Genomic DNA, 94,516 nt, shown 5'->3' with positions numbered 1-94,516 from the left:
AAAGTAGAGTCCTGAGCCACTAGACGAAAGGGTCATAAACCCAAAAATGGTGTCCTGCGTTGGATTCGAACCAACGGCCCCCTCATTAAAAGTGAGATGCTCTACCGACTGAGCTAGCAAGACATTTATTTAAAAAAGAATTGAGATTATACAAAAAACATTATTACATGTCAAGAAACAAGAAAAGTACCTAATACTTTCTATAATAAAGGGTAACTTTAATTTTTAATAATATAAGTTTATCTCAAATTATAAAAAAAGAATGGTGCGGATGAGAGGACTTGAAAAAATACGCCACAGATTTATTAAAGATTATATAAGTTTATATATCCCTAAAATACGATGCTTTAAGCTTATTAAAACTTTTTTTGAAATTATAATTCTATAGCCAAATGGGTTACCCAGTGGGTTACCCAAAGCGGCACAAAGGATTTTAAAAAGGACTCAAATGTCAATCAGTCTAAGCGAATACAAAAAGACGAAAGTTCCAAATATCTACGTGAGTAAAAATCATACGAATAAGTTTTTATTCAGAAAAAGAAGTAGCGACGGAAGGCGAGCCACTAAGGTAGTAGAAATAGCCGTAAGAGAAAAATGGACCGGGCGGGAATATTTACAAGAAGCTATGGCGGTTTTTGCGGAGTGGGCAAAAGGCAAAGATATGGCGGCATCTAATGTTTCTAGAATCCAGCCAAACATCAAAGTTAAGCAGCTTTGGGATTTATATATGGAAACTAGAGCCAAAACCAAAGCTACGACCGGGCTAGCGGCGATGTTTAACAATCATATCAAAAACAGCCCGCTAGGCTCGCTGGCTATAGAAAAGGTAACGCTTGATCATATTCAAATTTTTTATAACTCTATGCGAAGCAAAGGGCTATCGCCAAAAACATACAATAAAACGATAAAGGAAATTTTGCGCCCCATGTTTAAGTATGCGCTTATCCATAGGGCTCTAGCTTTCGAGCCGACGTTTGGCTTAAAACTAGACAAGATTGAGAAAAAATCAAAAGTCGTAAACTGTTCGGATAAACTTAGAAATTTGTTTTCCGCCATTAATGAACTCTACGCCGACGACGTTTTTTATTGGACGCTTTTTGCGCTGATTTTTACCGGCAGGCGAAAGTCTGAAATTTTAAACCTAAAATGGAAAAACATAAATTTCGGCAATAACACTATGCTTTTAGAGAGGACAAAAAACTCTAACGACTATATCGTAGCCATCCCAAATTTTATAGCATCCAAGCTACAAGAGATACCAAGAATAGCCGAGCTGGTATTTGCTAGTCCCGTAAGCGGCGAGACGATAGTTAATCTAGACAGACAAGTTAAAAAAATCAGAGAACTTTCGGATGTTGAAATTTTTCACCTGCATATGGCGCGAGATATAGTAGTAGGCGCTCTTGCGGAAGCTAGCACGGATATCCATACGATGTCGGGCACTTTATTGCACGAAGAACTGGCGACTCTGCAACACTATCTTGGCGTCGATACCTATAAGGCGACCCAAAAAAGTTCGCAAGTGATAGAAAATTTAGTAGCCACTAAAAGATTGGGGCAGAAATGATTTTCAAGTTAAAGCTAGTGTTGCCCACTTCTTGGTTTATAAGATGTGTTTGTACGAGGCAAATTTTGACCTCGCCTTTTTTGTTAGTTCAGTGCGATATTTAGCTGCTTTAGTCCCAATGCTTTTGCGTATTTGATTATCGTCTGAAATTTAAAATCTCCGCTTGCGCTTTCTAGTCTAGCTAGATTGGACTGTTTCATACCCATCCTCTCCGCTAGCTGCGACTGCGTCAGTCCGCTTTTTATTCTAGCTTTTATCAACTCGCTTTTTAGTTCGTATTCAGGCATCAAGGCTTCGTATTCGGCTCTAAATTCATCGTTTTTCATCATTTCATTAAATACGTCGTCAAATTTTACTTCAGGCATTTTTTAACTCCTTCAATCTATTTCTGGCGATATCCAGTTCTTTCTGAGGTATTTTATCGCTTTTCTTTACAAACACGTGCAATATATAAACGCGCTTACCAGCCATATAACAAAATATACCTCTGCCTATACCTTCTGCACCCTTAGCCCTTATTTCAAAAAGCCCGTCGCCTAGGCTTTTAGTTTGCGGCTCACCGACTTGATTGCCGTAAAGACGTAAGAGCTTAAATATATGGGTCATGTTAGCGGAAATTTTAGGAGGCAGGGCTTTAAAATCTTCAGCTACTCGATCGTCCAAAAATGTAATTTCCCACAAACTTTATCCTTTGGACGGATTATATCATAAAAGATATTAAACTTTTTTGTAAATTTGTCTAAGCACCCGACCGCTCCTCTGGCACCACAAAAACAAAAAACAGTAAATTATCTTTTGGTGAACTGGCTTTTTGCTGGACTTAAGGCTTGTTACATGGTAGGATGGATGCAAAAATTTTGTAAAAGGGAAAAAATGCAAATAAATCCTTGTCAAAAAAAGTTTATAACGCCCATGGAATTTGAAGCTTTCTTTAGTGTCGGTACTGATGCCCAATCGATTTGGAGATCTAAAGGTATATTACCATACATAAAGCTAGGCGGCAGAAAAGTTCTATACGATAGAGAAAAGATATAAAAATGGATAGCCAAACACGAAGTGGCTGGAGATCAAGCGCAGTATATTTTAGATATTGAACCTATTTGATATTAAAAATACAACCGCAGTATCCTTGGATAAGTCCAAGAAGTAGGCTATCCATATCTCGCCAAAGCAACTGAGCAAAATCTGCCTTTTGATTCCAATTAAGGCCTAGAGCACTAAAGAAAATAAGGCTGATTCACTCCCATAAGACTACATGCTCATCTCCCAGGCATTATCTAGACTTTCCGACAATTCTTCATCCACATCCAGGGTCGCTTCCTCTACACTTTTAATATTTTGCCTATTGGTCGCTATTCTTGACACTTCTCTTTCAAAGATTCGTATCTTTTCGATAGTTCTTTGAATTCTTCTTGCAAACTTATTAATTTCTTTTTTAAAAACCCCAAAGATTTCTCGTATCTTTCTCTTTGCGCTTGCGACGATTCGTATATTTTGTTCTCGCAATCGTTCATCAAACACTGCATGCGATCTATCAAATTCATTTTGTCTTGCCGCAAATTCGATAACTCCCTCTCGTATTTTTCGATCAAGGCCTTCTTCTGCGATTCGTATTCGCTCCTTTCGCTCTCGATCATTTGTGTCAAGCTCTCGTTTTCTCTGAACAATGCTTCTTCTAATGTCGTCATCTTCTACTCCGTTCTCATAGGTATGTAGTATTTGTCGTTTTTCTCGAAGATCTCCTTGCTCCGAGGGACCGATATATAGTACTGCATCCTTCCGTCCGCTTCCGTCTCGGAATGTCTCCAAGCTTGCGGTATCGTCCATACCTCCATTGTCTCCATCTTTTTTGTTTGCTCGTCTAAAATCACCTGTAGCTCCTTGATTGCATCCGATCTCGTTTTCTTGATTTGCGGCTCCAGTACATAAAAGCGCATCTGATATCCCGCCGCTATTCCTATTATCAGCGCCATCGTAGCCGTGAGTATTGATATCCATCTTTTGTTCTTGTTCTGGTTCGATATTATCTCTTGAAAGCGAGGCTCTAAATTTCCGCTTATTGAATCTATCTCGCTTTTCAATAAGCTCTTCAAGCTTTCGCCTATTTCTTTCGCGCTCTGCTTGTGTGTCTCTATTATGGAACTCTTTAATTCTTCTGCTTGAGCTTTGGCTGAGCTCTCCAAGTCCTTGAGCGCCTGTGAAATTTGCATCGTATATTCCTCCTTTGAGACGATTTTTTGTTTTTTGATTAGATAACACAACGGTTATACTTTTTTTAGTCGATCTGGTTACTTCGATACCGCTTTGACCCAGAAGATCTATCATGTGGTCTCTATTTTTGATGTAGCCCTCTTTAACTAGCTCGTGTAGCTTTTTATCGAGTTCTTCTAAATTTTGGTAGTGTCCTATGTTTTTCTTGCTAGCCGATATAGTTTGCTCTCTTGCGGGATCATCCGGACTTGACAGGCTATACTCATCGTTAATCATTCTTTTAATCAAATCAATCCTATGTTGGTCAAATTTAGCCAAATATGGATTAAATGATTTGCCTGTCGGCATGTCAATCTTTGGGATCAAGAAATTTAGTTCTAGTCGACCGTTCTTGTCTGAATGCCCGATCCAGAGCACATTTACTCTATCTAACATATAATCCCCAAGCAGTGCGTGCTCAAAATCTTTTATGATTTTTAGCTTTTGCTCCTCGTTCATAAAATCATGCTTCTCCTCAAATGATAGAACTCCGAAACAGGTCTTTTGTTTATAAGTAACCCCTTTTATTACGGCTCTAGTTAAATTTTCGTCACCCTTTACGACCTTAGCCGTTCCGGCCACTTTTCTTCTTTCGTTTAAAAGGTAGTTTATGCTCCCAAGACCGCCACCGGTATATGTAGGAAGGAATTTAACTAGCATCGTTACCCACGTCTCCTTACATAGCAAAAGTATAAAACCGAAAAACGATAAACTTTACCGATAGCTTTCATTATTTCCCCAAAGTCTCGTAAATTCGATGCAAAAGAGCGTTATTTTCGGTGAGAATTCGAATGGCAACCCTATCCAAACTTTTGCCGCTATTTAGCTTGGTAGCCACTTGGTTTAAGTTGTTTCCTTGTTTAGCTAACTCAGCTAAAAGCTCCCTTTCGATAGGAAGTCTAATTCGCCTGGACAGCATTGAACTTAGGGCAAATTTTGAAAAGGTCATCCCTGTTTCTTTTAGCTTCTTTTCGATAGCCAACCATTCGGTATTAGTTTTTTTATTATGGTTTTAGTGATGCTGCGCCTTTTATGAAAATTTACACTCATAAATATCTCCTACATAAGAATGTCCCAATAAAACACATGATAGGTGTTTTATTTGCAGAAGTAAAGCCAAAATGTAGATCACAAAGTAAAAAATCTAAATATTTTTTTGAGTCCATAGGAAGTAACTGTATACGAACGTATTTATACATGTTAAATAGGTACGGGATCGGAAAAAGAAACAAACGAGCATTTAGTTACACACTACAAAAATGCTTTAAAAGCCCTATTTTACGAGATACAGAGCACTTTATACTACGAGTTTGGTTAAATTTTACTTAATTTTGGTTTTTCCTTGAATTCCGTTATAAAACGTATAGAAAAACATATTTTTAGTTTATGGTATGCGCAGACAATAACGACAACAGATAACGTTGTTTTTTTAAACAAAAAAATAAAAATTAACCGACAATCACTCCGAGCTCTTACGGAAATATGTCCGTAAGTTTAAATATTTATTGAAAACAGCCTACTCGGTTCAGCTGTTTTCAATAAATATACTCGGAGCAAAAGCGTGGGTCAAGGGAGTGGCAAACTTTCCTTGCGAGCCTCTTACGTGAGCCAAAAACGGTAACGTTTTGTGGCCACGTAAAGTATGCTCGCCCTATTAGCAAAAACGAGAGCGAGCTAACGTAAGAAGACAAGAAATTTTTAAGATAAGGGGAGGGAAACCTCCCTTTTACTATGAAGGGAGATAAAAACATGGATTACAAAACAATAAGAAATCAGATAGAAGATATGGTAAGTGATAACCACAAGGACTTTGTTAAGGCGGTTATCAGCATGGAAAAGGTATCAACGATGAAAGTGCTTTGGATAAGCTCTGTGAGGCTTATATGGACAATGACACCGTTAATTTGCTTCATGAGGAATTTGATCACATGATTGAAGATTTAAGAGAACAGGGGGGGGGGTAGATTAAAGACCTGCCTTGTGTTCAGGAAGAGAAAGACAACCTTGTCAATATCGTTGGAAATATAGTGGGGAAGGTAGATGTAGTTGAGAGAGAAAATAAGGAGGGAGAAGCCTTTAAGGTAGTAAATTTCTCTGTAGCATCCAAAGATGATGAGGGAAATAAGATATATCATAATTGCTCCACATGCGGAGAAAAGGGTGATATTCCAAAAGACTTTAAGCAGGGAGATTTTGTTAAGCTCTTTGGACAGATCAGAACTTCCGTTGATGATAACGGCAAGGAACATACTAACATTAGGATACTTTCTTCAAAACTGTTAAAGGCAAAAGAGCAGATGAAAGGTCGAGATGAAAAGAAAGAATCTATACTTGGAGCAATTAAGAAGTTTAAGGCAGAAGAAAAAGCAAAGCCTACTAAAAAGAAAGGAGCTTCTAAAGAAGCGGGAAGATAAGGATATGTCGGTGTAGTTTTCGGACTTGCATCGATTATTTTTTTGTGGAATAAAATAGAGGTTTGTATTATAATATTATGGATAAAAAATCCAATATTATGGAATAAGGAGCGATAATTATGAAATTTAGCTACAATGGACTTTGGAAAACTCTAATAGATAAAAATATGAAGAAAAAAGATTTAATAAATAAAATAGGCGTATCGCCTACTACAATTTCAAAAATGGCTAGAGGATACGCCGTGTCTCTTACGATTATCGGAAAAATTTGCGAAGAACTTGGAACAGATATTGGGGATTTAATTTGCATAGATAAGGATTTTAAGGAGGATAAGTAATGGAAAGTACATACAGTGCACTTGAATATAATAAATTAATTAGTTTTATTTGGTCTGTTGCAGATGATTGTCTAAGAGACGTTTATGTAAGAGGAAAATATAGAGATGTAATTCTTCCTATGACCGTAATCAGAAGATTTGATTCTATTATTGAACCAGAAAAAGCCAACATAATGAAAGTTAAAGAAATGGCAGAAAAACACGGCTGGGATGTTATAAAAACTTTAGATACAGCTGTTGGACTTCCGTTTTACAATACTTCTAATTTTTGCTTAAAAGACTTAAAGCATGAAACCAATAGGCAAAACTTAAAGAAAAGTTTTGAAGAATATTTAAATGGCTTTTCGGAAAATGTAAAAGAAATTCTTCAAAAATTTGATTTTAATAACCAGTTAATAAAAATGACAGAAGCTGGTATATTGGGTTCTGTTATCGAAAAATTCACTTCAAGTGAACTTAATTTGAGTCCGTATGATGAGAAAAACTCTAGTGGAGATATTATCAAAAAAGGCTTAGATAATCATGCCATGGGAACTTTGTTTGAAGAAATAATTAGAAAATTCAATGAAGAAAATAATGAAGAAGCAGGGGAGCACTTTACACCTCGTGATGTAATTGAGCTAATGGCTGATATTACTATGTATCCAATTATGGATAAAATAAAAAATGGTACTTATTCAATCTATGATGGAGCTTGCGGAACTCTTGGCATGGGAACTGTTGCAGAAGAAAGACTAAAAGTATTCTCAAAAGAAAATGATAAGAAAGTATCTATTCATTTGATTGGACAAGAAGTAAATCCAGAAACATATGCAATTTCTAAAGCGGATTTGCTTATCAAAGGCGGAGACACAGACTCTAATAATGTTTACTATGGATCTACCCTTTCTGATGATAGAACTTCAGGGCAATATTTTGATTTCATGTTATCTAATCCTCCATATGGCAAAACGTGGAAAACAGATTTGGCTATTTTAGGAAGTGGAAATGATAAAGATTTAAAGAAAAATATAATAGATAAGCGTTTTGTCAAAAGCTATAAAGAACAAGATGATTTTAGGATGATACCTGATGTAAGTGATGGACAATTGCTTTTCTTGCTTAATAATATTTCCAAGATGAAAGAAACTGAAATGGGGTCTCGTATTGTTGAGGTTCATAATGGTTCAGCTCTATTTACAGGTGATGCAGGAAATGGAGCAAGTAATGCAAGAAGATTTATGATTGAGGAAGATTTGATTGAAGCTATTATTCAATTGCCTGAAAACATGTTTTATAACACTAGTATAACAACATATATTTGGATTCTTTCAAATAGAAAAGAAGAAAGAAGAAAAGGCAAAATTCAGCTTATTAATGCAAACGGAATTAAGACTTCACTTAGAAAAAATATGGGGAAAAAAAATTGCGAGTTTTCAGAAGCTGATAGAAAATTTATATTAAATCAATATCTAAATTTTGAAGAAAATGAGTACTCAAAAATCTTTTCAAACGATGAGTTTGGATACTATAAGGTCATAGTAGAAAGACCACTAAGACAAGCTGTATTATGCAATGCTGAAAATTTAAAAGAAATAGAGGAAGAGCTAAAGAAGATAGGAGTTTTTTCGGGAAAGATAGATAAGAAAATACTTGAGGATAGTTTTATCAAAGGAACAGCCGCCTCTATCAAAGAACTTGAAAAGATCGAAAATATTGAAGCATATTTGGAAGTCTTAAAATTAATGAAAAGCGATGAAGAATATCTGGATTATATAGCTTTTGAGAAAAACTTTAACAAGCATTTAAAAAAGAAAAATATAAAAGGTGCAAGTTTAAGTAAGTTTGTTTCAACAGGATTGCTTGACAATATGATAATTCGAGACGAGAGTGCCGTTATCCAAAAGGACTCAAAAGGAAATGTGATTGTAGATCCAGATCTTAGAGATACAGAAAGTATTCCTATGACATTTGAAGGTGGAATAGAAGAGTTTATTAAAAAGGAAGTCTTGCCTTATCATGCAGATGCTTTTGTAGATGAGAGTAAAACCCAAATTGGCTACGAAATAAATTTCACTAAATATTTCTATAAGGCGAAAGAGCTTGAAAGTGTAGAAGATATTATAGGTCGCATTAAAGAGTTGGAAAGACAATCTGATGGTATGATGGCTTCTATATTGGAGGGTCTTTATGAATAGATATGAGAAATACTCAGATTCTAATTTACTTTGGGTAAAAGAAGTTCCGGAGCACTGGGATATAAGGCCTATTTCTCATGTTTTTGAAGAACGCACAGAGAGGAATTACAACGGGAAAAATAATTTTATTCTTTCTGTTTTAAAAGGTAGAGGAGTTATCCCATATACAGATAAAGGCAATATTGGCAATAAAGCCTCCGAAAATATTAATAGCTATAAAGTTGTTTATCCAAATGATTTAGTACTGAACTCAATGAATATGATGATAGGTTCACTTGGAAAATCAAACCATAGTGGTGTTTTAAGTCAGGTTTATTATGTTTTAAAATTGATGAATGTAGCAGAATATGACATTAATTATCTATCATATTTATTTCAAAATAGAAATTTATATGAGTCGTTCAGAATTTTAGGTAAAGGGATTCTTGATCACAGACTAAGAGTACCAATCCAATCACTAAAATATGTAAAAATACCAATACCCCCAATTGAAGAGCAAGAACAGATTGCAAATTATCTTGACTGGAAAATCAATGAGATAGATAGATTAATCCAAGTAGAAAAAAAGAAGATAAAAGAATTAGAATTATTCAAACAAAAATATATCGATTTACAGATTGAATCAATTGATTGTGAAATGCAACCTTTAAAATCTATTTTTGATTTTGGTAAGGGACTAGGTATTACTAAAGAGAATTTGGGAGAAACTGGTTTTAAGTGTATAAGTTATGGTGAAATACATAATGACTTTATCTTTAGTTTTTCATCTAATAATCCTAAATTGAAAGGCTTAGAAAAAATAGGAGGTATTGTCATTACAAATTTTGCACAGCTAAAAAAGGGGGATTTTGTTTTTGCTGATACATCTGAAGATTTAAAAGGATGTGGTAATTTTACTTTTTTAGAAGATAATTTCCAAAAAGTATATGCAGGGTATCATACTGTAGTAGCTAAGCCAATCATAAAATTTAAATCTAAATATCTTGTATACTACTTTCAAAGTAATAAGTGGAGAAAGCAAATAAGAAAATCTGTTAAAGGAATAAAAGTTTATAGTATTACACAACAAATTTTAAAATCGTCTAAAGTACAAATACCATATGAAGAAGTTCAAACAAGTATAACCGATAAGCTAGATAAGTTTATCGGAAATATCAATTCTTTAAGGGATACTTTGGAAAATAGTATTAAAGAATTGATGAACCTTAAACAATCACTAATTTCAGAAGTAGTAACAGGAAAAATTGATGTAACAAATATTCTTATACCAGAATATGAAAAAGTAACTGTTTCTGGTGATGAAATGGAAGAATTTGACGAAATGGAGGATATAGAAGATGGGGATTAGAGATACAAAGATGGAAGCAGAACTTGAAAACAATATAATCGAATCTCTTGTTTCTAGTCAGGGCTATGTATACATAAAACCAGATGAGATGAAGATTTCTTTTGATAGAAAATATGCTTTTGATGAAAAGAGACTTTTGGAATTTATTAAGAGATCTCAGCCTTATGAATTTGATGTTTTAAGGCTTGATACAGACGGCGGAAAAGAAAAGTTCTATAAGCAGCTGGATACTTCAATTAGGCAAAATGGGATTGTTTCTGTTTTAAAGAATGGTATTAAGTGCTATCCATCCTCAGGGACTATCATTTTTTATCATGCCTTAGATCCTAAAAGACCAAGTTCTTATGATGAATTTAAAATGAATATTTTTTCAGTCACTAACCAGCTGACATATTCTGATAAAAATAGAGGATTGGAACTTGATTTGGCTATTTTTGTAAACGGGCTTCCAATTATAACAATGGAACTTAAGAGCAGAGCCTCTAGCACAGGCTGGACATATAAAGATGCCGAAGAACAATATAAAAATGACAGAGATCCAAAAGAAACCTTATTTAGTTTTAAAAGGTGCATTGCACATTTTGCAGTGGATGAAAACTTTATTACTTTTGCAACAAAATTAGATGGAAAAAACACAAGATTTATGCCGTTTAATAAAGGTACTACCGTTGGTGGCTCAGGTAATCCTATAAATGATAGTGGTACAATGACAGATTATTTATGGAAAGTTTTTTTGAAAAAGGAAACATTGACAAGCTTGATAAGAGACTTTGCATATATTTCTGTAGATAAAGTCAAAAAAACAGAAACGTTGATTTTCCCTAGATATCATCAATATAGAGTGGTTACAAGACTTGTAGAAGATGTTCATAAAAATGGTGTCGGAAGCAGATATTTAATCCAACACAGTGCAGGTAGTGGTAAGAGTAATTCTATAACTTGGCTCGCTTATCGTTTGGTTGAAGTTGATTATAAAGACCAAAAAGCTTTTGACTCAGTTATTGTTGTTACCGATAGATTGAACTTGGATAAGCAAATTAACGATAATATTAGGAAATTTATAGATGAAAAGAGTGTTGTTGGACATGCTGGTTCTTCAACAGATTTAAAGAATATGTTGATTGATGGTAAAAAGATTATCATTACAACCGTTCAGAAATTCCCATATTTACTTGAGAAAATTGGAACTGATTTAAAGGGTAAAAATTTTGCAATTATAATTGATGAAGCTCATTCATCACAAAGCGGTAGGGCAGCAGCTTCATTAAATATGGCTGTATCAGGTAGCTTAGGTAATGAGGATGAATTTAAAATAGAAGATAAACTAAATGAGCTGATTGAGGCAAGAAAGATGCCTGAAAATGCAAGTTTCTTTGCTTTCACTGCTACTCCTAAAGCAAAAACTATCCAAATGTTTGGAAGTGTATTTGATCTATACTCCATGAAACAAGCTATTGAAGAAGGATTTATTCTTGATGTTTTAAAAAATTATACACATTATGAAAACTATTATAAGATTTACAAAACAATAGAAGACAACCCTGATTTCGACAAAAAGAAAGCTCAAAAGAAAATTAGAAATTATGTGGAAGGTCAAGAATTTCCAATAAGAGAAAAAGGCGAAGTTATGGTGAATCATTTCCTTGCAAATACAGTGAATAAGATTAATGGAAAAGCAAAGGCAATGATTATAACGCAAAGTATTTTAAGAGCGATTGAGTACTATCACATAGTTAGTGAGCTACTAAAAAATTCTAATACTGGTTATGAAGCCTTGATTGCATTTTCTGGCGAAAAAGAATGCAAAGGTAAGATTGTAACAGAAACAAGTTTGAATGGTTTTTCTGATAAAGAGACGCCAGAAAAATTTAAGCAAGATAAATATAAGTTTTTGATTGTTGCTGATAAATATCAGACCGGATATGATGAGCCTCTTTTACATACAATGTATGTGGATAAGGTTTTGAATGATGTTAAGGCAGTACAAACTCTATCAAGACTTAATAGGAGTGCTAAATATAAGATAGATACTTGCGTGATTGATTTTGCAAATGAACCGGAACATATATTAGAAGCTTTTCAACCATACTATAAGGAAACAAAGTTAGAAGGAGAAACAGATCCTAACAAACTTCATAATTTATTATCCATGCTTGATGCAAAGTATGTTTATGAAGAGGATGAAGTTGATAGATTAGTTGATCTATTTCTAAAAAACAGCCCAAGAAGTTTTATTGATAGCATTGTAGATAAGTCTGTGGAAAGGTATGCAGTTCTAAGCGAAGAAGATCAGGTTGAATTTAAGAGTGGTGTAAAATCTTTTATAAGAACCTATAATTTCTTAGCATCTATTCTACCGATTGGTCAAGTAGATTGGGAAAAGAAAGTGATTTTTTTTGAACAATTGATTCATAGATTGCCGATACCAGAAGGAGATGATTTGTCTGCAGGAATTTTGGAGTCAGTTGATTTAGAAAGTTATAGGCTAGAAAAGAAAAATACAATTGATATTATTTTGGAAGATGAGGACGGTAAAGTTGAAGGCTTGGGCATAGGAGCTGGAAAAAAGAATGAAGTTGAGCTAGATACATTAGAAAATATTGTATCTACATTTAATGACATTTTTGGGAATATAAACTGGCAAGACAAAGATAATGTTGCAAGGCAAATCAAAGAGTTGCCAGAAATGGTCCTGAAGAACGAAAAATTCAAGAATGCTCTAAAAAACTCAGATATCGAAAATATCAAAAGGGAGTATCATTCAGCATTAAAAGAAGTTTTCAGAATTATAATGGTAGACAACATGGAACTATTTGGACAATGGACAAATAATTCTAACTTTAGTAAATGGTTAAACGATACAATTTTTGACGAGATTATGAAGAAAAATAAACGGTAAAGGTGGCGATTAATTTGGGTAATATATCAGGCATTACTAGAAGAGATATAATTGATTTGTTTAAAAATGGCATAACAGAAGATAATTGGATAGTAGAAGAAACCATATATTACCCTTATTATGGTCGTCTCGAGATTGTGGATTTCTTAAAAAGATTGTATGACTTATCGAGTTGGAAGAGTCAATATTCGAGAGTTGCAAATGCAGAAGAAGAAATCACAATGCATACATATAATGGTAATTATCCAGATAATTGGATATTTGATGATGAAAGATTTCATTTGGTATATGGAACAGATACTGTTTTGTTGGATTTTTTATGTGAAGTTTTTCATCCTGAGGTAAGAGATGAGAGTAAATATTGGAAGAATTACTTTGAAAAAATAAATAGCTTATTGCAAGAAGATGGATATGAGCTTTTTGCGTCAAGTAAGATATCAGGAAGAGATGTGTTTAGCTGGAGAACATATATTAAGAAACCAGATATGTATATCCCTTTTTCAGAAAGAAACAAATCCTTAATAACTAGCAAAAAAATCAGTATTAAACTTCCTAATGCAGCGAGACATCAGCTTTTTAAGGTAATGAATGAATATAACGAAACATTTATGTTTACATCTGAAACCAATTTTAATTATTACAAATCAATAAATGACTTAGTTTTAGAGGATATTACTAAGTTTTATATTCCAAAACATTATGTGGGAAGCGAACTTGTAGAAATAAATGAATTTAGTGATTTTAAAGAAGGTACTCAACCATTCACTGTGTTTGATGTTATTGAAAGTTTTAATAGGCACACTACAAAATCTTCACAATTTAGAAATGGATAAATGCCATTTTTAAATTAAATAATATCAATGTAGAGCTCAGAAATGGAGAAGTACATTCTACAAGCAATAAAGCAATCGGACTCGATGATTCAACAAATATTAATGAAGCTGGTCTTGAAGAGTTAATAAGGACAGCTGAAGATTTATACAATAAAGGTGAATATTCCTATGCTGTTGAAAAAATCTAGGATGCGTTTGAAAGAATTAAGACTTATTATCCTACTTTGGATAAGAAAAAATAAGCAGAAAAAATCATTAATGATATAAGTTACGGGAATGAACATATCAAAAAAATGTTTGATAATGAATTTAAAGTATTGACGGATACAGGGAACTCATATCGAATAAGGCATCATGAAATTAATAAAATAGATATCAACAAGGAATTGCATTATAAGTATTTCTATAAGAGATGTTTGGCATTAATTTCTGTAATAGTAGAAAATTTACAGTAAGGAGGGGGATAAATTTGTTTTTTGATAATGGTAAATATTTTGTGTTTGACAAATCTATTCCTTATTCAAGTGGAAAAGAAATACAGGTATATAAACTTAATAATGAATTATTAGCTGATAGTATTTTGAATAGTTGGGCATCCGGATTAAGAAATAATTATGTTGAAGAGATTCTGTTAGAGCCGCTAATTAAAGGAACAGGATTAACAAAACAAGAATTTTTGGAGAAGAATATATTTCCTAGCCATCAAAATAGCATAGGGGCTTCAACTATGTCTGGTGAATTTGGAGAAATACTGGTATATGACTATATAAATTTCACTTTAAAACATTATGTCACCAGGACTAGATATTTGGAAAAAGTCAATCCAGATATGCCGGTATCTGGAAGCGATGTCATAGGTTATCAAGTGAACAATATTGATAAGCCAAGCAAGACGGATCACTTAATAGTTGCTGAAGTAAAAACTCGTTCAAGTAAATCTGGAAATAAAAAAAGTTTGTGTGAAAAGACTGTTAAAGATGCTATAAAACACTCTGTTAAAGACAGAGTTAGACTAGGAGAGTCTCTAAATGCTGAAAAAAGAAGATTGTTTAATCGCTTGAGAATTGAAGAGGCTAAAATAGTAGAAAGGTTTCAAAATAAAACAGATAATCCGTTCATAATTGACTTTTTTGCAGTTGCTGTATTGGATAGTGATTTGTATTCAGACCAGGTAGTTTTGGATGTGGTTAATAGTCAGCATGAAAATGTAAAATCCACGAGTATATTGATAATTCATTCCAAAGATTTGCTGCTCTTCTTAAGAGATTTATATAGGAGGGCTTGCTCATGCTGATAGAAAGTGCTTCAAAATACTATTTGAAAAAAGTTCGAGCAAAAGCAAAAATGTATGAGTATGGCGTACCAGAAAATCTTCATATAGAAGTTGAAGAACAAGCAAATGACCTTATATTGCTTAGCATTGGGGTTGTTGGTGACATTTCTAATGAAATATGGAAAATGAAACAAGCCCCTATAATTCTTTCGAAGGAAAAGGAAGAAGAATTGTATTTTGTATCAAGGTTTTTTGATGCTTATTTTCAGTCTGAAATGAGTATTGACTTGAATCCATATTATATATTGATGGGAGCGGTTACTTATTATTTCTGCAATATGAATGGCAGTTCAAAAGTAATGATGAGTATTATGCATAATTTGAATAATTTTAAATTTTCTGCTTCTGGATTAGAAAATGCAATAATATGGCTGTTAGATGGCAACTATAAGTTTGATGTTTCCGATATAGATGAAAAATACAGAAGCTATATTATGCAACTAATTAATTATCACAATAAGTTTTTTGATAGTGAGAATTTAGAAAAAGTTCAATTTGAAGAATTTAGAAACTATGTTTATCATTTTGGGAATGATAGAGAAATATTATTTACAGATATTATTTTAGCAATATTAAAAAAGAAAATTTATAATTCATGTATTAATCTAATGCCATTGTATTCTGAAATTGATAAGAATGAGTGGATTGCAACATTTAAAAGTAATGTGCTGATGAAAGAAATGTGGGCATCCCAGATCTTATTGGGGGAAAAAGGGATTTTCAAAGGAAAATCAGGCGTTATTCAAATGCCGACAAGTTCAGGAAAAACCACATCAGTTTCCCTTGCTATACAATCTGCCTTTTTATCTAAAAGAACATCTATTGTAATTGTAGTAGCTCCATTTAGGGCATTATGTAAAGAAATATTGTTTGATATGGAGAAGTTTTTTGCATTTGATGAAAATATAACTATAACTGAATTTTCTGATATTCCTGAACCTAGTGAAATAGAATTAGTCACATCTGAGTCAATTGTCAAAAAAGTATTTGTTATGACTCCAGAAAAGTTGGCTTATATTTTAAAACACAATACGGAAATAATTGAAAGTATTAACATGATTGTTTTTGATGAGGCTCATTTGTTTGATGATGAAGCAAGAGGGACGGATTATGAACTTTTATTAACAACTATTAATAGTTATCTTAAACCAGATGCACAGAAAATATTAGTTTCAGCAGTAATTTCTAATGCTGATCAATTAAATTTATGGATTAATAATGATGGTATTGTTATAAGGAATGATACCATTAAAACATCAGAAAAGACGGTGGCTTTTAACACATTTATGTCATCCAATATTAATAATGCCTATAGCAATCTTCATTTTGTAGAGCCTAATAGAAACTTAGAAGAAGAATTTTATGTGCCTAGAGTAGTTCAAACAAAGGAATTAAATAAGGTAGGCAATGAGAAAAAGCAGAGATATTTTCCTGATTTTAAGAATAATAAGCAAGATGTAGGTATTTACTATGCAATTAAATTGATTGCAAATGGGAGTATAGCTATTTTTTGTTCAAAAAAGGATACCGTAAATAATATTCTAAAGAGATTTATTGATTTGAAAGAAAGAGGCATCTCGTTAGAGGATTTTTCTACCTTATCAGATAAAACTGAATGTTCAAAAATTGCATATCTAATAAAAGAACACCTTGGTGAAAATAATTTATATATAGCAGCATTAAATGGTATTGTAGGGCATCATTCGGGTGTGCCTAACGGAGTAAGAATTGCTGAAGAATATGCATTGAAAAAATCATTAATCCGTTGTGTAGTATGCACTTCTACATTGGCACAGGGTGTAAATTTACCTATTAAATATTTAATTGTATCTAGTATTTATCAATCAAAGCAGGTAATTAAGGTTAGGGATTTTCATAATTTGATTGGAAGAACGGCAAGAGCAGGAAAAGAGACAGAAGGGACAATCATTTTAACAGAAGATGTTTATAAAAATAGTAAGGAAACTTATAAGCTAAATAATTATAAGCGATTACTTAATGCTGATAATTCTGAAGAGTGTTCTAGTAATCTTTTGAAATTAGTCAGAGAAGTTGATTTGGGAAATAATAGAGTAATTTCTTTTGATTTTTTAAAAAAATATATTAAATACAGATATTCTAATAAGGCAGAATATACTGAAATAAAAAAAAGCATTCTTAAATATGGTGAAGAAATTTTCTATAAAATGGATGAAATAGAACATATTTTAGTGTCTTTGGAAAATTTTATACTTGGCTTTGCAGATATTGAAGATGAGAGTTTTGATATTATTCAATCTACATATGGATACTATTTGGCAAATGAAGAAGAAAGGGAAGAACTGAAAGCCATATATAATCTCATTAAAAGTAATATTAATACACTTGATGTTGGTGATAGATTGCTTTATAGAAAAAGTATGTTAGGTATACTGACAATGAAAGAACTATCTAAATTCATAGATGATAATTTATATGAAATAGCAAATGCGGATTTTGATACATTGATTAACTTGATTGCTAATAAATTGAAAGAATCTGAAAATTGTAAGATTATACCTAAGTTTATTAATGATAGCCATGTTTATGAATTATTAAAAATGTGGATTAATGGTAAAAGCTATATTCAAATTTTAGACTATTCAAAGTCAGTAGATTTACTAATTAAGTGGGGTAAAAAGAGTAGAGATATATCGTTGGAAGACATAATAACTTTATGTGACTCAGACTTTGGATTTGCTTCATTAACAATAATACAGGCTATTATCGAGATACTAAATACTAAAGACTGCAGTAAAAACATACAGGAAACTTTAAATGATATAATTTATAGAATAAGATATGGATTACCGAATAAAGAGTCTGTATGTATATATGAGCTTGGATTTTCAGATAGAATTATTTCTCAAAAAATTGCTGATAAAATAAGCGATTTTGATTGTAGTACAAAAAAGAAAGTAAAATCTGCAATAAAAAATAATAAAGAGAAACTACGAAAATTATTGGCGAACTATCCATCATATTTCTTGGATAGACTGTAAAAATTACGATAAGCTTACAAGAAGATAGAAATTATCTTTCTATCTTCTTGCCCATGTAAATACCATAGTTCTTTCGTATTTAATAAAGCTCGCCCATAGTAGAATTTGAGAAATAATACTCTTACATAAGGGTATTATTTTTTTACTTAGTTCATCAAGCCTATCCAAAATATCCTTTGAATTTGGCAGCTTGGAATAGGACTTTTTAAGCTCGGAAGGAGCATTCTCGTAGGGGGGGGGGTAATCTGAGCTTTGTATTCCTCAAAAAATGCCTTGTTAGAAGGATTAGAGCGATATTCTTTGTAATCTCCTCGATATTTTTGACGGTATGGACTTGCTCCATCGTAGCGGACAACTGCTATATTTCCTTATTAATCGCTTTGATTTTATCTTGAAGATATTGTCTTTCATCAGCAGTTTTTTGAATGCGTTCATTAAGCTGCTGAACAGATTTAATCCCATGTTCTCTGATGAAAATTACAGATGCCGCCATCGTATTTAGATTATGTTTCGTTGCCCAGTATTTATAACCTTTGCTCTCTTTCACCTTGGTATTGGTCTTTATGTCAATGATATTTCCAATGCGTTTTTTTATGGCGGGAGTCTTAATTGTTTCCCTTTCTACTATGCGTTCTTTTAATCTTTCTTCGGTATAATCTTCTCCAATCGTCTTAGCTCTCGTAAATCTCGGTTTATCTTTTGGCTTAAAGGCTATATGTTTTCCATGCTTTATTTCATAGCCAAGCTCAGTCATTTTCCTTAGAAATTCGTCCCAATCCTTAGACTGTTTTATCATGCAGTCAATATAAAATTGAAGCCTGCTTTTTCAAGAAGTTCCTTTCTTTGCCTGCTCATTTTCATACCAAGACTTACCGTTCGTCCTATACTTTTTCTTAAAGCTTTCGTAGCGTTCATCAATGACGGAAAGGTTGTTTTATTTGCACAGCTTATTACTCTGATAATGAATTTTATGGTAGCTTTTCTTGTTTGACTGATAGCATTTACCCGTTACCATATTCACATTATTGAAGATGATATGATTATGGATATGTCCTTTATCTATGTGCGTAGATAAGACAAATTCGTACTCATCTTTTAGGATCTTTTTACATAACTCAAGACCGATTCGATGTGCCATTTCAGGCGTGACTTCTCCCGGCAGAAAAGATTGAATGAGATGTCTTGCGGGGACAGTTCGCTCAGTTTCCGCCTTCCCTCTTGTCCTTAAAAACTGAGTATGAGCAGTTGACTGATGGCATTTATGCGTACTGACTAAAAGCTGTTCATCTGTTTTATCTCCATTAATAATATAGTCAATAGCAAGATGAAGGGTTGATTTTATAGGATGTATTTTTGTAATCGCCATAAATTTTAATCACCTCTAGAAGTCCTGTTTAGAAGCAAGGAATGAATTTGCCACAGTTCTTTTGAAAAATTGTTCAATCTCTTTTTTCATATCGCCTATGTCCTCTTTGCAGATAACACCGGTCGAATTTACTCGCTTTGCAATCTGATTGATGTTGTTTGTTGCGTTGGAAAGCAAGCTTTGTAAATCTCGGAAAGGCTCTAAATCTACCTGATAAATTTCCTTTTCCAAAACGCATTTGCGGATAAAGCGGCTCATATTTCTGCACTTTGCAAGTTTTCTTTTCTCCTCAAAAAGAACTTTTCTTCTTTGGTCAATTTAATTTCAAGTCATTCATTTCGTATTCTGTTTGCCATAGAAATTTCCTCCTTTGTATGATTTTCGAGGTCTTAGAGTCTCCCTAACAAGCTAAAACCCCTAAAAAAGAAGCGGATCCCGAAGGGCTGCTTCATCAATTTTTCCGTAAGTGTCCGTACACTTACTGTGCTTGGGGGGGCTACATAAGAATTAATTAGATAGCGAGCGTTAAGCACATATTAATTTATACTCGTATTACACAAAAATTACATTTATAGTGTCAGTATAGTAGTATAATAAATATAGGAGATGTTAAAATAATGAAAAACAATATATATTTAGGATATTTAAAAAAAGGGAAATTGCGGCAAATGAGCTTGCAAATAAATTTGAAAGATGATTTAGTAGGATATCGACTCCATTGGCAGTGTCAGCATTCCTATCTATGACATACAAGAAAAAAGAGGAGGGCCGAAATAGGTACGAATGTAGATTAAAGAAATGATAAATAAAATGGCAGAAAAATATATAACATGACAAATAGCGTCAAGTATTATAAGATATAATTATCTTAAATAAAGATAAGGATGAAGAAAAATGAATACACAATATTGTCAATGCCGTGCTGCGAAAAAGGCGAATTTACCTAATAGAAGAAATGATTGAAATATGTGTTCCCTACAATGATGACGGAGTTTTTCCAACACCTAAAAAATGAAAGGAGTAAAATGCTATGCCAAGACCGACTACAAAAGATGATTTAATGACTGCCGCCAAGCAAAACTATGAGAAGTTAAATTTACTCATTTCAAAGATGAGCGAGGAGGAGCTAAATACGCCGTTTGATTTCTCAAAGAATGAAAAGAAAAAAGAGGCCCATTGGAGAAGAGATAAAAATTTGAAAGATATTTTAATCCACCTCTGCGAATGGCATAGGCTTATTTTGAATTGGGTAAATTCTAATCGAAATGGAGAAGAAAAGCCGTTTTTGCCCGAACCGTATAACTGGAAAACTTATGGAGATATGAATGTGGAATTTTGGAAGAAGCACCAAAAAACCTCACTTGAAGAAGCGACTAAGATGCTTCATAAATCGCATAAAGATATTTTAGAGTTAGCCGAAACATTTACAAACGAAGAGCTGTTTTCAAAAAATGTATATAAATGGGTCGGGGGCAGCACACTTGGATCATACTTCGTAAGCGCTGCTTCGAGCCATTATGGCTGGGCGATGAAAAAGCTTAAGGCTCATCAGAAAAATTGCAAGTTAAAATAGCGAAAATAGGATAGTATGGCACATTTTACAAAAGCAAAAGAAAATGGAACATGTCTTTTGGGAAAAAGCCTACAACAAAATCAAAAAATACATAATTGACTTAGTTTATATAACTGATAAATATATTCATAAAGAGTTAAAGTTAGATTATACAAGAAAAGCTCTTGAACTGATAAGCAGATATGACTTAGGCGTAACGCTCATGATACAAAAAACTTGATTTTCCGGAGCCATTAGAGCCATACACTAAAGTTATAGGCTTATCTGAAAATTCTGCAAATTTTCTCCAAATGCCTTAAAGTTATTAAATCCCACTTTCACCATTTTAGCCCCTCGATGTATTTTTTGTTTACCGTTATTATACTATAGTTTGTTTTTGGAGCTCTTAAATATTGCTAGAATTAAGCGTTATACTTTGCAACGCCTGAGTACCATAGACATAATTACAAAAATAGTATTCAGGCGACCTGTTAAAGCAAAACTTCTAATGATAAAATGGGCCAATATGGGATGCTCTAGAATATTAGATAAATCTGAGAGAAATAAATTTGAAAAATAAAAAACAAGAAGCTTGGGTTACCTCTCGGGCTACCTTTTAAAAGCTTAAGTCTTGAGATGTCGTATTTTAGGGAGTTTTGGATGGTGCGGATGAGAGGACTTGAACCTCCACGCCGTGGGGCACCAGATCCTAAGTCTGGCGTGTCTGCCAATTTCACCACATCCGCACAACAATAATAAGTGGTACGCCCATCAGGATTCGAACCTGAGGCCTACGGCTTAGAAGGCCGTTGCTCTATCCAGCTGAGCTATGAGCGCATAAAAATAAAGTGGCGCGCCCGATAGGAGTCGAACCCATAACCTACAGATCCGAAGTCTGTCGCTCTATCCAATTGAGCTACGAGCGCCCAAAATGGGGTGAGTGATGGGAATCGAACCCACGACCCTCAGGACCACAATCTGATGCTCTAACCGACTGAGCTACACTCACCATTTAACATGGTCGGGGTGAAAGGATTCGAACCTTCGGCCCTCTGGTCCCAAACCAGATGCGCTAACCAGACTGCGCTACACCCCGCCTGAGTCGTGTTTGTAAGTTTATGCCACTACCTCATTGAAAAGTCGTATTTTAACTTGTTTTTTTTATAAAGTCAATTAAAAAACACTTAAATTAATAGAAATTATATATAAAAAATAATTCGATCAAAAATACTAATTAGCACTTTACTAAATACATAATCTTTTAAACGAGCTAGCTTTCTATGCTTCTCTATTTTGCTATCTACTACAAATTTTAACCTTTATTTCACGGATTTTTAGTAGCTTGACAAGAATATTTTACACTGATATTACAACGGAATAAATATCAATCTATTATATATTATGCATTCTATGCTTATCAAAATTTTACCTTCAAATTTAAACAGATTTTTTTATAAAATTATTTACTTAAAATTCTACAAACAAAAATCACTTGATAGGCTAATGATATGATTGGCATTTTATCCATCATATCATTAGCTTTTTCATCAGCGTAAAATATTATTTAGCTAACATTTTCTTTTTGGCATAGATATTTATACTTTCCACTGCCAATGAAAATGCCATCGCAAAATAGATATATCCCTTTGGAATATGAAATCCTAATCCTTCAGCAACGAGCGTCATGCCCACAAGCACCAAAAATGTAAGTGCTAAAATTTTTATAGTCGGGTTATTATCTACAAAATTAGAAATACCTTTTGACGCTATCATCATTACACCAACTGCTAAAATAACAGCTATGATCATTATCTCTATATGCTCAGCCATTCCAACAGCCGTGATAACACTATCAAGAGAAAAAACAATATCCAAAACAGCTATCTCGCTTACAATAACTAAGAAATTTGCATGTGATTTTTTGCTATTTTTATGCTCTTCGCTTTCGCCAGAAACACTAGAATGTATTTCAAGGGTTGATTTTACAAGCAAAAATAGACCACCTAGTATAAGCACCAAATCCCTGCCGCTTATGCTAAATTCTGCGATAGTAAAGAGTGGCTTTGTTAGCTTCATGATCCAAAACAATGAAAGTAAAAGTAAAATTCTAGTCACCATAGCTAGCCCTAAGCCGACAATCCTACCACTGCCGCGCTGCTCTGGAGGTAACTTACCTACCAAAATAGCGATAAATATAATGTTATCTATGCCTAAAACTATCTCTAAGCCAGTTAACGTAAGTAGCGATATCCACGCTTCTGGCGAACTAAACCATTCAAACATTTGCTTCCTTTGTTAAAATTTTTATTATGCTCTCAGGCAAAATTTCATGCTCTATCGCATGGATTTTGCTCTCCCAATCCTCTAAGCTCATACCATCTTCTCTTTCAAACGCTCTTTGTGCGATGAGTTCACCTCCGTCAAGCTCCTCATTCACAAAATGCACACTAACTCCGCCAAGCATCATCTCGCTCTCAAAGCTCTCTTTTATCGCATGAGCACCTTTAAAAAGTGGCAATATAGAAGGATGTAAATTTATGGCTTTTATCTTTGATGTGAAAACAGGAGTTAATATCCTCATAAATCCAGCAAGCACTGTTAGTTCAGCGCCGCTTTTTAAAATTTGCTCCACAACTGCAGCGTCAAATTCTTCTCTATTTGCAAATTTGGCACTCTCTATTATCATCGTATCAAGCCCAAATTTCTTGGCTCGCTCTATGCCATATGCACCTGGCTTGTTGCAGATACAAAGGCAAACTTCGATTTTTATACCATTAAAAATTTGATTATGAACTTTTTTAAGTATCGCTTCTAAATTTGAGCCACTACCGCTAAAAAGTACGGCTATCTTTTTCGTAAGCATTTTACTCCTTTTATAATGTCTGTTGGGCTAAGCGCATAGCTATTTTTTTTGAAATTTTTAAGGCTTAGTGCATGAGCTAATGTAGCCGAGATGGCGGCATCCAGTGGTTCGTAGCCTTGAGCTAAAAGAGCAAGTACAAGTCCGCTTAGTACGTCACCACTGCCACCTTTTGCAAGTATATTTTTACCATAAGGCATGATGTAAATTTGCCCATCTTTAGCGATTATCGTATTTGCGCCTTTAAGTACTAGCACGGCCTTAAATTTCTCGCTCCAAGATTTAGCATAAGCAAATCTATTTTCTTGTAATATTTTTACGTCGATATCTGCTATATTACAAAGCTTTAAAAGTGAGCAAAATTCCTTTGGGTGAGGCGTCAAAACACAGTTTTCATTTAGCAGATCAAGCACTTTTGCGCTATAAAAGATATCAGCGTCAAGCACTAGCTTTTTATCCTTTAAAATTTGTGCATCAAGCTCTTCTATGCCTTTTTTGCCAAGCCCCATACCAACGGCTCCGGCATTCATTTTATCGCTTATCTTGCTAGCTTGTATGATGTGAGTTGGTAAATTTAAGCCCTGCTCGCCTATCACGCTAACTAGCCCGGCCCCAAAGGCAAATGCCGCCTTTGCGCAAAGCATGCTAGCTCCAACATGCTCGCCAGATATGATAAAAGCATGGCCAAAGTCGCCCTTATTTACGCACTGATTTTTTCTATTTGGAAGCACAAGGTCGCATTTTTCAAGCAGGTGATAGCCGCTCTCGCACTCATAGTTTTGCCCGCTTATGCCAAGAGTAGCGAGCTTTACCTTGCCAACAAAGTCTTTTGCTGCGTCACTATAAAGCCCAAGCTTTCTAGCTCCCATTGTTATCGTGATGTCCGCCTTTACGCAAGTACCTAGCATCTTGCCGTCACTACTTAGTCCACTTGGTATATCACAAGCGATAGTGTAGGCAGAGCTTTTGTTTATCTTTGAGATAAGCTCTATGTGATTTTTGTCTAAATTTCTATTTAAGCCAGAGCCAAAAAGCCCGTCTATGATGCATTTTGCACCATTTAAGCTATTTTCTACATCTTTACTCTCACACACGCCAGCAGATTTAGCTCGCTCAAGCTGCTTAATGGCTAGTGACCTTAAATTCTGACTAGCTAAGATAAATTCGCATTCAAACTCGCCCTCAAGCATTCTTAACACACAAAGCACGTCAGCACCGTTATTGCCACTTCCACAAACGCCTAGTACTCTCATGCCTTTTTTAAATTTTTTACGTATAAAATTTGCTATGCCTGCAGCTGCATTTTCCATTAAAATTTCTTCACTAAGGTCAAATTTCTCTCTCGCCCTCTCGTCCAAAATTCTCGTGTCTAAATATAAATTTTTCATTCTATGCCCTAAAACTGAGCGCCTCTAAGATGTGGGGCTTTAAAATTTGCTCGCTCTCATCAAGATCAGCGATGCTTCTAGCCACCCTAAGTGTCCTTTTTATGCCCCTTTGGGAAAGATTGTACTTCGAGGCTGCCTTTTGTAAAATTTCTCTTGCTTCATTATCCAGTAGACAAAATTTTTCTACTTGTGCGTCGTTTAGCTTGCCGTTTAGCTCATCTTGATCGCGCTTTTTTTGAAATATAAACGCCTTTAAAACCATATCGCTCATTTGCTGTGAGCTCAAACTTGACCTATCATTTGGTGAGCTCTCGTCCATAGCAACTTTTAAATCAATGCGGTCGAGCACTGGAGCTGAAATTCTTGATTTGTAGTTTTTTATCTCATTTTCGCTGCATTTGCAATTTAAATTGCGAGAGAATAAATTTCCGCAAGGGCATGGATTTTGAGCTGCTACGAAGATAAATTTAGTCTCATAAGTTACTTTTGAATTTACCCTTGCAATGTGAATTTGATTGTCCTCTAGTGGCTCTCTCAGGCTTTCGATGACTTGCTTTGAAAAGTGAGGAAACTCGTCAAAAAATAGTACTCCACCATTTGCAAGTGCGATCTCACCGATCTTTGCGACATTTGAGCCGCCGCCAAAGATTGAACTTTTAGTTGATGTGTGATGGGGCGAGCGAAAGGCTCTAGTGCTTGTAAATTCGCTATCTTGAAGGTTTAAAGAGCGGTAAGCGGCAGACTTTAGCACCTCTTCTAGGCTTTGTGGCGCCATGATGTAAACTAGGCGTTTTGCACACATGCTCTTGCCGCTTCCTGGGCTGCCTTCAAATAAAATATTGTGCATGCCAACGGCTGCGATGACGCAGGCTCTTTTGGCGCGATCCTGACCCAAAACATCCTTAAAATCAAGCTCAAAGTTTAAATTTGGAACGTATCTTTTACCAGAAATTTCTATCACGTTTGAAAATAACTCATGCGTAGCGGTAAAACGTATATTTTTTGCAAATTCTTCATCGCCAAAAAATCTAATCGCCTCTTTTAGAGTGCCAACCGCATAAATCTCTAAATTTGGGATCATTGAAGCTTTTTGTGCTATCTCTTTTGGTACTAGAATTTTTGTATTTTTGACCTGTGTGCTTAAAAAAAGTAAGATAGAAAATAAATTTGCTGTGCTTTTTACACTTCCATCAAGTCCAAGCTCGCCAAAGACAAAAATTTTCTCTAAACTTTTTGCCTTTTGAAGAGCTATAAGAAGAGCGATAGCTAGGTCAAAATGTGAGCCACTCTTTGGCAAATCTGAAGGGGATAAATTTATGGTTATCTTTTGTGCTGGAAAAGAAAAATCAAGTGCTAGAAGTGCTGCTTTTACGCGTTCTGTACTCTCTTTGATACTTGTGCTTGCAAGCCCAACGATGCTAAAACCAGGAAGCCCACGAGAGAAGATAGACTCAACATCAATTATCTTTAGTCCATCGCCGTAAGTAGCACATCTTAGGGACTTCATGAAGCTTTTTCTTTTTTTTGCTTTTTGTATTCCTTATCAAATTTTTTACGTTTATTAAAGCCGATTTTTTCTATAAAAAGATGTCCGTCCAAATGATCATTTTCATGCTGAATAGCAATAGCCAAAAGCCCATCAGCCTTTAAACTTTGCTCTTTGCCAAAACGATCTTGATATTTGATGGCCACAACTTCATTTCTTTTTACATCTTCATAATATCCAGGCACGCTAAGGCAACCCTCTTGGTAGACGCACTCACCCTCACGTAACTCAAATTTTGGATTTATTATCTCGATTAGATTTTCTTTATCTTGCACGCCTTCTTCGTTAACTAAATTTATAATAAAAATTCTTTTTGCAACGCCTACTTGAATGGCAGCAAGACCGATGCCCTCTTTTGCTATCATCGTATCATACATATCATCGAGCAGCTTGTGAAGCTCTTCGTCGAAAATTTTAACTTCTTTAGAAATTTCGTAAAGCTTTTTATTTGGATAAGATAAAACCTCTAAGATCAAGCTCAAACTCCTACTTATTCACCCAAAAATATAGGCTGCTCATCATCTTGTGTTAGTATTAGTTGATCTAACGAGTAAGAGATTAATTCTTCAGCACTTCTTGTTTTTGTTATCATGCTTGAAACCACTTGGATATCAAGCTTGCACTCTTCACCATCAATCTTCCAAGGTATAGATGAAAGCATATTTAAAATTCTGCTACCGGCTTGTTTTGTGCCATTTTCATCAGTATATTTCATAACCATAGCAAAACAGCCATCACCGTAATGAGCTACTATATCACTTCTTCTAGAAGTTCTTAAAAGAAGCTGTGATATAGCTTTATACATATTGTTTCGCTCTTTTAAATTTTTAACACGATTTGTAAATCTATCTTTTGCTCTTACTAGTAAAAAAGATGCGTTATAGCCATATCTTTTAACGGCTTCTACTTCACTTTGCACTGTGGCTACTAGAAATTTTTTATTATAGACGTCATATGTCGTATCATAAATCGACTGCTCTTCAATAGATTTAAGCATCTTGGCTACTTCATCATAGCTTACTTTAATGACATCAAGATGCTTATCCATAAGGCTGTTTAATTTTATTAGGTCATGGTTAAATGCGCTTAAAACATTTTGAAGAGCTAGGATATTTGTATTATTTTTGAGTGCATCCATGCGCTTTTGTACTAGGCCTCTCATAATGCCTAAATTTTTATAGATTAGCACCACGGCTTGAAGCATGCTTTTTATCTGGATAAATCCTTGCTTTATCTCTTTTTCAATAGAGATATTACTGCCTGATGGTACTGAGATCTCGGAATTTATGACTATCATATCACCGATCTCTTTTCTAAATTCATCAGGCTGTCCATCAAGCATTTTCTCAAAATAAATAGAGTAATTATTTGGCGTAGATGGAACATTATCATCGCTTAATTCATGCAAAACATTTTCTGAAAATTTGTAGATATCTACCTTTTCTTTTTCTAGAATATGTTTTACCTCAACCGCTTTTTTCTTAGGGTCTGGTGCATTATCTATCTTTATCACTTTGGGCCTTATTTAAAACTTTTCTCCAAAATTTTATCAACAAGTCCGTACTCTTTGGCTTCGGCCGAACTCATAAAAAAGTCACGTTCAGTATCTTTTACGATCTTACTTAGCTTTTGACCTGTATTTTTGGCCAAAATTCCATTTAAAATCTCTTTCATACGCAAAATTTCACGAGCTTGTATCTCGATATCAGTCGCTTGCCCTCTAGCACCGCCAAGGGGTTGGTGTATCATGATACGAGAATTTGGCAATGCATATCTTTTACCAGGTGCGCCACAGCTTAGCAAAAATGCACCCATGCTAGCAGCTTGACCGATGCAGATAGTGCAAACATCTGGCTTTATGTAGTTCATGGTGTCATAGATGCTAAAGCCACTTGTTATCACGCCACCTGGTGAGTTTATGTAAAGGTAGATATCTTTATCTGGATCCTCAGCCTCTAAAAATAGCAGCTGAGCGACTATAGAAGCGGCCATGCCGTCCTCTATCTCGCCACTTAGCATAACGATCCTGTCTTTTAAAAGACGGGAATATATATCATAGCTTCGCTCACCTCTACTAGTTCTTTCAACTACGACAGGAACGTAATAGCTCATTACTCAGCCTTCTCTTTTTTGCTTACTTTTTTCTCGTCTTTTTCTTTGTTAAAGAGCTCACCAAATAGCTTCTCTTCGATCATCGACATCTTTATAGCTGGGAGCATGCCTTGATTGCGGTACATCTCAAGGTGTGCTTTTGGATCTTGACCGCTTCTATACGCCTCAAAATAGATCGCTTGAACGACCTCTTGATCGCTTACTTTCACGCCTCTTACGCGAGCTAGCTCATCGATAATGAAAGTTAAACGAACGCTATTTTCAGCGTCTTTTCTAAACTCGTCACGTTTTTTAGAAAGAGCATCTTTGTCCTCTCTAAATTTTTTCATATCATCTGGAGTAAATGAGCTCCATGCGTTTCTAAACTGCATATCAATCTCTTGCTCGACAATATTTTTTGGCACGTCAAATTTAAATTTCTCAACCGCAGCTTCAGCAAATTTTGGCTTAAGCTCATCATTTATAAGTTTATAAATTTTCTCTTGGCGGATTTGCTCTTTTATACGCTCATCAAGTAACTCTTCAGTTGGTTTTTCTTCATTTGGAAGTAGAGTTTTTAACATCTCTTCATCTAGTTTTTCAGGAATTTTTCTCTCTTGAATTTCATGAAGTTTTATTTTAAAGATAGCGTCTTTGCCAGCTAAATGTGCAGCGCCATAGTTTTCTGGGAATTTAACCTTGATATCTTTTTCGCCACCAGCTTTTATGCCTACCATACCATCTTCAAAGCCTGGGATAAATTGATTTGAACCGATCTCAAGCACGTAGTTTTCAGCCTTACCACCATCAAATGCAACGCCATCAACAAAGCCTTCAAAGTCAAATTTAGCAAAATCGCCAACTTTTAGACCTCTTTTGCTCTCTACTTTTTCAAGTGGAGCTATCATTTTTAAAAGTTCAGTTTTTTTCTCATCGATATCTTTTTTCAAAACACGTGGGTTTGAAAACTCAGGTATCAAGATCTCATAGCCGCTCACATCGACACTTGGCTTAAATGAAACTGTTAGCTCAACATCGATCTTGCCATCTTTTCTATCAAATTTTGAAACAATAGGCTCGCCGATAAGATCATCGTTTTTCTTGCCTGCTTGTTTTATAGCCTCATCAACAACATCTCTTAAGACATCTTGCTCAGCATCATTTGTTAGCTCTTTCTCGTAGCGTTTTAGCACAATAGCAACTGGTACATGGCCTTGTCTAAAGCCATCTACTTTCATAGTTTTTGCTGCTTTTTTTGCTAGTTTCTCTACGCTAGATTTTATAGCATCCACACTTATAGTCGTGCTTGCTAAGGTATTTACGCTATCTAGAGCTTTTGTTTTGATTTCCATCTAATTCCTTTATGAATACAAATTTTTAGCCCAAAATATAGCAGAATTTTCCTTATTTCATTGTAAATTTGTAAATTTTTATAGATATAAAAGGCGTTTTAACGTAGAATCTAGCAATAAAATCATGGAGAAAATTTATGCAAGAGAGTTTTGAAAATTCGGTTAAAAACATGCTAACGATTATAGGCGAAGATCCAAATAGAGAAGGGCTTATAAAGACGCCTGAGCGTGTCTTTAAAGCATTTAAATTTCTAACTAGCGGATATGATGAAGATCCAAAAGAGGTTCTTGGTGACGCACTTTTTACTAGCTCAAATAATGAGATGGTTTTGATGCGAAACATCGAATTTTACAGTCTTTGCGAGCACCATTTGTTGCCTATTATCGGCCGTGTGCATGTGGCGTACATCCCAAATGGCAAGGTCGTTGGCCTTAGTAAAATTCCACGCATGGTAAATATCTACGCAAGACGCTTGCAAATTCAAGAGCAAATGACTGAGCAGATCGCAAAAGCACTTGAGGACGTAATCGCTCCAAAAGGCGTTGGAGTCGTCGTCGAGGCTAGACATATGTGCGTTGAGATGAGAGGTGTGCAAAAGATAAACTCAACCACCACGACCTCAGCACTTAGAGGCTGCTTTATCAAAAACGCAGACACAAGGCGAGAATTTTTCTCACTTATAAACTCTCCTAGGGAAACGCATTTTTGAGCTTAGAGCATATAAATTTAAAGCTTAAAGAGGGTGTGAAACTCTCAAACACCTTTGGCATCATAACCAAAATCACAGCTACAACTATCGAAATCACTGGACTTCGCCCAAGCATCGGGGACATCGTGCGTATAGTTGCAAAAGATAAGAGTAAAAATGGTCTTGGCATGGTTACACAAATAAAGACAGATGGCGCTTATATCAGCCCATTTGGCTTTGTTGAGGGCTTTAGGATAGGCGACTTCGTCTATGAGAGCGATCAGGGCATGAGCATACCAGTGGGGCCAAATTTGCTTGGGCGCGTGGTCGATCCATTTATGAAGCCTATTGATGGCAAAGGAGCGATCGAGACGACTGAATATATGCCGATTATGAGAGCGCCGATAGATGCGATGAAAAGGGGGCTTATAAACGAGCCTTTTAGCGTTGGTATAAAGACGATAGATGGACTGCTTACTTGTGGCAAGGGGCAAAAGCTAGGAATTTTTGCAGGTTCAGGTGTTGGCAAATCAACCCTCATGGGTATGATCGTAAAAAACACACTAGCACCGATAAAAGTAGTCGCGCTAATAGGCGAGCGCGGTCGTGAGGTGCCCGAATTTATCGAAAAAAACCTAGGCGGAGACCTAGAGGGCACGGTTATCATCGTAGCGACCAGCGATGACAGCTCACTCATGCGAAAATACGGTGCCTTTTGTGCGATGAGCGTGGCTGAGTACTTCAAACAACAAGGAAATGACGTGCTTTTTATCATGGATAGCGTAACACGTTTTGCGATGGCGCAGCGTGAGATCGGCCTTGCACTTGGCGAGCCACCGACCTCAAAGGGTTATCCACCAAGCTCGCTCACACTTTTACCTCAGCTAATGGAGCGTGCGGGCAAAGAGGAAGGCAAGGGCAGTATCACAGCATTTTTCACCGTGCTAGTTGAAGGCGATGATATGAGCGATCCGATAGCTGACCAAAGCCGCTCTATCCTAGACGGACACATCGTGCTAAGTCGCGAGCTAACGGACTTTGGAATTTACCCACCTATCAATATCCAAAATTCGGCCTCGCGTGTTATGGGCGATGTGATCAGTAAAGAGCATAAGTTAAATGCGATGAAATTTAAGCGCCTCTACTCGCTTTTAAAAGAAAACGAAGTCTTGCTTCGCATCGGTGCTTATCAAAAGGGCAGCGACAAGGAGCTTGACCTTGCGATCTCGAAGAAAGAATTTATGGAGAGCTTCTTAAAACAGAGCTCAGAAGAGGTCTTTGCGCTTGAAGAGGTCGAAGAGCTGCTTGATAAGATCAATCAGTAAATTTCTAAAATTTATAAACCTTTTTATAAAATTTAGCTACTAAAAATATAATAAAAATTTTTATACTAATTGCCAAAGTGATCACGCATTACTTCTTTACTTCGGATGTAAAAATCGCACTCAAAGACCTATAAATTTCTATTTTCTCATCTCTTTTTTGATTTCAAAAAGCGCTGCTACAAATATCATGAAAGAGAATTTGAAATTTATGAGGCTTTTTATTTTAGACTTCGTGAGACGGCTATTTTTGTATTACACAAAATGACAAGATTTTAATAAAACTTTTTTAAAGCACCAAACGTGCAAATATACATTCCAAGCAGCGGTCATGGAGTGGATAAACTCCAAAAATTTAGGATTTTTTAACAAAAACTACTTGTTTAGCAAAGACCATGTTACAATTTTAAGGCAAGTAAGCGGGCCAAATTTATACTAAGTAATTATGTGCTGATGTCTGTCTTGCTATAATTTTTGGTGGCAGTCATAGCGCAAATTTAATTATAAAATCAAAATTTTACGTTTAGTCCAGTAATCCCTAGCACTTTAGACTTTACCTCTTGGCAAAAGCGTATAGCCATACGAGATAGTAAAATTTGGAAGAGATTAAGAGCCAAATCCCATCTTTTTATCCTCGCCAAAGCTTGAGTTTAGCTCGCGCTCTATCGTCGTTTTAAAGTCCTCAAAGGTAAAAATCCCATCATCTTTTATCGCTACTTTTAAAGCAGTATTTTTTAGCGCAAGTACGATCTGTGCGCCACTTAGGTTAAACTCAGCCAGCCTTTCAACACTAAAGCCATCTTCAAAGCTTGCATTTTCGGGCAAAATTTTACGCCAAATGGCAAGCCTGCCGTTATAATCAGGCTTTTTAAACTCGATCTTGTAGTCAAACCTTCTAGAAAACGCCACGTCAAGGCTTTGTAAGAAATTTGTCGTAGCGATCAGCACGCCCTCAAAGCGCTCGATCTGCTCTAAAAAGATATTTTGCATTTGATTATGCATCTTTTCAGCCCCGCTCGAGCTCTCCACTCTCGTGCTTAAAAACTGATCGGCCTCGTTTAGCAAGAGCACCGGCTCGCTGCCACTTTTTTTGCAAATTTCTTTGTAAGTATCAAAAATTTTCCTTACATTTTGCTCGCTCTCGCCGACATATTTGCTTAAAATTTTTGAACAGTCAAAGCTTAAAATTTGCTTCTTTAGGCTCTTTGCAAGCCCAACGGCGCTCATCGTCTTACCAGTGCCAGGCTCGCCGTAAAAGATGATCTTAGCGTCTATGTTTTTTCTAGTTTTTATGCCCCAGCTGCTAAGTCTAGCAAGCACTTTTTTATCGACTTGCTTTAGTATCGTGCTTAAAAGCTGCTTTGTCTTTTCGTTTAGCACGACGTCTTCTAGGCTTGTTACTGGCTCAATGAGCTCAAAAATTTCTTGCTCTTTTACCAGGCTTTCGATCTTGATTTTCTTGCTATTTTTGTCATTTTTTGGGTGCATTATGCTTTGCAAAATTTCTTCGTTTATAAAAAAGCTCTTGCTTACGTTGCCATAAGCGTTTAAAACCTCGTCGTAGTCGATTAGCGCGCCTTCGATGAGCCTTGAGCCCTCCTCTAAAAGAGTACGATTTTTGATGCGTTCAAGCTCGTCTTTGCTTATTAGCTCAACTAGCGTGTTTAGGTCGCGGCCATTTTCAAAATCTCCCGCGTACTCCTCTTTTAAAAGGGCTAAAAATATAATCTGCTCTTTTTCGTCAAGTGAGTTTTCTTTAAAAATTTGCTCTATCTTTAGGCTGATCTTGCTTAGTTTTACGCGCTCGTTGATTCGCTTTGTAAGCTCAGAAATTTGTTCATTTATGCGCTTTTTGGCATCACTTGAGCCATCGCCAAAAATGGCAGCCTTTGAGTAAAGCTCCACCTTTAAAAACTGATCTTTTAAATACTCCAAATGATCCTCATATGGCGTAAGCTCTGGTAAATTTATATCAGCGTTGCCATCTTCAAGAATTTTTAAAAATGTGGCTGATAGAGAAATTTCAGAATGAAGCAACGAAAGAAGCCCTTGAGCTGAAGCCCTTTGCGTGCTCTCAGGTATTTTAAAAAGACTATAATTTTGTACAATCCAACCACTATCAAGCAAATTTTTTATAAATTTTAGATACAAAAGCTGCTTATCATTTTGCGTGCCAAAGACTGCTCCAAGTAGCTCAAAAACACTCATATTAGCTGTTCCTTGCACATAAGCTTTACTTAGATATTTTAAAATTTCTCCCTCTTCATCGCCGCACTTTATCAGCTCGTAAATTTTACTTTTTTTGAGGTCCTGGTTTAAAAAATCAAGCAAGTATTTCACTAAAATTTATCCTTCATCTGCTCTATTTGCTCTTTTAATACACGTTTTAGCACCTTACCAGTGGCATTTCTAGGCAACTCTTCGGCAAAATAGATACTCTTTGGTATCTTGAAATTCGCTAAATTTTTCTTCAAATGCTCTCTTACTGTTTTTTCATCAAGATCCATGCCATCTTTTACTTGTATGAAAGCGACAACCTCTTCATCGGCGTGTACGTCTTTTACACCGATTACTGCTGTTGCTTCAACTGCTTCAAGCTTGTAAATAACCTCTTCGATCTCACGTGGATAGATGTTAATGCCCTTTGATATGATGAGGTCTTTTTTACGATCAACGATATAGATAAAGCCCTCTTCATCGACTTTGCCAAGATCTCCGGTCTTTAACCAGCCGTTTATTATGGTCTCATCAGTGATACTTGGCATACCATAGTAGCCTTGCATGACGCAATCACCCTTTATGATGATCTCACCGATCTGGCCAACTGGAAGCTCCATCATCTCGTCGTTTACGATCTTTACCTCATAGCCATCAAGTACAGGACCTACGCTTAAAAGCTTTTGTTTATTGAATAAATTTGCAGCTACAATCGGAGAACATTCGCTAAGTCCGTATCCCTCAACCAGTGTCGCACGTGGAAATTTCACCCTAAAGTCATCAATAGTCTGCTTTGCAAGCGGAGCAGCACCACTTACAAATAGCCTAATACAATTAAACCATCTAAAATACCAAGGAATTTTTGCCTTACCGATAGCTGTATAGATGGCTGGAATTCCTAAGAATACAGTTACACGCTTTAGCAAGGTTTGTTTTAGTACATTTGAAAATGGGAATACCGACTTTACAAGAACCATCGAAGCACTCGCAAATATTGGAAGCAAAACCATTGCAGTTAGCGTAAAACTATGAAACATAGGTAAAAATACGATAAACCTATCGCTTTTTTTAACCTTAAAACGTTCATGAGCTCCGATTAAATTTGAAAAGATATTTTTGTAGCTTATCATCGCACCTTTTGGCTTGCCAGTAGTGCCTGAAGTGTAAATTATGTGCATTAAATCATCTATTACCGGATACTTTGTGATACTAAGAGCATATTTGTGATTTAGAGTTTCTGTAAAATTTACATTTTTAACGAGGCCATTATTTTCATAGCTCTTACTCATGTCCTCTTTTGAAATTTGAGGCGTTGAGGTGAGATAAGCGCTCTCGCCATACTCTTCGTCAGTGTCTATATATTCATCTTTTGAAGCACTTTGAAGCTTCTTTGGTATTGCTCCGATCCAGATTATCTTTCTTAAAATTTCAAGCTCATTTAATGCGATTAACTCTTTTGCAAGCGAGCTAGACGCAAAAAGCACCTTTGCACCGCAATCATTTATGATATATTCAAACTCATTTGCTTTTAAAAAAGTATTCATAGGCACTGCGATACCACCTATTGCGGTTATCGCAAGATATGAAATAATAAATTCTTTCGAGTTTGTAACCGCCATAGCTACTTTATCACCAAATTTTACTCCAGCAAGTTGCAAATAAGCTGCCACTTTATCGACATTTTGCTTTAATTCGCGATATTTTAGCTTCTCTTTTTCTTCAAAAAGAACTACCTGATTTGGGTTTTCCTTTGCTACTTTGGTTAAAATTTCATAAAAATTATTATAAGAGTATCGCATTATTGACCCTAACTAAAATGTATATTTAAAAGTCGTACCAAGGATTTGGATCGTACCAGTATCAAATTCCCCTGACATTTTTGTAGCAATACTATTGGTAATACCTGTCGCACGCTTCTTATCACGGTGTTGATAAACATATCCAAGTGCCATTTCAAGATTTGGTGTAAATTTATAATTTACTCCAAAAGAATATACTTTAGACGTAGTATTTGGAAGCTCTAAGCCAGTATGCTTACTGCTTGTAATGTCTTCATCATAGGCAAAGCCAGCCATTAATCTAAGCTTTTCATTGACATCATAGGCAAGACCTAGCCTATATGTATTTGTATCTTTTGCATTTTTTATGACTGGATCATCCATGAATCTTGCAAAAGCTGGATGCGAGTGAGCTGGACCTTTATCCATGTATTCAAAGTCATAGCCTTTAAATTTAGACCAATACGTCCTCTCAAAAGCTAGCAAAAGGGTAAAGTTGCTAAATTTATATCCAGTTGCAAGTACAAGCTGTGCAGGAAGTGGGATCTCGACTTTTGTTTTACCATGATAGCTTATAGGAGATAGTGCTCCGTTAAAATCAGCATCTGTATGGCCTTTAAGTTCTAAATTTACATTTGAGCGGTAAGTAACGGCAAAGCTTAAATCCTCAATAGGCCTATAAGTAAGCGCGACATTATAGCCATAGCCCATACCATCGCCTTTTATCTCTCTGTAGCCTATTCGTCCAAAGTCACTTGCTATCTTACCTTTGGTGTAAACACCTCTAGCACCAAGAGCAAAGGCAAGCTTATCATTTATGCGGTAAGCCACGGTTGGATTTAGCTCAACAACTTGTAGCTTAAACCTTTTAGCGGTAAATGCGGTAGCTGGATCCTCCCATGATACACCAACAGCAGCAGGAACGGCAAGAGCTAAACCAAATTTCCAGTTTTCATAAATTTCTGGCGAAACAAAACTAAATGTACCAGCTAGTGAGTCAAATTTTTCTGACCTATAGCTTTTGCCACTATCACTTTTAAACTCAAGCTTATTTATATGAAACCAGCCAAGGGTACTTTCTATGTGATGGCGTCCATCTAAAAACATCATATTTGCAGGGTTAAAATATGCCGCATCAGCCCCAAAACTAAAGGCTACGTTACTAGCAGCAAGACCTAAAGAATCAGCACTTTGCTCAGGGACTTTATAACCTCCAGCATTTAGCAAAGTAGATGTTGCAATAATGCTTAATAGCACTTTTTTCATAGTTTTTCCTTTTCGAAATTTCTTAAAATTTTTATCTCGTCTTCCCAGATACTCTCGTCAATCGTCTCTAATATTAAAGGAATTTCGCCTATTTTATCATCATTTATTATATTTTTAAAAGCACTAAATCCAAGCTCACCCTTGCCAAGACTCTCGTGCCTATCTTTTTTCGAGCCAAGCCCAAATTTTGCATCATTTAAATGCATGCCGGATAAAAATTTATAGCCGATGATCGCATCAAATTCCCCCATCGTCTTGGCATAGGCCTCTTTGCTTCTTAGATCATATCCAGCAGCAAATGCGTGACAGGTATCAAAGCAAACACCAACTCTGCTCTCATCGTCTACTCGCTCTATCAAATAAGCAATCTGCTTAAAACTAAAGCCTAAATTTGAACCTTGTGCAGCTGTATTTTCGATGACTAGCTTTACGCTACTTGTGCGCTTAAGTGCCACGTTCATGCAGCTTGCGATATTATCTAAGCACTCTTTTTCACTTATTTGCTTTAGGTGCGAGCCTGGATGAAAATTTAAAAGCTCTAGCCCAAGCTTACTGGCGCGATCTATCTCATCCACAAAGGCTTCAAGCGACTTTGCTCTTACTTCCTCATCTGGATGGCCTAAATTTATCAAGTAACTGCTGTGTGGCAAAACATGCTTTGTGCTTATGCCAGAAATTTTTAGATTTTCTTTAAACTGCTCTATTTCGCTAGCACTTAGCTCTTTTGCATTCCACTGGCGTTGATTTTTTGTAAAAAGCGCAAAGGCATTTGCTCCTATTTTTGCAGCATTTAAAGGTGCATTAAACACGCCTCCAGCAGCACTTACGTGAGCTCCGATGTATCTCATTTTAACTCTTTTATTATCACTCTTATTTTATTTTTGCTATCTACAAATTTGACGTAGTTGTCGCAAACCTCGTATTTTATAAAATATGAACTTAGATCTTGACTAAAACCACACTCCGTATTCACCAAGCCTTTGCCATCATAAATCTTTTCTTTTTGCAAAATTTCTTCAAAAAGGCTCTCATAATGCGGAGCTAGAAAAAATTTCTCATTAAACTCAGTCTTGTTAAAGCAAGCATTATTTATGCAAATTTTATCTCTTATGCTTATATTTGCGGTGTTTACGCCAGAACTATAAATTTGCAAATTTAGCTCATTTTTATATTTATGGAAAAATCCAACATCATTTATCTTGATCATCGGAGAAAATAAAGTAACTTGAAAAGCTTGTGAATTTTGCGGCGTTTTGGTAGCCACGCAACCTGTAAAAATAAAAACAGATAACAAAGTAAATAAAAAATTTTTCAAAAATTTTTCCTTATTAATCTAAAATTAAGTATAAAAGAAATATAATCCCAACTTCATAACCGACATGTGGCCCATTCGTCTAGCGGTTAGGACATCGCCCTTTCACGGCGGTAACACGAGTTCGAGTCTCGTATGGGTCACCACTTCTAAAAATCAAAATCTTATCCATATAAGCTTTAAAATATAGTTAATCTTAAATATTATTTTTAATTGTTATTTTAAATTTTACTGGACTGTGCCGCTTTCAATTAAATGCGTTATTAAAATTTTAAAACCTAGAAAAATTAATATCGCTCCTCCCAAAAAGAGCGCCTTTTTTTCTAAAATTTCACCCATAAATTTACCTATATAAAAAGCGATCAAACTTAATGCAAAGCAGACTACGCCGATGATGAGCGAGCTTTGAAAGATGTTTATCTCTTCAAAGCTAAGTGTAACACCAACGGCAAGAGCATCCACACTAGTAGCAAACGCCCCATACAAAATGGTCTTAAATCCTATCTTAAGATACTCACACTCCTCTTTACTACAGGCCTCTTTAAACATTCTAAAACCAAGAAAACAGAGTATAAAAAATGCGATGAAATGATCAACCGAGCTTATAAATTTTGCAAAACTAACACCTAAAAGATAGCCAAGAAGCGGCATAAGAAACTGAAAAAAACCAAGCACAAAAGCAATAAATAAAATTTTATTAAGAGCTAAATTTTTATACCTTGCACCATTTGCCATATTTAGTGCCGCACTATCCATACTAAGAGCGAAGCTAAGAAGTAAAAGTTGCATAATCTTCCTTTAGAAAAAGGGTGAATTCTAGTGCAAAAAGATTAAATTTATTTTAAGTATTTAGATATTTTTTGTATGATTTTGCTTTAAATTTAAAAAAGGAGAGAAGATGAAAAGATCTCTTGTTATTCTTTATGGCGCGCTTGCTTTAAATTTACAAGCCGCGAGCATGGACGATATGATAAACAAAGGCGTCAAAATCGCCACTCACGCATCAAGTGGCGACTATAAAAGCCTAGTTAGCGAGGCGCTAAATGCCGCTGTTAGCGAGCTTTCAAAAGATGGCTTTATAAACAATGCTACGGCCAAAATTCCACTTCCAAAAAGCCTTGAAATGGCATCAAATTTAGCCAAAAAAGTAGGTGGCGAGAAGTGGGCGCAGGATCTTAGCAAGTCGATAAACAACGCCGCAACCACAGCTGTACCAAAGGCTGCTGAAATTTTTAGCGAAAGCATAAAAAATATGAGCGAAGCAGATGTCAAAAAGCTCTTTAATGGCGGGAGTGATAGTGTTACAAAGTATTTGCAGCAAAGCTCCAGCCAAAAGCTAAAGGCGGCTTTTACTCCGATAATAGAAAAAATGATGAGTGATAATAGCTTTGCGACCGCATATAATGGGCTAAATTCTTTCATCGTCGGCTCAGCAAAAAATAATGAAACTATAAAATCGGTAAAGAGCCTAGCTAAAAATTTAGGTGCAAGCGAGTATGTGCCAGATGACGGCGAGGATCTAAACGCATACATCACAAGAAAGACGCTAGATGGGCTATTTAACGTGATGAGCGAGAAAGAAAAGGGGCTAAGAAGCGGCTTTAGCCTAGATAGCGGCAAAAAGGTACTTGACTCGATCTTTAAATGAAAAATTTAAGCGCACAAAACAGAGCTGACATCGCTCTTATCGTAGTTGCCATCGTTTGGGGCGCTACGTTTTTACCCATGGCAAACGCGCTAAAGACAAATGGCGTCTTTGTCATGCTTTTTTGTAGATTTTTTATTTCCGCTATCTTTATGGGACTTATAGCATTTAAATTTTCTAAAATTTTTGATAAAAAAAGTGTAGTTTACGGCACCATTCTTGGCGTAGTTCTCTTTGGCTCATTTGTTGCTCAAACTTACGCTCTAAAGCTTACTTTTAGCTCAAGTGTTGCCTTTATTACAGGGCTTGAGTGTGTGATCGTGCCTTTTATGACAGCACTCATTTTTAAAAATAAAATAACCATTTTTGCTATTTTTGGTGCGCTTATTGCTATTTTTGGGCTTTGGCTCTTAAGTGGCGCTACGCTAGCACTTGGGAGCGGCGAGGCACTTGCCCTACTTTGTGCCATATTTTACGCACTGTACACGAGCTTAAATGGCCACTTTGTAAGAAAATGTGAGCTTTATCTACTCGTATTTGTAGTATTTCTCACCGTCTCTTTACTCTCATTTGTCTTTGCATTTATTGAAGGTAGTGTGGCGCCAAATTACGATAGGGAATTTTTTATAGCAATTTTTATCACTGCATTTATTGGCACCATTTTTTGCTACTTTGTACAAACCATCGCTCAAAGATATACAACAGCCAGCAAGGCAGCTTTATTTTTCTGCCTAGAGCCAGTCTCTGCAGGGCTCATTGGCTACTTTTTTGCTGGTGAGATACTTAGCATCTGGCAAATTTTTGGAGCCATGCTCATCATCTTTGGCGTCATTTTTAGCGAATTTGGCAAGCAAATTTGCTCTAAATTTAAGCTCTAAAAGACAAAAAGCTTCATTTGAGAGTCAATTTTCTCGTCTATGAACTCGCCGTCAAATCTCTCTTTTAACATCGCTAAAACCACCTTTTCATCGTAGTTTTTGGCCCCGTTTATCTCAAGGTGCCAGCAGATATTTTCAGCTGCTTCTTGCACGCTTCGTCTAGCAATCCTTGTCTCGTTTAAAATTTCACTCTTATAAGCGATGCCTTGCTCGTTTAGCCACGCTTCAAGCCTATTTACAACGTTTTTTTGTGAGAGTGTGCGGCCAAATTTTTCAAAAAACGGCTCGAGCAGGTCAGAGCTTCTAGGCTTATCCCAGCCAAGATAGAGCTTTTGCTTGGCGCAGTTTTGAAATTTCAAAAAATCTTCATCGCTCGCAATGGCCGGGCTCATCGTGCAAATGGCGATATCAAAGAGCCTTGCTGGCTTAAATTCTCTCCACGAGCAAACCTCGCTACTTAAATTTGTCACGCCAAATCTCTTTGCGTCCTCGTTTAAAATTTCTATCATCTTCTCTGAGCTATCTATGCCAGTTACGCTTTTGGCGGTTTTGGATAAAAATATGCTCCAAACACCGGTACCACAGCCTATATCAAGAATTTCTTTACCACTAAAATCAACTCCCCAAGCTAAGGCTTTAGCAAAAATTTGTTGCTGAATAGCACTTACTTTGCCATCAAACCTTTGGTAGTTTGACGCCTTTTTATCCCATAAATTTTGCATTTTAGCTCCTCTTTTTGGTTATAATTTTAGCAAAAAAGGCTAGAAATGAAAGATTTTATCTACAAAGTAATAATCCCACCACAAGCCATTGATATGCACGGACACATGAATAATGTCTATTATTTCACTCTTATGCAAGAGGCTGCATTTGCACATTCTGCCGCAGTTGGAGACACGGTCGAGGCGCAGTATAAAAGAGGCGAGATCTGGCTCATTAGAAAAAATGAAGCCAAATATATAAAAAGCGCAAAATTGATGGATGAGATAGAAATTTACACTTACACACAAACTGAAGGCAAGGCGACTTCGTGTAGATATTTTGAGTTTAAAAAAGATGGTGAACTAATAGCAACTGGCAAAACCGAGTTTGTCTATATTGATCTAAAAACGAATCGTCCAAAAGCCATTCCAGCTGAGATAATCGCTCTTTACTCGTGATCACACTCATCACAAACGCCTTTTATCACGGCGCTTTTTATATTTTTAGCGACGTTTAGATGTGGCATATCGATGTTTGTGACTTTATGACAGATATCGCAGATAAAGTACGCTTTTGCCTCATTTGCTAGTTCGTAGTAGCTTTTATGATTATTTTCAGTTTTTATGACAAGGCCCTTTTTTTCAAAAATTTCTATGCTTCTATAAAAAGTAGTTTTATTTGCATTAAGGCTTTCTAGAATTTCATCATAGCTTAATGGAGTTTTGGCATTTTGCAAAATTTCAACGAGCTTTATGCGAAAAGTAGTTGCTTTGATACTATGCTCTTCTAAGAAATTTCTTGCATTCATCCTTGCCCTTTTTATTTTTTGTATATTAACGCTAAAAGATTTAAATTATATTTAAAAGAAAAGGCTAAATTTAGGCTTTTGTATTTTAAGTTGCAACCAAGTTGCATTTTGCTAAACTTCCGCAATATTTTTTCAAATAAAGGAGAGATGGTGAGAAAGATTTTTGTTTTTTTAGCAGTTTGCGCTTTGTCACTTTTTGCAAAGCCAGTTGTTACGACTAGTATATTGCCTACAAAATTTTTTGTTGAGCAGATCGCTGGTGATACACTAAGCGTAAATACAATGGTTGGCAAAGGTGCTGATCCGCACACTTATGAGCCAAAGCCAAAACAGATGAAGGAGCTTGAAAAGAGCGAGCTTTACTTTGCTATTGGCATTGAGTTTGAAGATACTTGGCTAGAGCGTTTTTCAAAATCTTTTAAAAATTTACATATTGTAAAAACACAAGAAGGCATCGAAAAGATCGCTATGAGTGATGAACATGAACATCATGAACATCATGAGCATAAGCATGAGGGCGAGCATAAACATGAGCATCACGAGCACCATGACCATGACCACGAAGCTGGCGAGCATCATCACCATCATCATGACGGCCTTGATCCGCACATTTGGCTTGATCCAGTTTTAGTAAAAACTCAAGCTGATAATATAGCTAAGGCGCTAATAGAGAAATTCCCGCAAAATGCAAAGCTTTATGAGGAGAATTTGGCTAAATTTAAAGCTAGCCTTGACGAGCTTGATAGCTTTATCAAAAATACTCTAAAAGATGTTAAAACTCGCGAATTTATCGTATATCACCCATCTTGGGGATATTTTGCAAAACGCTATAACTTAGAGCAAATTGCCATCGAGATAGAGGGCAAAGAGCCAAAGCCAGCTGAGCTAAAAGAGCTCATAGAAGAGGCTAAAGAGCACGGTGTAAAGGTAATTTTCGTGGCTCCGCAGTTTCCAACAAAGGCTGCAAATTTAGTAGCAAAAGAGACTGGCTCAAAGGTCATAAGCATTGATCAGCTCCCAGAAAATTGGCTAGATGAGATGAAAAAAACAGCAGAAATTTTTGCTAAGAGTCTATAAAAAATGTTAGCACGCCTGATTGTTATTTGCTTCTTTGCTATAAATGCCTTCGGGTGTGCCCTTTGCTCACTTTATAGCCCAACCGCTCACGTGAGCGTTAAATTTGACTCAAATGAAAACAATATCACTACAATTGCTTTTTCATGGACATTTTCGCAAAATTTCTCAGAGCTTATGAGGCAAAATTTTGACCTAAATCAGGATGAAAAGATAGATGAAAGCGAGATCAAAAAGATCCGCTTAAATTTACTTGATTATCTTGTGCCAAGGCACTATTTAATGAATATTGAGTACTTTTACAAAGATGAAAATGCTACAAAACTTGAGCTAAATTTAAAAAAGTATAAACTCTATTTTGATGAGGGTAGATTAAAATTTGACGTTAGTTTTAAGACAAATTTGCTTATCAAAGATGGCTTTGTGGTGTCTGTCGAAATGGACGATAAAGAGGGATATTTTAATTTTAAATTTACACAAAATAACGCATTTTTGGTATCAGATCAGTTTTGGACGATACCAAATCCAAATGCAAATTTAATATTTTTTACATTTTCAAGTAAAGCTGCAGCCAAAGCTCATAACGAAAAGCCTGCACTAAAAGAGCTTCTAAAAGAGCCGAACTCAGTAAATTTTGAGGATGGAAATTTAAGCCAGATCGATAAGATCGATGAGGCTAAGTTTGATCTTGTTTCTAAAACAAGTCTAAATATGCTTGATAGATTAAAGCAAATTCTAAGAAATTTTGATCAAAAAAGTCCGCTAACTCTGCTATTTCTAGCACTAATATCATTTGGTTATGGCTTTTTACACGCTGCATCTGCGGGGCATGGCAAGGTGCTTACAAGCTCCTATTTTGCCGCAACTGGTGGAAGCTACGCCAAAGCCTTTTTCTTCTCTTTAAAGATCGGATTTTTACATGTTGTGGGTGCGTTTATTTTTGTGCTTGCTAGTTTTATGATATTACGTGAGATCAGTAGCGATCTGACAAAAGATACAGCAAGCGTTACGACAGCATTTTCTGGCGTTATTATCTTTTTTGTAGCGATTTTTATGCTTTATAAAAAGGTCAAAATTTATCTTTCAAGCAAAAAAGAGTTAAATAAATTTTATATTTTTAGTTCAAGCTTAAGCCAAAATTTGAGTAAAAATACAAAATTTATTAGCGACTGTGGCTGTAATATCTGCACTACAAAAAAACCAAAAAGCAAAGAAGAATGGCTGGTTGCGGCTGCTGCGGCACTTATTCCTTGTCCTGGCACGATACTTGTCTTTGTACTGGCAAATGAGCTAGGTAGCTACTTTGCAGGCGTTATAAGTGGCGTATTTATGGCGCTTGGCATGAGCGCAGTGATATTTTTAGCGGCTATTTTTGGAGCCAAGATAAACGAGAGCACAAATATTAAGCTAAAAAAGTTTAAAATCTATGCCGAATTTATGGCACTTAGCGTTATGCTTTGGCTTGGACTTTTTATTTTTACTACTACATTTACGCAAAAGAGTCTGTTTTGAAAGAAATTATAAAAATTAGAAATTTAAACTTTAGCTACGATAAGCAAGTGGTTTTAGAAGGTATCAATTTAGATTATAGTAGCGATGAGTTTTTAGCTATCATCGGCCCAAATGGTGGCGGTAAAAGTACGCTTTTAAAGCTTATCTTAGGGCTACTCAAGCCTCAAAGTGGCGAGATAAAGCTCTTTGGAAAAGAGCCAAGCGAAGTTAGTAAATTTATAGGCTATGTGCCTCAAAATTTTCTCTCAAATCAAAGCTTTCCGATGATGGTTTTAGAAGTAGTTTTAATGGGACTAATCGATAAAAAAATTTTTGGTTTTTACTCGCGAGATGAGAAACAAATGGCCCTTGGTGCCCTTGAGAAAGTTGGCATGAAAGAATTTGCAAGCGCTAGAATTGGTGAGCTAAGCGGTGGCCAAAGACAGCGTGTATATATCGCAAGAGCGCTTTGTGCAAATGCGAAGGTTCTCGTTTTAGACGAGCCAACAGCTAGTATCGACACAAAGGGCCAGGCTGAAATTTATGAAATTTTAAAAAATATAAATGCAAGCGGTGTTGGCGTAGTTTTAGTAAGTCATGATCTAAATATTGTGCTAAATTATGCTACAAAAATCGCCTATGTGAGTAAAAATTTACATATTCATAAAACTCATGAAGATACCGCAAAAAGAGAATTTATAGAGCATTTAGCAAAATCTCATAGCCATTTTTGTGATGTTGAGATCGCACTTGGTGAATGTGAGTGCAAAATCAAAAGTAATGTTTTTAAGCTAAAGAGATGAAATGAGTGAAATTTTAGAGTTAAATTTTATGCAAAATGCCTTTATTGCTGGCATTTTAGTTAGTATCATTTGTGGGCTCATAGGCTCGCTCGTTGTTATAAATAAAATGACTTTTATCGCTGGCGGTATCGCACACGGAGCATATGGCGGCATAGGACTTGCTTTTTTCTTCTCGCTTGAACCACTTCTTGGAGCTAGCATATTCTCACTCTTTTTAGCCCTTATAATCGCCACTATCACATTAAAAGATAAAACCAACATCGACTCAGTTATCGGTGCTATTTGGGCATTTGGTATGGCTATTGGCATCATTTTTATCGATTTAACTCCGGGATACAATGCCGATCTCATGAGTTATCTTTTTGGCTCTATCTTAGCAGTGAGTGGGCAAGATATAACATTTATGAGTATTTTAGATATCTTATTTTTAGCACTCATTGCCCTTTTTTATCGTCAATTTGTAGCTATTAGTTTTGATGCAGAATTTGCAAAGCTGCGCGGCGTAAATACAACATTTTTTCACTATTTATTAGTGTGCATGATGGCACTTTGTGTAGTAGCTACGATCCGTGTTGTTGGGCTTATTTTAGTCATCGCTCTTCTTACCATACCGCCATATTTAGCACAAATTTTTGCCAAAAGACTGGGGCTGATGATGCTAATCTCCACTATCTTTTCAGTCGTTTTTTGTTTTAGCGGTCTATTTATTAGCTTTTATTTTAACCTAACAGGCGGAGCTAGCATAATCTTAGTTGCTTCACTTTGCTTTTTTGCTTTTTGTTTTAAATTTAAAAGCTTACGCCAGTAGCTCTTCTTAACTGATAAAGCGTCCAAAAGACGAAGCAAATAGCTGTGAGATAGACACTAAAAAATAGAGCCAGCCATATAAATTTTATCTCAAGACCAAAATAAAAAACTACTGCGTAAAAAAGTGATCCTTGAAGTACGAATTGCCTAAATCCATTTAGCAAAAAGATGGCCACTGGGCGTTTTATGGCCTGAAGAGTGCTGCCTGAGACATTTATCGTGCCATAAGCTACGTAAACAAGAGAATTTATACCAAGATAAAGCCCTGCTATCTCTAAAACTGCCGGCGTATCATCAAAAATTCTTATCATATCTTCACCAAAAAATCTAATAAAAACACAAGCAAATGCACAATAAATAAGTAAAAAAAGAAGCGAAATTTTATAGCATTGTTTAGCTCTTTTAAAATTTTTAGCGCCATAGTTTCTTGAAACGATACTTAAAACTGCTGCGGCCATACCAATGGTCGGCAATACTAAAATTTGCTCTATCCTTAAGGCTATACCGTACCCCGCTACGGCATTTACGCCATAGTAGCTTATAAATTTTAAAAGCACAAGTGAGCCAAGCGACATCGATAGATAGTTTAAGCAAGCTGGTAGAGCTTGCTTTGTAATCTTTGCCCAAATGCTAAAATTTGGTACAAAATAGCTTAAATTTCTTGGCTCAATCATCTTAGCTTTTTTAACTTTTACAAAAAGATAGATCATGCCCAAAAGCTGAACACTAGCTGTTGCTAGAGCAAGTCCTTTTACGCCAAGATCCAAAATGAATGCAAAAAAGTAGCAAAAAAATGCATTGATAAAAAGGCCATAAAATAGCCAATCGCGGTAACTTTTTGTATCTCCAAGTGCCACAAGCACTCCGTTTAGAGATTTGATAATCAAGAAAAATGGTGTAGCAAGAAAGATAACACCCGCGTAATCAAGCGCCTCTTTTAAATAGTGATGATCAGCCCCTAAAAAAGTGAGTAAATTTGGTGCTAAAAAATAGCCACAAAATCCCATAAAAATAGCAAATACTAGCACAAAGATAATTCCATTTGCCGCATAAAATTTAGCCATTTTTATCTTTCCTGCTCCAAGGCTATTGCCTATTAGCGCAGTTAGTGCTGAGCCAAAACCAAGCCCAATGCCTACAATACTTAGATAAAGCAAAAAGCTCATAGCCATACCAGCTACGGCAAGGGTAGAAATTTTTGCTGCAAAAAATGTGCCAGTAACGTTATAAAGAGTATTAAACATCATTGCGGTGCCAGCTGGAAGCGAAAGCGAGATGATGAGCTTATTTAACGGGTCTTTTAGTAAATCCATGGTTTGATTTTACGTTTTTTATCTTTAAAATTTGTAAAGAAGAAAATCAATTAAATTTAATAAAAAGCCATTGCCTATTAGTATAGTTAGGATTGATACTTTTTGGCAACGCATTAAATCTTAGAAAGCTTATTTTTATGTATATAAATTATTTGTGTAAAAAATTTGTATTTCTATTAGTCTTTGTTATATTAAAAATTTAGTAAGCCAAAAATCATAAAAAGCAAGGAAAAACCTTGCTAAAATTTTATTTATATTTTATGCCCATGCCGCCAAATTTAAGCGAATTAGCTGTCTTATTATCGCTACTTTCAATTAGAGTTTTAACATCTGCCAAGCCAGGCAATTCCCAAACTTGTCCACAAAGACCATCTGTTTTTACAGTAATGCCTATTTCTCCATTAGTGTTATTTCCGGTACCTACTTCTAAACACTCATCATTTTTTGCTTTTACTGGTGTTTTTACATTTGACATCTTTTTAACAGCATCTGTACCAGAAGCAAATTCGCCTTGTGAAGTATAGTAAGAACCCAAGTCCGAAATAAGCGTTTGTATATTTGAAGCAGTTTTTGATATCTCTGCATCATCCCTTGTTAAAGCTAGTTTTGGTATAGCAACCGCAGCTAATATGCCCAATATAACGATCACGAAGATCAACTCAATCATCGTAAAGCCTTTTTTCATGACTTCTCCTCCCTGAAATATAAATATTTTCTAAATCGAGCGAATTGTATCATAAATTTCAAAAAACAATAAAATAACGTACTATATAAAAAATCAAAAATTTGCCGATATAAAAAAGAAAATTAAAAATTAGGGGCGTTATGAAGGGCGTTATAATTTGTCTATTTATCATCACGATTTCATTTTGTAAATATGAATCTTATAAACCTCTCATGGTAATAAAATATAATGAAGAAAAGGCTCTGCTTGGTAAAAAACTCTTTTTTGACAAAAGACTAAGCCCAAATGAAAACTACTCTTGCCAAACTTGTCACAACTTGTACTGGAATTTAAGTGGAAGCAACCAAGATAGCATGGAAAAAGGCACTTTAAATCCTCCAACCATATTAAATGCTGCAGCAAACTATCTATTTTATAGCGACGCAAGGATTAGCAATTTAAAAGATCAAGTAAAAGAGTCCATAACCTCTAGAATAGAACTAAACTCAGATAACGACAAGATAGTAGATTCTGTAAATAATATCTCTGAGTACAAAATTTTATTTAAAAAAATTTATAATGACGGTATTAATTTTGATAATATTGCAGATGCAATAGCTGAGTTTGAAAAGGCTGTCTTAAGTGTTGATTCGCCATTTGATCGTTTTATATCAGGTGATAACAATGCCATAGATGATAGCGCAAAGAAAGGATTTGAGATATTTAATAATATAGGCTGTGCCGCTTGTCATAATGGTAGAAATTTGGGAGGAAATTTGACACAAGATATTGGCCGAGAAAAAATTTCTGCCTTAGATACAAGCAAAAGATTAAGAAGAGTGCCATCACTAAGAAATATTACAAAAACTGCTCCATATTTATCTCATGGAGAGATAAACGATCTAAAAGAGGCTATAAGCTTTATTGGTAACTACCAGCTAGGATACGTTCTTAGCAAAGATGAAATTGATGCTTTATACTCATTTTTTCTGACATTAAATGGTAAAAAGCCTAGGATACTAAATGAGTACTAAACGAATAAAAACCATACTTAGCGTCTTAACAGCTATATTTTTCATTAGTGCATTTTTTATATATAAAGCAAATATAGCTATTGGTGCAGCTCATAAATTTGATGATGGAATTTTAAATCTAAAATTTATAGACAATGAGATAACTTTTTCTTTAAATAATATTTATGATATCTCAAACTACGACAAACTCAATGCTGACATAAATTCTTTTGATACAAATTTGAGCAACCTTTCAATGCTTAGTGATGAGATGCTGTTATTTCATCAAAATGAAATAACAAAAGATCTACAAAACATAAGAGATGTATTTAGTAAAAAAGTATTTTTTTTACAAAGATCAGCTTATGTAAACTCATCTATAGATTCTTATATCCAAATAAGTCAATATGAAATACAAAATCTCGCACTTCCAAATAAGCTTGAGCCTATATTTTATGCGATAAAAGGTGCTTTGATGCTTAGTCCTGAAGCAATAGATGACATTTCAAAGCAAATAAAAATGTATAAAAACGAGTATAAAGATAACCAAAAAGCTCAAAATGTATTAGACAAGATACTTTATGCAGCTCAAGCTACAAAAACTTTACATACAATCTCAAATAGTGTAAAAGAGCTACATCTTGATAATATGCTAGAAAATTTTAGAAATAAAATCCTAGAATTTCACTCTGATGAGGTGAATAACGCAAAAATAGCTCAGACAATTTGTTTACTTACATTTATAGTATTTTGTGCATTTGGCCTCTTTCAAATTAAAATAGCCTCAGAGCGTTTAAGGCAAATAAAACTCTTAAGATCCACGGTTGAAAACGATCATAGCTCTGTTGTCTATTGCGATAAATACAATAGAATTTCATATGTAAATAAAACCTTTGAAGAAAAAACTGGCTACAAGCTAAAAGAATTAATTGGCAAAAATCCTAGAATACTAAAATCATATATGCACCCACAAAGCTTTTATGAATCCATAAAAGAGGCTCTGCAAAAATCTCTACCTTGGGAGAGCGATGAGCTTATAAGCAGAACAAAAAGTGGTGATTTTTTATATGAAAAGGTAAAATTTTCGCCATTTTTCTTTAAAAATAAATTTGAGGGCTACATAGCTGTAAAGCTTGATAGAACTAAAGAGACGCTGATACTAAACGAGCTAACTCAAAAAAATGAACAAATAAAAATACAATCTTCGATCGATAAGCTAACAGGCTTTGGCAACTACTTTGCTTTAACTGAAATTTTAGACGCGCAAAAAGATGGAGTGCTCATTTGCTTAAGCATTAAAAATTTTAAAATTTTAAGATTCTTTTATCAAACTAAGATTATCGATGCAATGCTAAAAGCAGTTGCTGATACACTAAAGCTTTGCATAGATACTTCTGAGATAAAAGCAAAGCTATTTAGATTTCAAGATGACGCATTTTATATATGGTATGAAGGCGATAATATCGTAAGAGATATTGAATATATAAGAGAATATTTTGGCTCAAATAGAATAAATGTCGCTATTGATGAAAAATTTGAAAATTTACCAGGCATAAAGATGGTGTTTGGTGTTTCATTGCCAAATGATACCCCACAAACTAACCGCCTAATGCAATCAGTCCTTGCAAATCAGCTCGCAATAGAAAATGGTAGCAATATTTACTACTATCTAGAAAATGACGCTATCGAGATGAAATATCACAAAAACCAGCTGGCAGTTCAGCTAATCGAAGATGCTTTAGAAAACGATAGAGTCATCGTAGAAGCACAAGGTATCTTTAACTTAGAAGAAAATGAAACCGAAGCAAAGTATTATGAAGTTTTGGTTCGTATAATCGATCAAAATGGCAAGATACACTATCCGGGCGAATTTTTAGATATTGCCATGAAAACACAACTATATCCGCAAATAACCAAAAAGGTGATAAGTCTTGCGTTTGATCTAGCCAAAAGATATCCAGATTATATGTTCTCAATAAATTTATCAATTACCGATATTGCTGATGCTAGTATGAGAGAGCTTATAGAGAGCAAGCTAAACGAGTGCAAAGATCCTAATAAAATTTGCTTTGAAATGCTAGAGAGTGAAGAGCTTAGCGACTATGTTGCGGTAAATTCTTTCATAAAACGCGTCAAAGGCTATGGATGTAAAATTTCGATTGATGACTTTGGCTCAGGATATTCAAACTATTACCGAATTTTGGAGCTTGATATAGACACTATAAAGATAGACGGCTCAATAATCAAAAAGCTTCCATTTGACGAAAATGCTAGAGTTCTAGTAGAAACCATCGTAAGCTTTGCAAAAAAACAAGGCTACAAAATAGTAGCCGAGTTTGCAAGTTCAGAAGAAATCTTAAACCAAATCAAAAATTTTGGAATACCTTATGCACAAGGTTTCTTACTAGGCAAGCCTCGCAGAATGGAATAGTGGCTAAATTTCTATATCTATCCCAACTGGGCAGTGATCACTACCTGTGATCACTGGCAAGATAAATGCATCTTTTAGCCTATCCTTTAATCCTTGCGAGATAAAGAAATAATCAATTCTCCAGCCGATGTTTTTAGCCCTTGCATTAAAGCGGTAGCTCCACCACGAGTAAGCATCCGCTACGTCGCCATTTACGGCTCTAAAGGTATCGATAAAGCCACTTTTTAGCACCTCATCTATCCACGCTCGCTCGATAGGCAAAAAGCCAGAAGTTTTGGCATTTGCCTTTGGATTTTTAAGGTCGATCTCACGGTGAGCGGTATTTACATCGCCACAAAATATCACCTCTTTGCCGCTTTTTACAAGCTCTTTGCAGTAAGCTAGAAATTTCTCGTAAAAGTCCATTTTATAGGCTAGGCGCTCGTCATCCTTTTGGCCGTTTGGAAAATAGATATTAAAAAGCACGATATCACCGAATCTATGCTCCAAAACACGCCCCTCCGTATCGTCGAAAAAAACTGCCTTTTGTGTAGAAATGTCAAAATTTGCTAGGCTCATCACGCCAGAGTAGCCAGCTCTTGCGCCTGAATTTACACTGATATCTTTAAAGCCAAGGTTGTAAATTTCTTTTGGCACGTCATCTTCTTTGACCTTGATCTCTTGCAGTCCCAGAAAATCAGGCCTAACCTCATCAAGCCAACCAAAGCCATCTTTTGCCGCGACTGCGCGCAGACCATTTACGTTCCAGCTAATAAGTTTCAAATTTCATCCTTTTTTTAATTATAATTATGCCAAAAATCACAAAAAGGAAAGTTATGAGAAACCAGCCAACGTATAAATTTTTTAAAAATTTTGGCTACGCAAGAGAGGGTTTGGCTGAAATTTTTAAAAACGAAAAGAGCTTTCGCATAGAAATTTGTATATTTTTGATAGCTACGATCTCGCTATTTTTTTGGAAATTTGACCTTATTTTTAATCTATTTTTAATCTTTAGCATGGCATTTGTGCTAGTTTGCGAGTGCTTAAACTCGGGCCTAGAGCGAGTGACTGATCTTGCAAGCCCAGACTATCACGCCCTAGCAAAGGCGGCAAAAGACGCTGGAAGTGCGGCTGTGATGATCGCAAATTTCTTATGTGGCGCGCTTTGGTGCGTGGCGATAGGATATAAAATTTGGGGCTAGCGTGAAAGAGCAAATTTACAAAGCGCTTCTTGGCGAGAAAAAGGTAGAGATCATAAATTTACTTTGCGAGCTGAGCGATGAAAATGGCTTTATCATGCTTAAAATTTCAGACATTTGCGAGAAGCTAAATGTGAGCAAACCAACCGTGATAAGCACGTTTAAGCTGCTTGAAGAGAAGAAAATTTTTGAGCGAATAAAAAACGGGGTTTATAGATTTAAAAATTTATAGTGGCAAGCAAGTGCCTGCCACCTTTTTTAGCCGATAGTCTCAGCAGCGATCATACCAAATGTCAAGCAATCAGTTATAGCAACTGATCCCAGACGGCTGGCTCCGTGAACGCCACCAGTGATCTCGCCAGCTGCATATAAATTTGGTATAGGCATAGCTGTTTGAGAGTTCATGACTTGGGCTTTTGTGTTGATATTTAGGCCGCCTATTGTGTGGTGAACTTTTGGCGTGCCATGCTCTGCTTAAAATGGAGGATAGGCTATAAAAGTAAAAAATAATATAAATTTTAGCTATAAATTTTCTAAAAAATATTCACTACGACTTATTTAAATTTATAATTTTGTTGATAAATTTTATAGTATTTTAGATCTTAGCTTAAGAATGGGATTTAGTTAGGAGAACGGAGCAAAATTGCTCCGTAAATTATTTAACACCAACTATGATTTGAGTTGCTTTGATAATTGCAGTTACTTTATCTCCTGCTTTTAAAGCTAGACTACTAACTGACTCTCTTGTGATGATAGCAGAAATTTTGCTGCCATTTACATCAATAATAACTTCAGCATTTACAGCTCCGTCTTTTATCTCGCTAACAACACCTTTGATTTGGTTTGTAGCGCTAAGTTTGATGCTGTCATCTTTTGAAACGATAACGCTTGAAGCTTTGAATAAAAAGATAGCTTTTTTGCCAACTTTAAGATCAAGACCTTTTTCACTATCAACCGTAACAATTGCTTTTAGCACCTCACCGCCTGCAAGCTTAGCAGATATTAGCGAATTTACCGCACCTGTTCTTACCTCTGTGATCTCAACATTTAGTTGATTTCTTGCACTTATTGACATTTTGTCTCCTTCTTTTGAATTAAATTATAGTGAAATTGTAAGGTAGAATTATTAAGCAAAACTTAAAACCATTTATACAAAATTATAATATCAAAAATAAAAATTTTATACTTTTAAATGTCCTAAAAATCGCTATTTGAGAAATAAAATCTAAAAATTTAATTTATATTGTTTTGAAAAAAATGAGAAAAAATATTACTAACTACTACTTCTAAATATCTATTTTTATAAAATTCTTGTAAATTTGGCTTTAAAGTTTGGTAAATTTAAAAGTATTTTAAACTAAAATAATATTTTTAAGTAAAGAAATAAATTATAAAATTTGAAGTAAAAATTTGAAAGTTTAAATGCCAGCTTCTAGCATAGCTTCTGCTTGATAATGCGTAATAAGTGGCTCGACGATCTCGTCAAATAATCCCGCAGCCATAATCGCATCAAGGCGGTAAAGTGTTAAATTTATACGGTGATCGCTTATGCGGTTTTGCGGATAGTTGTATGTCCTTATCCTACCAGAACGATCTCCGGTGCCAACTTGGCTCTTTCGCTCACTAGTCTCTTTTGCAAGCCTCTCTTGCTCTTGCATCTCGTAAAGCCTAGCCTTTAACACCTTCATCGCAGCTTCTTTGTTTTTGTGCTGGCTCTTGCCGTCTTGGTTTGTCACGACGAGGCCTGTTGGTATGTGTGTGATCCTAACTGCACTATCGGTTGTATTTACCGACTGGCCACCGTGGCCTGAGCTTCTCATAACATCAACTCTTATATCGTTTGGATTAATCTCGATCTCACTATCTTCGACTTCTGGCATAATAGCCACAGTCACAGCTGAAGTGTGCACCCTACCCTGACTCTCAGTCTCTGGTACACGCTGAACTCTATGTGTACCACCTTCAAATTTTAGCCTAGAGTAAGCACCTTTACCCTTTATAAGCACGATAATCTCTTTAAAACCGCCAGTGTTGCCTTCGCTTTGGCTAACGATCTCAAATTTATATCCACGAAGCTCTGCATATCTAATGTAAGCATTAAAAAGATCCCCAACAAATAGCGCGGCCTCATCTCCACCAGTACCTGCACGAATTTCTAAAAATATATTTTTATCATCGTTTGGATCTTTTGGAAGAAGTAAAATTTTAATCTCTTCTTCAAGCTTTTCTCTTGAAATCTCCAAATTTTTAAGTTCCTCTTTTGCTAACTCTCCAAGCTCAGAGTCATCTAGTAAAGCTTTGTTCTCATCAATGTTATTTAAAATTTGTAGATATTTTGTTGCAGCAGATGCAACTGGCTCGATAGATGATTGCTCTTTTGAGAGCTTTGTCATCTTTTCGATATCATTTGCTATATTTGGATCGCTAAGAAGCGCAGAAATTTCATTATAGCGATCCAAAAATGGATGAAGTTTATCAGCAAACATTAAAATTTATAGATTAAGCAGCTTTTAGAGTGTTTACTAATTGAGCAAGGCGACTAACGCGGCGAGCAGCAGTTTGTTTCTTCAAAAAGCCTCTACTTACGAAGCTATGGATGCTTTTGTTAGCAACTTTTAAAGCTTCATTTGCAGCATTTAGATCTTTAGCTTCTACAGCTACACGCACTGCTTTTGTGATGTTTTTAAGTCTAGTGCGGTAAAATCTATTTCTCTCAGTTCTTTTTATAGTTTGTCTAGCTCTTTTTTCAGCAGATTTATGGTTTGCCATAATATACCTTTTTGAATAATTTTAGTCGGTGATTATATTAAAGATATAATAAATTTAACCTTAATTTAAGTCATCCTTAAAAAAAGAAGTAAAAATTTTAGCTTTCAAATTTGATAATTTCTGATAAAATAGCACCATTTTATAATAAAAAGGATAAATTTATGAAACTTTTTGGAACAGACGGAGTTCGTGGCAAGGCTGGCGAAAAGCTTTCAGCTCAAACATCTATGCGCCTTGCAATGGCTGCTGGAATTTACTTTAGAAAGACCTCAGCGACAAATGTGATTTTAGTTGGAAAAGATACTAGAAAAAGCGGTTATATGATAGAAACTGCCATCGTTGCGGGGCTGACTGCAGTTGGCTACAACGTCCTTCAAATAGGCCCTATGCCAACACCTGCGATCGCATTTTTAACAGAAAATATGCGCTGCGACGCTGGCATAATGATAAGCGCCTCACACAACCCATACTACGACAACGGCATCAAATTTTTTGATAGCTTTGGCAATAAGCTTGATGAGACTATAGAGGCCGAGATAGAAAAAATATTCTACGACGATGAGCTCATCGCAAACGCCCAAAAAACGATGACAGAGATCGGCGCAAACAAAAGGATCGACGATGTTATCGGCAGATATATCGTGCAAATCAAAAATTCATTCCCAAAAGAGTTAAATTTAAAGAATTTACGAGTAGTTTTAGACGTGGCAAACGGAGCTGCTTACAAGGTCGCACCAACCGTATTTAGCGAGCTTGGAGCTGACGTCATCGTTATAAACGACGAACCAAATGGTAGCAATATCAACCAAAACTGTGGCGCGCTTCACCCAGAAGATCTAGCGAGCGAGGTAAAAAGGCTTCGTGCCGACATCGGCTTTGCATTTGACGGCGATGCTGATAGGCTTGTAGTAGTTGACGAAAACGGCGAAGTTGTGCATGGCGATGCGATACTTGGCTCGTTGGCTGCATTTTTACACGAGCAAAAGGCTCTAAAAGGTGGAGCCATTGTAGCTACGGTAATGAGTAACGCTGCACTTGATGACTATCTAAAAGCTCACAAGATCAAGCTACTTCGCTCAAACGTAGGCGATAAATACGTGCTTGAGATGATGAAAGAAAACGGCATAAATTTTGGCGGTGAGCAAAGCGGTCACGTGATATTTAACGACTACGCTAAAACTGGCGACGGCCTTGTTACCTCAATGCAAGTAGTTGCTATGATGCTTAAAAAAGGTAAAAAAGCTAGTGAAATTTTTGGCGAGCTAAAGCCATATCCACAAATTTTACTAAATTTAAAGATCACAGAGAAAAAGCCACTTGATAAGATAGAGGGGCTAAAAGAGCTTGAGACCAGCCTTGCAAAAGAGGGCATAAGATCGCTCTTTAGATACTCTGGCACTGAAAATTTGATCAGACTTTTGCTTGAGGGCAAAAATCAAACTTTAGTTGAAAAACGCATGGATGAAGTTGAGAAATTTTTTGTAAAAGCCCTAAATGCGTAAAAGCTTAGTTAAATTTTTCATTGCGTTTTTTGTCATTTTTATCGTTGATCAAGCGATAAAAATGATATTTATAGATGGTTTTTCGTGGGACGGAGAGTTTTTCTCGCTAGTTCTTACATATAATAAGGGCGTTGCATTTTCGATGTTAGCCTTTTTAGATGAGTGGCTAAAATTTATCCAAATCGCCCTTATCTTAGGCGTTTTTGTCTATCTGGTTGTCGAAAAAAAGCTGCTTTACTCGCATGCCATTTGGCTTGGAGCTTTGCTAGGAGCTGGCAGCTCAAATATCACAGATAGATTTATCCATGGCGGCGTTGTGGATTATGTCTTTTGGCACAAATGGTTTAACTTTGCGGTCTTTAACTTCGCTGATGTGATGATCGATCTTTGCGTTGTGATGATACTTTGGCAAAGTTTTAGAAAAAGGAGAGAGAGTGGGAAATAATATCTACGTCGCATACGCGCTTTGGCTACTTACTGGCTGGCTTGGAGCACATAGAATTTACCTTGGTAAATTTATCACTGGCTTTTTGATGATGGGACTATTTTTCGTTGGCTACTCTACGTTTTATTTCATTATAGGCATACCATTTTTAATAATTTGGGGCATTTGGTGGCTTATAGATGCATTTTTAGTTGGTGCTTATGTTGAGAAAAATTTACAAAAAGTCGAGCTAAAAGAGAGACTAAAACTAAAAGATAAAGAAGAGGACTTAAAAAGGCTTTACGAGCTTTTTGAGAGTGGTGCGATCAGCAAGGCTGAATTTGAAGCTAGAAAAGAGATACTTTTTAGATAAGGAGACGTTATGGCAGAATATTATCTTTACTTAAAATACCTCCACTATTTGTTTTTCATATCGTGGATGGCAGTGCTGTTTTATCAGCCAAGACTCTACGTTTATCACGTAGAAAACATGGACAAGCCAGACTTTGTAAAAGTGGTCGAAGTGATGGAGTATAAGATGTATCACTATATCGGTTGGGTCGCACTGATTGGCTCATTTTTCACTGGCATTTTGATACTTATCGCGATGCCTGATCTTATAAAAACTGGTCACATACACGTCAAAATTTTAGTTGTCATATTAATGGCTATCTATCACCTAGACCTTGGACGCTATATGAAGCAGCTCAAAGAAAAACGCTGTAACAAAAGTGGCATCTTTTTTAGAGCCTACAACGAAGTGCCAACTATCGCGATGCTCATCATCATCTGGGTAATGATAGTAAATCCATTTTAAAGGAATTTGATGAAGAAATTTTTAGCATTTATCGCTTTGCCAGCGCTCTTGCTCGCAGCAACTCAGTATTTTGAGCCGATGCAGATAAAATTTGACAACAGACTATATTCACTAGCATATTCAGCTAAGCCTGTGCCAAATTTATTCACTCAGGAGTACTTACTGCCTGGTGAGAAGCTAGATAGTTTTAGCTACATGCTCTCACTAAATACGCTTAAATTTGACGCTACGCCAGAGCAAGCGGTCGAGCAAAAGATAAATGACCTAAAAGAGCTAAAAGCAAAAGGGCTAAAAGTGGCTTATAAAAAGGGCTCGCTGGCAAATGAAATTTATCTTGATATCACGATATTTTCAAACCTAAATGGCGTGCCAACAGCTGAGCACTCGATATATCGCTACACCAAACAAGGCGGAAATTTAGTCCTTTTTACCATCCAAAGGCGTGCCTATAAAAAAGAGGGCATTCAAAGATTTGCTACAAATTTCACGATCGAGTCGCAAGACTTTAGCAAAAAAGCCCTAGCCACACCTTTTCCCCAAATCATCAATAGATAGAAAAATTTGAGTGTAAATTTAGCCTTTGCACTCAAATTTTAAAACCAGACTTAATAAATTTATCTAAAAATAAAACGAATAGTTATATGATAAGCAAAACTCAAAAAGGATAGCCTATGATACATAAAATTCTTATCGCAAATCGTGGTGAGATCGCAGTTAGGATAGTCAGAGCTTGTAGGGATTTACACATTCAAAGTGTAGGGATTTACACAGCGCCAGATAGCGAGTGCTTGCATGTAAGGATCGCTGATGAGGCCTATCAAGTAGGCGAAGATCCGATCAAAGGCTATCTTGACGCCAAAGCTATCGTAAAGCTTGCTAAAGAGTGCGGGGCTGACGCGATACACCCAGGATACGGCTTTTTAAGCGAAAACTACGAATTTGCAAAGGCGGTTGAGGACGCTGGGCTTATCTTTATCGGTCCAAAGGCTGAAGTGATCAGAAAAATGGGCGATAAAAATATCGCAAGATATCTAATGAAGAGAAACGGTATACCAATCGTTCCAGGCACAGAAAAGCTAAATGACGAGAGTATGGATGCCATAAAAGAGCACGCTAGACGCATCGGCTACCCAGTCATCTTAAAAGCAAGTGGAGGCGGAGGCGGACGTGGCATCAGAGAAGTTTGGCAAGAAGAAGATATGCAAGATGCCTTTGAGTCGTGCACCAGAGAAGCAAAGACCTACTTTAACAACGATGAAGTCTTTATGGAGAAGCTTGTCGTAAATCCTCGCCACATCGAGTTTCAAATTTTAGGCGATAACTACGGCAATATCATCCACCTTTGCGAGCGTGACTGCTCTATCCAAAGGCGCCACCAAAAGATCATTGAGATCGCACCTTGCCCATCTATCAGCGAAAATTTAAGAAAGATAATGGGCGTAACCGCGGTGGCCGCTGCAAAGGCTGTGGGCTACTCAAACGTAGGAACGATCGAGTTTTTACTAGATGACTACAACAACTTTTACTTCATGGAGATGAACACTCGTATCCAAGTGGAGCACGGCATCACCGAAGAGATCACAGGTCACGACTTAGTCGTTAGGCAAATAAGGATCGCTGCGGGTGAAATTTTAGAGATCGAGCAAAGCGACATCAAGCCGCGCGGCTACGCGATAGAAGCAAGGATCACGGCTGAAAATGTCTGGGAGAATTTCATCCCAGCACCAGGCACTATCGAGGGCTACTACCCAGCTCTTGGCCCATCTGTGCGCGTAGATAGCCACGTCTATAAAGACTACACCATCCCGCCATTTTACGATTCGCTCATCGCAAAGCTGATCGTAAAGGCGACCGACTACGATCTAGCGGTAAATAAGCTTGAAAGAGCACTTGAAGAATTTACCATTGAGGGCGTGCGAACGATCATCCCATTTTTGCTAACGATCAGCAAAAGTAAGGAGTTTAGAAGAGGATTTTTCGATACTAGCTACGTTGAGAAAAACTTAAAAACTATCCTTGAAAACACCTATGATGATATGAACAAAGAGCCAAACGACGACTTAGAAGAGGTCATCGTAGAGGCGATAAAAAGATATAAAAAGAAGAGATGAATTTATCTCATTGCGGCTTTGGCGATAAATTTCGCCAAAGCTAAATTCTCGCGCAAACTGTATGCGTCTTAGCTTTATCATTTGCCACAGTGTAAAGCTTGCTAGCATCTACTAGCACAATCTACACCAAGCCCAAATTTCTTAAATTCTATCTCTTTTAATAGAAAGCCATTTTTAGCATTTATCAAAGCTAGCTTATTTTACGATTTACAAGTAAAATTTGACCATTAATCCAAGCAAAGTACTCCGTGCTGCTTGTTTTAAATTTAAATATCACTTCGCTACTTTTGCCTCTACGGTGTAGAGATCTCCGCCATTGCTAGCGATACCAAAGTAAAGCACACCCTTACGCAGACAAACTGGCGTGTAGAGATATGCGCCAAGCTTTAGCCGCCAGATTATTTTGCCTGTTCTTGCGCTCTACTCTTTTTTTTGCTACACCCTCATTTAAATTTTCATCTTTTACTTCACTTTTGAACGATGCGCCGTCCAAAATTTCTTTACACTCCACTATAAGCGGCGAGCTCATTCGTACGCAAAAGCGCTCAAGTTCGTATGTTTTAGCATCGTCATAAATCTCTTTTATGAGCTACGCGGCTTTACCAAGCCAATTTTACCTTATCATTAATCCTTTATAATATCTCGCATTTAGTGGTTGCTAGTTTTTTAGTTATCTATGCCAGCTTCTTAAATTTATGAAGATCGTGGTCTAAGTTTGGCGACAAATGGGTCAAATTTAAAAGCGCGCTGAAATAAATTTGATAAAATTTGCCAAGATCCAGCAGATTAAAGAACTGATATGTTTTTAAAGTTAAACCAGATAGCTCAAAAATTAGATCAAATTTTCTTGCCACTAGAGCAAGAGGGTATGACTGGCATGAGACTCTTGCTTCAAAATGATGTTAAAGCTACCACACAAGCACTTAAAAACTCACAAGAAGCTCTTGGGGTAAATTTTCCAGCTAAATTTTTAGAGTTAATAAGCAAATTTGACCTTGGAAATTTTGAAATTTGCAATGTCAAATTTGGCTCCAGAGGCGACTACGCGAGTGAGCTAGTACGGCTAAATAGCGTAGATGAGTTTGGTGGCAAATGGTGGAGTTGCGAGGATCGCCCTTTAAATTTAATAGTCTTTGCCGTGGGTGATCCGTGGATATTTTTGCTTGATTGCACGAGTGGCGCGGTCTATGCATGGCTCTTTGGAGATGAGGAGCTTTGCGGTAGGTGCGTCGCAAGTGACTTTAAGAAATTTTTCATAGCACTTGCTAGCATCAATATAGCAAGGCTAAATGATGAAGCTATGCCATCAACCGAGCAAATCCTAAAATTTGTTAAAGCAGACGAAAAAGCACTTCCTTTTTGGCAAGAAATGGCGCAAATTTAGTAAATTTAGGCTCCACTCAGCCTAAATTCTCTTTTATAAATTTATCCCAGCGATCGAAATAAAAACCACTTTTTATAAATTTAGTTTCGATATGTAACGCTCATTGCCTAAAATAAAAATATAAAAATAAATTTAAATAAAAATTTTTTCTAGGAGAGTTAATATTCAACTACAAAAATTTGACGAATAGGAGCCAAAATGAGCGAGTACATCGAAAAAACGATGGAGTGGATAAAAAAGACCAATCCGGGTCAAGGCGTCTTTGTCCAGGCTGCGACCGAGGTGCTAAACAGCCTCGAGCCGCTTATAAAAAAAGAGAGCAAGTACCAAAAACACGCGATCCTAGAGCGCATAGTTATCCCTGAGCGCACGGTGATCTTTCGCGTCACGTACACGGGTGACGATGGCAGACCGCAGGTAAATAACGGCTACCGCGTGCAGTTTAACTCAGCCGTCGGCCCATACAAGGGCGGTCTAAGGCTCCACCCTAGCGTGGATCTTGGCGTGCTAAAATTTCTAGGATTTGAGCAAATTTTTAAAAACTCGCTCACGGGCGTAAATATCGGTGGCGCAAAAGGCGGCAGCACCTTTGATCCAAAAGGCAAGAGCGAGAGCGAGATAATGCGCTTTTGCCAAGCGTTTATGAGCGAGCTATACCGCCACATCGGCAACACCGTAGACGTGCCTGCAGGCGACATCGGCGTGGGCGCGCGCGAGATCGGCTATATGTTTGGGCAGTATAAAAAGCTAACCGGCAGGTTTGACGGCATCCTAACGGGCAAAGGGCTAAACTGGGGCGGCAGCCTAGCGCGCACGGAGGCGACCGGATACGGACTAGTATATTTCACTCAAAACATGCTAAGAAAAGCTGGACTTGATCTAGAGGGCAAAAAATGCAGCATCAGCGGTAGCGGAAACGTCGCCATCTACACGGTCGAAAAGCTCTATCAAGCAGGCGCACTGCCTATCACCGTCTCTGATTCAAACGGATACGTCTATGACGCTGAGGGCATCGATATAGCGGTGCTTAAAGAGCTAAAAGAGGTCAAACGCGCGCGCCTTAGCGAATACGTTAAATTTAGACCGAACGCAAAATACGTAAGCGTAAACGAGTACAAAGAGGGTAGAAACGGCGTATGGGACGTGCCGTGCGACGGAGCGTTTCCGTGCGCGACGCAAAACGAGCTACATCTAGCCGACATCAAGACGCTCTACGCTAACGGCTGTCGCTTCGTGGCTGAGGGGGCAAATATGCCAAGCACGCTTGATGCGATAAATTTTATGCTCGCGCAAAAGGATTTTTACTTTGCTCCGGCAAAGGCGGCAAACGCGGGCGGCGTGGGCACAAGCGGCCTTGAGATGATGCAAAATGCTGGCATGACTTCGTGGAGCTTTGAGGAGGTCGATCACAGACTGCACGGCATCATGAATCATATCTTTGAGCTTAGCTACGAGACTAGCAAGGAGTTTGGCGACGAGGGAAATCTGGTACTTGGCTCAAATATCGCGGGCTTTCGAAAGGTAGCCGATGCGATGATAGATCAGGGATACGTGTAGGGCTGATTTTAGCTCTTGGCTCTATAAATTTGCGTCCAAGCTAAATTTGGACGTAAATTTATATGAAGTAGCTTTGGGTTTTTAGTTAAAAAAGGATTTGCCTTTTGTGTGGCAAATTTTACTGACAAACTATCAAATTTACGCTAGTTTGAAGTATTTTATGCGGCGTTCGTTTTGACAAATTCGCGGTGGTGATAGATGTGGATTTGAAGCTCGCCTAAATTTAAAATATTGATACTAAGGTGGTGAGCAGATTACTATTTTTAGAGCATTTAATAGAAATTTTGTCAAAAAAAGCTGACATGGTAGCAAATGGTGGAGTGGCGAGGTTTGTGCAACAAATTTGAAAGTTTTTGCCATGGATGCTTTTGCTTAATTGTATGAGTAGTATGTTTATGTGTGGCCGTTTAAAGATGAAGAAATTTGTAGCGGGCGCGTTGCGAGCGAGAAATTTTTATAGTGTTAGCTGGCATCGATATAGCAAGGCAAAATGAAGAAGTCCTGACAGAGAATGAGCAAACACTAAATTTTATCCAAACAGATTATAGGGCATTTGATTTTTGCCAAGAAATGGCTTATAAAATTTAGTAAATTTATGCTCATCCAGCCTAAATTCTCTTTTATAAATTTAAACTATAAACAAGCGAATTTTTTAGCAAATTTATACAGCTACTGGGCGAAATTTAGCTTATAACTCTCGCACAGGCACCATTAATTTACAACTCGAAAGAAGTTATCAAATTTACTCTTTCAGGCAAGCTCTTGCCTAGTCAAATTTCAGCAAAGCGGCCCATGTAATGGTTGGCAAAAAAAAGGATGGAGCAAATTCTAGTAAGCAAAAATTAAAATTTGCTACATTTAATCCACGAACAAGCAAATTTTTCGTCAAATTTGGTCGCCACATAAAACCAAGAGTAGTCAAAGCTTTTTGTAAAAAGTATTATTAAAGCGATATCCCATTACCAAATTTAGCTAAATATTAGGCAAAATTTAGCTTAAAAATACTCACGCAAGTACTAAAAATTTGTAAGCTCGCAAGAGAGTCGATTTACCTAGATTATTTTCAGCACAACATCCATATGAGCGATAACAAAGCGGGTAAATTCCAGCAAGTAAAGACCAAAATTTACTAAATTTAAGCCACATCCAAATTTTGCCTATCAAATTTAACCATAAGGTATATCAACCCTGCAAACGCCTTTGCGTAAATTTAACACATATAAAAATGATAGGATTTTTGAAAATAGTTATTTATAAGTTTTTGTATTAAAAAATTTAATGTAACAAAGAGCAAGCCCTAGCCTGCTCTTTGTGAAAATTTAACCCTTTTTTGGAGTTACAAGCATATTTACATAACGACCTTCTATCATAGGTTCTTTGTCGCGATCAGCTTCATTTTTTATCATTTCCCAGACCTTCTCAAGCATAGCTACACCAGCTTCTGGAGTACTCATCTCGCGACCCTTTAAAAATACACGAAATTTAACGTGTTTGCCATCTTGCAAAAACTCGCTTGCGTGTTTAACCTTGTAGTTTATATCGTTTTGGGCGATCTTGACAGAGAGTTTTATCTCTTTTATCTCGATGGTTTTTTGCTTTTTCTTGGCCTCTTTTTGCTTCTTCTCTTGCTGATAGCGGAATTTACCATAGTCCATTATCTTGCAAACTGGCGGCTTCGCATCTGGCGCTATAAGCACTAGATCAAGCCCAAGCTTATTTGAGATCTCTAAAGCCTCTTCTCTTGAGATGACACCGTATGCCGTGCCATCATCCCCTACACATCTTACCTCTCTCGCCCTTATGTCCTCATTGAGCAATACTTCATTTTCCTTACTCAAAAATGTACCTCACTAAGTTTCTCCTTCGTTAAATTTATAAATTCCGCCAAGCTCATATCGCTCTGCGTCCTAGCCTGTCTGTCGCGTAGCGCAACGCTCTTGTTTGCTACTTCGTTGTCACCTAGCACGACTATCATAGGCACCCTTTGTTTTTCTGCCGTTCTTATTCTCTTATTTAAACTCTCATTTTTACTTGCGATCTCGCTATCGACGTTGATCTTTCTTAGCTCGCGTGAAATTTCTTTTGCGTAGTCTAAATGCGCGTCGCTAATCGGCACAATGACGACTTGCGTAGGAGCTATGAAAAATGGTAGCTCGCCAGCAGTGTGCTCAAGTAAAATTCCTATAAATCTCTCAAAACTGCCAAGTAAGGCTCTATGTAGCATTACAGGACGCTGGCGTTCATTATTTGCGTCGATGTAGCCTAGGTCGAAACGCTCAGGCAAGTTAAAATCGACCTGGATCGTGCCACACTGCCACTTTCTCTTAAGCGCGTCAGTGATCTTAATGTCAATCTTTGGTCCATAAAATGCGCCGCCGCCCTCGTCGATGCCGTATTTAAAGCCATTTTCATCAAGAGCTTCTTTTAGCGCTTTTGTGGCAGTCTCCCAAATTTCATCGCCACCGATCGCTTTGGCTGGTTTGGTTGATATCTCCATCTCGTAGTGGAAGCCAAAATTTTCCATTATCGTGCCAGCAAATTTCAAAATTTCTAAGATATTTTCTTTGATTTGGCTCGGCATACAAAAGATGTGTGAGTCATCTTGTGCAAATTCACGCACCCTGAAAAGTCCGTGAAGCACGCCGCTTTTTTCGTGGCGATGTACGACGCCGTATTCGAAAAATTTAAGCGGTAGATCGCGATAAGACCTGATATCGCTTTGATAAACTTTGATGTGACCCACGCAGTTCATCGGCTTTATGCCGTACTCTGCGTCATCGATTGTTGTAAAGTACATATTTTCTTTATAATTTGCATAGTGGCCGCTCTTTTTCCATACGTCAGCTTTTAAAAGCTCTGGCCCACGCACTGGCTCGTAGCCACGGTCGCGGTGAGCTTTGTATAAAATTTGCTCTAGTTTTGATCTTAAGCGTCCACCATTTGGTAGCCATATCGGCAAGCCGCCACCCACTTCTTCATCAAATGTAAATAGCTTCATCTCGACGCCAAGCTTTCTATGATCTCGCTTTTTAGCCTCTTCGATGATGCGGATGTGCTCTTTTAGGCTCTCTTTATCAGCGTAGGCTGTGCCATAAATTCTAGTTAGCATCTCACGGCTCTCATCTCCACCAAGATATGCTCCAGCTACGCGTGTTAGTTTGAAAAATTTTAAAAATTTGGTATTTGGTACGTGTGGTCCGCGGCAAAGATCTTCAAAATCACCTTGTGAGTAGCTGCTCACTTCACCATCTGGAATTCTTTTTAAGACCTCTTGTTTTAGATCATCGTTTTTAAATTTCTCACTCATATTAGCTTTAGTTGAGCAGGTTTTGACGATGTCAAATTTCTTCTCAGCAAGCTCTTTCATTTTTTCTTCGATTGCAGCTAGATCACTCTCGCCTAGCTTCGTACCCTCATCATCAACTCTAAAATCATAATAAAATCCATCTTCTACATTTGGTCCGACAAAAAATTTCGCCTTTGGATAGAGTGATTTGATAGCTTGTGCCATGAGGTGCGCACAGGAGTGTCTAATAACGTGTAGTGCTTCTTTTGAGTTGTCAAAATAGATAGGCTCGGCACCACTTTCGCGCCCTGCGATACTTTGTGTATCGACTATTTCGCCATTTAGTTTGTATGCGATGATATCGCTCATTGTTTTTCCTTATATCAAATTGTCTTTTTTACGATAAAAGAACGATTAAGGATTTTATCTAAATGGGCTTTAAGCTAAACTTAATATTTACTAAGCAAATTTTTATAAATTCTTTTTAAATCCACAAGCTTTGATCTATAAATTTATTTATAAAATATATATATTTATATTTAAATGTCTAAATCCCTAAATTTAAAGATTTTTATTTATATAATTTATTATATTTTAAGATTATGCCTGATAATATTTGTTCTTGAAATGAATTTAGCAATTTCTCGTCTTTGCATTATTTAAATTCATTTTTCTCCCGACAATATTTAGTGCTAGGAAGTGGTTAGCCTAGCACTTTTTTATTCTGCAAAATTTATTAGCGTTGGTCGTACTATCTTTGTATAATCTTTTGTATTTAAAATGATCGATCTATCAAGTAGTCCCGCATTAAATGCGATCTCATTGTTTCTTTGCAGTAACCTTTCATCAACTACGATGTGTAAATTTTTATGAAAGCTAAATGGTGGCACCGAACCAAAAACACAATCTGCCAATTCCAAAACCTCATCTGGACTAGCTAGGCTTGCTCTTTTGCCGTCAAATTTTTGTGTCAAGCTATCAAGATTTGCTTGCATATCGGCTGGCAAAATAGCCAAGACATAAGTTTTACCAGCCTTCATCGCTGGCTTTTCATCGCTTAGCAAATAATCATTTAGCACATTTTCATCTTTAAAAATTTGCCTAAATTTCTCCTCATCTACGCCTTTTATAGAGCATACCAGCGCCTTTGCGCCCTGGCTCATCTTCGTGCCTCTTATCTTAGCGACCTCCTCTGAAGTCCTAGCACTCTCATGATCTATCACTCTAAATTTAGCCTCGTTTTTGCTAAGGAGATCGTGGATTTTATTAAAAATTTGCTCTGACACAGCTCTTTCCTTTGGATAAATTTTAGTTAAAATTATACCGCTAAAACTTACAAAAGGCAGGAAAATGCAGATAAATTTAGATGACATAAAAATCGAGCCAAGCTGGAAAGAGGTGCTAAAAAATGAGTTTTTGAGTGAAAATTTCGCGCATATCAAAGAAAATTTCTTAAAAGCAAAGAGTGCTGGCACCGTCTATCCATCAAGCACGCTTATATTTAATGCATTTCATCTAACGCCTTTTCACTCTGTCAAAGTCGTAATCCTAGGCCAAGATCCATACCATGGCGCAAATCAAGCCATGGGGCTAAGTTTTTCAGTGCCTAGTGGCGTAAAAGTCCCACCAAGTCTTGTGAATATTTATAAAGAAATTTATTCCGATCTTGGCATAAAAGAGCCAAATAGCGGCGATCTTACAAAGTGGGCAAAGCAAGGCGTGCTGCTTCTAAACTCGACCCTTAGCGTTAGCGCTGGGATGGCAAATTCTCACGCTAGCTTTGGCTGGCAGGGCTTTACTGACGCTGTAATAAAAAAAGTTAGCCAAAATTTACAAAACGTAGTTTTCATGCTTTGGGGCAATCCAGCCAGAGCCAAAGCACCGCTCATTGACGCCAGCAAGCACCTCATCTTAGAGGCAGCACATCCAAGCCCACTGGCTCGTGGCGCGTTTTTTGGCTGCAGGCACTTTTCAAAGGCAAATATATACCTAGCAAATCACGGTAAAACGCCCATAGATTGGGACTTAAACGCTCAAATTTGAGCTATTTTTTAAGCTCAGTAAGAAGCTTATTTACCTTTTCTAGCTCGCTTTTGCAAAATTTCTCATCGTTATTTTGCATTATCATCGCCTCTTGGCCGATTTGCCTTTGCTTAAACTCGTCAAATTTAAGCTCAAAAAGCCTTAGCGCCTTCTCATCTCCTGCAAGCTTCTTGCTCTCTTTGGCGTAAAGCTCGTCAAGATAGAGCCTGCTTTGCTTTACATACTCCTTGCAAACTTCATTTGCACCAAGTAAATTTACGCCCAGAAAAAGGGCAAAAATGGCAATTTTTTTCATATTTTTCCTTTAAATTTTTGCGTTATACTAGCCTTTAAGCACTTAAATTTTAAAATATTTTTCAAAAAAAGGATGAAATTTGAGACGAAAAGATAGAGAATTAAGCCGTGATGAAGCTATAAAAATCATAGACGAGTGCGAATACGCCGTCATCTCATGCGTGAATGATGAGGGAGAAATTTTTAGTGTGCCTATCTCGCCTGTTAGAGTTGGTGAGAGCATTTTCGTCCACGGAGCGACCGCTGGTAGCAAGGCTAAACTTCTACAAAATGGGCGAAAAGTGGAGTTTGTCTGTGTTAGCTTTAACAAAGTACCGCACCTAAATGATAGCGAGCTAGAAATGATAAAAGATGACGGCAAGGCGCTTGGCGGCAAGGTCTTTACTACTGAATACAAAAGTGCCATCGCAAAAACAAGAGCCTACGAAGTGACAGATGAAGCCAAAAGATATGAAATTTTAAAAATTCTCAGCCAAAAATACACCGCCTACGCGATGAGCACCTTTGATGTGGCGGCCGAGTATGGGCTAAAGATCATGAAAATTTACGAGCTAAAGATAGAGAGCCTTAGCGCAAAGGCCAAAATTTTGCCAAAAGTGGCAAAGGGGTAAATTTGGGCTCACTTGCACTGATGTTTAGACCCAAAAACTTGGATGAAATTTGCGGTCAAAGGGCGGTTAAAGCGGCCTTTTTAAAATTTATAGCCACAGGCAAGATCCCGCACTCCATATTTTACGGTCTAGCAGGCTGTGGCAAGACTAGCTTTGCAAGGGCTGTGGCAAGCGGGGCAAACTACGACTTTTACGAGTTTGACGGCGGAAATTTAAAGATAGATGACTTCCGCAAAATTTTAAAAAACTACGAAAACGCTCTAAACAAACCACTCTTTTTCATAGACGAGATCCACCGCCTAAGCAAGACACAGCAAGAAGCACTCCTCATCCCCATGGAAAACTACAAAGCCCTAGTTATCGGGGCAAGCACAGAAAATCCCTTTTTCACGCTAAGCTCAGGCATCAGAAGTCGCTCGATGCTCTTTGAGTTTAGACCGCTTAGCAGTAGCGATTTTGAAGAGCTTCTTGGCAAGATAAGAGAGCAAATTTCATTTAACATAGATGAAGAGGCAAAAGAGTATCTCTTTAAAAGTAGTGGCGGCGATGCAAGAGCTATGCTAAATTTACTCGAATTTGCCATCACACTTGATGAAAATGTGAGCTTAGAAAATTTAAAAACACTTCGCCAAAACGCCCTAAAAGAGGGGGCAAAAGAGGACGACACGCACTACGAGCTAGCAAGCGCTTTTATAAAAAGCCTGCGCGGAAGCGACGAAAACGCCGTCATCTACTATCTCGCAAGGCTAATAGACTCTGGCGAGAGCGCTGACTTCATCGCTAGAAGGATGGCGATATTTGCCAGCGAAGATATCGGCAATGCAAACCCAAATGCGCTAAATTTAGCCGCAAGTACGCTTAGTGTGGTAAAGGAGATAGGCTTTCCAGAGGCTAGGATCATACTAGCTCAGTGCGCCATATATCTAGCTAGCTCACCAAAGTCAAACTCCAGCTACAACGCGATAAATGCCGCCCTAAGATACGTGCAAAGCGAAGAAATTTTAAAAATCCCGCCATATCTAAAAAACCATACAAAAGAGAGCAAAGACTACCTTTATCCGCATGATTTTGGCGGCTGGGTCGAGCAAAAATACCTAGAAAAACCGCTCGTTTTTTACAAAAGCAAGGGCATTGGCTTTGAAAAAACGCTAAATGAGTGGCTAGAAAAGATAAGGTCAAAAGGCTAAATTTAGGCTTTACTCTGTCAAATTTAAAAGAGCTCTTTTCAATTTACGGCAAGTATAAGGGTGAAATTTAAAAAAGGAGTGCAGATGAACGAGCAAAATTTGGCATATATAGCAAATTTAAAGATAGAAAACGTGCCATGGCAGAGACTAAGCTGTAGTTACGGTACGGCGGAGCTTTTTGCACAAATTTTAAACTCCCTTGCAAAGGCTGTGAAAAGTAGCAAATTTGATAAAAATGAGCTTGGTGGGCTGCTTGATGAGATAGTGGCTCAGTGCGAGTATCAAGAGACATTTTGGCACACAACGCCCTTTGCGCTCGTTTTTTTAGTGCGAATTTATAAAAGTACGCTAAGCGAAAAAGGCGATGCAGCTAAATTTATCTCACGTAAGCTTGAAGAGTTTTTTAAATTTATGCTTGAAATTTGCGAAAAAGTAGAGCAGATGGATCATGCAAAGCCGCTTGCAAAGATGGAGCAGATGCTAGAGCCAAAGTATCTTGATATCGTAGATCAAGACGAGCTAAGCTATGATGATAGGCTATTTTACAGCTTTTACTACTACTCACATATCGTTTTACAGAGTACTGGAATAAAATTTTAACCCGGCCATAATTTTTTAGCTATTAATTTAAATTTTATATTTTTTCAAATATACTTTTCGAATTCAAATCAATCACGAAAGTTAAAAAATGCCTACAAATTTTGCTGAAATTTTAAATAATTGTGTCGAAAGTATAAATTCATTTCTCTGGGGCCCATACTTCCTTATCGCCCTACTTTGCGGCACTGGACTCTTTTTTACCATTAGGCTTGGCTTTGTTCAAATTTTTAAGTTTAAAATGGGGCTAAAAGAGCTTTTTGGAAATTTCTCACTCCACGGCGAAGCGGCTGGCAAGGCCGGCATGAGTCAGTTTCAAGCAGTCGCAACTGCTATCGCCGCACAAGTAGGTACTGGCAATCTAGTGGGCGCAACGACGGCTCTTATCATGGGAGGACCTGGGGCTATATTTTGGATGTGGTGTGCCGCATTTTTAGGCATGGCTACAAATTTTGCTGAAATTTGCCTCGCTCAAATTTACCGCACAAAAGATGACAGCGGTCATACAATAGGCGGACCAGCATTTTACATAAGCCGAGGTTTAAAAGGTAAATTGGCAAAAATTTTAGCTGGATTTTTCGCTATCGCTATCATCATTGCACTTGGTTTTATTGGCAACATGGTTCAAGCAAACTCCATATCAGATGGCTTTAGTGGTGCTTTTGGTATACCACAGTGGCTAACTGGTGCCTTTTTGGCGATAGTTTGTGCAATCATCTTCATAGGTGGCGTAAAAGCGATCGCAAGAGTAGCTGAAAAGATCGTGCCTATCATGGCTCTACTTTACGTAGGTGTAGGACTAACTATCATATTTTTAAATTTCCAGCAAATTCCAGAAGCAGTCTCGCTCATTTTTAGAGCCGCATTTGATCCTTCAGCGGCTTGGGGTGGGGCGACTGGAGCTAGCATCGCAGCTGCTATGAGATACGGTATAGCAAGGGGTCTTTTTAGTAACGAGGCTGGCATGGGCTCAACTCCGCACGCACACGCTGCTGCAAACGTCAAACACCCAGTCGATCAAGCCGTACTTGGTATAATGAGCGTTTTTGTGGATACTTTTATCGTGCTAAATATCACCGTTTTTGTGGTGCTTACTGCAAATGTCGTCAGCTTTGAAAACGGCAAGGCAGTCTTTACAGGTATCACCTTGGTGCAAGAGGCCTTTTCGTCGCACATATTTGGCAAAACTGGCGGTTATAGCTTTGTAGCGATCTGCCTATTTTTCTTTGCATTTACAACGATTCTGGGATGGTACTATTTTGCTGAGATCAACGTGAGATACCTTCTTGGGGCAAAAGCGGTCAGAGCTTTTCAGATTTTAGTAGTCGTTTTTGTATTTTTGGGAAGCTTGCAAAAGGTTGATTTTGTCTGGAGCCTAGCAGATATGTTTAATGGCTTGATGGTCGTACCAAATTTAATTGCCATCATCATTTTAAGCCCTATCGTGGCAAAGCTTTTAAAAGATCACGATGCTGGCAAAGAGTATGATGTGAAAGATTATTTGAAATAAATCTTTACCATATCTTTAAAAAATTTACTAATAATTAATTTTTAAATCTCTTGTTTGGGATGTTTTGTTAGAAGTGGTGGCCCCGAATGGACTCGAACCATCGACCACTACCATGTCAAGGTAGTGCTCTACCAACTGAGCTACGGGACCAAAGATTTGGGATTATATTTTATTTTCTATTTTATTTAGCTTAATTCCTTGGTAATTAAATTTATTTATAAGCAGTAAATGTAATGAATAAATTTAGAATTAGCTGACGCTTGCTTCGCAGTTATCGGTAAAGATGAAAACTACCTAGTCAATATCTGCAACTCACAAGTTATCGCCACAAAAACCTCTTGGCACCCCTAAAGAGCTAAAATGTGTAAGCTGCCACTATGATGTAGGACATGGTGCTAGCTTTGGAAATTATCTTGAATACTAAAAGCCGATATATAAAAATTTATAAAAATAAGATGCTGGAGCAAAAGATCTATGCTAAGAAAAAATTCTTCAAAGATGAATGCAAACCTATAAAAAAGGAATAGGAATTTTTTAAAAAAGGCTAATAAGAATAATACAAAAACTGTTGGTGGGATGGCAGATTGATAAAAAAGGTCTTGCCACTCTCAAGTAACCTTGAGCAAAATGTTATCCTAAAATAGATCGCTTTACTGCTAGGGTTTAGGATGTTCCAGCTAAAAAGAGTTAACGAAGTTATCGGCGTCTTTGAGAGTAGTAATAGATATGAAAAATTAAACCTCGATCTAGTTAAATTTATAAGAAATAGTCAAAATATCTCCCCAATCATGCTTTTTCGGAGCAAAAACGCCCTAGTGTTTTTAAGAGAATTAATACACTAGAGAATTTTAGATCAACGCAAAAACAAGAACGCATAAGATCGCTCGTGAGAGATAAGAGCAAAAATTTCTACTATCTAAAACGTGCAAGACGCTGGATAGTAAGATAGAGCGAGGCTTTAAGTCAGTTAAATTTTAGCAGCTCTTAACAAATCAAAAACACCTCTCTCATCTTATGCGTTAGTTCTAGGCTCGCTTCTATCTCAGCTTTTTTTGCCATTATGCTCTCTATATTGACACCGACATTTATGCCAAGCTTTTTAGCAAATTCATAAAGCTCTGCAAAATTTTCAAGGCAAATTTGCGATGCTGTAGCTAAAAAATCATCACTCCCAAGCATCCTTTTTTCGCTCTTTTCATCAACGCTTATTCCAAGCCACTTGATAAACTCTAGCGTTTTTGGCGTGCCACAAGTGGTAAATGTCAAAATAATAGGCAAATTTAACCCGCTTTTTGCCACGCTTGTTAGTAAATTTTTAGCCAAATTTATATCAAAAACCGCCTGCGAGATGAAAAATTTTGCCCCCATTTTGGCCTTTTGGCTCATCCTTTGCTCTTCATCGCCTTTTTTAGCATGCCTCTCAGCTATGCAAACACCGCCCACTACAAGCTCTTTAAACTCATCTCTAGCGATCTCATAAGCACGCTCTAAGCTCATTTTAAGCTCTATCTTGCCAGAAGCAACGCCGACAAAAACATTTATATCGCTACTACTTTTGGCTAAATTTGCTCTAAATTCACTCTCATTATATTTGTTCGCGACCCTATAAAAGATGCTTGGTGTCTTTAAATTTAGGTATTTTGAGTAGTAAATTTCAGGGCTTAATGTATCGCTAAATTCAAAAGTTCGCTCGCTTTTTATGCGGCTACTTTCATCTTGGATCTCGTAAAGCACCAAGCCATCAGCCTGCACATCTATAATCCTCTTGTCCCATTTTGCAGCGATCTCTTTAAGTTTTGCCTCGTCAAATTCAGCCTTCGGCGGCGTTAGTCCGTAAAGCACTATGCCACTTTCATTGTTTATGATCTTATCTTTTAACATTTTCTAACTTTTTTGAAATTTAAATGGAGTTTAGCGCCTAGGCTTGCTAGACGCTAAAAATTTGTATTATAGACCTCTTACGATCTTGACAGCTTCTACCATGTTTTTAAGGCTTGGCTCAACCTCTTCCCATTTTCTAGTTTTTAGGCCGCAGTCTGGGTTAATCCAGAGTTGCTCTTTTGGCAAGACTTCAAGCAGAGCTTTGATCTGAGCGACGATCTCCTCGACACTTGGCACGCGTGGGCTGTGGATGTCGTAAACGCCAGGTCCGACCTCTTGTTTATAGCCAACGGCTTTGAAAATTTTAAGTAGCTCGTTGCCACTTCTTGCAGTCTCGATACTGATAACATCAGCGTCCATAGCCTCAATGGTCTTTATGATATCATTAAATTCAGAGTAGCACATATGCGTGTGGATCTGAGTTTTTGCTTCAGCCGAGCTTACTGAAAGCTTGAAGCAATCAACCGCAAATTTCTCATAAGCTGGGATATTTTCAGCTCTTAGCGGATAGCCCTCTTTAAACGCTGCCTCATCGACTTGGATCACTCTGATGCCTGCATTTTGAAGGTCTGCGATCTCGTCGTAGATGCAAAGTGCGAGCTGTTTTGCTACCTCGCTTCTTGGAAGATCGTCACGCACAAAGCTCCAGTTTAGCATAGTCACAGGACCTGTTAGCATGCCCTTCATTACGTGTTTTGTGATACTTTGAGCATATTTCATCCACTTAACAGTCATCGGCTCTGGGCGGCTTACGTCACCAAAGAGAAGTGGTGGCTTAACGCAGCGGCTACCATAGCTTTGTACCCAGCCATTTTGGCTAAATGCATATCCGCTGATCTGCTCGCCAAAGTACTCAACCATGTCGTTTCTCTCTGGCTCGCCGTGTACTAGCACATCTAGGCCGATATCTTCTTGGAATTTCACGCAGTGATCGATGTATTTTTTGATGCCTGCTTCATAAGCAGCTGCGTCGATCTCGCCTTTTTTGAAATTTTGACGAAGTACGCGAAGATCAACCGTTTGAGGGAAGCTACCTATCGTTGTTGTTGGCAAGATGCCGTATTTTAGTGTTTCGCGTTGAATTTTGATACGGTCTTCAAATTTCTCATCGCGCTCAAATTTGCTTAAATTTTTAATGCGTTTTTGAACGCTTTCAGAGTGGATGAGCTTTGAAGTGGCGCGAGTTTTAACAGCATTTTTGTTCTCTTCGTAAATTTTAGCCTCAGTCTCATCAAGCTTCTCGCCGTTTGCTAGTTTTGTGATGATCTTGATCTCATCAAGCTTCTCGACCGCAAAGCTTAGCCAGCTTTTGATCTCAGGGTTTAAATTCTCTTCATATTTTAGAGTGTATGGTACGTGAAGAAGCGAGCATGAAGTGCCGATATAAAAGTCTTTGCCGCCTATTTTTTCTGAAATTTCACGAACAAGTTTTACCTTATCATCGATGTTGCTTTTCCAGATATTTCTGCCGTCGATCACACCTGCAAATAGCGTCAAATGGCTGTTTTTGATAGTCTCAAGTGCCTCGAAATTTCTCTTGCCGTGGATGAAGTCAAGTGCGATGCCGTAAATTTTAGTTTTAGCCACTTCGCTAACTGCCTTGATCGCATGCTCAAAATATGTCGCAAACACGATCTTGATGTTGTTTGCGACGCCTGTTAGCTCGTTATAAACCTTTGTGATAAGTGGCAAAAGATCGCTTTCGTTTTTGTCTGTTACAAAGATCGGCTCGTCAAACTGCACTAAAATTTCATCATCAAGCTTAGAAATTTGCTCAAGTAGCTTTTTGTATTCGCCTACAATTGCGTCAAGGTGCTTAAATGGGCAGCTGCCGTCAGTCGTCTTTGAAAGAGCCAAGAACGTGATAGGGCCGATCAAATTTACCTTGCCTTTTACGCCGTTAGCCTTCGCCTCTTTGTATTCATTTAAAATTTTGTCCGCTTTTAGGCTAAATTTGCTCTCGCTGCTAAGCTCTGGCACGATGTAGTGGTAGTTTGTGTTAAACCACTTTGTCATCTCCATCGCAACGCCATTTTTATTGCCTCTTGAGCAAGCAAAATATTGCTCCAAGCCGCTTAAATTTGCAAATCTTGGAGGCGTAGCGCCAAAAGCGATGATGTTATCAAGCATTAGGTCATAAAATGAAAAATCATTAACGCTAATAGCCGAAATGCCAGCGTCTTGTTGATATTTCCAGTGTCTTTGACGAAGCGTCTTTGCAGTCTCTTGCAAATTCTCTTCACTAAAGCCCTCTTTACCAGCCCAAAAGCCCTCTAATGCGCGCTTTAACTCTCTTTTCTCTCCGATTCTTGGAAAACCTAAAACATAATTTTTTATCATTTTTATCCTTTTTAAATTTAAATTTGCAGACGAAAATTCGCTCTGCGGACTACTATAAAACTGTGCCATGCACAGCAACCTTGAATATTTTTATGCAGGTACAAGGGGGCTAGAATTACGAAACCGCCCCCTTATCCCTGCGACCCAAACCCCCAGCACGTTCAATGTTGTTGTGCTGCGCACAAGTCTGGATTACCCCACATGTGGTGGATGACACCCACTTCTTCTTAAACTAAAGTAAAATTTATAAAAAACCCTACTAAAAAGGTCCTTGCCAAATTTCAGGCATTGCTTAGCTTTGCTATTAAAAATGCAGTTACAATGCAGCGGACCTGCTAGCAAAAATGGATTTATCTCAATGTGAAAAAATGTAAAATCATTTAAAAATTTGCGTGTTTTTTGAAAATCGCTGATATGTTTTTTGCCGAGATTAACGAGCTTTATGCATGGGACAAGGCATCAGCGTTTTTCCTTTGTAGTGAATTTTTGCCGCATTATAAACGCTCTTTGCCAAATTTTTGTTTAAATTTGGGCGCTACTAAATTTCACGCCCAGAATTTTTAGTCTTTTTTGCCTTTATTTAGAGATTTTAGCTTAGCATCCATATCAGCTGTAAGCATCGTAAAGACTTTGTTTGTAAGCTCCTGTGTTAGATCTTTAGCCTCTTGCATAGTCTTTTGGCTAAATTCATTTAAGAGTTTGTCTGCTTTTTTCTTATCTTTTTTGTAAAGTTTGACGTACTCATCTTCAAATTTAGCCTGTTTTACCGCCAACTCTTTTTCAAATTTAGCGTAGGCCTCTTTTACCACTGGCGAATACTTCTCATAATCAGTCATCACAAGGGTTTGAAGCTTTCTATAAACCCAGTAAATCGAAGTATCATCAGCATCGTATGAGCCATCAGTGTAACCTTTTATAAAGCCATCAAGTCCCTCGTAATACGGCAAATAAACGCTAAGATCAGCCATACCAAGAGCGACGTAAGTCACGCGGCCGATCTCTTTTGGCAGCCATGGGCGCACCTGCATGACGTGAGACTCGTATGTTCTAAAGACGCTTATGGCGCGGTAGATGTTTTTCTTATCTTCATCTTTGCTAGCGTAGTTATCAAACGCAGTGCCGTTGTAGTGAGCTCTCATCGCAGCTTTTAGGTCTTCAACGCCTAGTTTTTTCTCTGGTTTTAAAAATACTGGAAATTTCTGACCATCGGCGAAGTCTTGTTTTAAGCTTGGGTTAAACATGCTTTGCACCCAGCAAACACGTGGGTAGTTGTAAGTCACATCCCTCTCATCGTCCCTTGTATAAGCCTTTGTGAAGTTAAATTCTCCATCTTTCGCAGGATCATAAGTCTTATTATCGATCGCAAATTTGATGACATCTTTTGCTCCCATGAAATTTGGATCATTCTCTTTATAAGCGTGAAGTCTGCCTTGGTTTGCAGTGACAAAGTACTCATCTTGTGGGATCTTTGAAGCGATCCACTTATGGCCTGTGCCAGTTTCAAAGTACCAAAGATCGTTTGCATCGACAAATACCACGCCAAAGCCCTCGCCAGCGCCTTTTGTCTCAACTATCTCACCAAGAAGCTTAACGCCCTCTTTTGCGCTTTTGATGCGCGGCAAAAGCACGTCTGGGATGTCGTCCTCGGTGATGCCAGTCTCTTCGTTGTATGGATCAACTTTTAAAAGCTCATCTTTTGCGTAGATGGTCTCAGTGCCGCTTAGTCCAACGCCAGCCTCGTTGTAGCCGACTGCTCCGTGAAGTTTTGTGTGTGAGTTTGCGATAGTTGTGTATCTCATGCCATCTTTTGGGAGCGGATATGTAAAGTCATTTGCGCCGTCATGTGCCTTTGAGCTGTGCATGCCAGTTTGGTTTTTCGTAGCTGGATGTATCAAAAAGACTTGAGCCTTTATAGCCTTGCTATCAGCGCTCCTAGCCACTAGCATAGAGCCGTCATTTGAGGCTTTATCTCCTACTAAAATGGTAGTGCATGCCAAGCTACTTGTGCCTAAAATCGCACTCATAGCGACGATTGATGCAAGAATTTTCCCTTTCATTTTTACTCCTTTAGTAAAATAAATTTCTTATATGTGATTATATGCCAAATTTAATAATTTAATTATAAATTTTAAAACTTTTTTAAGTTAAATGTAAATTTATTGCAAATTTTGTCTAAGTGAAATTTAAATTTTCTAAAGGATTTTTCGCTATAATCCAAATCTTACGCACTTGCGTATAAAATTTCAAAAAGGATTAGCATGCCAAAGATGAAAACCGTTCGCGGTGCTGCTAAGCGCTTTAAAATAGGTAAAAATAAGATAAAAAGAGGCTCTGCATTTAGAAGCCATATCTTAACAAAAAAACCTAGTAAGCGTATGAGAGATTTGCGTGGCCCACAATACGTGGACAGCACAAATGTCCCAGCCGTTCGCAAAATGCTCGGCGTATAAGCAGCGTGGAATTAAGTTTTTGACAAAAAGTCATTCAAACTCCCCCAAATTTAGGGGCAAGACTCACTTTGTGAGCGCCAATTTGTAAAAGGATAAATATGGCAAGAGTAAAAACAGGCGTAGTTAGAAGAAGACGCCATAAGAAAGTTTTAAAGCTAGCACGTGGCTTTTTTAGTGCTAGACATAAACACTTTAGAAAAGCTAAAGAGCAACTAGAGAGAAGTTTAGTTTATGCATACCGCGACAGACGCCAGAAAAAACGTGATTTTAGACGTTTATGGATCGTTCGTATCAATGCAGCTTGCAGACTAAACGACATTAGCTATTCAAGATTTATCAACGGCTTAAACAAAGCTAAGATCGAACTTGATAGAAAAATTTTAGCTGATCTAGCTATGAATGACGCGAAGGCATTTGCGGCACTTGCAAAACAAGCAAAAGATGCTTTGAAATAACACCTTTTCTCCGCTTCGGCGGAGATCTTCTTTTTTTTAAATTTCTATTCAAATTTTTATTAAAATTTATTTTTCGAGATTTTAACTTAGTTATTTTGTATTCAAATTTCAAATTAAAACCACATATAAAATTTTACTTCATCAGCTAAGCGCAAATTTAGTAATATAAATTTGAAAAATTTGCTTACCGTTACTGGCCAACCTAGTCAAGAGCAAGTATAAAACTCACCCTAAAAGCTAAATTTCGATACTCGTATCAAAGCAGTGTTTCACCGCTCCGCTAAATAAGATTTTGCCATTTTCTAGCCTAAGACCAAGCTCTTCGCCGCTTTTTGGATAGACTTTTAGGCTTTGCGCTGCGTTTAAATTTAAAGTAGCGCCGTAAAAGCAAGCTGCCATGCCAGTGCCACAAGCTAGCGTCTCGTCCTCCACGCCCCTTTCGTAGGTTCTAACCTTTAAAACTTCGCCCTCAAATTTGGCTAAATTTACATTTGCATTGTATTTTTGACGAAGCGCCCTGCACTCTTTGACGTCAAATTCATCTAAATTTTGCGTGAAATTTACAAGATGAGGCACGCCAGTATCGTAAAAATACCAAGTTTTGCCGTTTTCATTTATCGGTTCGCTCATAATTTTTGGGCTTGTTAGCACGACCTCGACGCACTCGTTTTTCACGCTTGCCATCACCTCGCCACTGCCAGTTAGCAGAGCAAATTCGCTTGAACTTACAAGGTCGTTTAGATAGGCATATCTAGCAGCCGCGCGCGAGCCATTGCCACACATCGCAGCGTAGCTTCCATCGCTGTTGTAAAACTCCCATTTCACGCCCTTTTCGTAAGGCAAAAGTACTATTAGCCCATCAGCTCCCACGCCGTTTGTTCGGCTGCAAATTTGCCTTGCTAGCTCGCTTCTATCTTTGTTCAAAAATGTATGAAATATGACAAAATCATTGCCACTAGCGTTGTACTTTGAAACTTGCATTATTTTTCCTTTAAAATTGCTCTACTTTTTGCCAAATTTATATAAGCTCAGCCATAAATTTGCCTTAGAAATTTCTCTAGTTCTTGCTCTAAATTTTCTTTATCACCACTATTATCTATGATAAAATTTGCTTTTTTTCGCTTTTGCTCAATATCTATCTGAAGCTCCACTCTTGCTTTTGCATCCTCTAAATTTAGACCGTTTCTGCTCATTAGGCGGCTTAGCAAAAGCTCTTTTGGTGCGTAGACCACGGCTACATTTTTAAACTCAGCGTAGCGATCCTCTTTTTCAAAAAATAAAGGGATATCTACAAAATAAACCTGCCCCAAGCACTCAAGCTTCGTAGCGCGAGATAAAATTTCTTCCTTTATCTTTGGATGCAAAATTTGCTCTAAAATTTTTAATTTTTTTGGATCATTAAAAACAATGACACCAAGTTTTTGACGATCGATCTTGCCAGCTTCATCTAAAATTTGCTCTCCAAAAAATTCCACTATCTCACATTTACAAATTTCAAGCTGCTCGTGAGCGATGAGGTCCGCATCTATCACGCTAAAACCTCGCTCTTTTAGTAAATTTACAACCGTGCTTTTGCCGCTAGCAATAGAGCCTGTAATGACATAAGCGTTTGGAAATTTCTGCAAACTCACTCCATTTTTGAAAATTGATGACAATTTTAGCAACTTTTGGCTAAAGTTTTAAAAATTTACAAAAAGGGCAAAGATGATAAGCTATAAAGATGCTGGAGTGGATATAGATGCTGGAAATAGCTTTGTTGAGGCGATAAAGCCTTTCGTAAAATCTACGCAAACACCAAACGTTATAGGCGGCATTGGGTCATTTTCAGGAGCGGTCAGACTACCAAGTGGATATAAAAATCCTGCCATTTTAGGTGCAACTGATGGCGTTGGCACAAAGCTTCGCCTAGCTATCGACGCTAAGAAATTTGACGGCGTGGGCGAGGATCTAGTTGCAATGTGCGTAAATGACCTCATCTGTAACTTCGCTACACCGCTCTTTTTCCTAGACTACTACGCGACTGCAAAGCTTGAGATAGAAAGTGCCAAAGAGGTGGTAAAAAGCATCGCAAATGGCTGCAAAAAGGCACAGTGCGCGCTGATCGGCGGTGAGACAGCCGAGATGCCGTCGATGTATGAAAAGGGCGACTTCGATCTTGCTGGATTTGCCGTGGGTATCGCTGAGGCTGACGAGATAGACAGGAGTAAATTTGTAAAATCTGGTGACGTTTTAGTCGCACTTCCAAGTAGTGGCCTGCACTCAAATGGCTTCTCTCTTGCGAGAAAAGTAGTAAGCGAGCTTGGACTAAAATTTGATGAAAAAGTAGGCGATCGCGAGCTCATCGACGTGCTTCTTGAGCCAACAAGAATTTATGTGAGCGACTTTTTAAGTTTAAAAGACAAGATCACAGCAATGGCGCATATAACAGGTGGTGGCATAGTTGAAAACCTACCTCGCGTCTTCCCTGCTGGACTTGGTGCAAAAGTACAAAAAAGCGTTATAAAAACGCCTGAAATTTTTAAAATCATCGCTCAAAAAGTAGAAGATAGCGAGATGATGAGAACCTTTAACATGGGTGTTGGCATGATATTAGTTGTGCCAAAAGAAAACGTAGATGCTGTCCTAGCTAGTAGCGATGGCTACGTGATCGGCGAAGTAGTAAATGGCAAAGGCGTAGAGCTAGTTTAATGCAAGAAAATAGCAAAAAACGCTTGCTAAGGACCGAAAATAAGAGCTTTTTTGATCTTAGCATTTATGAATATATAGGCTGTTTTGGTGTACTAGAAAGCGATATCAAAAAACTTGATTTCTATAATCACTGGTGCAAGGTCTCACGTGCCTCTACTATGCTCTGCGTCACGCATGATAGCGGCGAGAGTGACAACCTAGTCTATCTATATGACTGGGAGAAATTTAGCCGTATCTACATAAATACAGGAAATTGAGTTGGCAAAGCAAAAGGCAAAAATCGCACCTATTTGGGCTAGAGCAAAGGCCTTTATCATCGATCTTTTTATCATCGGTATGCCGATATTTTATGCGACAACATATCTTGTGCTTAATGGCAAAGAGGCATTTTTGCACAACCAAATTGCCATTTTTGGTGCAAATAGCCTAATCTCACTTATAATGTGCCTTTTTTTTAGCATAAAAGCACAAACTCCGGGCTACAAAGCACAAGAAATTTATCTAATAAACCTAAAAACCGGTAGAAAACTAAGCTTTTTTCACACCATCTTGCGCCAAATTTGCTTTGCCTTTGCTGGCTTTAGCATACTTGGACTTTGCCTTTGTTTCTTTAGAAAAGATAAACTAAATCTGCACGACATCATCACTCACTCAGCTGCCGTGCAAAGATCAGAGGGATAAATTTTACTTCGCTCCATGCCAAAGTAAGCGATTTTTGCCAAGTTTTGTATCGATGCTCTCTTTTATGATAGAGCAAATATACTCTTTTGAAAGTTGTATAGACTCCTCTAAGCTCTTGCCCTTTGCTAAAAAGCAAGCAAGTGCAGTTGAGAAGCTACAACCAGTTCCACTCATTACAAGCGGATTAGCAAGTGGGGTTTTAAAATTTCTTAGCGAGCCATCTTTTTTATAAAGTGTGTCTATACTGCTATCTTCGCTGATATGTTTCTTTACGATGATGTCACAAGGCAAATCTTTATAATCATCGCCAAAAAGCACATTTGCCTCATCTAAATTTGGAGTAGTTACCGTAGCTAAGCTCATTAGCTCTTTTAGCTTTGTCACCGCACTATCTTTTATAAGCTTGTGTCCGCTTTTTGAGACGCAAACTGGATCAAGCACTACTTTAGTGTTTTGAGTTAGTAAAAACTCACGCACCACTTCCATAATCTCTTCGCTAAATAACATACCTATCTTAATCGCATCAAAGCTAAATTCTTCCGCAAGCGTATTTAGCTGATCTTTGACAAAACTAGGCTCTAAGCAAACCACGCTTTTTACGGCATCCGTAGTCTCAGCGACCAAAGAAGTTACCGCTGTTGCACTATAACAATTAAGCCTAGCACATGTTTTTATATCTGCTTGAAGTCCAGCTGTGCCACTATTACAAGAGCCTGCGATGATTAGAATTTTTTTCATCGTTTTCCTTTGAAATTTTTGGCTTATTATAGAGGATATTAGATAAATTTGAGTTTTTTAAAACAGAAGAAATTTGAGCAAAAAGCTCAAATTTATGAAAGTTTATTTAAGTCGTTATCGATATCTATATATATCGTAGTTGCGTTAAGATTTGTATGCTCAAAGCTAGGATCTATCTGCTTATCGCTCTCTTTATGTTCATTCATTTTAGCTAAAAGATCATCTTCTCTTAATCCATGCTCATTTGCTAAATTTGGATCTATTTCATTAAGACTAATATTTACGCTAGCCTCATCATTTGACTCTTCTTGCTCTAAATTGGTTGCACTAAGGATATCATCTACTTTTTCATTTATATGATCTAAAATCGATACATAATCATTGCCAAGAAGCGCTTTAAACAATGCGTCAGTATCTATGCTAGACTCACCAATATCATCGCTTACTACGCTACTGTCTAGCCAAAGAGTATCGTATCCGTTTATTGATATATCTTGTCCATCATTTGCAGTGATTGTAATGCTTGAGCTTTCGCTCTCGCCCTTTATAGCCTCTCCGATAAATACTTTATCATTTACATCTAAAACTCTTACATGATCATTTTGGTCTATCGCTATAACATCAGATGAAACACTTTTAACTATACCAGCTACTGCTGCCATCTTTATTCCTTATTTTTATTTGTCGGTATTTTAGTATATTTAATTACTTTTGTATATTGTACTATGGTACAAGGTAGTGATAATTCTAAATCATTCAGATTTTGTGATTAAAATATATCCACTCTCGCTGATGTTTTTAAATTTCACACCAAGCTCACGTTTTAGGCGAAGTATCACATTTTGGATAGCCGCCTTGCTAACATCGCTTTCATAGACAAATTCTTCTATCATCTCATAAGTAACTAGCTTATTTAGATTATAAGCAAAGAGCCAAAATATCTTATTTTGCAAAAAGCTAAGATAAATTTCAATACCGTTTTTATAAATTTTCTCTCTTTTTAAATTTATACTCACCTCATCGCTTAAATAAACCAGCTTTTCATCTCGTTCAAAACTTAAACTAATAAGCATTGCCCTAAGATCCTTCATATCAATAGGCTTTTTTAAAAAAAGCATCGCCCCTTCTTCCATGCTTTTTATCAAATTTTCATCGCTATCATAAGAGGTAAAGACGATAAATTTTTGGTGCGGTTTTGTGCGCTTCATCTCATTCATCATTTCAAAGCCATTAAGCACTGGCATGTGAATATCGCTCATCACAATATCAAAACCTTGCTTTTTAAATTTCTCCACGCCATCTTGTCCATTACAAGCACCAATTACCTGCTCGCAATAAGGTTTAAGCCCACTAATAATAAGCTCTCTTGCCATATCGTCATCTTCGACTACCAAGACGGACGTCTTTTTTAAAATTTCTAAGACTTCTTGCATTTTAGTCCTTTAAATTTATATCAAAACTTAGCTCAAACACCGTTGGCTTTGCGTTATTTACGAGCCTTACGTCACCATTTAGCTTTTCTTGCGCTAGCTTTTTAGCAAAATAAAGTCCTATGCCATTTCCTTGCTTTTTGGTGGTATTTAGCCAAGTAAAAATTTTCTCGCTCATTTGCTCGCTTACACCATTTCCATTGTCATAAACTCCAACGTAGCACTTATCTTCAAAGCTTCTAAATTTTATCTCGATGATACGTTTTAGTGGCTCATCTTTGTAGCTTTCGACAAGTGAATCTTTTGCGTTGTGTATTAGGATTAGTAAAATTTGTTGGATTATATTTTCTATCTGACGAACTTTTTGTTCATTAAAACCACTAAATTTTACACTAACATTTGCACGGCTTAGCTCTGTGTGCATGAGAGTTATTAGGTTTTTAACGCTTGTTTGCACCTCAAATTCGCTCACATTTTCAGCGCTTTTGTAAAAATTTCTAAAAATTTCAATAGTACTTGAAAGAAGTTTGACCGAGCTTTGCCCTTTTTCAAGTAAATTTATTAGCTCCTCGTCGCTTAGTTTGCCTTCTTTTTTTAGCATTATGCACGAGCTTAGCATTAGTTTTAGCGAATTTACAGGCTGAATAAATTGATGATTGATACCACTTATTAGCTCGCCAGCCTCACTCATTTTAGCTCTATGAGTCAGCAATGTCTCATACTCATCTTGTATCTTTTTTATCTTGTTATACATAAAATTATGAAGAATATTTGCCAAAAATGTGAGCGCAACAAAGGCAAAGAGTAAGCTTAGAGCATTTTTTAAAGCTTCTTTTGTTAAAGCTGAAATTTCCTCTTCATTATTTGTACCAGCTCCTATGAACCAATTTATCGTTGGTATCTCAGCTACTTGGATTAAATTTTGTCCTATTTTTAAGCTTGTAATGTCTTCATCTTTTAAAAACAACTCTTTAAATTTCTCCTCGATCTCTTTTTTTAAAGCAAGATCAGGTATCGATGTTAAAATTTCACCGCTATGAGTCACCAAAAATGAGTAAGAATTTGGCGCAAGACTAAAATTTTTAATGCTATTAAAGATATTTTCTATACGCACGACTCCACAAAGTGCTGCTTTAAATTTCGCTTGTTTTGTGACTGGAACGCATAAATTTAGAGTTGAGCCTTTTAAAATTTTATGTTTTTGCATGAAATTTACGCTTGGGGCATTTGTATTTTTTGTCTCCACATACCAGATAAGCCCTGCTCTTTCGCTCTTTGGCATAACTTCTTCTAAAATTTTCTCTCCATCTACAAAAATTTCTCCATCATCCCTTAAAAGCTGCATTAGATCAAATTCTTTCGCGTTTTGTTTAAAGAGCTTTATAAAGCCAGCTATCTTTTCATCGTCATCTACGATGTCTGCATTTTGTATAAATTTTGACGCACGAATGAGCGAATTTATCCGCTCATCAAGCCAAATTTGAAAGTTATTTACGATATTTTTGCTAACTGCTATGTTATTTTTATCAGATAGCTCTATGATTTTCTCTTTTGCATTGCTATAAATATTTAGCCCAAGAAGTATTACAAAAAGGCTAGCAAGCAAGATGATGGCGTAGATTTTAATATTTTGTGATTTTAAATTAATACCCATGCGTGCAGTATATCCTAAGTTAGCCCAAATTTGGGCTAACTAAATTCATTTTAAAAAGGATAAAAGCTTTGAAACGAGCATAAGTGCAAGCACTACAAAACAAACGCCAAACCCAAGTAGCGTACAATCAGCCATCGACATAAATTTAGATGATGGCACAAGATACCAGCCGTCGGCATAAAGATCAACTATGCTCTTTTGCAAATCACTTAGCACCACGCCATCAGGCACCATAGGGCTGTCATATCCGCAGTCTCCTGTTGGCATAAACCAGTCAGGCGCCCACTTCTCAAGCGGCAAACCAAATGGATAGTGTGGCTCAGTCGAGCAGCCCTGCACACCAAAAGGATCATCGCCATGCACCGCATCGTGGATTTTGGCTAGCTTTACGCTATACATTATGCCCTGCACCGCTCCCCAAAAGGCAAATACGTAGCCAACTAGAGCAAATAGCAAATTTTTTGGGTTTATGATAGCGATCACACCGCCAAGCACCATACACAAAAAGGCAAAACGTATATAGACGCACTGCTCGCAAGGCGGCATATAAGCGTAGTTTTGAAAGAGCGAGTGCGCGATAACGACAAGCGCGACGCTTACAAAGACTAAGATCGCCCAAGAGATGCGTGAGTCTTGAAATTTAGCCATTTTTTTAAAAAAGCTCATGTGGCGCCTTATTTTTTAAGAAGCTCTTCGATGAGTGCTGCCATGCCGTCAAGCGAGCTTATTGATTTTGTCATGATGAGATATTTGCCATTTACGACAAATGCTGGTACGCCTTGAATTTTAGCCACATCGTAGCTCTCATCCCACTTTTTAAGCAGCTCAGTCACTTTTGGATTAGCTAGCTCTTTTTCATAATCAGCCTTGCTAACGCCAGCTGCATCAAGCCCAGTCTTTAAAAAGCCCTCAGCGTCTTTGCCATCGCTCCAGCGCTCTTTTTTGTCGTGATAAGCCTTGTAGTAGGCAAATTTAGCCTTTTTAAATAGCGAATTTTCATCAAACAAGCTCACCCCTTTTGCCTCGTCCATGACGATAAGTACGGCAAAGACCTTGCTCGCAACCTCGCCATAATCGCCCTTTGTCTTTAGGTGAAATGGCTCATATTTTAGGCCAGGGATTTTCTCAACTACCTTTGGAGTGACGCTCTTGTCGTACTTATAGCAAAATGGGCAAGCGTAGCTAAAAATTTTAACTAGCGTATTTTGTCCCGCGCTTAGTGGCTTTTCAAGCTTGACATAGTCCTCGCCCTCGCTAAATGCACTAGCACTGATCGCTCCAGCTACTGTAACTGCAAAGATAGCCTTGCTAAATTTAGATAGAAAACTCATGATAATCTCCTTTTGATGATTTATTTTGAGTTATTCTACAACCAAGCTCAACCACAAATTTAACGCTAGAATAAATTTTAGCTGAAATTTATAAGATATTGTATTGATTAAAAATTTAATTTTTACTAGAACTTATCTCATTTATTGCTGATAATGCGTTTAAAGCACTTGGATAGCCTATAAATGGTATAAGTGTCGTAACAACGCTTATTAGTTTAGCTCTATCGTTGCCGATGCCAAAATTTGCAGCAATGTGCCCTAAAAGCTGTGGCTTTGCAAAGCCAAGAGTCGTGATATAGACAAATGTCAAAAGCTCTCTAAGCTCTAAGCTAAGTCCATCTCTTGCATAAAAATCGCCAAAGCAGTTTTGCGATAAAAACTCCATTACATGTTTTTGATCATTTGGCATTGATGCGATAAATTTATCAACCGCTGGGAAAAGTTTTCTTTGTATCTCAAGGCCTCGTTCACCTCTGCCCTCTCTTGATTTTTTAGGCATATTTTCAGGCTCTATATAGCGCTCATTAAAAATTTCATCAGCTAAAAATATACAATCTTCTACCTTGCCAAGCCCAGCATAAGGCACTGCTTGATATAAAATTTCTCTTATCTCTTTTGCTGATATGCCCACATTTAAAGCAGCCCTAATAAAGCTTTTAAATGAGCTTTTTGCGCCTTTACTCACGCAAAGAGAGGCGATGATAACCGAAAGTCTTGTTTTTTCATCAATATTTATCACTTCACCAATATCGCCTAAAAAATTTAAATAATCCTCTAAAAAGCTAGCATTGCTCTCTTCAAGCTCACTTTTTGAGTCAAACCAAATTTCATAAATTTTCTTTGCATTGTAAGTTAGTGTCATAAGTTTTACTCCATTGTTTGGGGCTGATTATAAGTGCTAAAGCGTAAATGCTAGCTTAATATCCAAAAAGGCAAAAATTTTTAATATAAATTTAGATTTTAAGCCATTATAAAGTTTATCGTGATTTTTATGTTATAAGGTTTTATTACAATTACGAAGGACGCAATATTTTTTATTACTCCTTTTACCTATTTTAAGCCTTGGGCATTCCAAGGCTTTTTCTAAATTTTATAAGCTTTATGAGTAGAGTTTATAAAATTTATCCAAAGGAGATGTTATGAAAAAGACTTTGAGTTGTGTTGCGCTAGCTTCTGTGCTTTGCTCAAGCGCTTTTGCGATAGGCGGTCCAAGCGGAGCTAAACTTGACTACGCTATCACTGGGCAAATCGGCGAAGTAGTGGTAAATCCATATGATACTGCCCCACTTACAGCAGTCATCAAAAATGGTGGCTATACACTAAGCAATGCCAAAGTAACCATCGTACCAAAACAAGGCGGTCAGGTGATAAGCTACAAAGTGGCTGACAAGCATCTTCGCACACATGGTGGCATACCTGTTTTTGGCATGTATCCTGACTATCAAAACACCGTTGAGGTCGAGTACGACAAGAGCTACAAAGGTAAGACCGAGCACATAAAAGAGAGCTATAAAATTTACGCCCCAGCTATCTACCTAGAAAGCTCAGGTACACCAAATCAAAAGGGTGCGCTATTTGATAAGATCGAGGTTACTAAGCCTGCGAGTGCTAAATTTGCTAACCGCCTCTACTACGTAAATAACTTTGTAAATAAAACTGGCAAGGGCACAAAAGTCGTTTGGAACAACCCAGCTGGCGGTGCGATCGAGTGGAACTACAGCCCAAATAACTTCATCCTTGATACAAAAGGCGAGGTTAGATGGTACCTTGAGCCAAGTAAAATTTACGATCTTAAACAGCCATTTCACGCTGGCGTAATGATGGGTTTTAAGCAAAATGACGACGGCGCTATGACTTGGGGATATGGCCAAAGATACGCAAAATACGACATCATGGGTAGAGAAATTTTTAACCGCGAGCTACCAGCTAGCTACAACGACTTCTCTCACTCAATGGACGTAGCGCAAAATGGACACTACTTCTTGCGCGTAGCAAATGCTGATTATAAAAGAGCTGACGGTAAAAACGTAAGAACAGTACGTGACGTTATCGTTGAGCTTGACAGAGATGGCAACGTAGTTGATGACTTTAGACTATATGAAATTCTCGATCCTTACCGCGATATCGTGCTAAAAACACTTGATCAAGGCGCAGTTTGCTTAAACATAGACGCTAAAAAAGCAGGTCACACAGCAAGTTCTGATGAGCTTCAGTCTATGGATACGCACGATAAATGGGGCGACATAGTTGGCGCTGGTCCGGGACGCAACTGGGCGCACGTAAATAGCGTGGATTATGACCCAAGCGATGATAGCATCATCATCTCAAGCCGCCACCAAGACGCAGTTATCAAGATCGGCCGCGATAAACAAGTAAAATGGATCATGGGCGCTCACAAGGGTTGGAGCGATAAATTTAAAGACAAACTCCTTCAGCCAGTTGATAGCAAAGGCAACAAAATAGTCTGCGAAGATGAGTATTCAAAATGCCCAGGATACGAGAGCGACAAAGGTGGCTTTGACTGGCAGTGGACACAGCACACGGCATTTAGGATAGATAGCAAGTCTAAAAAAGGCGAAATTTATCTCACTGTCTTTGACAACGGAGACACAAGAGGAATGGAGCAGCCCGCAATGGCAGGAATGAAATACTCTCGTGCAGTTGTTTATAAAATAGATGAAAACAAAAAGACGGTCGAGCAAGTCTGGGAATACGGCAAAGAACGTGGTAAAGAGTGGTATAGCTCGGTCACCAGCCTTACACAGTATCAAGACGACCTTGATAGCATCATGGTATATTCAGCCGTTGCTGGCATGCAGTTTGATATCGCCAAAGGTCGCCCAGTAGGACTTCCTAGCCCACATATAGATGAGTTTGAGTGGGGTGCAAAAGAGCCTGGCATCGAGATAAAAATGACAAATGCGATGGGCTATCAGGCATTTCCATTTAGCTTACAAAAAGCTTTTGAGAAATAAGCAATTTAACTCTTACATAAATTTCCCTTCCATTTTGTATGGATAGGGAAATTTTTCTTATAAATTTTAAAAATTTAGCCATTCTTATATCCGATAAAGTTCTTAAATTATAAAAATAAAGAAAAAGAGAAAAAATTTTTTACTGCCTTAGTGGCATTGATGGCTGCTTTTAGTATAAATGCAGCTCAGTTTAGAGAGATCAAAGATATATCAGGTGACATAGTAAAAGTCCCAGTAAATATAGAAAAGATCGCTACACACAGTCTAGATCCAACTGGAAAATAATTTATCTTACAGCGGTAAATTTATCTACATTTGCCGCTAATTTTATCCATTTTCAGCTTTTACTGATCTATATAGACTTACTGATTTGATATATACTAACTACTACTTATTAAAAAGATAAATGACTATGAGAAATTATAGAAATAAAAAAATATCCCAAAGGAAAATTCCTTTGGGATTAGTTAGTTAAACATTAAAATACGTGTACTTGGTCTTGAACTTCTAGAGTTACAGTTTTTCCATCCACTGTGTTAGTATAAACATTGTAGTCAATATGATTTTCATCAGTAACTTTAGTACCTGAAGCAACCCAACCCTTGCTCACAAGACCAAGATGATCATCGCTATCGCCACTTATTCTTAGTCTGTTGCTGTTTTCAGTCATATCTAGAACATCTTTAGCTGATAGATTATTTATGTTATGGTTACCTTCAGTTAGATCTAGTTTTTCGATATTCTTAACTTTGCTAAAGTCTAAGCTATCATCAGCGATTTTTAATGTATCATATCCAGTTCCGCCGTCGATAGTTGTATTATTTAGGGTTACACCTTGTTTGATTGAGATAAAATCGTCGCCAATTCCACCTTCTATCTTAGCATCATTGAATGTTCCAGAGTTAACAAAAATTTTATCATCTCCGCCTCCAGCATATATACCACCATGTATACTACCATGTTCATTTTTGCCATTAAATACGGCTCCATTTACATATATTTCATCATTTCCTCCATCAGTACCATCATACGCATTGTCACCGTATACCCTAGAGGAATTAAATGTAGAGCCACTATTTAAATATATTTTATCTTCACCATTTCCAGCAACTATAAATGAATCATCTTGGAATATAGTTCCCTCTTTTACTGTAACTACATCATTTCCGCCACCAGTGATTACGCTAGATAATCTACCATCATCGCTTTTCATGAAAGTAGTATTTGTTATAGTTACATGATCTATATCATTAGCAGTGTATCCTGCATCATCGGTATATAACGTAGATCCCTTAAATGTTATGCGATCAGTATCACTATTGCCTTTAAGCTCTATAGTATCCTCTCCAGCGCCCATGTCTATAACAGTACGAGTGAGTGTTACTCCACTAGCTATATTTACGGTATCAGAGCCGGCACCAGTTTTGATGTTTGCCTGAGTAGTTGCAGTTATATTGGTATTGATATTTACTTCGTCATTATCTGCACCTGTATTTATAGCACCATCAAGCGTTACCTCATCTTCGATATAAACCTTATCTTCTCCACTATCAGTAAGAATCTCTGCATGCGTTAAAGTAGAATTTCTGATCACCACCTCATCTCCGTCAGCACCGGTATTTATAGTTGTTTTTGCGGTAGCGGTGCCATTAAGTTTAGAATTCTCAATATAAACTTGATCTACTCCTGCACCGGTATATATATTGTTTCTACCTTCCATCAAAGAGTCGCCTTGTATTTGTACCAAATCGTTTTTGCTACCGGTAGTTATATTAGTAGTTTCAACTTTGCCACCGTGTATCTGTAATTCCTTTCTATCTCCATCGCCCATATTTATATTTACTTGTTGGAAGTCTGATACTCTACCCGCATAGCTGCCGCTATTACCCAGACCAGTGAGCTGTAAAGAATCATGACCGTCACCCATATTTATCTCAGTTTCCGTTGCCGCAGAGTAGGTGTAACCTTGAGGTGAGCTTGCATTAATGTGCTCAAACATTACTATGTCATTGCCTTTACCGGTTTCTATTTTTGCGAAATTTAAAGATGCTCCGTCGTATACGTTGACATAATCCG

The 94,516-nt window shown here is 37.1% G+C and carries 89 protein-coding genes, 8 tRNA genes and 1 pseudogene (1 of these 98 running past the window's edge); 44 read left to right on the top strand and 54 right to left on the bottom strand.

Features of this window, described 5'->3' with window-relative positions; genetic code table 11:
* Nucleotides 1–47: 47 nt before the first annotated feature.
* Nucleotides 48–123 (bottom strand) — tRNA-Lys (locus CYP64_RS03050).
* 325 nt (nt 124–448) lie between these two features.
* On the opposite strand from CYP64_RS03050, the gene CYP64_RS03045 reads away from it, so the two are divergent.
* Nucleotides 449–1,567, top strand: coding sequence for a tyrosine-type recombinase/integrase (locus tag CYP64_RS03045; RefSeq protein WP_103648621.1), 1,119 nt, complete (start codon nt 449–451; stop codon nt 1,565–1,567).
* An 83-nt stretch (nt 1,568–1,650) separates the two neighbouring features.
* On the opposite strand, the gene CYP64_RS03040 is transcribed toward CYP64_RS03045, so the two are convergent.
* The 4 genes from CYP64_RS03040 to mobC (CYP64_RS10240) all read right to left on the bottom strand — a co-directional run bounded on the left by CYP64_RS03040 (nt 1,651) and on the right by mobC (CYP64_RS10240) (nt 4,766).
* Nucleotides 1,651–1,932, bottom strand: a complete 282-nt coding sequence (locus tag CYP64_RS03040; protein WP_103641294.1) for a helix-turn-helix domain-containing protein — start codon at nt 1,930–1,932, stop codon at nt 1,651–1,653.
* Nucleotides 1,925–2,248, bottom strand: a complete 324-nt coding sequence (locus CYP64_RS03035; RefSeq protein ID WP_219809691.1) for a type II toxin-antitoxin system RelE/ParE family toxin — start codon at nt 2,246–2,248, stop codon at nt 1,925–1,927. Before CYP64_RS03035 ends, CYP64_RS03040 begins: the two co-directional genes overlap by 8 nt.
* Nucleotides 2,249–2,818: 570 nt before the next feature.
* Complete coding sequence (locus tag CYP64_RS03025) at nt 2,819–4,477, bottom strand: relaxase/mobilization nuclease domain-containing protein (RefSeq protein WP_258032915.1); 1,659 nt, start codon at nt 4,475–4,477, stop codon at nt 2,819–2,821.
* Between the two features lie 70 nt (nt 4,478–4,547).
* Nucleotides 4,548–4,766 (bottom strand): plasmid mobilization relaxosome protein MobC, encoded by a 219-nt coding sequence (gene mobC, locus CYP64_RS10240; protein WP_440130147.1) that lies wholly within the window; start codon nt 4,764–4,766, stop codon nt 4,548–4,550.
* A 1,078-nt stretch (nt 4,767–5,844) separates the two neighbouring features.
* On the opposite strand from mobC (CYP64_RS10240), the gene CYP64_RS10485 reads away from it, so the two are divergent.
* The 8 genes from CYP64_RS10485 (at nt 5,845) to CYP64_RS02975 (ending at nt 18,179) form a co-directional block, all read left to right on the top strand.
* Nucleotides 5,845–6,231 carry a hypothetical protein gene (locus CYP64_RS10485; protein WP_440130145.1) on the top strand — a complete coding sequence of 129 codons (387 nt, stop codon included), beginning with the start codon at nt 5,845–5,847 and terminating at the stop codon, nt 6,229–6,231.
* Between the two features lie 119 nt (nt 6,232–6,350).
* Nucleotides 6,351–6,569: a helix-turn-helix domain-containing protein gene (locus CYP64_RS03005; protein ID WP_103648618.1), complete on the top strand. Its 219-nt coding sequence runs from the start codon at nt 6,351–6,353 to the stop codon at nt 6,567–6,569.
* Entirely contained in the window at nt 6,569–8,746 is a 2,178-nt protein-coding gene (locus CYP64_RS03000) for a type I restriction-modification system subunit M (protein ID WP_103648617.1), read from the top strand. Before CYP64_RS03005 ends, CYP64_RS03000 begins: the two co-directional genes overlap by 1 nt.
* The gene (locus tag CYP64_RS02995) at nt 8,739–10,094 is read left to right on the top strand and encodes a restriction endonuclease subunit S (protein ID WP_103648616.1); all 1,356 of its coding nucleotides are present in this window, start codon (nt 8,739–8,741) and stop codon (nt 10,092–10,094) included. The genes CYP64_RS03000 and CYP64_RS02995 overlap by 8 nt, the downstream gene beginning before the upstream one ends.
* Before the next feature lie 10 nt (nt 10,095–10,104).
* Nucleotides 10,105–12,993 (top strand): type I restriction endonuclease subunit R, encoded by a 2,889-nt coding sequence (locus CYP64_RS02990; RefSeq protein WP_258032914.1) that lies wholly within the window; start codon nt 10,105–10,107, stop codon nt 12,991–12,993.
* Between the two features lie 2 nt (nt 12,994–12,995).
* Entirely contained in the window at nt 12,996–13,826 is an 831-nt protein-coding gene (locus CYP64_RS10110) for a hypothetical protein (RefSeq protein ID WP_219809690.1), read from the top strand.
* A gap of 469 nt (nt 13,827–14,295) precedes the next feature.
* The gene (locus tag CYP64_RS02980) at nt 14,296–15,120 is read left to right on the top strand and encodes a Hachiman antiphage defense system protein HamA (RefSeq protein WP_103648625.1); all 825 of its coding nucleotides are present in this window, start codon (nt 14,296–14,298) and stop codon (nt 15,118–15,120) included.
* Entirely contained in the window at nt 15,114–18,179 is a 3,066-nt protein-coding gene (locus CYP64_RS02975; RefSeq protein WP_103648614.1) for a DEAD/DEAH box helicase, read from the top strand. Before CYP64_RS02980 ends, CYP64_RS02975 begins: the two co-directional genes overlap by 7 nt.
* Nucleotides 18,180–18,537: 358 nt before the next feature.
* Here CYP64_RS02975 and CYP64_RS10480 read toward each other — a convergent pair whose 3' ends face one another.
* The 3 genes from CYP64_RS10480 to mobC (CYP64_RS10105) form a co-directional block, all read right to left on the bottom strand.
* The gene (locus CYP64_RS10480; protein WP_440130144.1) at nt 18,538–18,933 is read right to left on the bottom strand and encodes a hypothetical protein; all 396 of its coding nucleotides are present in this window, start codon (nt 18,931–18,933) and stop codon (nt 18,538–18,540) included.
* Between the two features lie 180 nt (nt 18,934–19,113).
* Nucleotides 19,114–19,545: a relaxase/mobilization nuclease domain-containing protein gene (locus CYP64_RS10475; protein ID WP_440130143.1), complete on the bottom strand. Its 432-nt coding sequence runs from the start codon at nt 19,543–19,545 to the stop codon at nt 19,114–19,116.
* 15 nt (nt 19,546–19,560) lie between these two features.
* Complete coding sequence (gene mobC, locus CYP64_RS10105; RefSeq protein ID WP_440130142.1) at nt 19,561–19,803, bottom strand: plasmid mobilization relaxosome protein MobC; 243 nt, start codon at nt 19,801–19,803, stop codon at nt 19,561–19,563.
* A gap of 772 nt (nt 19,804–20,575) precedes the next feature.
* Here mobC (CYP64_RS10105) and CYP64_RS02960 point away from each other — a divergent pair.
* On the top strand, nt 20,576–21,118 hold the full coding sequence (locus CYP64_RS02960; RefSeq protein WP_103648613.1) for a ClbS/DfsB family four-helix bundle protein: 543 nt from the start codon (nt 20,576–20,578) through the stop codon (nt 21,116–21,118).
* Between the two features lie 640 nt (nt 21,119–21,758).
* Here CYP64_RS02960 and CYP64_RS02955 read toward each other — a convergent pair.
* From CYP64_RS02955 to tig, 13 genes are all read right to left on the bottom strand, one after another.
* Nucleotides 21,759–21,843: transfer RNA gene (locus tag CYP64_RS02955), tRNA-Leu, on the bottom strand.
* A 14-nt stretch (nt 21,844–21,857) separates the two neighbouring features.
* A tRNA-Arg gene (locus tag CYP64_RS02950) sits at nt 21,858–21,934 on the bottom strand.
* Between the two features lie 12 nt (nt 21,935–21,946).
* A tRNA-Arg gene (locus tag CYP64_RS02945) sits at nt 21,947–22,023 on the bottom strand.
* Between the two features lie 6 nt (nt 22,024–22,029).
* Nucleotides 22,030–22,106, bottom strand: a tRNA-His gene (locus CYP64_RS02940).
* A 9-nt stretch (nt 22,107–22,115) separates the two neighbouring features.
* Nucleotides 22,116–22,193, bottom strand: a tRNA-Pro gene (locus tag CYP64_RS02935).
* 464 nt (nt 22,194–22,657) lie between these two features.
* On the bottom strand, nt 22,658–23,380 hold the full coding sequence (locus tag CYP64_RS02930; RefSeq protein WP_103648612.1) for a TerC family protein: 723 nt from the start codon (nt 23,378–23,380) through the stop codon (nt 22,658–22,660).
* Nucleotides 23,373–23,960, bottom strand: coding sequence for a phosphoribosylglycinamide formyltransferase (gene purN / locus CYP64_RS02925; protein WP_103648611.1), 588 nt, complete (start codon nt 23,958–23,960; stop codon nt 23,373–23,375). The genes CYP64_RS02930 and purN overlap by 8 nt, the downstream gene beginning before the upstream one ends.
* Nucleotides 23,942–25,345 carry an NAD(P)H-hydrate dehydratase gene (locus CYP64_RS02920; RefSeq protein WP_103648610.1) on the bottom strand — a complete coding sequence of 468 codons (1,404 nt, stop codon included), beginning with the start codon at nt 25,343–25,345 and terminating at the stop codon, nt 23,942–23,944. Before CYP64_RS02920 ends, purN begins: the two co-directional genes overlap by 19 nt.
* A gap of 1 nt (nt 25,346) precedes the next feature.
* The gene (locus CYP64_RS02915; RefSeq protein ID WP_103648609.1) at nt 25,347–26,852 is read right to left on the bottom strand and encodes a YifB family Mg chelatase-like AAA ATPase; all 1,506 of its coding nucleotides are present in this window, start codon (nt 26,850–26,852) and stop codon (nt 25,347–25,349) included.
* Nucleotides 26,849–27,367, bottom strand: a complete 519-nt coding sequence (def, locus tag CYP64_RS02910) for a peptide deformylase (protein ID WP_103628896.1) — start codon at nt 27,365–27,367, stop codon at nt 26,849–26,851. Before def ends, CYP64_RS02915 begins: the two co-directional genes overlap by 4 nt.
* Before the next feature lie 14 nt (nt 27,368–27,381).
* Nucleotides 27,382–28,404 carry a GGDEF domain-containing protein gene (locus CYP64_RS02905; RefSeq protein WP_085657935.1) on the bottom strand — a complete coding sequence of 341 codons (1,023 nt, stop codon included), beginning with the start codon at nt 28,402–28,404 and terminating at the stop codon, nt 27,382–27,384.
* Between the two features lie 8 nt (nt 28,405–28,412).
* Nucleotides 28,413–29,003 carry an ATP-dependent Clp endopeptidase proteolytic subunit ClpP gene (clpP, locus tag CYP64_RS02900; protein ID WP_054196008.1) on the bottom strand — a complete coding sequence of 197 codons (591 nt, stop codon included), beginning with the start codon at nt 29,001–29,003 and terminating at the stop codon, nt 28,413–28,415.
* Nucleotides 29,003–30,334, bottom strand: coding sequence for a trigger factor (gene tig / locus CYP64_RS02895; protein WP_103648608.1), 1,332 nt, complete (start codon nt 30,332–30,334; stop codon nt 29,003–29,005). Before tig ends, clpP begins: the two co-directional genes overlap by 1 nt.
* A gap of 137 nt (nt 30,335–30,471) precedes the next feature.
* Here tig and folE point away from each other — a divergent pair, with 137 nt between their 5' ends.
* Both folE and fliI read left to right on the top strand, forming a co-directional pair.
* On the top strand, nt 30,472–31,044 hold the full coding sequence (gene folE, locus CYP64_RS02890; protein WP_021090409.1) for a GTP cyclohydrolase I FolE: 573 nt from the start codon (nt 30,472–30,474) through the stop codon (nt 31,042–31,044).
* A gap of 11 nt (nt 31,045–31,055) precedes the next feature.
* Complete coding sequence (gene fliI / locus CYP64_RS02885) at nt 31,056–32,348, top strand: flagellar protein export ATPase FliI (RefSeq protein ID WP_440130146.1); 1,293 nt, start codon at nt 31,056–31,058, stop codon at nt 32,346–32,348.
* A gap of 603 nt (nt 32,349–32,951) precedes the next feature.
* Here the strand turns inward: fliI and CYP64_RS02880 are convergent.
* Genes CYP64_RS02880 through CYP64_RS02860 form a run of 5 tightly spaced genes read right to left on the bottom strand, consistent with a single transcriptional unit; the run spans nt 32,952 to nt 38,921 of the window.
* A complete protein-coding gene (locus CYP64_RS02880; RefSeq protein ID WP_103648606.1) occupies nt 32,952–34,685 on the bottom strand; it encodes an ATP-binding protein in 1,734 nt (577 codons plus the stop codon).
* Complete coding sequence (locus CYP64_RS02875) at nt 34,685–36,361, bottom strand: fatty acid--CoA ligase (protein WP_103648605.1); 1,677 nt, start codon at nt 36,359–36,361, stop codon at nt 34,685–34,687. Before CYP64_RS02875 ends, CYP64_RS02880 begins: the two co-directional genes overlap by 1 nt.
* 12 nt (nt 36,362–36,373) lie before the next feature.
* Nucleotides 36,374–37,606 carry an OmpP1/FadL family transporter gene (locus CYP64_RS02870; RefSeq protein WP_103648604.1) on the bottom strand — a complete coding sequence of 411 codons (1,233 nt, stop codon included), beginning with the start codon at nt 37,604–37,606 and terminating at the stop codon, nt 36,374–36,376.
* Nucleotides 37,603–38,454 carry a deoxyribonuclease IV gene (gene nfo / locus CYP64_RS02865; RefSeq protein WP_103648603.1) on the bottom strand — a complete coding sequence of 284 codons (852 nt, stop codon included), beginning with the start codon at nt 38,452–38,454 and terminating at the stop codon, nt 37,603–37,605. Before nfo ends, CYP64_RS02870 begins: the two co-directional genes overlap by 4 nt.
* A complete protein-coding gene (locus CYP64_RS02860) occupies nt 38,451–38,921 on the bottom strand; it encodes a hypothetical protein (protein ID WP_103648602.1) in 471 nt (156 codons plus the stop codon). The genes nfo and CYP64_RS02860 overlap by 4 nt, the downstream gene beginning before the upstream one ends.
* A gap of 68 nt (nt 38,922–38,989) precedes the next feature.
* Between CYP64_RS02860 and CYP64_RS02855 the strand changes: the two genes are divergently transcribed.
* Nucleotides 38,990–39,064: transfer RNA gene (locus CYP64_RS02855), tRNA-Glu, on the top strand.
* Nucleotides 39,065–39,146: 82 nt separating this feature from the next.
* On the opposite strand, the gene CYP64_RS02850 is transcribed toward CYP64_RS02855, so the two are convergent.
* Entirely contained in the window at nt 39,147–39,707 is a 561-nt protein-coding gene (locus CYP64_RS02850; protein ID WP_103648601.1) for a manganese efflux pump MntP, read from the bottom strand.
* A 109-nt stretch (nt 39,708–39,816) separates the two neighbouring features.
* Here CYP64_RS02850 and CYP64_RS02845 point away from each other — a divergent pair, with 109 nt between their 5' ends.
* Nucleotides 39,817–40,566, top strand: coding sequence for a DUF4197 domain-containing protein (locus CYP64_RS02845; RefSeq protein ID WP_103648600.1), 750 nt, complete (start codon nt 39,817–39,819; stop codon nt 40,564–40,566).
* Nucleotides 40,563–41,441 (top strand): DMT family transporter, encoded by an 879-nt coding sequence (locus tag CYP64_RS02840; RefSeq protein WP_103648599.1) that lies wholly within the window; start codon nt 40,563–40,565, stop codon nt 41,439–41,441. Before CYP64_RS02845 ends, CYP64_RS02840 begins: the two co-directional genes overlap by 4 nt.
* Here the strand turns inward: CYP64_RS02840 and CYP64_RS02835 are convergent.
* Nucleotides 41,438–42,163 (bottom strand): class I SAM-dependent methyltransferase, encoded by a 726-nt coding sequence (locus CYP64_RS02835; protein WP_103648598.1) that lies wholly within the window; start codon nt 42,161–42,163, stop codon nt 41,438–41,440. The genes CYP64_RS02840 and CYP64_RS02835 overlap by 4 nt on opposite strands.
* A gap of 45 nt (nt 42,164–42,208) precedes the next feature.
* Between CYP64_RS02835 and CYP64_RS02830 the strand changes: the two genes are divergently transcribed.
* On the top strand, nt 42,209–42,601 hold the full coding sequence (locus CYP64_RS02830; protein WP_103648597.1) for an acyl-CoA thioesterase: 393 nt from the start codon (nt 42,209–42,211) through the stop codon (nt 42,599–42,601).
* Here CYP64_RS02830 and CYP64_RS02825 read toward each other — a convergent pair.
* Nucleotides 42,592–42,951 (bottom strand): Fur family transcriptional regulator, encoded by a 360-nt coding sequence (locus CYP64_RS02825; protein ID WP_072594097.1) that lies wholly within the window; start codon nt 42,949–42,951, stop codon nt 42,592–42,594. The genes CYP64_RS02830 and CYP64_RS02825 overlap by 10 nt on opposite strands.
* Before the next feature lie 150 nt (nt 42,952–43,101).
* On the opposite strand from CYP64_RS02825, the gene CYP64_RS02820 reads away from it, so the two are divergent.
* Genes CYP64_RS02820 through CYP64_RS02805 form a run of 4 tightly spaced genes read left to right on the top strand, consistent with a single transcriptional unit; the run spans nt 43,102 to nt 47,127 of the window.
* Nucleotides 43,102–44,028, top strand: a complete 927-nt coding sequence (locus CYP64_RS02820) for a metal ABC transporter solute-binding protein, Zn/Mn family (RefSeq protein WP_085657948.1) — start codon at nt 43,102–43,104, stop codon at nt 44,026–44,028.
* A gap of 3 nt (nt 44,029–44,031) precedes the next feature.
* The gene (locus CYP64_RS02815) at nt 44,032–45,537 is read left to right on the top strand and encodes a nickel/cobalt transporter (RefSeq protein ID WP_103648596.1); all 1,506 of its coding nucleotides are present in this window, start codon (nt 44,032–44,034) and stop codon (nt 45,535–45,537) included.
* On the top strand, nt 45,534–46,319 hold the full coding sequence (locus CYP64_RS02810; protein ID WP_085657950.1) for a metal ABC transporter ATP-binding protein: 786 nt from the start codon (nt 45,534–45,536) through the stop codon (nt 46,317–46,319). Before CYP64_RS02815 ends, CYP64_RS02810 begins: the two co-directional genes overlap by 4 nt.
* A 1-nt stretch (nt 46,320) precedes the next feature.
* Nucleotides 46,321–47,127: a metal ABC transporter permease gene (locus CYP64_RS02805; RefSeq protein ID WP_054195991.1), complete on the top strand. Its 807-nt coding sequence runs from the start codon at nt 46,321–46,323 to the stop codon at nt 47,125–47,127.
* Here the strand turns inward: CYP64_RS02805 and CYP64_RS02800 are convergent.
* The gene (locus tag CYP64_RS02800) at nt 47,108–48,439 is read right to left on the bottom strand and encodes an MATE family efflux transporter (protein ID WP_103648595.1); all 1,332 of its coding nucleotides are present in this window, start codon (nt 48,437–48,439) and stop codon (nt 47,108–47,110) included. The genes CYP64_RS02805 and CYP64_RS02800 overlap by 20 nt on opposite strands.
* A gap of 247 nt (nt 48,440–48,686) precedes the next feature.
* Nucleotides 48,687–49,124 (bottom strand): type II secretion system protein, encoded by a 438-nt coding sequence (locus tag CYP64_RS02795; protein ID WP_103648594.1) that lies wholly within the window; start codon nt 49,122–49,124, stop codon nt 48,687–48,689.
* A gap of 140 nt (nt 49,125–49,264) precedes the next feature.
* On the opposite strand from CYP64_RS02795, the gene CYP64_RS02790 reads away from it, so the two are divergent.
* Together CYP64_RS02790 and CYP64_RS02785 are read left to right on the top strand one after the other, a co-directional pair.
* Complete coding sequence (locus CYP64_RS02790) at nt 49,265–50,137, top strand: cytochrome-c peroxidase (RefSeq protein WP_103588725.1); 873 nt, start codon at nt 49,265–49,267, stop codon at nt 50,135–50,137.
* Nucleotides 50,127–52,547, top strand: coding sequence for a bifunctional diguanylate cyclase/phosphodiesterase (locus CYP64_RS02785; RefSeq protein WP_103588724.1), 2,421 nt, complete (start codon nt 50,127–50,129; stop codon nt 52,545–52,547). Before CYP64_RS02790 ends, CYP64_RS02785 begins: the two co-directional genes overlap by 11 nt.
* A gap of 3 nt (nt 52,548–52,550) precedes the next feature.
* On the opposite strand, the gene CYP64_RS02780 is transcribed toward CYP64_RS02785, so the two are convergent.
* Nucleotides 52,551–53,309 (bottom strand): exodeoxyribonuclease III, encoded by a 759-nt coding sequence (locus tag CYP64_RS02780; RefSeq protein ID WP_103588723.1) that lies wholly within the window; start codon nt 53,307–53,309, stop codon nt 52,551–52,553.
* Nucleotides 53,310–53,362: 53 nt separating this feature from the next.
* Here CYP64_RS02780 and CYP64_RS02775 point away from each other — a divergent pair, with 53 nt between their 5' ends.
* Together CYP64_RS02775 and CYP64_RS02770 are read left to right on the top strand one after the other, a co-directional pair.
* Nucleotides 53,363–53,728: a diacylglycerol kinase gene (locus CYP64_RS02775; RefSeq protein WP_103588722.1), complete on the top strand. Its 366-nt coding sequence runs from the start codon at nt 53,363–53,365 to the stop codon at nt 53,726–53,728.
* Between the two features lies 1 nt (nt 53,729).
* Nucleotides 53,730–53,957, top strand: a complete 228-nt coding sequence (locus tag CYP64_RS02770; protein WP_103588721.1) for a replication/maintenance protein RepL — start codon at nt 53,730–53,732, stop codon at nt 53,955–53,957.
* A 26-nt stretch (nt 53,958–53,983) separates the two neighbouring features.
* On the opposite strand, the pseudogene CYP64_RS02765 reads toward CYP64_RS02770, so the two are convergent.
* The 4 genes and pseudogenes from CYP64_RS02765 to rpsT all read right to left on the bottom strand — a co-directional run.
* Nucleotides 53,984–54,220, bottom strand: a pseudogene (locus CYP64_RS02765) (FAD-binding protein); the annotation flags it as partial.
* 160 nt (nt 54,221–54,380) lie between these two features.
* Nucleotides 54,381–54,800 (bottom strand): TOBE domain-containing protein, encoded by a 420-nt coding sequence (locus CYP64_RS02760; RefSeq protein ID WP_103648593.1) that lies wholly within the window; start codon nt 54,798–54,800, stop codon nt 54,381–54,383.
* A 343-nt stretch (nt 54,801–55,143) separates the two neighbouring features.
* Nucleotides 55,144–56,211, bottom strand: coding sequence for a peptide chain release factor 1 (prfA, locus tag CYP64_RS02755; RefSeq protein ID WP_103648592.1), 1,068 nt, complete (start codon nt 56,209–56,211; stop codon nt 55,144–55,146).
* A gap of 13 nt (nt 56,212–56,224) precedes the next feature.
* Nucleotides 56,225–56,494 carry a 30S ribosomal protein S20 gene (gene rpsT / locus CYP64_RS02750; protein ID WP_004317319.1) on the bottom strand — a complete coding sequence of 90 codons (270 nt, stop codon included), beginning with the start codon at nt 56,492–56,494 and terminating at the stop codon, nt 56,225–56,227.
* A gap of 161 nt (nt 56,495–56,655) precedes the next feature.
* Here rpsT and glmM point away from each other — a divergent pair, with 161 nt between their 5' ends.
* From glmM to gdhA, 8 genes are all read left to right on the top strand, one after another.
* Nucleotides 56,656–57,996, top strand: coding sequence for a phosphoglucosamine mutase (glmM, locus tag CYP64_RS02745; protein ID WP_103648591.1), 1,341 nt, complete (start codon nt 56,656–56,658; stop codon nt 57,994–57,996).
* Nucleotides 57,989–58,441 carry a signal peptidase II gene (gene lspA / locus CYP64_RS02740; RefSeq protein WP_103648590.1) on the top strand — a complete coding sequence of 151 codons (453 nt, stop codon included), beginning with the start codon at nt 57,989–57,991 and terminating at the stop codon, nt 58,439–58,441. Before glmM ends, lspA begins: the two co-directional genes overlap by 8 nt.
* Entirely contained in the window at nt 58,431–58,793 is a 363-nt protein-coding gene (locus tag CYP64_RS02735) for an NINE protein (RefSeq protein ID WP_103648589.1), read from the top strand. The genes lspA and CYP64_RS02735 overlap by 11 nt, the downstream gene beginning before the upstream one ends.
* Nucleotides 58,794–58,802: 9 nt before the next feature.
* Entirely contained in the window at nt 58,803–59,237 is a 435-nt protein-coding gene (locus CYP64_RS02730; protein WP_054195978.1) for a CopD family protein, read from the top strand.
* A gap of 9 nt (nt 59,238–59,246) precedes the next feature.
* The gene (locus CYP64_RS02725; protein ID WP_103648588.1) at nt 59,247–59,792 is read left to right on the top strand and encodes a hypothetical protein; all 546 of its coding nucleotides are present in this window, start codon (nt 59,247–59,249) and stop codon (nt 59,790–59,792) included.
* 116 nt (nt 59,793–59,908) lie between these two features.
* Entirely contained in the window at nt 59,909–61,348 is a 1,440-nt protein-coding gene (locus CYP64_RS02720) for an acetyl-CoA carboxylase subunit A (RefSeq protein WP_054195976.1), read from the top strand.
* Between the two features lie 799 nt (nt 61,349–62,147).
* The gene (locus CYP64_RS02715; protein WP_103648587.1) at nt 62,148–62,732 is read left to right on the top strand and encodes an SMI1/KNR4 family protein; all 585 of its coding nucleotides are present in this window, start codon (nt 62,148–62,150) and stop codon (nt 62,730–62,732) included.
* A 198-nt stretch (nt 62,733–62,930) separates the two neighbouring features.
* Nucleotides 62,931–64,289, top strand: a complete 1,359-nt coding sequence (gene gdhA, locus CYP64_RS02710; protein WP_103648586.1) for an NADP-specific glutamate dehydrogenase — start codon at nt 62,931–62,933, stop codon at nt 64,287–64,289.
* A 1,319-nt stretch (nt 64,290–65,608) separates the two neighbouring features.
* Here gdhA and infC read toward each other — a convergent pair.
* The 3 genes from infC to CYP64_RS02695 all read right to left on the bottom strand — a co-directional run bounded on the left by infC (nt 65,609) and on the right by CYP64_RS02695 (nt 68,861).
* Nucleotides 65,609–66,127: a translation initiation factor IF-3 gene (gene infC, locus CYP64_RS02705; protein WP_054195973.1), complete on the bottom strand. Its 519-nt coding sequence runs from the start codon at nt 66,125–66,127 to the stop codon at nt 65,609–65,611.
* Nucleotides 66,124–67,944, bottom strand: coding sequence for a threonine--tRNA ligase (gene thrS, locus CYP64_RS02700; protein ID WP_103648585.1), 1,821 nt, complete (start codon nt 67,942–67,944; stop codon nt 66,124–66,126). The genes infC and thrS overlap by 4 nt, the downstream gene beginning before the upstream one ends.
* A gap of 350 nt (nt 67,945–68,294) precedes the next feature.
* Nucleotides 68,295–68,861 (bottom strand): YbaK/EbsC family protein, encoded by a 567-nt coding sequence (locus tag CYP64_RS02695; protein ID WP_103648584.1) that lies wholly within the window; start codon nt 68,859–68,861, stop codon nt 68,295–68,297.
* Nucleotides 68,862–68,925: 64 nt separating this feature from the next.
* Here CYP64_RS02695 and ung point away from each other — a divergent pair, with 64 nt between their 5' ends.
* On the top strand, nt 68,926–69,618 hold the full coding sequence (gene ung / locus CYP64_RS02690; protein ID WP_103648583.1) for a uracil-DNA glycosylase: 693 nt from the start codon (nt 68,926–68,928) through the stop codon (nt 69,616–69,618).
* A gap of 1 nt (nt 69,619) precedes the next feature.
* Here ung and CYP64_RS02685 read toward each other — a convergent pair whose 3' ends face one another.
* On the bottom strand, nt 69,620–69,913 hold the full coding sequence (locus CYP64_RS02685; RefSeq protein WP_103648582.1) for a hypothetical protein: 294 nt from the start codon (nt 69,911–69,913) through the stop codon (nt 69,620–69,622).
* A gap of 79 nt (nt 69,914–69,992) precedes the next feature.
* Here CYP64_RS02685 and CYP64_RS02680 point away from each other — a divergent pair, with 79 nt between their 5' ends.
* The 4 genes from CYP64_RS02680 to CYP64_RS02665 all read left to right on the top strand — a co-directional run bounded on the left by CYP64_RS02680 (nt 69,993) and on the right by CYP64_RS02665 (nt 73,817).
* Nucleotides 69,993–70,523 carry a pyridoxamine 5'-phosphate oxidase family protein gene (locus CYP64_RS02680; RefSeq protein ID WP_103648581.1) on the top strand — a complete coding sequence of 177 codons (531 nt, stop codon included), beginning with the start codon at nt 69,993–69,995 and terminating at the stop codon, nt 70,521–70,523.
* 20 nt (nt 70,524–70,543) lie between these two features.
* Nucleotides 70,544–71,710 carry a replication-associated recombination protein A gene (locus CYP64_RS02675; RefSeq protein ID WP_258032918.1) on the top strand — a complete coding sequence of 389 codons (1,167 nt, stop codon included), beginning with the start codon at nt 70,544–70,546 and terminating at the stop codon, nt 71,708–71,710.
* 84 nt (nt 71,711–71,794) lie between these two features.
* Nucleotides 71,795–72,310: an ATP-dependent DNA helicase RuvA gene (locus tag CYP64_RS02670; RefSeq protein ID WP_103648579.1), complete on the top strand. Its 516-nt coding sequence runs from the start codon at nt 71,795–71,797 to the stop codon at nt 72,308–72,310.
* A gap of 88 nt (nt 72,311–72,398) precedes the next feature.
* Nucleotides 72,399–73,817 (top strand): alanine/glycine:cation symporter family protein, encoded by a 1,419-nt coding sequence (locus CYP64_RS02665; RefSeq protein WP_103648578.1) that lies wholly within the window; start codon nt 72,399–72,401, stop codon nt 73,815–73,817.
* A gap of 74 nt (nt 73,818–73,891) precedes the next feature.
* Here CYP64_RS02665 and CYP64_RS02660 read toward each other — a convergent pair.
* From CYP64_RS02660 to CYP64_RS02635, 4 genes are all read right to left on the bottom strand, one after another.
* Nucleotides 73,892–73,967, bottom strand: a tRNA-Val gene (locus CYP64_RS02660).
* Nucleotides 73,968–74,801: 834 nt separating this feature from the next.
* A complete protein-coding gene (locus CYP64_RS02650) occupies nt 74,802–75,698 on the bottom strand; it encodes a DNA-binding protein (protein WP_103648577.1) in 897 nt (298 codons plus the stop codon).
* A gap of 66 nt (nt 75,699–75,764) precedes the next feature.
* Nucleotides 75,765–78,038: a 5-methyltetrahydropteroyltriglutamate--homocysteine S-methyltransferase gene (gene metE / locus CYP64_RS02645; RefSeq protein WP_103648624.1), complete on the bottom strand. Its 2,274-nt coding sequence runs from the start codon at nt 78,036–78,038 to the stop codon at nt 75,765–75,767.
* A gap of 560 nt (nt 78,039–78,598) precedes the next feature.
* On the bottom strand, nt 78,599–80,095 hold the full coding sequence (locus CYP64_RS02635) for a C69 family dipeptidase (protein ID WP_103648576.1): 1,497 nt from the start codon (nt 80,093–80,095) through the stop codon (nt 78,599–78,601).
* Between the two features lie 201 nt (nt 80,096–80,296).
* On the opposite strand from CYP64_RS02635, the gene rpmI reads away from it, so the two are divergent.
* Both rpmI and rplT read left to right on the top strand, forming a co-directional pair.
* Entirely contained in the window at nt 80,297–80,488 is a 192-nt protein-coding gene (gene rpmI / locus CYP64_RS02630) for a 50S ribosomal protein L35 (RefSeq protein WP_103648575.1), read from the top strand.
* A gap of 98 nt (nt 80,489–80,586) precedes the next feature.
* Entirely contained in the window at nt 80,587–80,943 is a 357-nt protein-coding gene (gene rplT / locus CYP64_RS02625) for a 50S ribosomal protein L20 (protein WP_004317321.1), read from the top strand.
* 237 nt (nt 80,944–81,180) lie between these two features.
* Here rplT and dapF read toward each other — a convergent pair whose 3' ends face one another.
* A complete protein-coding gene (dapF, locus tag CYP64_RS02620; RefSeq protein WP_103648574.1) occupies nt 81,181–81,924 on the bottom strand; it encodes a diaminopimelate epimerase in 744 nt (247 codons plus the stop codon).
* A 47-nt stretch (nt 81,925–81,971) separates the two neighbouring features.
* On the bottom strand, nt 81,972–82,568 hold the full coding sequence (coaE, locus tag CYP64_RS02615) for a dephospho-CoA kinase (protein WP_103648573.1): 597 nt from the start codon (nt 82,566–82,568) through the stop codon (nt 81,972–81,974).
* A 79-nt stretch (nt 82,569–82,647) separates the two neighbouring features.
* Between coaE and purM the strand changes: the two genes are divergently transcribed.
* The 3 genes from purM to CYP64_RS02600 are packed head-to-tail and all read left to right on the top strand — an operon-like array spanning nt 82,648 to nt 84,312.
* Nucleotides 82,648–83,631, top strand: a complete 984-nt coding sequence (purM, locus tag CYP64_RS02610; RefSeq protein ID WP_103648572.1) for a phosphoribosylformylglycinamidine cyclo-ligase — start codon at nt 82,648–82,650, stop codon at nt 83,629–83,631.
* On the top strand, nt 83,631–83,888 hold the full coding sequence (locus tag CYP64_RS02605) for a hypothetical protein (protein ID WP_103648571.1): 258 nt from the start codon (nt 83,631–83,633) through the stop codon (nt 83,886–83,888). The genes purM and CYP64_RS02605 overlap by 1 nt, the downstream gene beginning before the upstream one ends.
* Before the next feature lies 1 nt (nt 83,889).
* Nucleotides 83,890–84,312, top strand: coding sequence for an RDD family protein (locus tag CYP64_RS02600; RefSeq protein WP_103648570.1), 423 nt, complete (start codon nt 83,890–83,892; stop codon nt 84,310–84,312).
* A 3-nt stretch (nt 84,313–84,315) separates the two neighbouring features.
* Here CYP64_RS02600 and CYP64_RS02595 read toward each other — a convergent pair whose 3' ends face one another.
* From CYP64_RS02595 to CYP64_RS02565, 7 genes are all read right to left on the bottom strand, one after another.
* Nucleotides 84,316–85,050 (bottom strand): hydroxymethylpyrimidine/phosphomethylpyrimidine kinase, encoded by a 735-nt coding sequence (locus CYP64_RS02595; protein ID WP_103648569.1) that lies wholly within the window; start codon nt 85,048–85,050, stop codon nt 84,316–84,318.
* Nucleotides 85,051–85,142: 92 nt separating this feature from the next.
* Entirely contained in the window at nt 85,143–85,712 is a 570-nt protein-coding gene (locus CYP64_RS02590) for a hypothetical protein (RefSeq protein ID WP_103648568.1), read from the bottom strand.
* Nucleotides 85,713–85,802: 90 nt separating this feature from the next.
* Nucleotides 85,803–86,483 (bottom strand): response regulator transcription factor, encoded by a 681-nt coding sequence (locus tag CYP64_RS02585; protein WP_021090255.1) that lies wholly within the window; start codon nt 86,481–86,483, stop codon nt 85,803–85,805.
* Between the two features lies 1 nt (nt 86,484).
* On the bottom strand, nt 86,485–88,134 hold the full coding sequence (locus CYP64_RS02580; RefSeq protein WP_103648567.1) for a sensor histidine kinase: 1,650 nt from the start codon (nt 88,132–88,134) through the stop codon (nt 86,485–86,487).
* 45 nt (nt 88,135–88,179) lie between these two features.
* A complete protein-coding gene (gene dsbI / locus CYP64_RS02575; RefSeq protein ID WP_103648566.1) occupies nt 88,180–88,800 on the bottom strand; it encodes a protein-disulfide oxidoreductase DsbI in 621 nt (206 codons plus the stop codon).
* 8 nt (nt 88,801–88,808) lie between these two features.
* Entirely contained in the window at nt 88,809–89,465 is a 657-nt protein-coding gene (locus CYP64_RS02570; RefSeq protein WP_103648565.1) for a thiol:disulfide interchange protein DsbA/DsbL, read from the bottom strand.
* Nucleotides 89,466–89,580: 115 nt separating this feature from the next.
* Nucleotides 89,581–90,327: a carboxymuconolactone decarboxylase family protein gene (locus CYP64_RS02565; protein ID WP_103648564.1), complete on the bottom strand. Its 747-nt coding sequence runs from the start codon at nt 90,325–90,327 to the stop codon at nt 89,581–89,583.
* Nucleotides 90,328–90,604: 277 nt separating this feature from the next.
* Between CYP64_RS02565 and CYP64_RS02560 the strand changes: the two genes are divergently transcribed.
* Complete coding sequence (locus tag CYP64_RS02560; RefSeq protein WP_103648563.1) at nt 90,605–92,440, top strand: aryl-sulfate sulfotransferase; 1,836 nt, start codon at nt 90,605–90,607, stop codon at nt 92,438–92,440.
* A gap of 159 nt (nt 92,441–92,599) precedes the next feature.
* Complete coding sequence (locus CYP64_RS10235; RefSeq protein WP_258032905.1) at nt 92,600–92,725, top strand: hypothetical protein; 126 nt, start codon at nt 92,600–92,602, stop codon at nt 92,723–92,725.
* A 193-nt stretch (nt 92,726–92,918) separates the two neighbouring features.
* Here the strand turns inward: CYP64_RS10235 and CYP64_RS02555 are convergent, their stop codons facing one another.
* Nucleotides 92,919–94,516, bottom strand: the final stretch of a protein-coding gene (locus CYP64_RS02555) for a retention module-containing protein (protein ID WP_103648562.1). 4,225 nt of this gene lie beyond the right edge of the window; the window shows 1,598 of its 5,823 coding nt (coding positions 4,226–5,823); its start codon lies beyond the right edge, outside the window — the gene reads right to left on this strand; its stop codon occupies nt 92,919–92,921.

Source organism: Campylobacter concisus (assembly GCF_002913945.1).
Classification (GTDB): domain Bacteria; phylum Campylobacterota; class Campylobacteria; order Campylobacterales; family Campylobacteraceae; genus Campylobacter_A; species Campylobacter_A concisus_P.
Note: the sequence above shows the minus strand (reverse complement) of the source record. Positions and strands in the feature narration are given on the sequence as shown.

Bases quoted from the DNA above. Each gene is read 5' to 3' on its own strand.
- CYP64_RS03045 (WP_103648621.1), top strand. From the start codon at position 449: ATGTCAATCAGTCTAAGCGAATACAAAAAGACGAAAGTTCCAAATATC.
- CYP64_RS03040 (WP_103641294.1), bottom strand. From the start codon at position 1,932: ATGCCTGAAGTAAAATTTGACGACGTATTTAATGAAATGATGAAAAAC.
- CYP64_RS03025 (WP_258032915.1), bottom strand. From the start codon at position 4,477: ATGCTAGTTAAATTCCTTCCTACATATACCGGTGGCGGTCTTGGGAGC.
- mobC (WP_440130147.1), bottom strand. From the start codon at position 4,766: ATGACCTTTTCAAAATTTGCCCTAAGTTCAATGCTGTCCAGGCGAATT.
- CYP64_RS03005 (WP_103648618.1), top strand. From the start codon at position 6,351: ATGAAATTTAGCTACAATGGACTTTGGAAAACTCTAATAGATAAAAAT.
- CYP64_RS03000 (WP_103648617.1), top strand. From the start codon at position 6,569: ATGGAAAGTACATACAGTGCACTTGAATATAATAAATTAATTAGTTTT.
- CYP64_RS02995 (WP_103648616.1), top strand. From the start codon at position 8,739: ATGAATAGATATGAGAAATACTCAGATTCTAATTTACTTTGGGTAAAA.
- CYP64_RS02990 (WP_258032914.1), top strand. From the start codon at position 10,105: ATGGAAGCAGAACTTGAAAACAATATAATCGAATCTCTTGTTTCTAGT.
- CYP64_RS02975 (WP_103648614.1), top strand. From the start codon at position 15,114: ATGCTGATAGAAAGTGCTTCAAAATACTATTTGAAAAAAGTTCGAGCA.
- CYP64_RS10480 (WP_440130144.1), bottom strand. From the start codon at position 18,933: ATGACTGAGCTTGGCTATGAAATAAAGCATGGAAAACATATAGCCTTT.
- CYP64_RS10475 (WP_440130143.1), bottom strand. From the start codon at position 19,545: ATGGCGATTACAAAAATACATCCTATAAAATCAACCCTTCATCTTGCT.
- mobC (WP_440130142.1), bottom strand. From the start codon at position 19,803: ATGAGCCGCTTTATCCGCAAATGCGTTTTGGAAAAGGAAATTTATCAG.
- CYP64_RS02960 (WP_103648613.1), top strand. From the start codon at position 20,576: ATGCCAAGACCGACTACAAAAGATGATTTAATGACTGCCGCCAAGCAA.
- CYP64_RS02930 (WP_103648612.1), bottom strand. From the start codon at position 23,380: ATGTTTGAATGGTTTAGTTCGCCAGAAGCGTGGATATCGCTACTTACG.
- purN (WP_103648611.1), bottom strand. From the start codon at position 23,960: ATGCTTACGAAAAAGATAGCCGTACTTTTTAGCGGTAGTGGCTCAAAT.
- CYP64_RS02920 (WP_103648610.1), bottom strand. From the start codon at position 25,345: ATGAAAAATTTATATTTAGACACGAGAATTTTGGACGAGAGGGCGAGA.
- CYP64_RS02915 (WP_103648609.1), bottom strand. From the start codon at position 26,852: ATGAAGTCCCTAAGATGTGCTACTTACGGCGATGGACTAAAGATAATT.
- clpP (WP_054196008.1), bottom strand. From the start codon at position 29,003: ATGAGCTATTACGTTCCTGTCGTAGTTGAAAGAACTAGTAGAGGTGAG.
- tig (WP_103648608.1), bottom strand. From the start codon at position 30,334: ATGGAAATCAAAACAAAAGCTCTAGATAGCGTAAATACCTTAGCAAGC.
- folE (WP_021090409.1), top strand. From the start codon at position 30,472: ATGCAAGAGAGTTTTGAAAATTCGGTTAAAAACATGCTAACGATTATA.
- CYP64_RS02875 (WP_103648605.1), bottom strand. From the start codon at position 36,361: ATGCGATACTCTTATAATAATTTTTATGAAATTTTAACCAAAGTAGCA.
- CYP64_RS02870 (WP_103648604.1), bottom strand. From the start codon at position 37,606: ATGAAAAAAGTGCTATTAAGCATTATTGCAACATCTACTTTGCTAAAT.
- nfo (WP_103648603.1), bottom strand. From the start codon at position 38,454: ATGAGATACATCGGAGCTCACGTAAGTGCTGCTGGAGGCGTGTTTAAT.
- CYP64_RS02850 (WP_103648601.1), bottom strand. From the start codon at position 39,707: ATGCAACTTTTACTTCTTAGCTTCGCTCTTAGTATGGATAGTGCGGCA.
- CYP64_RS02845 (WP_103648600.1), top strand. From the start codon at position 39,817: ATGAAAAGATCTCTTGTTATTCTTTATGGCGCGCTTGCTTTAAATTTA.
- CYP64_RS02840 (WP_103648599.1), top strand. From the start codon at position 40,563: ATGAAAAATTTAAGCGCACAAAACAGAGCTGACATCGCTCTTATCGTA.
- CYP64_RS02835 (WP_103648598.1), bottom strand. From the start codon at position 42,163: ATGCAAAATTTATGGGATAAAAAGGCGTCAAACTACCAAAGGTTTGAT.
- CYP64_RS02830 (WP_103648597.1), top strand. From the start codon at position 42,209: ATGAAAGATTTTATCTACAAAGTAATAATCCCACCACAAGCCATTGAT.
- CYP64_RS02825 (WP_072594097.1), bottom strand. From the start codon at position 42,951: ATGAATGCAAGAAATTTCTTAGAAGAGCATAGTATCAAAGCAACTACT.
- CYP64_RS02815 (WP_103648596.1), top strand. From the start codon at position 44,032: ATGTTAGCACGCCTGATTGTTATTTGCTTCTTTGCTATAAATGCCTTC.
- CYP64_RS02805 (WP_054195991.1), top strand. From the start codon at position 46,321: ATGAGTGAAATTTTAGAGTTAAATTTTATGCAAAATGCCTTTATTGCT.
- CYP64_RS02800 (WP_103648595.1), bottom strand. From the start codon at position 48,439: ATGGATTTACTAAAAGACCCGTTAAATAAGCTCATCATCTCGCTTTCG.
- CYP64_RS02795 (WP_103648594.1), bottom strand. From the start codon at position 49,124: ATGAAAAAAGGCTTTACGATGATTGAGTTGATCTTCGTGATCGTTATA.
- CYP64_RS02790 (WP_103588725.1), top strand. From the start codon at position 49,265: ATGAAGGGCGTTATAATTTGTCTATTTATCATCACGATTTCATTTTGT.
- CYP64_RS02785 (WP_103588724.1), top strand. From the start codon at position 50,127: ATGAGTACTAAACGAATAAAAACCATACTTAGCGTCTTAACAGCTATA.
- CYP64_RS02775 (WP_103588722.1), top strand. From the start codon at position 53,363: ATGAGAAACCAGCCAACGTATAAATTTTTTAAAAATTTTGGCTACGCA.
- CYP64_RS02760 (WP_103648593.1), bottom strand. From the start codon at position 54,800: ATGTCAATAAGTGCAAGAAATCAACTAAATGTTGAGATCACAGAGGTA.
- prfA (WP_103648592.1), bottom strand. From the start codon at position 56,211: ATGTTTGCTGATAAACTTCATCCATTTTTGGATCGCTATAATGAAATT.
- rpsT (WP_004317319.1), bottom strand. From the start codon at position 56,494: ATGGCAAACCATAAATCTGCTGAAAAAAGAGCTAGACAAACTATAAAA.
- glmM (WP_103648591.1), top strand. From the start codon at position 56,656: ATGAAACTTTTTGGAACAGACGGAGTTCGTGGCAAGGCTGGCGAAAAG.
- lspA (WP_103648590.1), top strand. From the start codon at position 57,989: ATGCGTAAAAGCTTAGTTAAATTTTTCATTGCGTTTTTTGTCATTTTT.
- CYP64_RS02730 (WP_054195978.1), top strand. From the start codon at position 58,803: ATGGCAGAATATTATCTTTACTTAAAATACCTCCACTATTTGTTTTTC.
- CYP64_RS02725 (WP_103648588.1), top strand. From the start codon at position 59,247: ATGAAGAAATTTTTAGCATTTATCGCTTTGCCAGCGCTCTTGCTCGCA.
- CYP64_RS02720 (WP_054195976.1), top strand. From the start codon at position 59,909: ATGATACATAAAATTCTTATCGCAAATCGTGGTGAGATCGCAGTTAGG.
- CYP64_RS02715 (WP_103648587.1), top strand. From the start codon at position 62,148: ATGTTTTTAAAGTTAAACCAGATAGCTCAAAAATTAGATCAAATTTTC.
- gdhA (WP_103648586.1), top strand. From the start codon at position 62,931: ATGAGCGAGTACATCGAAAAAACGATGGAGTGGATAAAAAAGACCAAT.
- thrS (WP_103648585.1), bottom strand. From the start codon at position 67,944: ATGAGCGATATCATCGCATACAAACTAAATGGCGAAATAGTCGATACA.
- ung (WP_103648583.1), top strand. From the start codon at position 68,926: ATGCAGATAAATTTAGATGACATAAAAATCGAGCCAAGCTGGAAAGAG.
- CYP64_RS02685 (WP_103648582.1), bottom strand. From the start codon at position 69,913: ATGAAAAAAATTGCCATTTTTGCCCTTTTTCTGGGCGTAAATTTACTT.
- CYP64_RS02675 (WP_258032918.1), top strand. From the start codon at position 70,544: ATGTTTAGACCCAAAAACTTGGATGAAATTTGCGGTCAAAGGGCGGTT.
- CYP64_RS02670 (WP_103648579.1), top strand. From the start codon at position 71,795: ATGAACGAGCAAAATTTGGCATATATAGCAAATTTAAAGATAGAAAAC.
- CYP64_RS02665 (WP_103648578.1), top strand. From the start codon at position 72,399: ATGCCTACAAATTTTGCTGAAATTTTAAATAATTGTGTCGAAAGTATA.
- CYP64_RS02650 (WP_103648577.1), bottom strand. From the start codon at position 75,698: ATGTTAAAAGATAAGATCATAAACAATGAAAGTGGCATAGTGCTTTAC.
- metE (WP_103648624.1), bottom strand. From the start codon at position 78,038: ATGATAAAAAATTATGTTTTAGGTTTTCCAAGAATCGGAGAGAAAAGA.
- CYP64_RS02635 (WP_103648576.1), bottom strand. From the start codon at position 80,095: ATGAAAGGGAAAATTCTTGCATCAATCGTCGCTATGAGTGCGATTTTA.
- rpmI (WP_103648575.1), top strand. From the start codon at position 80,297: ATGCCAAAGATGAAAACCGTTCGCGGTGCTGCTAAGCGCTTTAAAATA.
- rplT (WP_004317321.1), top strand. From the start codon at position 80,587: ATGGCAAGAGTAAAAACAGGCGTAGTTAGAAGAAGACGCCATAAGAAA.
- dapF (WP_103648574.1), bottom strand. From the start codon at position 81,924: ATGCAAGTTTCAAAGTACAACGCTAGTGGCAATGATTTTGTCATATTT.
- purM (WP_103648572.1), top strand. From the start codon at position 82,648: ATGATAAGCTATAAAGATGCTGGAGTGGATATAGATGCTGGAAATAGC.
- CYP64_RS02605 (WP_103648571.1), top strand. From the start codon at position 83,631: ATGCAAGAAAATAGCAAAAAACGCTTGCTAAGGACCGAAAATAAGAGC.
- CYP64_RS02595 (WP_103648569.1), bottom strand. From the start codon at position 85,050: ATGAAAAAAATTCTAATCATCGCAGGCTCTTGTAATAGTGGCACAGCT.
- CYP64_RS02590 (WP_103648568.1), bottom strand. From the start codon at position 85,712: ATGGCAGCAGTAGCTGGTATAGTTAAAAGTGTTTCATCTGATGTTATA.
- CYP64_RS02585 (WP_021090255.1), bottom strand. From the start codon at position 86,483: ATGCAAGAAGTCTTAGAAATTTTAAAAAAGACGTCCGTCTTGGTAGTC.
- CYP64_RS02580 (WP_103648567.1), bottom strand. From the start codon at position 88,134: ATGGGTATTAATTTAAAATCACAAAATATTAAAATCTACGCCATCATC.
- dsbI (WP_103648566.1), bottom strand. From the start codon at position 88,800: ATGAGCTTTTTTAAAAAAATGGCTAAATTTCAAGACTCACGCATCTCT.
- CYP64_RS02570 (WP_103648565.1), bottom strand. From the start codon at position 89,465: ATGAGTTTTCTATCTAAATTTAGCAAGGCTATCTTTGCAGTTACAGTA.
- CYP64_RS02565 (WP_103648564.1), bottom strand. From the start codon at position 90,327: ATGACACTAACTTACAATGCAAAGAAAATTTATGAAATTTGGTTTGAC.
- CYP64_RS02560 (WP_103648563.1), top strand. From the start codon at position 90,605: ATGAAAAAGACTTTGAGTTGTGTTGCGCTAGCTTCTGTGCTTTGCTCA.
- CYP64_RS10235 (WP_258032905.1), top strand. From the start codon at position 92,600: ATGGCTGCTTTTAGTATAAATGCAGCTCAGTTTAGAGAGATCAAAGAT.